Annotated in this window: 93 protein-coding genes and 3 tRNA genes (1 of these 96 cut by a window edge); 41 read left to right on the top strand and 55 right to left on the bottom strand. The window is 57.1% G+C overall.

Going from position 1 to position 94587, the window contains the following annotated elements:
* Nucleotides 1-554: hypothetical protein (locus GOX61_RS05280; protein WP_170331819.1), on the top strand; the 554-nt coding region annotated here is incomplete at its 5' end.
* A gap of 200 nt (nt 555-754) precedes the next feature.
* Here the strand turns inward: GOX61_RS05280 and GOX61_RS05275 are convergent.
* From GOX61_RS05275 to GOX61_RS05255, 5 genes are all read right to left on the bottom strand, one after another.
* Complete coding sequence (locus tag GOX61_RS05275) at nt 755-2032, bottom strand: DUF3422 family protein (protein ID WP_170331816.1); 1278 nt, start codon at nt 2030-2032, stop codon at nt 755-757.
* 107 nt (nt 2033-2139) lie between these two features.
* On the bottom strand, nt 2140-2496 hold the full coding sequence (locus GOX61_RS05270) for a VOC family protein (RefSeq protein ID WP_170331814.1): 357 nt from the start codon (nt 2494-2496) through the stop codon (nt 2140-2142).
* An 84-nt stretch (nt 2497-2580) separates the two neighbouring features.
* Entirely contained in the window at nt 2581-4035 is a 1455-nt protein-coding gene (locus GOX61_RS05265) for an NAD(P)(+) transhydrogenase (Re/Si-specific) subunit beta (protein ID WP_170331812.1), read from the bottom strand.
* A gap of 13 nt (nt 4036-4048) precedes the next feature.
* Nucleotides 4049-5620 carry a Re/Si-specific NAD(P)(+) transhydrogenase subunit alpha gene (locus GOX61_RS05260; RefSeq protein ID WP_170331810.1) on the bottom strand — a complete coding sequence of 524 codons (1572 nt, stop codon included), beginning with the start codon at nt 5618-5620 and terminating at the stop codon, nt 4049-4051.
* A gap of 131 nt (nt 5621-5751) precedes the next feature.
* Nucleotides 5752-6201 (bottom strand): methyltransferase family protein, encoded by a 450-nt coding sequence (locus GOX61_RS05255; RefSeq protein WP_155147441.1) that lies wholly within the window; start codon nt 6199-6201, stop codon nt 5752-5754.
* Nucleotides 6202-6498: 297 nt separating this feature from the next.
* Here GOX61_RS05255 and kynU point away from each other — a divergent pair, with 297 nt between their 5' ends.
* Nucleotides 6499-7692: a kynureninase gene (kynU, locus tag GOX61_RS05250; RefSeq protein WP_170331808.1), complete on the top strand. Its 1194-nt coding sequence runs from the start codon at nt 6499-6501 to the stop codon at nt 7690-7692.
* Here the strand turns inward: kynU and GOX61_RS05245 are convergent.
* Nucleotides 7685-8263: a TetR/AcrR family transcriptional regulator gene (locus GOX61_RS05245; protein WP_170331806.1), complete on the bottom strand. Its 579-nt coding sequence runs from the start codon at nt 8261-8263 to the stop codon at nt 7685-7687. The genes kynU and GOX61_RS05245 overlap by 8 nt on opposite strands.
* 99 nt (nt 8264-8362) lie before the next feature.
* On the opposite strand from GOX61_RS05245, the gene GOX61_RS05240 reads away from it, so the two are divergent.
* Both GOX61_RS05240 and GOX61_RS05235 read left to right on the top strand, forming a co-directional pair.
* Nucleotides 8363-8827: a (2Fe-2S)-binding protein gene (locus GOX61_RS05240; protein ID WP_170331804.1), complete on the top strand. Its 465-nt coding sequence runs from the start codon at nt 8363-8365 to the stop codon at nt 8825-8827.
* Between the two features lie 3 nt (nt 8828-8830).
* A complete protein-coding gene (locus GOX61_RS05235) occupies nt 8831-11071 on the top strand; it encodes a xanthine dehydrogenase family protein molybdopterin-binding subunit (protein WP_170331802.1) in 2241 nt (746 codons plus the stop codon).
* Between the two features lie 72 nt (nt 11072-11143).
* Here GOX61_RS05235 and GOX61_RS05230 read toward each other — a convergent pair whose 3' ends face one another.
* Nucleotides 11144-11923 carry a gamma-glutamyl-gamma-aminobutyrate hydrolase family protein gene (locus GOX61_RS05230; RefSeq protein WP_170331800.1) on the bottom strand — a complete coding sequence of 260 codons (780 nt, stop codon included), beginning with the start codon at nt 11921-11923 and terminating at the stop codon, nt 11144-11146.
* A gap of 175 nt (nt 11924-12098) precedes the next feature.
* On the opposite strand from GOX61_RS05230, the gene GOX61_RS05225 reads away from it, so the two are divergent.
* A complete protein-coding gene (locus GOX61_RS05225) occupies nt 12099-13052 on the top strand; it encodes a phosphatase PAP2 family protein (protein WP_170331798.1) in 954 nt (317 codons plus the stop codon).
* A gap of 8 nt (nt 13053-13060) precedes the next feature.
* Here GOX61_RS05225 and GOX61_RS05220 read toward each other — a convergent pair whose 3' ends face one another.
* Together GOX61_RS05220 and GOX61_RS05215 are read right to left on the bottom strand one after the other, a co-directional pair.
* Complete coding sequence (locus tag GOX61_RS05220; protein WP_155147428.1) at nt 13061-13486, bottom strand: GlcG/HbpS family heme-binding protein; 426 nt, start codon at nt 13484-13486, stop codon at nt 13061-13063.
* 62 nt (nt 13487-13548) lie between these two features.
* Nucleotides 13549-15684, bottom strand: a complete 2136-nt coding sequence (locus GOX61_RS05215; protein WP_170331796.1) for a malate synthase G — start codon at nt 15682-15684, stop codon at nt 13549-13551.
* A 217-nt stretch (nt 15685-15901) separates the two neighbouring features.
* Between GOX61_RS05215 and pepN the strand changes: the two genes are divergently transcribed.
* The 3 genes from pepN to GOX61_RS05200 all read left to right on the top strand — a co-directional run bounded on the left by pepN (nt 15902) and on the right by GOX61_RS05200 (nt 20303).
* Nucleotides 15902-18454, top strand: a complete 2553-nt coding sequence (gene pepN, locus GOX61_RS05210; protein WP_170331794.1) for an aminopeptidase N — start codon at nt 15902-15904, stop codon at nt 18452-18454.
* 78 nt (nt 18455-18532) lie between these two features.
* Nucleotides 18533-18913: a hypothetical protein gene (locus tag GOX61_RS05205; RefSeq protein ID WP_254436747.1), complete on the top strand. Its 381-nt coding sequence runs from the start codon at nt 18533-18535 to the stop codon at nt 18911-18913.
* A 130-nt stretch (nt 18914-19043) separates the two neighbouring features.
* Nucleotides 19044-20303 (top strand): hypothetical protein, encoded by a 1260-nt coding sequence (locus GOX61_RS05200; protein ID WP_170331790.1) that lies wholly within the window; start codon nt 19044-19046, stop codon nt 20301-20303.
* Here the strand turns inward: GOX61_RS05200 and GOX61_RS05195 are convergent.
* Nucleotides 20290-21171, bottom strand: coding sequence for an NAD-dependent epimerase/dehydratase family protein (locus GOX61_RS05195; protein ID WP_170331788.1), 882 nt, complete (start codon nt 21169-21171; stop codon nt 20290-20292). The genes GOX61_RS05200 and GOX61_RS05195 overlap by 14 nt on opposite strands.
* Nucleotides 21172-21321: 150 nt before the next feature.
* Here GOX61_RS05195 and gatB point away from each other — a divergent pair, with 150 nt between their 5' ends.
* The 3 genes from gatB (at nt 21322) to GOX61_RS05180 (ending at nt 24782) form a co-directional block, all read left to right on the top strand.
* On the top strand, nt 21322-22875 hold the full coding sequence (gatB, locus tag GOX61_RS05190; RefSeq protein ID WP_170331786.1) for an Asp-tRNA(Asn)/Glu-tRNA(Gln) amidotransferase subunit GatB: 1554 nt from the start codon (nt 21322-21324) through the stop codon (nt 22873-22875).
* 149 nt (nt 22876-23024) lie between these two features.
* Complete coding sequence (pepT, locus tag GOX61_RS05185) at nt 23025-24281, top strand: peptidase T (protein ID WP_170331784.1); 1257 nt, start codon at nt 23025-23027, stop codon at nt 24279-24281.
* Between the two features lie 81 nt (nt 24282-24362).
* Nucleotides 24363-24782 carry a DUF4177 domain-containing protein gene (locus tag GOX61_RS05180; protein WP_170331782.1) on the top strand — a complete coding sequence of 140 codons (420 nt, stop codon included), beginning with the start codon at nt 24363-24365 and terminating at the stop codon, nt 24780-24782.
* 74 nt (nt 24783-24856) lie between these two features.
* On the opposite strand, the gene GOX61_RS05175 is transcribed toward GOX61_RS05180, so the two are convergent.
* The 3 genes from GOX61_RS05175 to GOX61_RS05165 all read right to left on the bottom strand — a co-directional run bounded on the left by GOX61_RS05175 (nt 24857) and on the right by GOX61_RS05165 (nt 26693).
* Nucleotides 24857-25564: a hypothetical protein gene (locus GOX61_RS05175; protein ID WP_170331780.1), complete on the bottom strand. Its 708-nt coding sequence runs from the start codon at nt 25562-25564 to the stop codon at nt 24857-24859.
* A complete protein-coding gene (locus GOX61_RS05170; RefSeq protein ID WP_170331779.1) occupies nt 25564-26157 on the bottom strand; it encodes a hypothetical protein in 594 nt (197 codons plus the stop codon). Before GOX61_RS05170 ends, GOX61_RS05175 begins: the two co-directional genes overlap by 1 nt.
* 281 nt (nt 26158-26438) lie before the next feature.
* Nucleotides 26439-26693: a BolA family protein gene (locus GOX61_RS05165; protein WP_155147405.1), complete on the bottom strand. Its 255-nt coding sequence runs from the start codon at nt 26691-26693 to the stop codon at nt 26439-26441.
* Between the two features lie 107 nt (nt 26694-26800).
* Between GOX61_RS05165 and GOX61_RS05160 the strand changes: the two genes are divergently transcribed.
* Nucleotides 26801-27427: a J domain-containing protein gene (locus GOX61_RS05160; RefSeq protein WP_155147403.1), complete on the top strand. Its 627-nt coding sequence runs from the start codon at nt 26801-26803 to the stop codon at nt 27425-27427.
* A gap of 22 nt (nt 27428-27449) precedes the next feature.
* Here GOX61_RS05160 and GOX61_RS05155 read toward each other — a convergent pair whose 3' ends face one another.
* Entirely contained in the window at nt 27450-28055 is a 606-nt protein-coding gene (locus GOX61_RS05155) for a cation transporter (RefSeq protein ID WP_367646939.1), read from the bottom strand.
* Between the two features lie 103 nt (nt 28056-28158).
* Between GOX61_RS05155 and GOX61_RS05150 the strand changes: the two genes are divergently transcribed.
* Nucleotides 28159-28569, top strand: a complete 411-nt coding sequence (locus tag GOX61_RS05150; RefSeq protein ID WP_170331775.1) for a MerR family transcriptional regulator — start codon at nt 28159-28161, stop codon at nt 28567-28569.
* Between the two features lie 51 nt (nt 28570-28620).
* Here the strand turns inward: GOX61_RS05150 and GOX61_RS05145 are convergent, their stop codons facing one another.
* Complete coding sequence (locus GOX61_RS05145) at nt 28621-29718, bottom strand: hypothetical protein (RefSeq protein ID WP_170331773.1); 1098 nt, start codon at nt 29716-29718, stop codon at nt 28621-28623.
* Nucleotides 29719-30047: 329 nt separating this feature from the next.
* Nucleotides 30048-31040 carry a Hint domain-containing protein gene (locus GOX61_RS05140; protein WP_217353761.1) on the bottom strand — a complete coding sequence of 331 codons (993 nt, stop codon included), beginning with the start codon at nt 31038-31040 and terminating at the stop codon, nt 30048-30050.
* 296 nt (nt 31041-31336) lie between these two features.
* Here GOX61_RS05140 and GOX61_RS05135 point away from each other — a divergent pair, with 296 nt between their 5' ends.
* From GOX61_RS05135 to GOX61_RS05095, 9 genes are all read left to right on the top strand, one after another.
* Nucleotides 31337-31942, top strand: a complete 606-nt coding sequence (locus GOX61_RS05135) for a methyltransferase family protein (RefSeq protein ID WP_170331771.1) — start codon at nt 31337-31339, stop codon at nt 31940-31942.
* Between the two features lie 148 nt (nt 31943-32090).
* The gene (cobS, locus tag GOX61_RS05130) at nt 32091-33077 is read left to right on the top strand and encodes a cobaltochelatase subunit CobS (protein WP_155147392.1); all 987 of its coding nucleotides are present in this window, start codon (nt 32091-32093) and stop codon (nt 33075-33077) included.
* Nucleotides 33077-33463: a hypothetical protein gene (locus GOX61_RS05125; protein WP_170331769.1), complete on the top strand. Its 387-nt coding sequence runs from the start codon at nt 33077-33079 to the stop codon at nt 33461-33463. Before cobS ends, GOX61_RS05125 begins: the two co-directional genes overlap by 1 nt.
* Nucleotides 33460-35337 (top strand): cobaltochelatase subunit CobT, encoded by a 1878-nt coding sequence (gene cobT, locus GOX61_RS05120; RefSeq protein WP_170331766.1) that lies wholly within the window; start codon nt 33460-33462, stop codon nt 35335-35337. The genes GOX61_RS05125 and cobT overlap by 4 nt, the downstream gene beginning before the upstream one ends.
* A gap of 246 nt (nt 35338-35583) precedes the next feature.
* Nucleotides 35584-36801 (top strand): winged helix-turn-helix domain-containing protein, encoded by a 1218-nt coding sequence (locus GOX61_RS05115; RefSeq protein WP_217353760.1) that lies wholly within the window; start codon nt 35584-35586, stop codon nt 36799-36801.
* Between the two features lie 71 nt (nt 36802-36872).
* The gene (locus GOX61_RS05110; protein ID WP_170331763.1) at nt 36873-38663 is read left to right on the top strand and encodes an aminopeptidase P family protein; all 1791 of its coding nucleotides are present in this window, start codon (nt 36873-36875) and stop codon (nt 38661-38663) included.
* 63 nt (nt 38664-38726) lie between these two features.
* The gene (locus tag GOX61_RS05105; protein WP_170331761.1) at nt 38727-39071 is read left to right on the top strand and encodes a DUF427 domain-containing protein; all 345 of its coding nucleotides are present in this window, start codon (nt 38727-38729) and stop codon (nt 39069-39071) included.
* Between the two features lie 30 nt (nt 39072-39101).
* Nucleotides 39102-39590: an NADAR family protein gene (locus GOX61_RS05100; protein ID WP_170331759.1), complete on the top strand. Its 489-nt coding sequence runs from the start codon at nt 39102-39104 to the stop codon at nt 39588-39590.
* The gene (locus GOX61_RS05095; RefSeq protein ID WP_170331756.1) at nt 39571-40026 is read left to right on the top strand and encodes a macro domain-containing protein; all 456 of its coding nucleotides are present in this window, start codon (nt 39571-39573) and stop codon (nt 40024-40026) included. Before GOX61_RS05100 ends, GOX61_RS05095 begins: the two co-directional genes overlap by 20 nt.
* A 38-nt stretch (nt 40027-40064) precedes the next feature.
* Here the strand turns inward: GOX61_RS05095 and GOX61_RS05090 are convergent, their stop codons facing one another.
* The 17 genes from GOX61_RS05090 to GOX61_RS05010 all read right to left on the bottom strand — a co-directional run bounded on the left by GOX61_RS05090 (nt 40065) and on the right by GOX61_RS05010 (nt 57858).
* Nucleotides 40065-41750, bottom strand: a complete 1686-nt coding sequence (locus GOX61_RS05090; RefSeq protein ID WP_155147374.1) for a chloride channel protein — start codon at nt 41748-41750, stop codon at nt 40065-40067.
* Between the two features lie 89 nt (nt 41751-41839).
* Nucleotides 41840-43489 (bottom strand): DNA repair protein RecN, encoded by a 1650-nt coding sequence (gene recN / locus GOX61_RS05085; protein ID WP_170331754.1) that lies wholly within the window; start codon nt 43487-43489, stop codon nt 41840-41842.
* 36 nt (nt 43490-43525) lie between these two features.
* Entirely contained in the window at nt 43526-44389 is an 864-nt protein-coding gene (locus GOX61_RS05080; RefSeq protein WP_155147370.1) for an outer membrane protein assembly factor BamD, read from the bottom strand.
* A gap of 125 nt (nt 44390-44514) precedes the next feature.
* Nucleotides 44515-45435, bottom strand: coding sequence for a UDP-3-O-acyl-N-acetylglucosamine deacetylase (gene lpxC / locus GOX61_RS05075; protein ID WP_155147368.1), 921 nt, complete (start codon nt 45433-45435; stop codon nt 44515-44517).
* Between the two features lie 212 nt (nt 45436-45647).
* A complete protein-coding gene (gene ftsZ, locus GOX61_RS05070; protein WP_170331752.1) occupies nt 45648-47273 on the bottom strand; it encodes a cell division protein FtsZ in 1626 nt (541 codons plus the stop codon).
* A 349-nt stretch (nt 47274-47622) separates the two neighbouring features.
* Entirely contained in the window at nt 47623-48048 is a 426-nt protein-coding gene (locus tag GOX61_RS05065; protein WP_367646938.1) for a hypothetical protein, read from the bottom strand.
* The gene (gene ftsA / locus GOX61_RS05060; protein WP_155147583.1) at nt 48035-49369 is read right to left on the bottom strand and encodes a cell division protein FtsA; all 1335 of its coding nucleotides are present in this window, start codon (nt 49367-49369) and stop codon (nt 48035-48037) included. Before ftsA ends, GOX61_RS05065 begins: the two co-directional genes overlap by 14 nt.
* Before the next feature lie 8 nt (nt 49370-49377).
* The gene (locus GOX61_RS05055) at nt 49378-50385 is read right to left on the bottom strand and encodes a cell division protein FtsQ/DivIB (protein ID WP_170331750.1); all 1008 of its coding nucleotides are present in this window, start codon (nt 50383-50385) and stop codon (nt 49378-49380) included.
* The gene (locus tag GOX61_RS05050) at nt 50373-51290 is read right to left on the bottom strand and encodes a D-alanine--D-alanine ligase (protein WP_254436746.1); all 918 of its coding nucleotides are present in this window, start codon (nt 51288-51290) and stop codon (nt 50373-50375) included. The genes GOX61_RS05055 and GOX61_RS05050 overlap by 13 nt, the downstream gene beginning before the upstream one ends.
* A 109-nt stretch (nt 51291-51399) precedes the next feature.
* The gene (gene murB, locus GOX61_RS05045) at nt 51400-52329 is read right to left on the bottom strand and encodes a UDP-N-acetylmuramate dehydrogenase (RefSeq protein WP_170331748.1); all 930 of its coding nucleotides are present in this window, start codon (nt 52327-52329) and stop codon (nt 51400-51402) included.
* Nucleotides 52330-52381: 52 nt separating this feature from the next.
* Nucleotides 52382-52663, bottom strand: a complete 282-nt coding sequence (locus tag GOX61_RS05040) for a hypothetical protein (protein ID WP_170331746.1) — start codon at nt 52661-52663, stop codon at nt 52382-52384.
* Nucleotides 52663-52914: a DUF2484 family protein gene (locus GOX61_RS05035; protein ID WP_170331744.1), complete on the bottom strand. Its 252-nt coding sequence runs from the start codon at nt 52912-52914 to the stop codon at nt 52663-52665. The genes GOX61_RS05040 and GOX61_RS05035 overlap by 1 nt, the downstream gene beginning before the upstream one ends.
* Nucleotides 52911-53159 carry a DUF2484 family protein gene (locus GOX61_RS05030; RefSeq protein WP_170331843.1) on the bottom strand — a complete coding sequence of 83 codons (249 nt, stop codon included), beginning with the start codon at nt 53157-53159 and terminating at the stop codon, nt 52911-52913. The genes GOX61_RS05035 and GOX61_RS05030 overlap by 4 nt, the downstream gene beginning before the upstream one ends.
* Nucleotides 53160-53237: 78 nt before the next feature.
* Nucleotides 53238-54647, bottom strand: a complete 1410-nt coding sequence (gene murC / locus GOX61_RS05025) for a UDP-N-acetylmuramate--L-alanine ligase (RefSeq protein ID WP_170331743.1) — start codon at nt 54645-54647, stop codon at nt 53238-53240.
* The gene (locus GOX61_RS05020) at nt 54644-55741 is read right to left on the bottom strand and encodes a UDP-N-acetylglucosamine--N-acetylmuramyl-(pentapeptide) pyrophosphoryl-undecaprenol N-acetylglucosamine transferase (RefSeq protein WP_170331740.1); all 1098 of its coding nucleotides are present in this window, start codon (nt 55739-55741) and stop codon (nt 54644-54646) included. Before GOX61_RS05020 ends, murC begins: the two co-directional genes overlap by 4 nt.
* A complete protein-coding gene (gene ftsW, locus GOX61_RS05015; protein WP_155147354.1) occupies nt 55741-56904 on the bottom strand; it encodes a putative lipid II flippase FtsW in 1164 nt (387 codons plus the stop codon). The genes GOX61_RS05020 and ftsW overlap by 1 nt, the downstream gene beginning before the upstream one ends.
* A gap of 150 nt (nt 56905-57054) precedes the next feature.
* Nucleotides 57055-57858: an arylamine N-acetyltransferase family protein gene (locus GOX61_RS05010; protein ID WP_170331738.1), complete on the bottom strand. Its 804-nt coding sequence runs from the start codon at nt 57856-57858 to the stop codon at nt 57055-57057.
* A 150-nt stretch (nt 57859-58008) separates the two neighbouring features.
* Between GOX61_RS05010 and GOX61_RS05005 the strand changes: the two genes are divergently transcribed.
* On the top strand, nt 58009-59190 hold the full coding sequence (locus GOX61_RS05005; RefSeq protein WP_170331736.1) for an NAD(P)/FAD-dependent oxidoreductase: 1182 nt from the start codon (nt 58009-58011) through the stop codon (nt 59188-59190).
* Here GOX61_RS05005 and GOX61_RS05000 read toward each other — a convergent pair.
* The 10 genes from GOX61_RS05000 to mraZ all read right to left on the bottom strand — a co-directional run bounded on the left by GOX61_RS05000 (nt 59187) and on the right by mraZ (nt 69236).
* Nucleotides 59187-59561 (bottom strand): glycine zipper family protein, encoded by a 375-nt coding sequence (locus GOX61_RS05000; protein WP_155147350.1) that lies wholly within the window; start codon nt 59559-59561, stop codon nt 59187-59189. The two genes, GOX61_RS05005 and GOX61_RS05000, sit on opposite strands and share 4 nt — an antisense overlap.
* 106 nt (nt 59562-59667) lie before the next feature.
* Complete coding sequence (gene murD, locus GOX61_RS04995) at nt 59668-61068, bottom strand: UDP-N-acetylmuramoyl-L-alanine--D-glutamate ligase (RefSeq protein ID WP_170331734.1); 1401 nt, start codon at nt 61066-61068, stop codon at nt 59668-59670.
* A gap of 5 nt (nt 61069-61073) precedes the next feature.
* Nucleotides 61074-61610 carry an AAA family ATPase gene (locus GOX61_RS04990; protein WP_170331731.1) on the bottom strand — a complete coding sequence of 179 codons (537 nt, stop codon included), beginning with the start codon at nt 61608-61610 and terminating at the stop codon, nt 61074-61076.
* Entirely contained in the window at nt 61607-62689 is a 1083-nt protein-coding gene (gene mraY, locus GOX61_RS04985) for a phospho-N-acetylmuramoyl-pentapeptide-transferase (protein ID WP_155147344.1), read from the bottom strand. Before mraY ends, GOX61_RS04990 begins: the two co-directional genes overlap by 4 nt.
* Before the next feature lie 36 nt (nt 62690-62725).
* Nucleotides 62726-64120 (bottom strand): UDP-N-acetylmuramoyl-tripeptide--D-alanyl-D-alanine ligase, encoded by a 1395-nt coding sequence (locus GOX61_RS04980; RefSeq protein WP_155147342.1) that lies wholly within the window; start codon nt 64118-64120, stop codon nt 62726-62728.
* Nucleotides 64117-65598: a UDP-N-acetylmuramoyl-L-alanyl-D-glutamate--2,6-diaminopimelate ligase gene (locus GOX61_RS04975; protein ID WP_155147340.1), complete on the bottom strand. Its 1482-nt coding sequence runs from the start codon at nt 65596-65598 to the stop codon at nt 64117-64119. The genes GOX61_RS04980 and GOX61_RS04975 overlap by 4 nt, the downstream gene beginning before the upstream one ends.
* A gap of 21 nt (nt 65599-65619) precedes the next feature.
* The gene (locus GOX61_RS04970) at nt 65620-67407 is read right to left on the bottom strand and encodes a peptidoglycan D,D-transpeptidase FtsI family protein (RefSeq protein WP_170331729.1); all 1788 of its coding nucleotides are present in this window, start codon (nt 67405-67407) and stop codon (nt 65620-65622) included.
* The gene (gene ftsL / locus GOX61_RS04965; protein WP_170331727.1) at nt 67404-67772 is read right to left on the bottom strand and encodes a cell division protein FtsL; all 369 of its coding nucleotides are present in this window, start codon (nt 67770-67772) and stop codon (nt 67404-67406) included. The genes GOX61_RS04970 and ftsL overlap by 4 nt, the downstream gene beginning before the upstream one ends.
* Entirely contained in the window at nt 67769-68764 is a 996-nt protein-coding gene (rsmH, locus tag GOX61_RS04960) for a 16S rRNA (cytosine(1402)-N(4))-methyltransferase RsmH (RefSeq protein WP_170331839.1), read from the bottom strand. Before rsmH ends, ftsL begins: the two co-directional genes overlap by 4 nt.
* Before the next feature lie 4 nt (nt 68765-68768).
* Nucleotides 68769-69236: a division/cell wall cluster transcriptional repressor MraZ gene (gene mraZ / locus GOX61_RS04955; protein ID WP_367646937.1), complete on the bottom strand. Its 468-nt coding sequence runs from the start codon at nt 69234-69236 to the stop codon at nt 68769-68771.
* A 965-nt stretch (nt 69237-70201) separates the two neighbouring features.
* On the opposite strand from mraZ, the gene GOX61_RS04950 reads away from it, so the two are divergent.
* Nucleotides 70202-70426 carry a DUF1127 domain-containing protein gene (locus GOX61_RS04950; RefSeq protein ID WP_155147336.1) on the top strand — a complete coding sequence of 75 codons (225 nt, stop codon included), beginning with the start codon at nt 70202-70204 and terminating at the stop codon, nt 70424-70426.
* A 407-nt stretch (nt 70427-70833) separates the two neighbouring features.
* Here the strand turns inward: GOX61_RS04950 and GOX61_RS04945 are convergent, their stop codons facing one another.
* Entirely contained in the window at nt 70834-73230 is a 2397-nt protein-coding gene (locus GOX61_RS04945; protein ID WP_170331725.1) for an ATP-dependent helicase, read from the bottom strand.
* Nucleotides 73231-73411: 181 nt separating this feature from the next.
* Between GOX61_RS04945 and GOX61_RS04940 the strand changes: the two genes are divergently transcribed.
* From GOX61_RS04940 to GOX61_RS04925, 4 genes are all read left to right on the top strand, one after another.
* On the top strand, nt 73412-75202 hold the full coding sequence (locus GOX61_RS04940; RefSeq protein WP_170331837.1) for a sensor domain-containing diguanylate cyclase: 1791 nt from the start codon (nt 73412-73414) through the stop codon (nt 75200-75202).
* A 39-nt stretch (nt 75203-75241) separates the two neighbouring features.
* Complete coding sequence (locus tag GOX61_RS04935) at nt 75242-76402, top strand: alpha-hydroxy acid oxidase (protein WP_170331723.1); 1161 nt, start codon at nt 75242-75244, stop codon at nt 76400-76402.
* A 121-nt stretch (nt 76403-76523) separates the two neighbouring features.
* Entirely contained in the window at nt 76524-79961 is a 3438-nt protein-coding gene (locus GOX61_RS04930) for a pyruvate carboxylase (RefSeq protein WP_170331721.1), read from the top strand.
* Nucleotides 79962-80039: 78 nt separating this feature from the next.
* Nucleotides 80040-80423, top strand: coding sequence for an MAPEG family protein (locus tag GOX61_RS04925; RefSeq protein WP_170331719.1), 384 nt, complete (start codon nt 80040-80042; stop codon nt 80421-80423).
* 21 nt (nt 80424-80444) lie between these two features.
* Here the strand turns inward: GOX61_RS04925 and GOX61_RS04920 are convergent, their stop codons facing one another.
* Nucleotides 80445-80594: a hypothetical protein gene (locus GOX61_RS04920; RefSeq protein WP_155147324.1), complete on the bottom strand. Its 150-nt coding sequence runs from the start codon at nt 80592-80594 to the stop codon at nt 80445-80447.
* 151 nt (nt 80595-80745) lie between these two features.
* Between GOX61_RS04920 and GOX61_RS04915 the strand changes: the two genes are divergently transcribed.
* From GOX61_RS04915 to GOX61_RS04900, 4 genes are all read left to right on the top strand, one after another.
* Nucleotides 80746-80820, top strand: a tRNA-Gly gene (locus GOX61_RS04915).
* A gap of 36 nt (nt 80821-80856) precedes the next feature.
* Nucleotides 80857-80931: transfer RNA gene (locus GOX61_RS04910), tRNA-Gly, on the top strand.
* A gap of 85 nt (nt 80932-81016) precedes the next feature.
* Entirely contained in the window at nt 81017-81883 is an 867-nt protein-coding gene (locus GOX61_RS04905; protein ID WP_170331717.1) for a GNAT family N-acetyltransferase, read from the top strand.
* Between the two features lie 51 nt (nt 81884-81934).
* Nucleotides 81935-82537: a hypothetical protein gene (locus tag GOX61_RS04900; RefSeq protein ID WP_170331715.1), complete on the top strand. Its 603-nt coding sequence runs from the start codon at nt 81935-81937 to the stop codon at nt 82535-82537.
* Here GOX61_RS04900 and GOX61_RS04895 read toward each other — a convergent pair whose 3' ends face one another.
* The gene (locus GOX61_RS04895) at nt 82538-82777 is read right to left on the bottom strand and encodes an Lrp/AsnC family transcriptional regulator (RefSeq protein ID WP_155147317.1); all 240 of its coding nucleotides are present in this window, start codon (nt 82775-82777) and stop codon (nt 82538-82540) included. It abuts the gene before it with no gap.
* A 163-nt stretch (nt 82778-82940) separates the two neighbouring features.
* Between GOX61_RS04895 and hisB the strand changes: the two genes are divergently transcribed.
* Complete coding sequence (gene hisB, locus GOX61_RS04890; protein ID WP_170331713.1) at nt 82941-83528, top strand: imidazoleglycerol-phosphate dehydratase HisB; 588 nt, start codon at nt 82941-82943, stop codon at nt 83526-83528.
* Nucleotides 83529-84167: an imidazole glycerol phosphate synthase subunit HisH gene (gene hisH, locus GOX61_RS04885; RefSeq protein ID WP_170331711.1), complete on the top strand. Its 639-nt coding sequence runs from the start codon at nt 83529-83531 to the stop codon at nt 84165-84167.
* Nucleotides 84168-84171: 4 nt separating this feature from the next.
* On the opposite strand, the gene GOX61_RS04880 is transcribed toward hisH, so the two are convergent.
* Nucleotides 84172-84570, bottom strand: coding sequence for a DUF2147 domain-containing protein (locus GOX61_RS04880; protein ID WP_170331709.1), 399 nt, complete (start codon nt 84568-84570; stop codon nt 84172-84174).
* Between the two features lie 134 nt (nt 84571-84704).
* Between GOX61_RS04880 and hisA the strand changes: the two genes are divergently transcribed.
* Together hisA and GOX61_RS04870 are read left to right on the top strand one after the other, a co-directional pair.
* Entirely contained in the window at nt 84705-85427 is a 723-nt protein-coding gene (hisA, locus tag GOX61_RS04875) for a 1-(5-phosphoribosyl)-5-[(5-phosphoribosylamino)methylideneamino]imidazole-4-carboxamide isomerase (RefSeq protein WP_170331707.1), read from the top strand.
* A 4-nt stretch (nt 85428-85431) separates the two neighbouring features.
* Entirely contained in the window at nt 85432-85911 is a 480-nt protein-coding gene (locus tag GOX61_RS04870) for a DUF2867 domain-containing protein (RefSeq protein ID WP_170331705.1), read from the top strand.
* A 1-nt stretch (nt 85912) separates the two neighbouring features.
* Here the strand turns inward: GOX61_RS04870 and GOX61_RS04865 are convergent, their stop codons facing one another.
* Nucleotides 85913-86359, bottom strand: a complete 447-nt coding sequence (locus GOX61_RS04865) for a DUF302 domain-containing protein (RefSeq protein ID WP_254436745.1) — start codon at nt 86357-86359, stop codon at nt 85913-85915.
* 117 nt (nt 86360-86476) lie between these two features.
* Between GOX61_RS04865 and hisF the strand changes: the two genes are divergently transcribed.
* The 3 genes from hisF (at nt 86477) to GOX61_RS04850 (ending at nt 88212) form a co-directional block, all read left to right on the top strand.
* Nucleotides 86477-87238, top strand: coding sequence for an imidazole glycerol phosphate synthase subunit HisF (hisF, locus tag GOX61_RS04860; protein WP_170331703.1), 762 nt, complete (start codon nt 86477-86479; stop codon nt 87236-87238).
* Complete coding sequence (locus GOX61_RS04855) at nt 87235-87552, top strand: phosphoribosyl-ATP diphosphatase (RefSeq protein ID WP_155147304.1); 318 nt, start codon at nt 87235-87237, stop codon at nt 87550-87552. The genes hisF and GOX61_RS04855 overlap by 4 nt, the downstream gene beginning before the upstream one ends.
* A gap of 84 nt (nt 87553-87636) precedes the next feature.
* Complete coding sequence (locus GOX61_RS04850; RefSeq protein ID WP_170331701.1) at nt 87637-88212, top strand: hypothetical protein; 576 nt, start codon at nt 87637-87639, stop codon at nt 88210-88212.
* A gap of 3 nt (nt 88213-88215) precedes the next feature.
* Here GOX61_RS04850 and GOX61_RS04845 read toward each other — a convergent pair whose 3' ends face one another.
* From GOX61_RS04845 to rlmB, 4 genes are all read right to left on the bottom strand, one after another.
* The gene (locus GOX61_RS04845) at nt 88216-88686 is read right to left on the bottom strand and encodes a CoA-binding protein (RefSeq protein ID WP_170331699.1); all 471 of its coding nucleotides are present in this window, start codon (nt 88684-88686) and stop codon (nt 88216-88218) included.
* Between the two features lie 197 nt (nt 88687-88883).
* Nucleotides 88884-89336, bottom strand: coding sequence for a YHS domain-containing (seleno)protein (locus tag GOX61_RS04840; RefSeq protein WP_155147298.1), 453 nt, complete (start codon nt 89334-89336; stop codon nt 88884-88886).
* Between the two features lie 104 nt (nt 89337-89440).
* Complete coding sequence (locus GOX61_RS22655) at nt 89441-89722, bottom strand: hypothetical protein (RefSeq protein ID WP_170331834.1); 282 nt, start codon at nt 89720-89722, stop codon at nt 89441-89443.
* A 12-nt stretch (nt 89723-89734) separates the two neighbouring features.
* Nucleotides 89735-90508 carry a 23S rRNA (guanosine(2251)-2'-O)-methyltransferase RlmB gene (gene rlmB / locus GOX61_RS04830; RefSeq protein ID WP_170331697.1) on the bottom strand — a complete coding sequence of 258 codons (774 nt, stop codon included), beginning with the start codon at nt 90506-90508 and terminating at the stop codon, nt 89735-89737.
* 116 nt (nt 90509-90624) lie between these two features.
* Between rlmB and GOX61_RS04825 the strand changes: the two genes are divergently transcribed.
* Together GOX61_RS04825 and GOX61_RS04820 are read left to right on the top strand one after the other, a co-directional pair.
* Nucleotides 90625-90708, top strand: a tRNA-Tyr gene (locus GOX61_RS04825).
* 295 nt (nt 90709-91003) lie between these two features.
* Nucleotides 91004-91843, top strand: a complete 840-nt coding sequence (locus GOX61_RS04820) for an EamA family transporter (RefSeq protein ID WP_170331695.1) — start codon at nt 91004-91006, stop codon at nt 91841-91843.
* Between the two features lie 29 nt (nt 91844-91872).
* On the opposite strand, the gene GOX61_RS04815 is transcribed toward GOX61_RS04820, so the two are convergent.
* The 3 genes from GOX61_RS04815 to GOX61_RS04805 form a co-directional block, all read right to left on the bottom strand.
* Entirely contained in the window at nt 91873-92997 is a 1125-nt protein-coding gene (locus GOX61_RS04815; RefSeq protein ID WP_170331693.1) for an alanine racemase, read from the bottom strand.
* Nucleotides 92994-94241: a D-arabinono-1,4-lactone oxidase gene (locus GOX61_RS04810; RefSeq protein ID WP_170331691.1), complete on the bottom strand. Its 1248-nt coding sequence runs from the start codon at nt 94239-94241 to the stop codon at nt 92994-92996. The genes GOX61_RS04815 and GOX61_RS04810 overlap by 4 nt, the downstream gene beginning before the upstream one ends.
* Before the next feature lie 91 nt (nt 94242-94332).
* Nucleotides 94333-94587 carry the final stretch of a DUF2478 domain-containing protein gene (locus tag GOX61_RS04805; protein ID WP_155147289.1) on the bottom strand. It continues 267 nt past the right edge of the window, so 255 of the gene's 522 nt are visible here — the last part of the coding sequence; its start codon lies off the right edge, out of view; it ends in the stop codon at nt 94333-94335.

Below are 94587 nucleotides of genomic sequence, written 5' to 3'. Positions count from 1 at the left end.
ATGGCAGTGTCGAGTTGACGCGTGACGGTGTCAAAGCTGGCCCAGATAGCTTCCCTGGCTGGGAGGCCATCCACGCCGAGGCATACAATGGCGGCTTCAAGGTGCTCTGGAAAAACGCCAACGGAGACTACGGCGAGTGGATCACCGACGCTAGTGGTGCCTACATCAGCAGTACGACGATCCCTGATGTCATCGATGTGGAAGCCTTCTATGGCTACGATATTAATGGCAGCGGCACTGTAGGATACGAGCTTCCGAAACTTGCACAGCAATCATCTCCTGCTCAGAAACTCGCACCAGAAGGCGAGATTTCGGGCGAGGCCGGATGGGCGGGTACAGTCGATGTTCTCGAATTTGTGCCGAATGTGACTGCGGAAATCGTTGATGAATTCCTATCCGTCGTGTTCGGTGCAGGTGAAACCAAGATCGCAGGCATTTCTATTCCGACAAATCTGGTCGATGCGTCGTCGAACAGCGATTTGGCGAATGAGACAGATGCGGTAACAGATCTGATGATTGCGAACCTGCTGGAAGAGGATAGCTTCCTGCTCTAACACCCGCTTCAGATATGAAGTCATCGATGGGCGTGGTTGCGGGTGAATTCGCGACCGCGCCCATTTCACAAATTGAAACCCGATTTGTCGGTGAGTTCTGTTTTTAGATCCTGCCGATGGCGCTCAATCGGGCCCAAGTTCTATAGTCAGACCAAGGTTATTTGCATTCTTGCAGATGCTTCTGCCAGCAGTCTCTGAGCTTACTCCAACCGGCGGCGTATGCGTCGAATTGCGAACCAGACTGCAAGTACCACCGGCACCGTTACGACTGCTGTCAACATCCCCTTACTGATTCCAGTTTTGGTGATCGGGTAAAGCAGATAGCTGGCCAGAGAGACTGCATAGTAACTGATGGCCACCACAGACAATCCTTCCACCGTATGCTGCAGTCTAAGGGCCAGATCGGCGCGGCGATCCATGCTTTCAAGTAATGCCTGGTTCTGCGCACTGCGCTGAACATCTACGCGTGTCCGTAGCAATTCACCCGCTCGGATCGCTCGGTCAGAAAGGGCTTGCAGACGCCGCTCCGTGGATTTCACGGTGCGAATAGCAGGGTCATATCTGCGCATCATAAAGTCAGCAAAGGTTTGACGACCATAAAAGCGCTGCTCTCGCAGAACCTCGATCCTCTGGTTTACAATCGCTTCATAGGCTCCGGTCGCTCCAAAACGGAACGAGCAACGAGCTGAGAGTGTCTCAAGCTCGGTCGACGTCGACAGGAGTTGGGGCAGCAATTCGTCCGGTTGGGTGGCATCGTCCGTCATCTCGACCATCAGATCAGTAAGACGCTTGTCCAGTTCACCGATGCGCCCCATGAGGCTTTTAACCCGGGCAAAGCCCAGCATGGACATGGCCTTGTAAGTTTCGATCTCACACAGCCGCTGAATAATACGACCAGTTCTGCGTCGCCCGGTTCCGTCCGAGACAAACAGCGCGAAACGCATGTGCCCTGCCGGATCAATCCGAAAATCACTGGCACAAACTGCTGAGTTGTCCAATACGTTCGCCACGGCCAGGCTTTCGGGTTCAAACCACTCCGACAATGCCGCCACAACTTCCTCATCATCCCGACGCTTGACCACTCGCAACATGGCCGAGGTAATCCTCTGCCCCGGGCTGCTCATCAACCAATCCTGAGGGAACACTTCGAAATCAGCTGGGTTGAACGGGCGATCACTGACATTCTGCGTGATAGCCGTATAGGTGACAAACTCGGTATGTTGCTCCCACTTTAGCCAGTGACGTCCGATCTGCCCTGCATAATGCGTGGCCCCTGGCTGGGGGTGTTGCGCGCCATGACGGTCCAGCAGATCTATCAGGTGCGCCATATCTTCGTTCCGATCCCGGGCAACTGCCTGGACCGGTTTCTTGACGGCAAGAAAGACGACAGTGCATGGCGCCTTGGCCACTGGAAAGGGGCGTGCGTGCAGTTCATTGGCCAGCGCATAGCGCAGTGGATGGTCGTCGATGGGTGTCATTTTGTGTTCCCTGAGTTCCCGGGAACTATACGCAGCGCCACAAATACATCAATTATCTTTTTATTTCATACACTTACGTGGATACCACAGTATACAAGGCCGCTATCTTATTGATTTGGTTGCCACAGCTCTATCGGGTTGCCTTCCGGATCGTGTATTCGAGCGAACTTGCCAACCTCACTATCCCACTCGGCACGGGTCTCTACGGCTATGCCAGCAGATTCTAACTGAGCAATCATGGCCTCCAGATCATCGACACGGAAGTTGATCATCCACTGCTGCTGGGGCCGGCCGAAGTAGTTGGTGTCCTGTGCGAAAGGAGCAAAGACTGTGTAGCCTTCGCGCTGTTTCCACGGCACCGGGACATAGTGATTTACACCTAGGTGCTTTTCGTACCACGCGCTTAACGCTTCCGGGTCACGGGCGCGGAAGAACAGCCCGCCTATACCGTTCACTTTCTCCATTCGGCACCTCCTGTAAGGACAGGGTACATCAAAAATAGAAAAGGCGCCCATGTGGGCGCCTTTCCGAGCGTTATTCGAGCCGGATCAGTCGATCATCGGCAACAGCTTGTCCAGCGACTCCTTGGCGTCGCCATAGAACATCCGGGTGTTCTCTTTGAAGAACAGCGGGTTTTCGATGCCCGAATAGCCAGTGCCCTGACCGCGTTTGGACACAAAGACCTGCTTGGCCTTCCAACATTCCAGAACCGGCATGCCGGCGATGGGGCTGTTGGGATCTTCCTGCGCCGCAGGGTTCACGATGTCGTTCGAACCGATGACGATGGCCACATCCGTGTCCGAGAAGTCGTCGTTGATCTCGTCCATTTCCAGAACGATGTCATATGGCACTTTCGCTTCGGCCAGCAGCACGTTCATGTGGCCCGGCAGACGACCGGCAACGGGGTGGATCGCAAAGCGCACCTCCTTGCCCTTGGCGCGCAGCTTACGGACCAACTCGGAAACAGACTGCTGCGCTTGCGCAACCGCCATGCCATAGCCCGGGATGATGATCACACTGTCTGCGTCGTTCAGAGCGGCCGCAACGCCATCTGCGTCGATCGCCACCTGCTCACCCTCAACAGCCATTTGCTCGCCCTGGGGACCACCAAAGCCGCCCAGGATCACGCTGACAAAGTGACGGTTCATCGCCTTACACATGATGTAGGACAGAATCGCACCGGACGAGCCCACCAGCGCGCCGACCACGATCAGCAGGTCGTTGCCCAGCGAGAAACCAATCGCCGCAGCCGCCCAGCCCGAGTAGCTGTTCAGCATCGACACGACCACCGGCATGTCGGCGCCACCAATACCCATGATCAGGTGATAGCCGATGAACAAAGCCGCCAGCGTCATCAGGATCAGCGGGAACAAACCACCCGAAGCTGTGTACCAGATCAGGCAGATCAGCGAGAGACCCGCCGCCGCCGCGTTCAGAGCATGACCGCCGGGCAGTTTGGTCGCTGCCGAGGTCACCTTGCCCGCGAGCTTGCCATAGGCCACGACCGAACCGGTAAAGGTGATCGCACCGATGAAGATGCCCAGGAACAGTTCGACATGCAGGATCGCTAGTTCGGCCGAGGTTTTCTTGGCGATCAGCTTGGCAAATGCACCCAGATCGGACAGGTCCGCCTGCGACGCGCTGTCGGCGATTGCCATGACCTGCGCCACGTTGCCGATTTCAAAATGCGCGTTGAAACCTACGAACACAGCCGCCAGACCAACCAGCGAATGCATCGCGGCAACAAGCTGCGGCATCTCGGTCATCTGCACGCGCTGCGCAACATACTGGCCGATAAAACCGCCACCGGCGATCAGCAGCAACGACAGCAACCACAGGCCCGAACCAGGCCCAACCAGCGTGGCGAAGACCGCCAGTGCCATACCGACGATGCCATACCAGACCGCGCGTTTGGCGCTTTCCTGGTTAGACAGACCGCCGAGCGAGAGGATGAAAAGGACAGCCGCAACGACGTAGGCGGCAGTAGTGAAGCCAAATTCCATGTGCCCGGCCTCCTTAAGATTTCTGGAACATGGCGAGCATGCGCCGGGTTACGAGGAAGCCACCGAAGATGTTGATCCCTGCCATAAAGACAGACAACGCCGCCAGCAGAATGACCAGGAAAGACCCCGATCCGATCTGCATCAAGGCCCCGACAATGATGATCGACGAGATCGCGTTGGTGATCGCCATCAGCGGTGTGTGCAGGCTGTGTGCAACGTTCCAGATCACCTGGAAGCCCACAAAGATGGCCAGCACGAAGACGATGAAGTGCTGCATGAAGCTTGCCGGAGCGATCAGACCCACCAGCAACATCAGCGCACCACCGACACCCAACAGGGTGAACTGCTGCTTGGTCTGCGCCTTGAAGGCTGCAATCTCCTGCGCCTTCTTCTCTTCCGGCGTTAGTTCTTTGACCTCAGGCTTTTTCTGCGCCGCGATCGCCTGCACTTTGGGCGGAGGTGGCGGGAACGTGATTTCGCCCTCATGGGTCACGGTCGAACCGCGGATCACGTCATCTTCCATGTCGTGATTGATCTGACCGTCTTTTTCGGGGGTCAGGTCAGTCATCATGTGACGAATGTTCGTCGCGTAAAGAGACGAAGATTGCGCGGCCATCCGGCTGGGGAAGTCAGTGTAACCAATGATGGTGACACCGTTGTCGGTCACGACCTTTTCGTCCGGCACAGTGCCTTCGACGTTGCCGCCACGCTCTGCCGCCAGATCAACGATGACCGAACCCGGTTTCATCGCCTTGACCATATCCGCCAGCCACAGCTTGGGCGCCGGACGGTTGGGGATCAGGGCGGTGGTGATGACGATGTCCATCTCAGGCGCAAGCTCGCGGAACTTGGCCAGCTGCGCGTTGCGGAATTCTTCCGACTGAACCGAGGCATAACCGCCGCTGGCTGCGCCGTCCTGCTGTTCTTCTTCAAAATCCAGATAGACAAATTCAGCGCCCATGGACTCGACCTGCTCGGCCACTTCGGGGCGTACGTCGAACGCATAGGTGATCGCACCTAGTGACGTGGATGTGCCGATGGCCGCCAGACCGGCAACACCGGCACCGACAATCAGAACCTTAGCAGGCGGAACCTTACCCGCCGCTGTTACCTGACCGGTGAAGAAGCGACCAAAGTTGTTACCCGCCTCGATCACCGCACGGTAGCCCGCGATATTGGCCATCGACGAAAGTGCGTCCATCTTCTGCGCACGCGAAATACGCGGCACCATTTCCATGGCGATGACGTTCGCGCCCTTGGACTTGGCCAGCTCCATCCCTTCTTCGTTGCCCGCTGGGTTGAAGAAAGAGATCAGGGTTTTGCCCTTGGTCAGACGCTTGAGTTCTGTCTCGGTGGGCACCCGAACCTTGGCAATGATATCCGCTGTCTTCCACAGCGATGCCGCTGTTTTGATGATTTCGACGCCAACGGCCTCATAAGACGCATCCGAAAAGCCGGCAGCCTCACCCGCTCCTTTTTCAATGACGCATTCATAGCCGAGTTTCTGCAGCTGCACAGCCGAATCCGGTGTCATTGCGACCCGGTTCTCACCATCCAGTATTTCTTTTGGTGTGCCTATTTTCACCGGCAGGTCCCCCTAATTGTCACTCTGATTGAGCGGGTGGTCGGTATTGTTTGTTAAGCAAAAGATACATCTTGCGCAACATTATTTCGCAGTCGCAGCAATTTTTACGTTGTGTCACGTTTTGATGCACCTCAAACCCAACGGCGTGTTTTCTGTTCGTATCGAGCAAAATCCGCTCGAAATGTCCGGCGCAACCGATCCTCTTCGGGCAGGATGAACCTGCGTTCGATGATCCAGACAAAGATTGGGATCAACACCAGAGAAGCGATTGCATCAAAACGCAAAATCAACCCGGCAAGGATCAAAACGTCGCCAACATAAATTGGATTTCGGCTACGTTTGTAGATACCGGACTGGACGAGTGCGGAAGGCGTTTCATGAGGTATGATCGTTGTGCGGTGTCGACGAAACTCGACCGCTGCCAAGACAACGACCAATATGCCTCCACCAATCAATATTCCACTGAGAAGACCCGTGAATCCACCTTTCAGGGATAAGCCCAAAGGCAGGTATTTGGCCTGTAGCCATGAAAGCAGCACAAAGCCCAGAAGCCAAACGGGCGGGACATCGATCCGGCGCATGAGCATTCCCTGTGAATGACGACATGCACCGACACATGTCGCTTCTGACAGACGTCCTACCGCTTTTGCGCTTATTTGGCAAAACATCAGGTTGTCGCATCGGATTTTTTCATTACCTGAAAGCGACAACAACCAAGGCAGAGGGTTTCATACTGTCAGAACGCGCCTGAAATTCGCGATTAGCATTGCTTTCAACCATGCGATCGGCCCGTCAGTTCTGCGATAATGGACAGCTAAGGCCCAATCGGATACGTCAAACACAACAATAAATTACGTCTACAGCTTCAGGGAGCTTCCATGACAGATTTTGCCGCCACCAAGGCCATGTTCGAACTGCCCGAAGGGGTGCTGTATCTGGACGGTAACTCTTTGGGACCACTTCCAAAAGCGGCCGGTGAGCGCGTTCAGAACATGTTGAGCGCTGAATGGGGGCAGATGCTGATCACCGGCTGGAACAAGGCCGGATGGATGGGGCTGCCAACAGGCCTCGGTGACCGCATCGGTCGCCTTATCGGAGCAGAGGCAGGCGCTGTTGTGGTGGGCGACACTTTGTCGATCAAAGTCTACCAGGCAGTCGCCTCAGCGCTGGAACTCAACCCACAGCGCAAGGTTGTGCTGTCAGACAACGGAAACTTTCCTTCAGATCTGTACATGGTTGATGGATTGCTGCGCTCGTTGGGGGCTGACTACGAACTGCGTGTTGTTGATCCCGAGCAGGTGGCCGAAAACATCACCGAAGACATCGCCGTTCTGATGTTGACTGAGGTGGACTACCGGACCGGACGCATGCACGACATGAAGGCGCTCACCGAACTGGCACATGCCAATGGTGTCGTCACGGTCTGGGATCTGGCGCATTCCGCCGGTGCGATCCCGGTTGATCTGTCAGGTTGCAACGCTGATTTCGCTGTTGGCTGTACCTACAAATATCTGAACGGCGGTCCCGGTGCACCTGCGTTTATCTATGTGGCTCCGCGACTGGCTCAATCTGTGCGCCCCGCCCTGTCCGGTTGGCTGGGCCATGAGGCACCGTTTGCATTCGATCTGGATTACCGCCCCGGCAGCGGTATCGAAAGAATGCGCGTCGGTACCCCACCGGTTATTCAGATGACCGCACTGGCCGCAGCGATGGACATCTGGGACATGGCAGACATGGCCGATGTTCGCGCAAAATCCATCGAGCTGACCGAACTGTTCATCAAACGGGTCGAGGCAACCTGCCCGGAGCTGGAACTGGCCAGCCCCCGCAACCCAGAACAACGCGGCAGTCAGGTATCGTTTAAGTTCACCGATGGATACGCCGCCATGCAAGCCCTGATCGCACGTGGTGTGATCGGAGACTTCCGGGCACCAGACATTATGCGATTTGGCTTCACACCGCTTTACGTTGATGAAAACGATGTTGAGCAAGCGGCTGAAATCGTTGCCGACATCATGCGCAACAGATTGTGGGATGTTCCGGAATACAAGGTCCGTCAGCGGGTTACCTGACTTCCAAACCAGCACCGATAAGCGCTGCCAGTTGAGCAGTGCGCTTTTCAAACTCATCGGCGCTCGAAGCGGTCATCTTGATCCCTTTGAGCGTCGCCGTGATGGTTTTGGCCGTCTCATGCGCTTCATCAAGCAGTCGTACCCGCCCGTCTGCGTGTTCCCGGTTTAGCCAGTTTGCGAACAGATCCGTAAGTTCCGCTTCGCCCTGCTCGACAATATCGATGGACATGGATTTGGTCGTATCGAGCATCTCAAGACCATGCGGTGACGCCAGAATAGCGGCCATGCCATCAATCTGCGCGTTGATCGCCTTCTCCAGAATCTGCGACACGGTACCTTCACCATTCAGTGCGTTTGCAACAGAAGCGGTCTTTTCGACGTAGTGCAGCTCGGTAAGCTTACGAACAATCGCCTCTTTGTTCTTGTAGTGCAGATAGACGGCAGGCCGCGACATTCCCGCCCCGCGCGCTATGTCATCCATCGAGGTTTTGCGAAATCCATAAGCTGAAAAGGCCTGAAAGGCCGACGTCAGAATGGCCTTTTGCCGCGTATCGTCGATCAAATCCGTCATATCCGAACCTCTGACATTTTTTGTATATTTTGTCAATTGACACACTGACATTTTTCACCAATTATGTCAGAAACCAGCCACAGCCAAGAGAGGTGCGCCATGGCGACGACCCTGAAGATCAACGGAACATCACATCAGGTCGACCTGCCCGATGATGTGCCCCTTCTCTGGGTACTGCGGGATGAAGTTGGCCTGACCGGAACGAAATTTGGGTGCGGAGTTGCCGCATGCGGGGCCTGCACCGTCCACATCGATGGCGAGGCGGTACGTTCATGCCAGGTAGCACTGTCAGATGTCTGGGGTGACGTTATCACAATCGAAGGCACCGGCTCTCCGGATTCGATGGCGGCAATTCAGCAGGCCTGGGTTGACCATCAGGTGGCGCAATGTGGCTACTGCCAGTCGGGCCAGATCATGCAGGCGGCCGCGCTGCTTGCCGAGAACCCAAGCCCTTCAGACACTGACATAGATGACGCAATGCAGGGAAACCTCTGCCGCTGTGGCACCTATCCTCGTATTCGCGCAGCGATCCACGACGCCGCTGCAAAACTGAAGGAGGCCTAAGCAATGGCACGCATTGGAAAAATCCTCCGCCGTACATTCCTGATTGGTTCTGCCGCAATCGCCGGAGGCGTGGCCTTCGGCGTCTACTACGTCAATCGCCCTGCACCGAACCCGTTGAAACCAGGCGAAGGTGAGGCCGCACTGAATCCATTCGTTTTGATTGATCAGAACGGCGTCACCCTGTTCGCCCCACGCGCCGAAATGGGTCAGGGTGTCAAAACCACTTGGGCCGCATTGATCGCTGAGGAGCTGGATGTGGATCTTGACCAGATCACCGTTCTGCACGGCCCGGCAGCCGCCGCCTACTACAACTCGGCCCTGATGGGTGAGAGCCTGCCAAACAAGGGCTACGATATCTCGGACTTCCAGCACAATCTGGGTGAGGCACTGGGTGTTGTCGGCCGGGCGCTTAGTTTGCAGGTCACCGGCGGCTCTACGTCGATGAAGGATGGCTATGAACGCATGCGCGAGGCAGGCGCATCGGCCCGCGAAACGCTGAAACTGGCGGCGGCAGAACGTCTGGGTGTTGATCCCACGCAGTTGAAAACCGCCTCAGGTCACGTGATTGCACCGAACGGAGACAAAATTGCCTATACCGAACTGGCGGCGGATGCGGCCACACTCGAGCCGGTTGAGGCACCACTGCGCGACCCGTCTGAATGGCGTTATCTGGGTCAATCCCAACCGCGTTTGGACATGGCCGAAAAAGCGACCGGTACCGCCGAGTTTGGTGTTGATGTTCGCCTTCCCGATATGAAGTTCGCCAGCGTTCGGATGAATCCAAAACTGGGTGGCACCATGAACGGCTTTGACGACAGCGCGGCAAAAACCATGCCGGGCGTCGAAAAGATCGTCGATCTTGGTAACGGAGTGGCCGTCATCGCCAACAACACATGGCTTGCCAATCAGGCTGTCGAAGCGATTGACGTGGACTGGGGCGATGCGCCCTACCCGCCCGAAACCGACGCGATCTTTGCCAGCATTGCCAAGGCATTCGACGACTCTCCAAATTCGACCATGCGCGACGACGGAGACGTTGACACCTTGCCCGAAGGCGCAACGGAGATCACCGCCGAGTATCAACTGCCTTATCTGGCGCATGCCACGATGGAGCCAATGAATGCCACTGCGCTTTTCACCGGGACAAAGCTGGACCTGTGGTGCGGAAATCAGGCACCCACACTGATCCGGATGCGGGTGGCAAATGTCGCCAATCTGGACACCGAGGCGGTTGAGATACACACCACCTATCTTGGCGGTGGCTTCGGTCGGCGCGGTGAACTGGATTTCGGCGAAATCGCAACCAAGGTCGCCATGACGATGCCCGGAACGCCGGTGCAAACCACATGGAGCCGCGAAGAAGACATGCGCCACGACTATTACCGCCCCGGAGCGCTGGCGCGGATGCGTGGTGCGATTAAGGACGGAAAGGCTGTTCTAATTGATGGCAAGGTTGCGGCACAATCCTGTACGCAGCAAGCGGTCGGACGCTACACCGGCTTGCCAGCAGGCGGGCCAGACAAGGTGCTGGTCGAAGGGTTCTTCAATCAGCCCTATGCGGTTCCGAACTACCGTATGAGCGGGCATATCGCTGCGCTTGATATCCCGGTAGGTTTCTGGCGTTCGGTCGGCAATAGCCACAATGGCTTCTTCCACGAGACCTTCATGGATGAGATGGCACATGCCGCGGGTCGTGATCCACTGGAATTCCGGCTGGAGCTTATGCAGAACGAGCACGCCCCCTCGGCCGGATGTCTGGAAGCTGTGCGCGAGATGTCAGGATGGACCGGTAAGACGCCCGGTGGCGTTGGTCGCGGAGTGGCCTTTACCTACAGCTTTGGCACGCCCGTCGCGCAAGTGATCGAGGTCGTCGATGAAGATGGCACCATCCGCATCAACAAAGCCTGGATTGCCTGCGACATGGGTCTTGCGCTGGATCCGGAAAACGTCAAGGCGCAGATGTTCGGCGGCATGATGTATGGCCTGTCGGCGGCCTGTTTCGGTGAAATCACATTCTCGGAGGGCGAAGTCGAACAGTTCAACTTCCCTGATTATGAGGCGATCCGAATGCACACAGCGCCGCAGGTCGAAGTACGCGTGCTTGAAACCAATCGCCATATGGGTGGCGCAGGTGAACCGGGCACACCACCATCGATGCCGGCTTTGGGCAACGCTCTGTTTGATCTGACAGGTGAGCGCGCACGCAGCCTGCCGCTCATCAATCAATTCGACATCTTGATCTAGTCTGAACAGATTGCATCGGCTCTACCCTCATCGGGGCCGATGCAAAAAGCTACTGGTTGCTTGAGAACTAGCTTACGCCATGCGCTTGATCAGTGGAGCTTTCGAGCCCGCTGACCATGCCTGAACTGCAGAGCCGAAGGCTTCGAACAGCGGTCGGGATACCGGGTCATTGGCAGCGTCCCATTCAGGATGCCACTGCACTGACAGAGTAAATCCGGGTGCATCCTTGATGTAAATCGCCTCTGGCGTTCCGTCAGGTGCATGACCGTCAATCACGACCCGTTGACCGACCGTCTTGATGCCCTGTCCATGCAACGTGTTAGTCATGACTTCGCACGCACCGAATATCTGCTGGAATACACCGCCCTCTTCCAACGTAACAACGTGGCGCAGAGCGAACTTTTCTTCCAGTGTACCGTCCGGCGGCATACGATGGTTCATGCGCCCGGGCAGGTCTCGAATTTCCGGGTACAGCGTGCCGCCCATGGCGACGTTCACTTCCTGAAATCCGCGGCAGATTCCCAGAAACGGCTGGCCCCGTTCGACGCAGGCACGCACCAGGGGCAAGGTGATCGCGTCACGTGCGCGGTCGAACTCACCATGCGCTTCGGTCTCCGCTTCACCATATTCTTCGGGATGCACGTTTGGGCGCCCTCCCGTCAGCAGAAATCCGTCACAAACTTCCAGCAACTCGTCCACTGAAACATAGCGCGGATCGGCAGGTATCAGCAGAGGAAGGCAATTCGATACATTTGCAACCGCGTCCGAATTCATAGTTCCGCCCGCATGTGTCGGATACTGATCGTTCATCAAGTAAGAATTTCCGATAATGCCGACGACCGGACGCACCATGCAAACCTCGCTAATCTTTGAAACTGCTCAAGCATTCATGCCAGTTTCACACAACTAATCAAAGTGCGTGGGCGCAGCTTGCACTGTGAATTTCTCAACAACTGTCGCCCAGCGCCCAAGATATGCCACAAATTTGGACAATTCAGGCAAAAAGCAAGTGATTGAGCGGAATACGATGACAACCAGCGTCCAAAATCGGAAAGCATCCGAACGGTTAGTGCTCAAAGGGTGCCTCAGTCGACCAGAGATCATTCTCGTCTCGATGCTGGTCTTGTCGGTGCTGCTGTCGTTGTTGCTGTCTGTGTTGAAAGCTCAACCGATTGCCTGGGGCGGTTTTGCGATGGGTCTGGCGCCGACGGTTGGGTTGCTTGCCGCTGGTCTTTACATTCGCCTATTTAAAAATCAGCCGCGCATCGCACAGCTTGCAATCGCCAACAGCCTGTTTCTGGGTTTCATGGGGATTACAACCCTGCTGATCTATCTGCGCTTTCCGATAGCCGAATTGTCGTTCGACAAGCTTTTGATGCAAGCGGATGCGGCGCTTGGGTATTCTTGGCCACAATTCCTTGAGGTGCTTGCAGCCTATCCCGATGCCGGTCGGGCGCTGAGCTATGTTTACCACAGCTCATTGCCCCAACTGTTTGTCATGGTTGGCTATCTGGCGTTGACCGGACGGTCCGACGCATTGGATCGGGCACTTATGGCCGGCACCTTCGGCCTGCTCCTCACAACGCTGATCTGGTGGATTGTACCCAGCGTCGGGCCGTCGGTCTTTTACGACCTGCCTGTTGGGCTGGAAAAAAAGATCGATCTGGTGACCAACAGCACCTACGCACAAATCCTCCGCACGCTGTCGGATCAGGGGCTTGCCGTAATTGCACCCTCAGACATCGTCGGGACGATTGCCTTCCCGTCCTATCACACGATCATGGCATTGCTGGTTGTGTGGTATCTGCGCGGTACGGCGCTGTTCATTCCGGCGTTGATCCTGAACGTGGCCATGGTTCCCGCCATCCTGTCACACGGAGGTCATCACCTTACGGACATGATCGGGGGAATAGTCGTTTTTGCTGTTTCAGCGTGGCTTGCGGCGCGTCCCATGGTGCGAGGCGCCGCAGACCAAGACTAAAGGGCGGATTAGATCTCGCCTGTAAGGCCAGCAGCCTCGATACCCGCCATCGCAGCGGCGGCATCATTGTCCGAAGTATCCCCGGTCACACCTACGGCACCGATGATCGCACCCTTGCGATCACGCAGCAAAACACCACCCGGGACAGGGATGACTTGCCCGCCATAGACGCCATTCACTGCAGCCATGAAATAGGCCTGACCCTCAGCACGCTGCATCTGCGCTGTCCCCGCCATGCCCAGCATTACCGATCCATAGGCCTTACCATGTGCAATCGCGAAACGACCCGGCGCTGCGCCATCTTCACGCTCGAACGCGATCACGTGGCCACCGGAGTCCAGAACGACCACGGAAAGAGGCTTCAGCTCCATCTCGCGTCCTTTTTCCAGAGTTTTGCGAATGATGGTCCGCGCCTTGCGAAGTGAAACTGACATGTCCTGCCCTCTTGGATGAAAGTTCTGTTGGTGCTGCGGGGAACTTCCCCCGCAGCCGGGATTTAAGCGCTGGCAGCTTTCAGTTCCAGACGGCGTGCATGAAGTACCGGCTCGGTGTAACCCGACGGCTGCACGCGACCTTTGAAGACCAGATCGCAGGCGGCCTGAAAAGCGATACCGTCAAAGTTCGGCGCCATCGGGTTGTAGGCCGGATCATCTTCGTTCTGACGATCCACTACGGCAGCCATCTTCTGCATCGCCGCCATCACCTGCGCTTCGTCAACGACGTCATGATGCAACCAATTGGCCAGCGCCTGGCTTGAGATACGGCAGGTCGCGCGATCCTCCATCAGGCCGATATCGTTGATGTCCGGTACCTTTGAACATCCGACGCCCTGATCTACCCAACGCACGACATATCCCAGAATGCCCTGAGCATTGTTCTCGATCTCGCGGGTGATTTCCTCGTCGCTCAGATTACGGCCATCCAAAAGCGGAATGGTCAGCAGATCACCCAATGTCCCGCGAGCACCGCCCGCAGCGATCTCATCCTGCCGCGTCAGTACATTTACCTTGTGGTAGTGGGTCGCATGCAAGGTCGCCGCTGTGGGGGACGGAACCCAGGCACAGGTCGCTCCAGACATCGGATGCCCGATTTTCTGCTCAAGCATATCACCCATACGGTCGGGCATCGCCCACATGCCCTTGCCGATCTGAGCCTTGCCTTTCAGCCCGCAGGCAAGGCCGATATCCACATTGCGATCTTCATAGGAAGCGATCCATGGCGTATTCTTGATGTCCCCTTTGGGCAGCATCGGCCCCGCTTCCATCGAGGTGTGGATTTCATCACCAGTCCGATCCAAAAAGCCGGTATTGATGAAAGCTACACGCGATTTTGCGGCTCGGATGCATTCCTTGAGGTTCACCGAAGTCCGACGCTCTTCGTCCATGATACCCAGCTTTACCGTGTTGCGCGGCAAACCCAGAATATCCTCGACCATGTCGAAGATCTGAACCGAGAACGCGACCTCTTCCGGGCCGTGCATCTTGGGTTTCACAACATAGACCGACCCGGCGACCGAGTTGCCACCTTCGCGCTGCAGGTCGTGCATCGCGATCAATGTGGTGCAGAGAGCGTCCATCAGCCCTTCGCCAATCTCGTTGCCGTCGGCATCCAGGACCGCGGGGTTGGTCATCAGATGCCCAACGTTACGCACCAGCATCAATGAACGCCCTTTCAGGGTGTTCTGAGCTCCGTCAGCGGCGGTGAAGTCAAGATCGCCTGCCAGTTTACGGGTAAAGGTGTTTCTACCTTTGGTTACTTCCTCGGTCAGGTCGCCTTTCATCAGGCCCAGCCAGTTTCCGTAGGCGACAACCTTATCGGCAGCATCAACACAGGCGACTGAATCTTCACAGTCCATGATAGTGGACAGCGCGGATTCCAGTCGTACATCCGCGATACCTGCAGGATCAGAGGCGCCGATATTGCTGAAGGCGTCAATCGTGATCTGGATGTGCAGTCCGTTGTTCTTAAACAGGACGAATTCGGGGGCACTTGCCGAACCTCCAAAGCCAACAAACTTGGCGGGGTCTGCCAACGCAGGTACCAGTGACCCGTCTACGACACTCAGACCGCCGACATCGGCCCAGGATCCGGACGCAAGCGGTACGGCATCATCCAGAAAAGCTTTGGACCATGCAATCACGCGCGTGCCACGTTCAGCATCGTAACCGCCACCCGATGGCAAATCGCCCATGGCGTCGGTTCCGTACAAGGCGTCATACAAGCTGCCCCAGCGGGCATTTGCAGCGTTCAGGGCAAAACGGGCATTGGTGATTGGCACAACCAGCTGCGGACCCGGTGTGAGCGCGATTTCCGGATCTACACTCTCGGTTTCGATCTGGAATTCATCGCCTTCGTCTACGAGATATCCGATCTCACGCAGAAAAGACTGGTACTCTGCCGGATCAATGTTCTGCCCCTTGCGCGCTATATGCCAGCCATCGACGCGGCCCTGAATGTCGGCGCGCTTGGCCAGCAACTCTCGGTTTTTGGGGCCAAGTTCGGAGACCATCTTTGCAAGGCCAGCCCAGAACACATTCGGAGCTACACCTGTTCCCGGCAGCGCCTGTTGCTCGATAAAATCGGCCAATATCTGATCAACCTGCAGCCCGTTCCGGGTTTCTCTGCCGCTCATATTCCGAATCTCCCGCAATTGTGTGCCGTTGTATGCGCACATCAGTTAGGGCGAAAGTTTCCGATAGGCAACTTGCGCCCTTACGTTTTGATTTTCAGACAGGATTGGAAACTGCTTCAAAAGCAGCAAGGCAATGCCGCACCACAATCGCGTTGGTTGCAGCCACCGGGCGAAGCTCATAACGTCGCGCCAGACATGAACCGATGCGAGGCCCCCGATGCGCGACGCCGCCCCCACCACGATCTATCTGAAAGATTACACGCCGTTCGGTTATTTGGTGGACAGCGTGCATCTGACATTCAACCTTGCTCAGCACGCAACCCGGGTCACCTCCCGCATCGCTTTCCGTCCCAATCCGGACGCAACCGATCGGACGTTTTTTCTGCATGGCGAAGACCTGACGTTGATCCGGGCAGCCATCGACGGTGAGGTTATCTCTCCTGACATTTCCGACAAGGGCCTGACCGCTCAGGTTCCTGACGCCCCCTTTATCTGGGAGGCCGAAGTCGAAATTGATCCCGGCAACAACACAGCACTCGAGGGGCTTTATATGTCCAACGGCATGTACTGCACCCAATGTGAAGCCGAGGGCTTTCGCAAGATCACATACTATCCGGATCGCCCCGATGTGATGTCTACCTTCACAGTCCGCATAAATGGCGATCTTCCGGTTCTGCTGTCCAACGGTAATCCAACCGGCAGCGGCGAGGGCTGGGCCGAGTGGACGGATCCCTGGCCCAAACCTGCATACCTGTTCGCCCTGGTTGCAGGGGAACTGGTTGCACATCCCGATCAATTCACAACGCGTTCCGGGCGCGACGTCGAACTGAACCTGTGGGTCCGCCCCGGTGATGAAGGCAAATGCGCCTTTGGAATGGAAGCGCTGAAGCAGTCTATGAAGTGGGATGAGGATGTTTACGGGCGCGAATACGATCTGGACGTGTTCAACATCGTGGCAGTCGACGATTTCAACATGGGAGCGATGGAGAACAAAGGGTTGAATATCTTCAACTCCTCCGCCGTTCTGGCCAGCCCCGAGACCTCGACAGATACCAATTTCGAACGCATCGAAGCCATTATCGCGCATGAGTATTTCCACAACTGGACCGGTAACCGCATCACCTGCAGGGACTGGTTCCAACTATGCCTGAAAGAGGGCTTGACCGTCTTTCGCGACGCCCAGTTTACGTCAGACATGCGCTCTGAGCCGGTCAAACGCATTCATGACGTGATCGACCTGCGTGCCCGTCAGTTCCCCGAGGATAGCGGCCCGCTGTCGCATCCCGTTCGCCCAGAGAGTTTTCAGGAAATCAATAACTTCTATACTTCGACGGTCTACGAAAAGGGTGCTGAGGTTATTGGCATGCTCAAGCGGCTGGTAGGTGATGACGCCTATGCCAAAGCGCTTGATCTGTATTTCGAACGCCATGACGGTCAGGCCTGCACCATCGAAGACTGGCTGCAGGTGTTCGAGGATACGACTGGTCGCGATCTGAGCCAGTTCAAACGCTGGTACAGCCAATCGGGCACCCCACGCGTGAAAGTGGCCGAAGATTGGGCCGATGGAACCTACACCCTGACACTCAGCCAATCGACGAACCCGACGCCTGGACAATCGGAGAAGCTGCCGCAGGTAATCCCGGTCGCCGTCGGCCTGCTTGGAGCCAATGGTGACGAAGTCAGAGGTACCGAGGTTTTGGAACTGACTGAAGCAGAGCAGAGCTATAGTTTCACAGGCTTGGCTTCAAAACCTGTGGCTTCGATCCTGCGCGGCTTTTCGGCTCCGGTGATCCTGGAACATGACCACGGCAACGCCGAACGCGCGTTTCTGCTGGCGCATGACACGGATCCATTCAACAGGTGGGAAGCCGGGCGCTCGCTTGCGCAGGACACGCTGCTGCGGATGATCACAGAAGATGCCGCGCCAAATGCCGATTATCTGGATGGGCTGTTAGCCGTTCTGCGCGACGGTGACCTCGACCCTGCCTATCGGGCGCTCATGTTGGGCTTGCCAACACAATCCGAACTGGCTGCAGCACTGCATGAGAGTGGCACTACACCAGACCCGATGGCGATCTGGGCTGCCGTAGAAACGCTGCGCCAGGCGACGGCGCAGCATATGCAGGACTTGCTGCCTTGTCTGCATAGCGAGGCAGTTATCGACGCCCCCTATGACCCCGGCGCAGCACAATCCGGCAAACGCGCATTGGGCGGTGCAGCTCTGGCGCTGACTTCACGGTTGGATGGTGGAGCAAAAGCGGCCGAGGAATATGCCAAGGCCGATAACATGACGCTGCAGCTGACCGCGCTCTCCTGCCTGCTGCGCGCCCGTAAGGGTGAGGCTGAACTGGCAGCATTCTACGATCAGTGGCGACATGACCGTTTGGTCATGGACAAATGGTTTGCGCTGCAGGTTTCAATGGCAGCGCCAGAGGCAACACCTCAAACCGCCCAATCGCTGACAGAACATGCCGATTTCAATTGGAAGAACCCAAACCGCTTCCGCGCACTGATGGGATCACTGGCCATGAACCACGCCGGCTTCCATCAGGCCGATGGGGCTGCCTATCAATTGCTTGCAGATTGGTTGATCCGGCTGGATCCGGTGAACCCGCAAACAACTGCGCGCATGTGCTCGGCTTTCCAGACATGGAAACGCTACGATGCCGACCGTCAGGATTTGATGCGTCACCAGCTGACTCGCATTTCGGAAACTCCAAACCTGTCGCGGGATACGACAGAAATGGTCACACGGATATTGGGGGCGTAAGCCCCCTATGGTCTCGGCTAAACACAACAAATGACTCCGTTTATCTTCACTCGCCAGAACCGCTCGCCCAGAACCGTGATGATCCTGATCTGCGTCTACGCGGCGCTCATCGGATTGGTGATCTTTTTCAATGCAGCATTTTGGCTGGTCGGATTGCTGGCGCTTGGCACGCTTCCGGCGGTCTGGGATCTCGTCCAAGACAGCAGCGCGGGCCTGAACTTGGATCAGCATAAGCTGAGTTGGCATTCAGGGCGAAGACAGGGCGATATCAGCTTGGATGAAATCGATTTTTTCCGCTTCGATACCCGCTGGGACTTTTCTGTGCGGGTATCCATGGTGCTGAAAACAGGTAAACGCCTGCGCCTACCGGATGAAGCCTTGCCCCCTCATCGGGACTTCGAACAGATACTTCAGCAAGCTGGTTTCAAAGTTGAGCGGCATCATTTCACTGTATTTTGAAACGATCAGCCGCGAATCCCCAAGATTAACTCCAAACACGCAGATTTCCCCCCTAATGCCTTGAATTGGGCGCAAATTGCGGCCAGACTTCGAAGTCAGTTTACGAGTTTGTACAGTTTCGAGTTTCACCATGTTCTGGTCGTTCAGGGCAGCCGCTGCCCGTATATCAGGTTCCCGAAAGCAGATTGCGCCGGAAAGACGCGCGCAAAATGCCGTTGCCGCAGCAACCCTTGCGGATACGGGGCAGCTTAACATTCCTGTGGCACAATTAGGTCCAAGTGACCTTATCGGTCGTGATGTAATCGAACGCGGGCGCTATCTGGCCCGTCAGGATCTGTGGACACAATTGTCCGCCGAGATGCACGCAGCCGATGCTGCAAGAGAGGCAGCCCCCGGCGGCCTTCCGATTGCTGATCTGCTGGCCTTTGGCGCACGCTCTGATGTTGTACTTGCCGCCGAACACGCTCTGACAGATGGCAAAGCGATATCGGACTATGATCTGCTTGGCGGCATCGCGGAGCTTGAGAACGAACTGCGCGAGCATCCTGACGACCCGATGATTGGACTTGTGGTTGCTCTGGCTCACGTCGATTTGGCCTGGGCATGGCGGGGAACTGCATGGGAGACTACGCTGCCTCCGCTGCATCGGTCACGCTGCGCGGCGCATTTTGACCGTGCTGCCGCAATTCTTCCGAATTGCCGTCGTGCCGCGCCTAACAGCCCGGCAGTTGCAGCCGCCGATTGCGCCCTTCTTGCAGGTCAACGCAAAGCTCAGGCACGTGTTGCTGATCAATACGAGAAACTGATCGCGCTCGACCCGCGCAATCATCGCCACATGCGGGCGATGGGCAGTCATTTGCTGCCGCGCTGGTTTGGCAGCTATCAGGAGCTGGAACTGCAGGCTTTGCGCAACGCGGCACAAACGCAGGACATCTGGGGTGCTGGTGGATACACTTGGGTGCAATTCGATGCCATCGCTCTGGACGAAGAGGCCTGCGCTCGCGTGGATGTCGAATACTTCATTGAAGGCCTGCGCGACATCGTTCAACGGCAATCTGATCAGCAAACAATCAACCTTCTGGCCGCCTATTGCGCAATCACGCTGCAAAACGGGCTTGGACTGGATGAACGGGCAGATCTGGCCCGAACTCAGATCGGTGAGGCTGCCGACTGGCTGATCCGTGATCATCTGACAGAGTTGCATCCGCTCATTTGGGCCCACGCTGCGGACGGGTTCAACAACAGCGTCCGCATCAATTCGCCCGAGCGTTTTGCAGCACGCGGACAGCGCGATGCCCTGCGCGCCATCAGCAACCTGCTGCGTGATGAGCTGGGTAGCGGCAAGAGCGTGACGTTCACGCCAAACGGGTTGCAGTTCACGCACCAATAATTGGTGCGAGGGCCTTTCTGAAATCATCGTAACGCGGCGTCCAACCAAGATCTTTTAACCGGCGCCCTGAAACCCGTTGGCTGAGCATCGGCCCCTCTGAGGAGCCGTATTTCGCAAGCGCTTCCGACCGTGGAACAACATGCGTCCGGTATGGAACCTCACGTCGGGTCGACAAGGCGAGCACGATGTCTTTTACCGCAACCCCTACCTCGGTCACTGCATTGAAATGCCCCGACAGATCGCGGTTTTCGCAAAGCAGAACATAGGCCATCGCCAAATCCTCTACATGAACAAGTGGCCATAGCGTTTCAGCGCTCCCCCAGATTTCAACCGGTTGCCTGTGCTGAATTTGCGCGTCGAAACGATGGAACATTCCTAGGGCATTGCTGTCATAAACCAGACCCGGATGCAAAACCGCCAAGTCCACCCAATCATCGGCTGCAAATATATTTGCTGTTTCCAGCATCCACGAAAACTCGGGAATTGGTGAAAAGGCGCTGGTTTCATCGACAACGTCACCGCCCGTATCCCCATAAAGCCAGACACCGCCGGTATAGATGCAACGCGTAGCTTGCCCCCGCCGCTTTGCCGCTCGTCGCAACGCCTCCATCGCCAGAAAATCAACCTGTGCCATTTCTTCATCGAACGTGGCTGCAATCTGCAAAACAACATCCGATGCAATCGCTCGATCAGCCCAGCCCTCTGGTTGCCGCAAATCTCCACGACAAACCTGTGCTCCCACTTGCTGCAATTTTGCACAAGATGCAGAGGACCGGCACAAACCGGTCAAACTGTGCCCACGTGCCAGAAGTTGCGCGGTGACCTGCGAACCAATCAATCCGGTTGCACCCAATACAAATATGTTCATCTGGTTCTCCGAGGGTTTGAATGACTGTGGCCTTCGGTTCTGGCGCCTCAAGTATGGTTGAGATCAAGCACAAAGATTCATTCCCCCTTGCCCCCTAGCGCGCACGGGCATAATACGCAGGCCTAGACTTCTGCGGATAAGAGGCGCGCCATGCTCGACCTGACCTATGAAATGCCCAAACCCAAGACCATTGCCGGTGCCAAGCACGACTGGGAGCTGGTGATCGGGATGGAGGTTCATGCGCAGGTCTCATCCAATGCCAAGCTGTTCTCGGGCGCATCGACCCAATTTGGGGCCGAGCCGAACTCGAACGTGGCCTTCGTGGATGCCGCGATGCCGGGAATGCTGCCGGTGATCAACGAATACTGCGTTGAACAGGCGGTACGCACCGGTCTGGGCCTGAAGGCAGACATCAATCTGAAATCGGCCTTTGACCGTAAGAACTATTTCTACCCCGACCTGCCGCAGGGATATCAGATTTCCCAGCTTTATCATCCGATTGTGGGTGAAGGCGAAGTGCTGGTCGAGATGGGTGACGGCACCGCACGTATGGTGCGCATCGAACGCATCCACATGGAGCAGGACGCGGGTAAATCGATCCACGACATGGACCCGCATATGTCCTTCGTGGACTTGAACCGGACCGGTGTTTGCCTGATGGAGATCGTGTCGCGCCCCGATATCCGTGGCCCGGAAGAGGCAGCGGCCTATATCGCCAAGCTGCGTCAGATCATGCGTTATCTGGGCACCTGCGACGGCAACATGCAGAACGGCAACCTGCGGGCAGACGTGAACGTCTCGATCTGTTTGCCGGGTGCGTACGAGAAGTATCAGGAAACACAGGACTTTTCGCATCTGGGTACCCGCTGCGAAATCAAGAACATGAACTCGATGCGCTTTATCCAACAGGCGATCGAAGTCGAAGCGCGCCGCCAGATCGCCATTGTCGAAGCTGGTGGAAAAGTAGATCAGGAAACCCGTCTGTATGATCCGGACAAGGGTGAGACCCGTTCGATGCGGTCCAAGGAAGAGGCACATGATTATCGCTATTTCCCCGACCCCGATCTACTGCCTCTGGAGATCGAGCAAGCGTGGGTAGATGACATCGCCGCCAAGCTGCCCGAGCTGCCCGATGAGAAAAAAGCACGTTTTATCAGAGAGTTCGGACTGACCGACTATGACGCGTCGGTGCTGACCGCCGAGGTGGAAGCTGCAGATTATTTTGAACAAGTCGTCGAAGAGGTTGGTTCTTTCGATACCAAATCCCTAAAAGATATCCCTGCAGTTCCACAGAAATCTGCGGCGAATTGGGTTGTCAATGTTCTATTTGCTGCCCTCAAGAAAGACGATCTGGATATTTCGCAATCACGAATATCCCCCAAGCAACTTGCATCACAACTCAAACTGGAATGGTCGGGCGATATCTCGGGCAAGATCGCAAAAGATCTGTTCGAAATCGTTTGGACCGAAGGCGGCGACCCGGCGCAGATCGTCGAAGAACGCGGCATGAAACAGGTGACCGATACCGGTGCCATCGAAGCGGCGTTGGATGAGATCATTGCCGCCAATCCGGCGCAGGTCGAGAAGGCCAAGGTGAACCCGAAACTGGCAGGCTGGTTCGTGGGTCAGGTCATGAAGGCGACCGGCGGCAAGGCAAACCCGAAGGCCGTTAACCAATTGGTCAGCGCCAAGCTGGGTCAGTAAATCTTGTGTTTTGTACAAACCGGGCGATAGGGTTTGTTCGGTTTGTACAATTCTGATTTTCCCATTTCTTAACGTTTCAAGGGGCTTGCCATGTGCTTGACTCCCCTTTGAATTGCGCTCTTTCTTCCGGATCAGAGAGGTAAGGTTTCATGCAGAAAAAATTTGATCAGGAACTCGAAGATCGCTTGGTCCGCTACGCGTCCATTGACAGTCAGAGCGATGAGAATTCTCCAACTACACCCAGTACGGAAATTCAGCTAAACATGCTGAACCTGCTCAAGCAGGAACTGACCGAAATCGGAGCGCAGGATGTTGAACTGACCGGAGACAGCGTCGTTGTGGCCACCATTCCCGGCACAGTTCCGGGACCAACCGTGGGATTTCTTGCCCATGTCGATACTGCACCGCAGTTCAATGCGACCGGCGTCAAACCGCGGGTGATCAAAGGCTACAATGGTGGAGACATCAGCTTTCCCGATGATCCGGAATTGGTTCTGTCGCCAGAAGAGCATCCCTATCTGGCCGAGAAAATCGGACATGACCTGATCACCGCCTCGGGTACCACACTGCTGGGTGCCGATGACAAAGCGGGTGTTTCAATCCTGATGACGATGACCCGGCATCTGCTTGAAAACAAGGACATCCCGCATGGGCCGATCCGCATCGCCTTTACTCCGGATGAAGAGATCGGGCGCGGTGTTACAGAACAATTGCCCAAGGATCTGGGTGCTGATTTCGCATACACTCTGGACGGTCAGGAAGTCGGCGAAATCGAATATGAGAGCTTTTCGGCCGACCGTGCCGTGATCCGGATCGAGGGCGTCTCGATCCATCCCGGGCTGGCGAAGGGCAAAATGGTCAACGCAGCCCATCTGGCGGCTAAGATAGTGCAAACACTTCCGCAGGCCACCATGACCCCCGAGGTCACAGACGGGCGTGAGGGGTTCATCCATATCACCGACATGAATGGCGGTTCCTCTGAGATGGAAATCAAGCTGATCCTGCGCGATTTCGAAATGGAAGCGCTGGAGGCGCAGGGCGATCTGGTCCGGCAGGTCTGTGCCACCGTTCAGGCCACAGAGCCGCGTGCGGTGATCACCTGTGAGATTTACCATCAGTACCGCAACATGCGCTATTGGCTGGAAAAAGACATGACACCGGTCGATCTGGCGCGCGATGCTTGCCGTGAACTGGGGATCGAGCCGCTTTCAGTACCGATCCGCGGTGGTACCGATGGATCCCGACTGACCGAATTCGGCACGCCCTGCCCTAATCTGTTCACCGGTATGCAGTGCATTCACGGGCCTCTGGAATGGGTATCGGTGCAGGACATGGCCCTCGCCACCGAGCTGTGCCTGTCCGTCGTGCAAAAAGCGGCGGGGACTGACGGCAACAGTGCAGGCTGAATTCTGCCGTCCGGCCATGCTCTCTTTTACCCTGCCGCCAACGTGATAAGTTGGCCGCGACAGGCATTTTAGGAACTATTGATGCAGCGCTACGAATACAAAGTTGTCCCCGCCCCGCAGAAAGGCACCAAAGCCAAGGGCGTGAAGACACCCGAAGGACGATTTGCCAATTCGATCGAACAATTGCTGAATCAGATGGGCAAGGACGGCTGGGAATATCAACGCGCCGAATTGCTGCCGAGCGAAGAGCGGACGGGTCTGACCGGGTCTGCAACGAACTGGCGCAATGTTCTGGTGTTCCGCCGGGCTGTTGAGATCGAAATCGATGCCGCATCGGTGGCGACCCCCGCTGCAGAGGATGAGGCGCCATTGGCACAGCCGATTCCCGGGCCGGAAGAGGTCAAGGCACCCGCCCCGATTGCGGAAGAAGCAAAAGATCCGCCTTTGTCACTGAAAGGTTCCGAGGAAGAGACGGATCCGTCTGAGAAAAGCAAAGAGTGACGATAGGTGTCGGAGTCTTACCCGTCGGCGACTACAGGTTTTTGGGCGCTTTCTGTCAGTCTAAAGCTAATTGCCTAATCTGAACCATCCTCAGGCAATACGACCATTTTGAAGCTCCAGATTGTCAACTCGATCCAGTCTTTTTCGTGGTAGTCGGAAACCAGAAGGAGCCGGTCGTTGATGAGTCCCCAAGTGAGGACCCCCAATACCTCGTCTTCGGGGAACATAGTGGACAGATCGAGACCAGCAAGTTTTCTGCTGCCGAACCAATCATAAATCTCAGGACTTCCCCCAAGTTGTGCACTGTACCACATCCCTACAGGAGCAAACTGGTCAAGTGGATCTTTGAGCACGAGTTTAGTCGGCACCATAGCGGCAAATCCAAGATCACCCGACAGCGTTACATACCCTGAGCGAACCAGAAAATGCCTGCGGAATGCACATCCTTCAAATTCAAATACAGCCGATAGATTTGCAACTTTATTAGAGCGGCTTTTTGCGATTTTGGTCGAAAGAAGGTGCTCAGAACTCTTAGATTCAACAGAAAAAGTTCCGTACTCCCCGAGGTTGATTTCTTTTGAAACTCGTACTGGTCTAAACCGCTCCGGACATGGCTTACTGCCGATTTCCAGCTGCATCGGTTGCAAATTCGCGACAACCAGTTGCTCTTGATCAAATCCCATTTCCCAAGCACGTGCGGAGACACTGTTACCAGATATCGAGACGAACAGGCCAGACACTACCAAAACACCGGAGAGATGCCGAAATACACGAAGTAGCATTATGGAGTTGCCTCGATTATCGAAATTTCAATGACGCTGGACAGCTTCAAATCAGCCAGAACTGTTCCTTTGCCCTGCTTCAGCTCGAAAGGCAGATCTTTGAGGCGCAAAGTAAGATCCAACACGCCAGCAGCCTCGGACGCACCCTCATCTAGATCTGCTTCGCTTGATCGATGCTCGCTCGTGACATAGCCTAAAGACAGAGCCTGATTGGCGCCCGGACCCAGCACATCTTTGTGATGAATGACTAAATTTCCGATTTCACCTTCAAGCTTGTAAGTAAGCCCTACGAATTCAGGGTAGCTATCATAATCGCAAAAGAAAATTGTGGTCAGAAATTCGACGTTGGAATTCGCTACTAGCTGATCAGCAGTGTAGTTCCTCGTTACGAACCGAGCACTTGTATCTTCGTCCCCGTCGTTTTGCTCTATCTGTCCGCCACGTCGCACGGTAACCCGCTTTGTGTTCCTTTCTGCCTGAAAGAGCTTTGCTAACCCGGCCTGCTCCGGGTTCAAGCGATAGCGCATGTCTAACTTGACTGGCCGTTCCGGCTGCTCGCAGGTATACGCCTCGCCCGGGTCGACGGGTTTCATTTGTGTAGAAATATACCCTGTCCGGACCCAAAGCTGGGGCTTTGCAGAGTCGGCGAGAAGCGTCGAACAACATGTACAAGCCGTAAATAGGCCGCCTAACACACGTTTCATTGAATGAGCTGTCATATCCTATATGAGATAAAAGCTATTGTATTCAAAACAATAGCCTCGCTGTCGAAGTTTGTCGATCTGCCACCGTGCGACCCTGACCTTCAACCGAGTGAAGCAGTTGTCATGGCGCAGGCGATTTTCGCTGAGTGAAACCAGTCCAGGCAGATACACTAAACTCCGATATCCAGCGCCAGTGCGTGGATGCGCGGGACGATATCGCCCAGCGCTTTGTGTACAGCCCTGTGGCGGGCAACGCGGGACTGGCCTTCGAAGGCTGAGGCGCGGATACGGACGTTGAAGTGGCTCTCACCCCCGTCCTGATATCCGGCATGGCCCCGGTGGCTCTCGCTGTCGTCGATCACTTCCAGCTCGCGTGGATCAAAGGCTGCTTGCAGGCGGTCGCGGATTTCGTCAGTCACGCTCATTTTTACGCTCAACGGCAAAATAAATGCCGCTCCCCTCTTCTACTTTCGGCTGCTTAGATTAAACTGCTGCCTCCGAGTCGAAAAGATGCGTTCGTGAGGATGAGCACATGGTGAAGTCAGACCCCTTCGGATTCGATATGTCCGTTTCCAGCGCTAAGAAAAAGAACCCGCGCGGGCGCCGGGGCATGTCGGGTGCGTCGGAAACTTCGGTCCGAATCTGTGATCATGAAGGTTGCAATGAACCGGGCAAGTTCCGCGCGCCCAAAGCGCCGGATGTCCTGGATGATTTCTACTGGTTCTGTCAGCAGCACGTGCGCGAATATAACCAGAAGTGGAATTTCTTCGACGGCACCACCGAGGCCGAGCTGAACGCCCAGCGGTCCAAGGACAAGGTATGGGAGCGGGAAACCAAACCCATGGGTGATCCCGAGGCCCGCGCATGGGCCAGACTGGGCATCGAGGATCCGCATCAGGTGCTTGGCGCAAACAGCACCCAGAACAAGGGTCGCACCTCTGGCGGCGGCGGTCGTCGCCTGCCTCCCACCGAACGCCGTGCAATCGAGATTCTGGAAGCTAACGACAGCTGGACCAAGGCCGAGGTGCGCAAGGCCTATAAGAAGCTGATCAAGGTGTTGCACCCGGATATGAACGGCGGCGACCGCTCGCAGGAAGAGCAGTTGCAAGAGGTCGTCTGGGCCTGGGATCAGATCAAGGACAGCCGAAACTTCAAATAACTCAGCATGGCCCCTTCCCGTTTTAAGGTGTGGTTGGGGCCTGCGTTTCTTTGTTTGAGTGTTTCAGTTCGCCCAGTGCCTGCCGGATAACAGTGTCTGCACCTTGCAGGGCAAGCAGAGCCATGACACCAGCAACTAAGATATCAGGCCAGCCCGTGCCTGTGCCAAACACGCCCAGAGCCGCAGCGAGGACAGCGCAATTGGCGACCACGTCATTGCGTGAGCAGATCCAGACCGAGCGCATGTTGGAATCGCCATCACGCCACGCAAAAAGCAGCGCCAGACAGGCGGCGTTTGCGATCAGGGCTACCATTCCGACAACGCTCATTGTTCCCCATGATGGCACGGTTCCGTTCAGGGTATGCCAGATGACGGTGCCAATGACCCACAAACCGAACAGCCCCATTGAGGCTCCCTTGATCAACGCCGCGCTGGCGCGCCAACGCAGGGACATACCCAGAACGAACAGGCTGATGCCGTAGTTGGCAGCATCAGCAAAGAAATCCAGCGCATCCGCCTGCAAAGCGGCCGAACCGGCGGCGAGGCCGGCAATGATTTCAACCAGAAACATGGTCGCGTTGATCACCAACACGATCCAGAGAACGGTGCGGTACTTACCCGCAGCCACTGCGCCCGAGGCGCAGGTATCATGTGAACAGCAAGGCAAATTGAGTTCCTTTAATCGGGGTTCACATGAGGTATAGTGTCTATAGCAACTATAGGGTCAAGCGATGAAAACTGAGGCCTTCAGAATTGGTGATCTGGCCCGTGACACGGGCACTAAGGTGGTCACCATCCGTTACTATGAAAAGATCGGTTTGCTGCAGAACTCTGGTCGCAGCGAAGGGAATTACCGAATTTATGGTACCGCAGAACTGAACCGCTTGCGCTTTATCCGGCGTTGCCGGGCGCTTGGGTTTTCGCTGGACCAGATTCGGGAACTGGCCGATCTGGCCGAAGATACTGAACGCTCGTGCGCCGAAGTGGATGCGCTGACGAGAAGGCACTTGCGGGACATTCAGACCAAGATCGCGGATCTGCAGGCACTGGAAGAAGAACTACAGAGCATTTCCAGCCAGTGTCAGGGAAGCGGCACGATTTCCAGTTGTCGTATCGTTGAGGCGATCAGTCCGGCGACGTGACTGATTCACAATACTTCAACAGGATTGGCGCCTAGAGAGACGCAATCCCTGTCAGTCACTTTTTGCGAGTTCCAGAATACTGAGCAGGTTATTAGCGCCTTCAACCAAAGTCAGTCCCGCATCTGCCTTTTCCATCGCGGTCAGGCTTGACCACGTACGACCGGTGTATTCGCCTTTGAGCAGCACGGCATCCGCTTCACCCGTCTCGACATCCATGGTCATGCTGAGATCTTCGGTTTCCATCTGAAGTGCGGCAGAGCCGTGCGTCAGCTGTTTAAGCGCTTCGGTTCTTTCTCGTTGAAGTTCGGCTATACGTTGTTGCCTTTCGGCTTCGTTCAGCTCACGCGCATCGTTCATTTCGTTGCGCCATGCCCGCATCGCGGCAAGCACTGCGCCGCCCGCAGTGAGCGGCAACAGAGGTGGGCACAGAACCCCGACGATTACCCCCAGACCAACGCCAGCGCCTACACCATGTTCCAGCGCGCGACCACTCGCCTTCAATCGCATCGAAATCGGCTTTGAGATGTTGTCGGACAGGGTTCCGGACAGTGATTTCTGAAAATTTATGGCCAGTTTAGGGACAGAAGCCGCGCGCGACACGGTGTCGGCCACCCCCTCTTGCAGATTCCCCACAATACCGGGAACGGCGGTCGCCCCTGACTTGGCACCGTCCCAAACGCTCTCTGAAACCGAAGCAATACTGTCGAAGGCACGCGTGAATCTCGAAGCCTTCTGAAAGGGTTTCGCAGGTTGTGGCGCATATTCAGCCAACACCTCGATTTCGACTTTGGCATCCGTCAGATTTGCCTGCTCGATACGCTGCCGAGCGTCCTTGGCCAGCGAAGCCGCGCGATTTACCGAAGCCAGAACCTGATGCACTTCATCTTCGGTGACCGACGACATCTGATCAATCTCGTCAAGCATCGACATGACTGCGATGAAGCTTGGCACATGAATAAGGTGGAACGCCCGGTTCATGCGCCACGACTCGGGATCATTTCGCAACGTACCAGCGACGAAATCCAGATCTTCCGACAATGTGCCCACGGCCCTTTTGAAGTCACGGCTGGATGAAACACGTGCCGTGACAAGCCCGATCAGCGTGTCCAGATTCTCCAGTCTTTCTGGATTGGTAACAGTCTTATTCAATTGCGTTTGGTCCTTGAAATCACTTCGAACAAACAAGTCATATCGGCTGATATCGTGATATTCGAGCGGATAATCTATACCCGACGATTTCGGTGCATGTGCGAGTAGCGTCACCGCATAGTCGGACTGATACCTGAGTGCTTCAATTTGTTAAAAAGCCTTGTTATCGCCTGTCACATGGGTCGCAGACAGGGCCCAAATCTGAACTGTACTGGATTGGCCCAAGTGGAACGCCATATGGAGCATCCGATTTCGCCGATACATACGACTGCTCTTTTGGTCGCCCTAACCTCGGTTCTTTCCTGCTGAGCTATTAAGGAAATCGGATCTCAAACAAAGTGTTCTGCCGCTGAAGTTTCTGAGACCAACACTCTGGCCTCATACGATCTGAGCGCCCGGCGCGCGAGAGACGGGAAACCCTGCCGCAGACTGTCCAGCTTTGATCCGAATATCTCACCCAGTTCCTGCAGGCCCTCGGAGCTCATGGCAACAAGCGCCTCATCACCAAGATACAGACTTTCTGACGGTGCGCCTTCGGCGAATAGTATTTCATGATCATCCAGCAAAACATGAACATATGTCACGCCGTCTTGCGGCTTAGTCATGCGTATCCCAGGCAGCCCAACCAGATGACAAGCTGCGACCAGCGTTTCCGTTTCCCCGAACAACAGTTCGACAAGGGGACCATTCACCAGCATGCGATGCTGTGGTGATACGCGCAGGGTTCGGGACGGTAAATTTGGACCCAAAGCTCCTTTCGCGATCTCAACCGGGCACAATTTCGGGTTCTCTGCCAAACGCTCCGGGCCGAGATGGGAAGATTCCACCCATCGGATCGGTTGCGCCCCCCGATCCATCGTCAGCACGAGGTCGTCCGGTTCGAGCCGCTCGACAGGTACAGGGCCTATTGGTGTATCGATCAACGTTCCAGATGCGAAACACACAACCTCGATCTGAATCGTGATTGTTTGAAATGCTTCGCCTCCAAAAAGATCCCCGGCTGGATTGAGCGCAACCCCTACGCCCCGAACAACAAAGGTATCGGTTACGATATCTCCGGGATCGAGACTATCGTAGTAAGCAGGATCAACTTCATAGGTCCATTCGCCCGTGAAGGGGTTTATCGATGCTGTACCAAAATCCGGAGGATCCGATATTTCCCAGAATGTTCCGATTGGCGTCCAGTTTTGATTTGGAACACCGATGGTGCCGTCGAGATCTCCGGTCGCAGGCAGCGGGGGGTCGCCGGTTACCGTCCCCGTTGTATCACCTGATATCGTGAGGATCACCGCGTCGAACGGATCAATAGGCGTCGAAACCATGACCAATACCCAACATTACCAGCACCAAGTTTGGGCCGCCGGAAACAACAGCGTCAGCTCGAAGGCATATGTGCCACCGCCATAAAACCCAAAAGATTAATCTATTTGAATTTATGATATAGATTTTTGAGCTAATTGACAAATTTGCGCGCATTGTCCGGCGCATACCCGACCGGCTTCAGGTCATCGCTGTAGTCGTCCTCAACTTGTTACAAAGCCTTGTTACGGCCTGTCACATGGGTCGCAGACAAGGCCCATATCCGAACTATACGTGACTGGTCCAAATGGAACGCGATATGGAACATCTGATTTCTCCGGTACATACGACTGCTCTTTTGGTTGCCCTTTGCTCGGCCGTTTTGCTGAGCGGATATCTTGCCCTAAATCTGCGTCTGCCTCGCCTTGGGCTTTGGCCCAGCGCCAGCGGATGGCGGCACCATACCGCCTTTGGTCTGTTCAGGCTGTTTTGCGGAGCAACCGTTGTGTTCGCGCTAAGCGAGGTCTGGATGAACGGCTGGGGTCATTGGATACGCTATGTGATCGGAGTTCCGATCATGGTGCTGTCCTTTGGGATCACCCTGTGGGGCTATCGATTTCTGGGGCTCGACAACACCTATTGCGAAAGCGAAGGGCTGGTGACCGGCGGTATGTACGCCTATTCGCGCAATCCCCAATACGTAACCTCGGTCTTGGCCACGGTTGGTTTGGGGATCGCTAGCGGGTCGTGGGTTACCCTGGCGTTGGCGCTGATCCTTTTTGTGATCTATTTCCTGTTCGTGCTGAACGAAGAGCGTTGGTTGCTGCAGGGCTATGGCCGCGCGTTTCAGGATTATATGCGGTCGACCCCACGATTTGTTGATGAGCGCAGTCTGGTTCGGGTGCGCGAAGCCATTCTTGAATGACCAATATCGCATGACGATAAGGCCAGTTTGAAAGAAACACCCTGCTAGGCCAATGCCTGCGCCGCTTTCCCTTGCCCTTGTCCGCAATATGTTGCACCACACACGGGTTCATACCCGGTGAACGGGCCAAAGGATAAGGACAAGGCATATGGCTGACGGATCGATTGATATCAACGCAAAACCCACCGAAGAAATCTCGGTCCGTGAAGTGTTCGGTATTGATACCGACATGGCAATCAAAGGCTTTGCCGAGCGCAGCGACCGCGTGCCTGCAATTGACCCGACCTACAAGTTCGACCCTGAAACCACACTGGCGATTCTGGCGGGCTTTTCGCACAATCGCCGCGTGATGATTCAGGGCTATCACGGCACAGGTAAATCGACCCATATCGAACAGGTCGCTGCCCGTCTGAACTGGCCCGCCGTGCGCGTGAACCTCGACAGCCACATCAGCCGGATCGACCTGATCGGTAAAGATGCGATCAAGCTGCGCGACGGCAAGCAAGTCACCGAATTCCACGAAGGCATCCTGCCCTGGGCGCTGCGCAACCCCGTTGCCATCGTGTTTGATGAATACGACGCGGGCCGCGCGGACGTGATGTTCGTTATCCAGCGCGTGCTGGAGCATGACGGCAAGCTGACCCTGCTGGACCAGAACGAAATCATCACGCCGAACCCGAACTTCCGCCTGTTCGCCACCGCGAACACCGTAGGTCTGGGTGACACAACTGGCCTCTATCACGGTACGCAGCAGATCAACCAGGCACAGATGGACCGCTGGTCGCTGGTCTCGACCCTGAACTACCTGAGCCATGATGCGGAAACGATGATCGTTCTGTCGAAGGCGCCGCTGTACAACACCGCCGAGGGCCGCAAGACCGTCAGCCAGATGGTTACCGTTGCCGACCTGACCCGGACCGCCTTCATGAACGGTGATTTGAGCACCGTGATGAGCCCGCGGACCGTGATCAACTGGGCCCAGAACGCCGAGATTTTCCGCGATGTAGGCTATGCCTTCCGTCTGTCGTTCCTGAACAAGTGTGATGAATTGGAGCGTCAGACCGTGGCCGAGTTCTATCAGCGCTGCTTTGACGAAGAACTGCCGGAAAGCGCGGCGAGCGTGAGCTTGGGGTGATGGCAAAAAGAGCGATTAGTTCTATATTCGCTCTTTTTTGTTGGTCGGCAACGGCTGTATCGGCCCAATTCCTTTTGCCTTGCGGCAGCGAACGCGTAGAGTATTGGCGAGCGGAAAAACTCTGGGCCGAAGATCAGAGCATTTTTGCGATCTGCACCACACCACCAGGGCTTTCTGTAGAGTATCAAACCGCTGAAAACGAAATCGGTGAATTCATATCGGAAGGCTCTGAAGTCTATTTTGCCGACAGGATTGTACTCCAAGATGGTCAGCCATGGTTAAATCTAAAGATTCCCTCAGGAGCTAATTGCAATAAAACGCTCCTAGAAGGGCGTATCAAACTAGCTCAAATGAGCTGTATGTTCAGACATCAGGACGCCAAATGAGCAAACCAAACGACAACCCCGCAGATCCGTTCAAAAAAGCGCTGGCCGAAGCCACCAAGGTGATGGCTGACGATCCTGAGCTGTCGGTAAGCTATACGGTCGACCCGTCGGGCCTGTCGGGTGAATCGATGCGTCTGCCTCAGGTCAGCCGCCGGATGACCCGTGAAGAGGTATTGCTGGCGCGCGGTACGGCGGATGCTCTGGCGTTGCAGCGCAGATACCATGATGACGCGACCCATAACCGCTATGCGCCTCCGGGTGATATGGCGCGGGATCTCTATGAAGCGATGGAGACCGCCCGGTGCGAGGCGATGGGCGCCCGGGACATGCCCGGAACAGCGTCCAACATTGACGTCAAAATCGGGCATGAAGCGTTGCGGCGCGGGTATGACCAGTGCAAGCAACCTGCCGAGGCACCGTTATCCGTGGCGGCGGGCTATCTGATCCGTCATCTGGCGACTGGGCGCGATCTGCCCCCTGCGGCTGAGAATGTCATGAACCTGTGGCGCGGTTTCATCGAGGAACAGGCCGGTGGCGTGCTGGAGAACCTTGACGAGGTGCTTTCGGATCAGGCCGAATTCGCCAAATTCGCGCGGCAGATGATCAAGGATCTGGGATACGGCGATCAGCTGGGCGACGACCCGGATGAGCTGGATGAGGATCAGGAGGATCAGGCCGAGGACGACGCCGAAGAACGACCCGATCCGGACAGCACTGGTCAGGACGATCAGGACGAACAGGAAGCCGACGCCTCTCCTGAGCAGACTCAGGAAGAGCAGCAGGATCAATCTCAGGCACAGGTCTCGATGGACGAGATGGCCGAGGATGAGATGGGCGAAGAGGCTGAGATGCCCGAGGGCGAGGCTCCGCTGGAGCCACCTGCCCCGCCGCCAGCATCTGAGGCTGATCCGGACTACAAAGTCTATCTGAGCACCTACGATGAGGAAATTGCCGCCGAAGATCTGGCCGAACCGGCAGAGCTGGAGCGGTTGCGGGCCTATCTGGACCAGCAGCTTGAGCCGCTAAAGGGTGCGGTAAGCCGTTTGGCCAACAAACTGCAGCGCCGGTTGCAGGCGCAGCAGAACCGCAGTTGGGAGTTCGACCGCGAGGAAGGTATTCTGGATGCCGGTCGTCTGGCACGTGTCGTGGCGAACCCGACCACGCCGCTAAGCTTCAAAGTTGAAAAAGACACCGAGTTCCGCGACACCGTGGTGACGCTGCTGCTGGATAACTCGGGCTCGATGCGGGGCCGTCCGATCTCAATCGCCGCCATCTGTGCCGATGTTCTGGCCCGGACGCTGGAGCGCTGCAATGTGAAGGTCGAGATTCTGGGCTTTACCACACGGGCGTGGAAAGGCGGTCAGGCGCGTGAGGCATGGCTAAACGATGGACGCCCACAGCAGCCCGGTCGTCTGAACGACCTGCGCCACATCATCTACAAAGGTGCGGACGCCCCCTGGCGCCGTGCGCGACCCAATCTGGGTCTGATGATGAAAGAAGGCCTGCTGAAGGAAAACATCGACGGCGAAGCCCTGGAATGGGCACATCGCCGGATGCTGGCGCGGCGCGAGCAGCGCAAAATCCTGATGGTGATCTCAGACGGTGCGCCGGTCGATGATTCAACTCTGAGCGTTAACCCTGCGAATTATCTGGAAAAACACCTGCGTGACGTGATTGCGATGGTGGAAAAACGAAAGATGGTTGAACTGTTGGCGATTGGTATCGGTCACGACGTGACCCGCTATTACGACCGCGCGGTAACGATCACCGATGTCGAGCAACTGGCGGGTGCGATGACCGAGCAGCTGGCGGCTCTGTTCGACAGCGACCCGCGGGCGCGGGCTCGGGTCATGGGAATGAAGCGGGCCAGCTAGATCCGTTGACGCCGCCCTGCCGGGCAGGATAGCATCCCGAGTAACCAGCCCCAGATTGGCGATCCGGTTGTCGGAGCGTTTCGGGGCTGGGTATTATTGTGCCTGTGGCGAACGGCCTTGTGGTGCAATAACGCGATATCGAAGGGTGGCATCATCTGAAGCTCCTGTTTGTTGCCTCTAATTTGGCAACGGCGCTGCCCTCTCGCTTGAAGACAATCCTGAGAAACCCCCGAGAAACCTTTGGGAATGCCATTGAACCTTGTGGCCCCAATCGAAACGGAGTGTATTCAGCCCATGCGCTATGAGTTTGCAGATTGTATTCTGGACGTTGACCGCCACGTGCTGTTGCGCGGGGGCGAAACCGTTCCGGTTGAACCTCAGGTCTTTGATCTGTTGGAGTTGCTGGTTGAAAGCCCCGGCAAGCTGGTTGCACGCGAAGAGATCATCGAGCGGGTCTGGCATGGTCGCTTTGTCTCAGAATCGACCATAAGCGCCCGCATCGCTGCAGCGCGCAAGGCGGTGGGCGATGATGGCAAGACGCAGCGGATCATCCGGACAATCGTGCGTCGTGGCCTGCAGATGGCGGCTGAAGTCAGCCGTGATTCAGAACCTGCACAACAGAGCGAACATCGAACCCAGCAGCTGAAATACGCCCGGGGTCACGATGGTCAGGCAATTGCATTTGCCGTGTCGGGAGAGGGCCCTCCGGTTCTGAGGGTTGGTTCTATCGTCTATGATCTTGAGGCAGAATGGCGGCTGGCCTCCGAGCGCACCTACGTTAGTGCGATGGACGCAAAGTTCACGATGTTGCGTTACAACAAAAGCCACCAATCCCATTGGGGCGACCCATGCCGGGCCAATTACGAGGGGGTGGCAGAGGATATTCTGGCCGTGACGCAGGCCGCAGGCTTTGATCGCTTTGCCATTGTTTCGGAGTTCGGCGGCATCTTCTCGGCCCTGCAGTTCGCCACGAAGTATCCGGAACGCGTCAGCAGGCTGGCAATAGTTGGTGGCTGGGCCGAGGGGCGTGATCACCGCGAAGGCGTCGCTGGGCCGGATTCGATCCGTAACCTGATCATCGAGGGCTGGAAAAACCCCGGCAGCGGATATGCCGTGGGATCACTGCTGAGCTATTTCCCAGAAGGGCCTTTGGAAACCGTTCGTGAAATTGTGGGCGAGATGCAGGCGCTCTATTCCGTCGAGCAGAAACTGTATCAGCGCGACAGTGGCAACACGGCCTCGGTTCTGCATCTGTTGCCGCAGGTGCAATGCCCTACTCTGGTCCTGCATGGGCGCAACAGTGCGGTACATCCCCTGTCCGAGGCGCGAAAGCTGGCGGCAGGCATTCCCGATGCATCCTTGGTCATTCTGGAAACCGCAAATCACATCCCCCTGCCCGGAAATGACGTCTACGACACCTATATCGAAACGCTGCAAGGCTTCCTGAGCGCCGCAAATGAGTGACGGGCCGAGGTGCTGGACATTTGCCGTCGCAGGCCTCAGGTTCGCCGCATCGAGACAAGAATGAGGCCAGCATGTTCCAGTCCTTCGAAGTTACCGCACGCCCGGAACAGGGGCCGCCACGTCTGGCTGCCCTGCGCGAAGAACTGGCGCGTGAGGGTCTGGACGGGTTTCTGATTCCCCGTGCGGATGCGCATCAGGGGGAATATGTGGCCCCCCGGGATGAACGGCTGGCCTGGCTGACTGGCTTTACAGGTTCTGCCGGGTTTTGTGCAGCGCTTACACATATCGCAGGAGTTTTCATCGACGGGCGCTATCGCACTCAAGTCAAGGCGCAGGTAGCCAGTGACTATACGCCCGTGCCATGGCCTGATGTCAGTCTGAGCGCGTGGCTGAAAGAACAATTGCCGCAAGGTGGCAAGGTTGGATTTGATCCGTGGCTGCATTCTGCCGGGCAGATTTCCGGCGCGCAGAAAGAGCTGAATGGCACCGGCATTGAACTGGTCCGCTGTGACAATCTGGTGGACCGGGTGTGGGAGGATCAGCCTGCCCCGCCGATGAACCCGGTCAAGGCGCACCCGATCGAATTCGCCGGAGAAAGTGCTGACAGCAAGATCAGCAGGCTTGCCGCAGCCTTGAAAGAGGACGGGCATTCCGCGGCAGTTATTACGTTGCCTGATTCAATCATGTGGCTGCTGAACATCCGGGGCTCGGATATCCCGCGCAACCCGGTGGCACATGGGTTTGCGATCCTGCATGAGAATGGCCAGGTTGATCTATTCATGGCCGCGCAGAAACTGGCTGAGCTGGGGGAACATTTCGGCCCCGAAGTGAAGCAACACGAGCCGGGCGAATTTCTGGATGCCCTCGGCAATCTGGCAGGCAAGGTTCAGGTAGACCTCGGCACTGTGCCTCAGATTGTTGCGGACGCACTGGGTGAGCGCATGGTCGATGGTGGCGATCCCTGCGCGCTGCCCAAGGCCTGCAAGAACAAGGCCGAAATTGCCGGCAGTGCCGAAGCGCATTTACGGGATGCGGCTGCGGTGATCGAGCTGCTGTGCTGGCTGGACAAGCAAGCGCCCGGAACCCTGACCGAAACACAGGTTGTCACGCGGCTGGAAGAAAGCCGCCGCAGAGATAATGCGCTTCAGGACATCTCATTCGAAACGATCGCCGGCACAGGGCCGAACGGGGCTATCATGCATTACCGTGTGACCGAAGAGACCGACAGCCGGCTGGAGAGCGGACATCTACTGGTGCTGGACAGCGGCGGTCAGTATCTGGACGGCACCACCGACATCACCCGAACCATCGCGATCGGCGGTGTAGGCGATGAGGAAAAGACCTGCTTCACACGCGTCCTCAAAGGCATGATCGCAATGTCTATGCTGCGCTGGCCTGTTGGTCTGGCGGGCCGGGATATCGAATGTGTCGCGCGACTGCCGCTGTGGCTGGCTGGACAGGATTTCAACCACGGTGTTGGCCACGGTGTCGGAGCCTATCTGAGTGTACATGAAGGACCACAGCGCCTGTCCCGGGTCAGTCACGTTCCGCTGGAACCCGGCATGATCCTGTCAAATGAACCCGGATATTATCGCGAAGGCGCATTTGGCATCCGCATCGAAAACCTTGTGGTGGTCGAAGAGGCGCCGGCTCTGCCAGGCGGCGATGATGAGCGTGCGATGCTGAACTGGCGCACATTGACCTATGTGCCGATAGACCGGCGACTGATCGTGGTGGACATGCTGACACGTGAAGAACGGTCCTGGCTGAACGCCTACCATCAGGACGTTGCAGAAAAAATCAGGCCAAGGCTGGGCGATGACGCGCAACTGTGGTTGGATGCCGCAACCGCGCCGGTCTGACACCGGGCTGTTACATAGAAAGGGCAAAGGAGAGGCCCTGATACGACGAAGGAAGGAGCAGGAATGACTGATCACATCACGATCCGCAAAGCGCCGGGTAAATGGAGTGTACGCTCGGGCGGTGCAATTCTGGGCGAAACGACCAATGCGCTGGAGTTGCTTGAAGGCGATTTTGAACCCGTGATCTATTTCCCGCGCTCGGACATCGCGATGGCCTTTCTGGATCGCACCGACAAGGTGACCCACTGCCCGCACAAGGGCGATGCCGCGCACTTTTCCATCGTGAACAAGTCGTCCGTGACTGAAAACGCCGTCTGGAGCTATGAAGATCCGATCCCGGCGGTTGGTGAAATCAAGGATCATCTTGCCTTTTATGCCGGAGATTCGGTGAAGGTCGAACAGCTCTAGACCCGTTACCGGGACCGCACGGAGCTGGAGATGTCTACACCACCCTCCTCATCAACCATCTATTTCTATGCACAGACTGACGCATATTCGGAGTTCTCGAACTTCGCGCCTTTTGGCGTGTCAGTTGAAGACCAATGGTGGCGTACCGTCGAGCACTATTTTCAGGCGCAGAAGTTCCATAACGCGGAGTATCGGGAACGCATCCGGCTAAGCAACAAACCGAAAGATGCCAAAGCCCTTGGCATGACCCGTAAGATTCCTCTGAGGGATGACTGGGAGGAAGTTAAGGACCAGATCATGCTGGAAGCGGTGCGTATCAAGTTCAAAACTCACGTCGACCTGAAAGTTCTGTTACTTTCGACCGGTGACGCGCAGATTGTCGAGAATGCACCGATGGATTCATATTGGGGATGTGGTCCCGATGGGAACGGGCTGAACAAACTTGGCGAAATTCTAATGCATGTAAGGGATGAGCTAAGGCAGAAAGAAAGTCAGGAAGATGCAGACAGTCAAAGGTGATTTGATCCAACTCGCGCTGGATGGCGAGTTTGATGTCATAATCCACGGCTGCAACTGCTTTCACACGATGGGTGCGGGGATTGCCAAGCCAATTGCGCAGAAGTTTCCCGAGGCCTTGGAGGCGGACAAAACGACCCCATATGGCGACAGGGCAAAGCTGGGCACGATATCGACAGCTCAGATCCAGAGGGCAGATACCCGGTTCACCATTGTGAACGCCTATACTCAGTTCAGTTGGAAAGGGCGTGGGCTGAAGGCCGATTACGATGCTATCGAAAACTGTTTTCGCCTAGTGGCACAGAGTTATGCAGACGCGCGGATCGGATATCCATTGATCGGAGCGGGACTTGCAGGCGGTGACTGGTCGGTCATTGCACCGAGGATCGAAGACGCGCTTACGGGACTTGATCACACTCTGGTGGTGTTCTCAGCCTAGAGGTCCTCAGGGGACCTTACTCAGGTTCATCGGTTTTCTTAAGAATGCTCTTCCGCCGCAGTCGCGGCCAGTGCGCGATTGTAAGCTTTGAGCGCGTCCACGTGATAGAGTGCGCCTACGGGGTCTTCGGCACCGTCTTCGTCCACGATGACAACCGGGATGCACGGGATGTCATCGCGATCGAAATAGGGCATCGCCGCTTCGAGTGTCGCGCTGGCCTGCACGCAGAGACCCTGATCGATCAGTTCCTGCGCCTCTTCCTTGCTGATTGAACGTGCATCGCCCAATGGGCGCATCACTGCACCGGCACGCATCATCGCCAGAAGATAGGCTTGCGGACCGGCTGCAAGGTGGACATTGCGGCGTTCAAGCTGTGTCAGGAAGAAGGACCGGTCCACAAGGCGCGAGGCCAGTGCTGTGGACATCGAAACCGACACCATCACGGCCAGACCAATCTGCCAGTCCCCTGTCAGTTCGAAGACGATCAGCGTGGTCGAGATTGGCGCTCCCAGTACTGCCGCAGCAACTGCACCCATGCCAGCGAAGGCATATAGCGTATGGGTGCCAGAGACATCCGGCAGCAACCCGGTGGCAATCAAACCAAAGGCCAGGCCCGTCAATGCACCGATCATCAGCGAGGGTGAGAAGACGCCACCGCCCATGCGCCCACCCATTGTGATTGCGACGGCCACGGTTTTTATGACGGCAAACAGGATTGCCGTGGTCAGTACAAGATCACCGGTCAGCGCGCGAATCGTGGTCTCGTACCCCACGCCGATAATGTGCGGGAACCAGACAGCAAGAACGCCGAGCATTGCACCGGACACCGCAGGGCGAAGCCATCGCGGCAGGGACAGGCGGTTTTGCACATGCGTTCCGATATCTTCGGCAAAGAAGATCGAGCGCATCAGCAGCAAAGATACCAAACCGCAGATCAGGCCGAGGATCAGGAAGGCGGGCAGTTCCACATAGAATTGCAGCGATCCCGGTGTTTCCAGTGTGAACTCGGTGACGTCACCATATTCGAGACGGTTGATGACCGTGCCCGCAACCGATGCGATCACGATCGGGGCAAATGCATGTACTGCAAAGTGGCGCAGCACCACCTCAAGCGCAAAAAGCGCGCCGGCAATGGGGGCGTTGAAGCTTGCCGAAACGGCAGCGGCGACCGCACAGCCCAACAGGTCACGACCGGTGATGCCGTCTGCGTGGATCCGGTTGCTGACCCAGGTGGAGATGACCCCTGCCATATGGACCACCGGCCCTTCCCGGCCCGTCGATCCACCCGAACTGAGCGTGATGAGCGAGGCGAAGAAGGAGGCGATCCCCGCCTTGGTCTCGACCCTGCCGTCGGTGACGGCAGCGCCTTCGATCACATCGGCGACCGATCTTACGCGCCCATCATCGGTGAACCGGTGCAGGATGATCCCGACAATCAGCCCGCCGATTACCGGCGTAATGAAGATCAGGAACCACGGCAGCTTTTCAGCATGGCTGTGCAGCAGCAGGATATCTTCGGTCTGATAGACATAGGCCTGCAACGAGCGAATGGCTTTGCGGAAGCCGAGCGCCATGAACCCGGCAGCGATCCCAATGGCCAGAGCGATGAACCAGAACTGTATCTGACTGGGGCCACGCCGCCGCATGACCCGCCAAGCGTCCTTGATCGCGGCCAGAGCCTGATTGAGCTGGTTGCGCAGAACGGTGCGGGTCGACTGGGTCATTGGCCCTCTGGGAATACCTTATGACCCTTAGTAAGCTACGGAGCACGCATATAAAAGACGGTTAACGACAGTCTGCGAACCAGGAAACGTCAGGCTTGCAATAATGCACGGGCTGCAGCGCGGGCCTCATCCGTGATGGTGTCCCCGGCAACCATGCGGGCGATCTCATCCACGCGATCCGGGTCGGCCAGAGGAATCACCGTTGATAGGGTCTGGCCGTCAGTCACTTGTTTCTGCACCCGCCAGTGGTGCGCGGCACGGGCGGCTACCTGCGGCGAATGCGTAACCACAAGCACCTGACCACCCTGAGCCAGTGATGCGAGGCGCCGCCCAACCGCATCCGCAGTCGCGCCGCCAACACCACGGTCAATCTCGTCAAAGATCATGGTTCGGGCGCTGTCGTCACCGCTGAGGCAAACTTTCAACGCCAGCAGGAAGCGGCTGAGCTCACCCCCTGATGCGATCTTGTTCAACGGACCTGAGGGGGCGCCGGGATTGGTGGCAACGGTGAATGCAACTGCGTCACACCCCTCGGGGCCGGGCTCTGCCGGGGTGATTTCGGTCTGAAACACTGCGCGTTCCATTTTCAGCGGCGCCAGTTCTGCCATTACAGCCGCGTCCAGCTGACCTGCAGACGCCCGACGCGCATTGCTGAGACCTGCGGCAGCCGCGTCATAAGCAACCTGAGCTGCTTCGACTGCAGCCCGCTTGTCCACCAGATCGGCGTCACCCGCCTCAAGCCGGTTCAGCCGGTCACGCAGTGTGTCTGCAAATGGCCCCAATTCATCCGGGGCGACATCATGCTTGCGCGCCAATGCGCGGATCGCAAACAGGCGTTCTTCGGCGGCTTCAAGCTCGGCTGGATTGAAATCCAGTGCCTGCAGGCAGGCATTTACACCATCCTGTGCCTCGCCCAGCTCGATCATCGCACGCCCAAGAGCCGCGATGGGATCTTCCAACTGTCCGCCGGCACTATCGGATACGCCTTCCAGCCAGCGTATCGCGTCAGACATTGCGCCCTCGGCCCCTTCACCGCCCAAGAGACCAAAGGCTCGGGCAACGTCATCGCGAATACGTTCGGCCCCCTGCATCATGCGGCGGCGCGCATCAAGATCAGCGTCCTCACCCGGTTGCGGATCGAGCTGGTCGAGCTCTGCAACAGCGTGACGCAGGAATTCTTCTTCGCTGCGCACAGCCTCAAGCGCGGCTTCGGTTTCAGCCAGCGCCTTTCGGGTGCGCGACATCTGAGACCATGCAGCGCGAACAGCAGCGAGGTGATCCCCCGCCCCGGCATAATCGTCCAGCATCGCGCGGTGACCACGCGGATTGAGCAACCCGCGGTCGTCATGCTGGCCATGCAGCTCGATCAGCGTTTCTGACAAAGCGCGCAGCACCTCGCCCGAGCATCGACGGTCATTGACCCATGCGGTCTTGCGCCCTTCGGCTGTGTTCACGCGGCGCAGGATCAATTCCTCGCCACCGGGCAAACCGGCCTCGGCCAAAATCTCATGTGCAGGATGATCTTTGGAGAGTTCGAACTCTGCCACGACCTCTCCCTGAGCAGCACCTTGCCGGACAAGTTCGGCTCGACCGCGCCAGCCCAGCACAAAGCCCAGCGAATCCAGAAGAATGGACTTGCCCGCGCCGGTTTCGCCGGTCAGTGCGTTCAGACCCGGCTGAAACGAGAGTTCCAGCCGGTCAATGATCAGCATGTCGCGGATATCAAGGGCGCGAAGCATCGGGTCTTTAGCGTCCCAAGCCTTTAGCCATGGCGACTACAACCACTCACCCTTGACCGTCTGGCGATAGATCTGGCTGAGCCAGTTGTTGCCACGGCTCTTGAGATCCAGACCACGAGAGGTCAGCAGTTTGTAGCCGGCATCGTACCATTCGGAAGACTGGTAGTTGTAACCCAGAATCGCACCTGCCGATTGTGCTTCATCCACCAGGCCAAGGGACAGATAAGCCTCGATCAGTCGATAAAGTGCCTCAGCCGTATGCGAGGTGGTCTGGAAATCCTCGACCACGACGCGGAATCGGTTGATTGCGGCGGTATAATGATCCTGACGCAGGTAGTAGCGCCCGATCTCCATTTCCTTGCCCGCCAGGTGGTCGAAGGCCAGATCGAATTTCAGGACCGCCGAAGTGGCGTATTCGCTGTCGGGGTAGACTTCGATAACGGTACGCAGCGACTGCAGTGCCTGGAAGGTCAGGCCCTGATCGCGGCCGACTTCGTCGATCTGATCATAATAGCTGAGCGCCAGCAGGTACTGGGCGTATGCAGCATCTTCGTCGGTAGGATAGAAATCGATGTAGCGCTGTGCCGATGCACGGCTTTCTTCGTAGTTCTTGTCCGAATGGAACGAGAACGCCTGCATGATCAGCGAGCGCTTGGCCCAGTCCGAATACGGATACAGACGCTCTACCTCGGAGAAATACCACGCGGCATCGTCCGGGCGACTTTGCGCCAGTTCGTATTCACCGCGGGTGTAAATCTGTTCGGGTGTATACCCTTCAAGATTCTGCGTGCGATCTGCGCCTTTATTGCCAAACAGCCCGCCTGCATTGCCGCATGCTGTCAAAGTAGCCGCCAGAAGAATCGCACTCGCAAGCCTGACTGCCGCTTTGCTGCCAACCATACCGCCCATCCTAGTCGTCTTGTCTCTTTGGGTAACCCCGGATTGGGCTTCGGTCTAGCACATAAAATTCCGGTGCAAAACGCCTTATCCGCGCTCTGGCATAATTGTCGCCAGAGTTGATCAGATCACGCTACTTCGGGGATTTCGCCCATAACAAGGCCTTGCCCGGGCAAACGGGCAGCCTGTTCCGGCGTGCAAAGAACCGGACGAACCGCGCCAGGCGTTTCGAACAGCTTACGCAGCAGCGTATTTGTCATCGAATGCCCGGATTTTTCACCGACGAAATGGCCGAGAATCGGTCCACCCGCCAGATAGAGATCACCCAGCGCATCGAGCATCTTGTGGCGCACCGCCTCATCCGCGTGGCGGAAGCCACCGGGTGTCAGTACCTCGTCACCCTGCACAACAACAGCATTATCCAACGTGCCACCCAGAGCCAGCCCGTTGTCACGCATTGCTTCGACATCGGTGCGACGGCAGAAGGTCCGGCAATCGGACAATTCGCGTGCGAAAGCACCGTTGCGCATATCCAGCGTCTTAGTCTGGCTGCCGATCGCATCATCTTCGAATTCGATGTGGAATTCGATCTCAAGCCCATCGGCAGGGCGGATCGACGCACGCGCACCTTCACGCTCGACCGTAATCGGCTTGAGCACTTCGTAGGCCAGAACCGGGCTAGCCTGACGGCGGACGCCTTTCGACATGATGCCGCGCACAAACTCGATCGACGACCCGTCCATGATCGGAACTTCGGGTCCGTCGATTTCGATCAGCGCGTTGTGCACGCCGCAACCGGCCAGCGCGGCCATGATATGCTCGATTGTTGAAACAGACACACCGGCATCGTTCACGAGGCGGGTGCAGAGCGGGGTCCGCTCGACCACGTCATAGATCGCAGGGATCAGCGCATTGCCCAGTTCGATATCCGTCCGCTTGAACCAGATTCCATGCCCGGCGGCTGCCGGTTTCAGGACCATGGTCGCAGGCTTGCCGCTGTGCAGCCCGATGCCTTTGAACGTGACCGAAGATTTGAGCGTATGTTGCAAAATGAACCTCAGCGAGTGGTGTCCAGCCTGTACGACTGTGTTGGACCCTCAGTTAAGGAAGCGCGGATCAAGGCTCAACTCACTCTTTGTAACTGAATGAAACAGTTCTGCAACAGATCGGCAAAACCCTGCTTACCCCCCCTTACAAGCCTGTAAACAAACAAAAAAGAGCCGCCAAACGGCGGCCCTTTGTTAAGATTTTGTTACCGCGATCAGTTGGCCTGACGGCGTAGGAAAGCCGGGATTTCGATACGTTCCTGCTCGGGATCAGCTTCGTCTTGCGCAGGTGCCGTAGCGTCAGCCTGGCGCATCACGGGCTGCTGACGCACTGGCTGAGCCGGTGTATCAGCGGCATGACCTGTCATGCGATCGATCAGACGATTGAACCCGAAACGGGGGCGATCATGGCTTTCAGCCTCTGGCTGACGCGGCGCGGCATCAGCCACTGGCTGTTGCGCAACCCGCGGGCGATGCCCGTTTGACGGGGCGTTCTGAACCGCTGCCTGCAGACGCTGCAGAGCCTCTGGCGAAGGTGTACCAGGCGCTGGTGCGCGAGGGGCAACGTAGCTTTCCGGTTCAGGTTCAACTGCCTCGGGCTGCGGTTCGAATTCAGCCACGCGCGGTTGATAGGCTGGCGGCGGAAGTCCGTCGTCATCCTGCTGCTGAGCAGCTGGAGGCTCGAATTGCGATGTGGTCGGCGCTGGCTCTTCGCTCGCTTCAAACAAGGAAGGCTCGCGGTTCACTTCGGGTTGCTGGACCGGATCGGCAACTTCGATGTTTACCTCGTCCTGTACCGGCTCTTCGGCAGAAACGGTACGGGTCAGCGGTGCAGACATCGAGCGGCGCGCGACCGGAACTTCGGCCTGCGTTTCGCTTGCGTCGATACCGGTTGCAACAACCGAAACCCGCATCTTGCCTTCCATCTCGGTGTCGAGCGTCGAACCAACGATGATGTTTGCCTCGGGGTCCACTTCCTCGCGGATGCGGTTTGCGGCTTCGTCCAGCTCAAACAGGGTCAGATCATGCGACCCGGTGATGTTGATCAGCACGCCTTTGGCACCCTTGAGGCTAATCTCGTCCAGCAGCGGGTTGGCAATCGCCTTTTCTGCGGCCTGGATGGCGCGATCTTCGCCTTCGCCTTCGCCGGTTCCCATCATGGCCTTACCCATCTCGTCCATCACCGCGCGAACGTCGGCAAAGTCGAGGTTGATCAGACCCGGGCGGACCATCAGGTCGGTAACACCTTTGACGCCCTGATGCAGAACATCATCCGCCATCGAGAATGCCTCGGTGAAGGTGGTCTTTTCGTTGGCAAGACGGAACAGGTTCTGGTTGGGGATGATGATCAGCGTATCGACAACCTTTTGCAGCGCCTCAACGCCGTCTTCGGCCTGACGCATACGCTTGGCGCCCTCAAACTGGAACGGCTTGGTTACGACACCAACGGTCAAAACCCCCAGCTCGCGCGCTGCCTGCGCGATGATCGGCGCGGCGCCGGTCCCGGTGCCACCGCCCATGCCGGCAGTGATGAAGCACATGTGTGCGCCCGCCAGGTGATCCACGATCTGTTCGATGCTTTCTTCGGCAGCGCTTGCACCCACCGAAGGACGTGCGCCTGCACCCAGACCTTCGGTAACTTTCACGCCCAGCTGCACCCGCGCTGACGAACGGCTTTGCTGCAGTGCCTGTGCGTCTGTGTTGGCGACCACAAAATCGACGCCGTCCAACTGTTTTTCAATCATGTTATTGACGGCGTTTCCGCCTGCACCGCCAACGCCAAATACCGTAATCCGAGGCTTCAGTTCGTCGTGCCCGGGCATCGAAAGATTCAATGTCATGCTCTGTCCGCCTGTATTTATGTTCCCGCCAAAGCGGTGTTTTTCTTACCTATCCGCCTTTGATTCTACCTTTCGAATCCACAAAGGTCACGCCAAAAATCGCGCGAACCCACAAAATATGGAAGAAATAAGGCCTGATCCGGCGTCATTTTGCTGTGATGCGCAAATGTTGCGGTTTTGCAACCGGACAGCACAAAGCAACCGACCGGCGCAGTCCGCAAAACCACAGACATGCGACGCTTCGGAGCATCTGATCATATTGCGGAAAACTGCTCAGTCCTGCCGCCAGGCCTCTGACGGGCCCTGTGGATATCTTGAGGGATAAAATTCGATACCGCAACCCGAATCTTTAGCTGATTGGGGTACTTGGACAATTCACACCATCCTCAGTGATGCTGCGCACCTCCTGCGTTTCGCTGTTAAGGAACGTGGCCAATCGAACCAGCAGGCGATCTTCGTGCAGGAACGGCCACCAGCAAACCGGGATGCCGTCGGGATCGTCATCGTACAGAAAACAGATCTGACCATTCGGAGTGGTGATCTGACCATAGACACATCCCCGCCCCTCCATTCGCCAGACCGAAGTTGATCGGTTCAGAAACTGTTCGGTCCCCACAAGGAAACCGCTGCGAACCTCATAGAACTTGATGGTTTTACCCACGACCGCATCCAGAAACTCGTCCGGCGTTATAACGGTCTGCGCTGACACCTGAGCGGGCAGCAGGGCTGCCAGCAACCCCGCGATGGCCCGACGGATGACCCTACCAGTTGTCACGGAACCAGCGCACGGCGCGCTTGAACGGGCGTGCCGCGTAGGTGTCGACCGGGATCTCGAAATCCCACCATTCATCCTGCGGATGCGCTGCAAACAGGCTGAGGCCCACGGCAGACGAAAAACCTGGCCCCGTAGCAGACTGAGGAAGCCCATGAACCCGTAGTGGGCGACCAAGGCGAACGCGCTGCCCCAGAATGCGACTGGCCAGTCCGTCCAGACCCATAATCTGGCTGCCGCCACCGGTCAGTACGATCTGCTGGCTGGGCATATGCTCAAATCCTGCGGCATCAAGGCGGACGCGTACTTCTTCGAGGATTTCCTCGACACGTGGACGCATAATGCCGATCAGCTCGGCACGACTTACGGTGCGGCGATCGTGCTCCCAATCACCGGTGTCACCACCGATATCAATCAGATCGCGGTCATCCGCGCCCGTGGCATGAACCCCGCCATTAAAGGTTTTGATCCGCTCGGCCACCGATGCAGGAACGCCCAGACCCATCGAGATATCCGATGTGACGTGATCACCGCCCATGCGCACGCAATCGGCGTAGATCATGTGTTTCTTCATGAAGATCGACACGCTGGTGGTACCGCCGCCCATGTCGATACATGCCGCCCCCAGTTCCTGCTCATCCTCGACCAGCGCAGAGACACCCGAGACATAGGCGGAGTTCGCAATCCCCGCCAGTTCCAGATCGCAGCGTTTGATACAGCGGACGATATTCTGGATCGCCACGGCGTCAACGGTCAGCATATGCATGTCCACCGCCAGCGACTGGCCCAGCTGTCCGCGCGGGTCGATCAGGCCCGAGCGGTTGTCGAGCGCAAAGTTCACCGGTTGCGCGTGCAGCACCTCGCGCCCTGCCCCATAGTCCGGCACGTCGCAGGCGTTCAGCACCCTGCCGATCTCGGCCTCGGTGACCAGCTGACCTTCGAGATCAACCTGCGCGTCCAGACCGTAGGAACGCGGGTTGGCGCCTGAGAAACATGCAATGACGTGGTCAACACGAATGTCGGCCATCTTCTGTGCCGCCTGCAGAGCAGTCCGGATTGCGCGTTCGGTTTCCTGCATGGCGGTAACTTCGCCAAACTGCACCCCGCGCGATCGGGTGGTTGCCGCGCCGATGACACGGAACCCCGTCTGACCGGCCATTGAGCCGATCGAATTGTCCTCACTCAGCCGACCGGTCCCGTCGAAGCGCAGCACGAGACAGGCGATCTTGGAACTGCCCACATCCAGAATGGCAACGACCCCGCGTTGCATTGCCTGTCTGCGCATCTGCCGCATAGCCCGCTGGGACTGATAAAGATCGGTCATCATATTCGTTACTGCCCGTTACCCACTGTCACTTTTGTATTCCACCAGTCTTCGCTGGCGGCTTTGGTCATTCTGATCGTCGGTCGCTGTCCGAGGCGCATATCCACAACGGCCACGTCGCGCTCCAGAAGGTCCTGCACCTCGTTCACAGCCAGCACCCGTTCGAGCGCGCGCACCGGGCGTTCAACCGGCAGCATGATGCGCTGTCCCCGATCCAGAACCAGATCCCAGCGTCGCTCGCCAATGCGGACGAGACCGCGTACGCGATCCCCAAGGCTGCGCGATGTTGCGAGGATTTCCATCGCTTCAGAAACGTGCTGATCCGCTCCCTTCCCAGCGATCAGCGGAAGGCCCGCATGATCGGCCCGGGACGTGACCGGCTTTACATGCGCACCGGTTTCGTCCAGCAGCTCGACCCCATTGCGGGTACGCCAGACGATAACCGGCTGACGTTCGACAACATCAACCTGCAGAACACCGCCCGGACGAATACGAACCGTTGCCGATTTCACAGGATCGAGACCGGTGATCACATCGCGGATCTGTTCGACATCCAAATCCCAGGAACTGATCGGGAAATCCAGTGGCACGACCTCACGAATATCCTCGGACAGGCCTGTGCCTGCGCCGTCGATGGCCATCAGATTGACCATGAATTCCGGGCGTTCCTGAATTGAGGTACGGATGTCCGCGATATAGGCGGTAACCGCCTCTCGCCGATCATTGGATGCAAAATAAAGCCCCATAGCCGCGGCTATCGCGCAAAGTGGCAGGCCGACCTTCACACCAAGGCGAATGCCCGGCGTCAGCATCCACCGTTGAAAACGATAGCTGAAACGCGATGGAGCCGGATCAGAGCGACCGGAGTTGCGACCGAACAGACCCGCACCACGCAACCGTAGCTTCGGTGCGACATCGCTGTCCGGCTGAGGGGCGTCATTGAAATCTGCGTCCGGCCCTGCCAGCTGTTTGGACCTGTGGATCACGGGGGCCCGGGTGGCAGTCAGCGGTCGCATGAGGCGTCCTCCACCATCCAGGCGCAGAGCTGACCAAAAGTCATACCAAGATGCGCTGCTTGCTCGGGCACCAGAGACGTTGGCGTCATGCCGGGTTGCGTGTTGGTTTCCAGCAGGAACAGCCCATCCGCGCCCATGCTGTCATCCCAGCGATAGTCGGTACGGCTGACCCCCTTGCATCCCAAAGCGTTATGGGCGCGCAGGGCATAGTCCATGCAACGATCAAAGATGTCTTGCGGGATCTCGGCTGGTAAAACATGCCACGAACCACCGGGCTTGTACTTGGCGTCGTAATCGTACCAGCCACCATCCGTCATGATTTCTGTCACGGTCAGTGCGCGGTCACCCATAACCGTTACGGTCAGTTCACGACCCGCGACGTATTTCTCGACCATCACCTGATCCGGCATATCCTCGGACAGCTGCGGAGGGCCATTCGACCCTTCGTGCACGATGTAGATGCCGACGCTCGAGCCCTCGTTATTAGGCTTGGCCACATAGGGCGGCTCCATCACGTGAACTTCGATCACCTCAACCTTGGGAACGATCACGCTGGGCACAACAGGCAGACCTTCGGCCTCGTACACCTCTTTGCTGCGCTGCTTGTCCATGGCCAGAGCCGAGGCCAGAACACCCGAATGCGTGTATGGGATGCGCATCCACTCCAGCAGGCCCTGTACACAGCCATCTTCGCCCCAGCGGCCATGCAGGGCGTTGAAAACTACATCCGGTTTGATGTCCAAAAGGCGCGCATATAGGTCGGGACCTGCGTCCAGTTCGACCACTTCATAGCCTTCTCCCCTGAGGGCGGTTGCGCATTCGCGCCCGCTGCTGAGAGACACCTCGCGTTCCGCCGAGGGTCCACCCATCAATACCGCCACTTTGGGGTTTGTCCTGCTCGACATACCCAACGTGCGCCTCAATGTCCCTGGACCTTATGTGGTGGTCCATACTGCGTTTATGCCTTTGATCCGTCGCCTTAAATTGCCTGTTATTGGTCTGACGGCCAGGGCTTTATTCTTTCAGCGGTTCACCGACCCGCATGATTTCCCACTCTAGCGTGATGCCGCTTGTTTCGTAAACCTTTTTTCGCACCTCTTCACCCAGACCTTCGAGGTCGGCGGCGGTGGCTTCACCGGTGTTGATCATGAAATTCGAGTGCTTCGGGCTCATCTGCGCCCCACCTTTGGTCGCACCACGCATCCCCGCATCATCAATCACCTTCCACGCCTTGAGGTCGTGGACGTCATCAGCGCGGCCAGTAGATGAGAAACCGGCCGGATTTCGGAATGTCGAGCCAGCGCTGCGATCTTTGGTCGGTTGCGTCTCGTCACGTTTTTGCAGCTGTGCTGTCATGCGTGCATGCAGTTCTTCCGCGTCTCCGGACGGCCCTTCGAGCGTGGCAGAAACCAGAACCGCGCCTTCGGGCAGATCGGACTGACGATAGCGGAAATTCAGTTCTTCGGGGGAAAGATCCACGACCTCTCCTTGTCGGGTAACAATCGTGGCCTTACGCAGCACGTCCGCTGTGTAGCTGCCGTAACAGCCGGCATTCATCCGCACCGCGCCGCCGATCGAACCCGGAATTGTGCGCAGGAAAGTCAGGTCAACACCCGCATCCGCGGCCTTGCGCGCCACATGCGCATCCAGCGCGGCGGCACCCGCCGTAACCGTATTACCTTCGACCGAGATGCCGTTGAAGCCACGACCAAGACGGATCACAACCGCGCGTAACCCACCATCGCGAACGATGAGGTTCGAGCCAACACCCATAGGAAAGATTGGAACGTCTGTCGGTAAATCGCGCAGGAATTTTTGTAGGCCTTCCAGATCGGCGGGCTGGAACAGGTAATCCGCCGGACCGCCGACCCGCAGCCATGTAAGGTCGTTAAGGTTTTTCTGTTTTGTCAGCTTGCCGCGAACGGTGAGTGTATCGATCGTCATTTTCACCTTCTACCCAAGGCGCAGTCATATGTCATCTTTGCCACTTCGAACATCAGGTTTTCCGCTTTAAAAAACTGATTAGTCCCCCCAGCATGGCTCCAAAGACCGCCGGAATAACCAAAGCCCAGGACAAAATGAAGCGTAAAAAATCATCATTTTCCTGCGGGATAGCGTCTTGAGAAGGAAACCAATACGCAGCGGTTAGAACTGTTATGACAATCAGGCACATAACGACCCACCCACAACCTTTCTTTGCTGCAAAGTATGCCAAAGCAGTAACGACAACGAAAACAATCAATGCGACCGCACTGAATGTACTTAGCGTTTCTTCCATTAGATTTTTCGACCGATGCGTCGCAACCACCGCCCCAGATAAATCACAGGCCAGCGCAACATGGACATGCCCATGGCCAGAACGATCAGCCCGATCCAAGGACCATTCTCATAAGTCACGTAGCCTAAAATAGGTATGCCCACAGCGATCAGAACATAGGCGCGGGTCCAGTGGTTGTCCTTGCTAGGGATCATCGCCAATACGTTGGCCGCAATTCCCCACAGACCGGCTAGCGCGATAGACCAGCTCATTCCATCACCTCCCCGCGCACCCATTTGCGCCAGTAATAGCGAAGTGGATTGCGGAACATTGAGGCAAAGGCCGCAAAGGCCAGCGCTGATATGATCCAGCCGAAATCAAATCCCAGCCAGATAATCAGCATAGGCGCGCAAATCAGAAGAATGATGCCGGGCGGGAATTGCAACCGCATCGGCAGCATGGCCACAATTGTGGCGCAGATCACCCAAAGGGCGGAAAAGACGACAGATAATTGCATGCGCGCCTCTGAGACCGTACCGGATTTCGCGTGCACGAAACCACATCCTGAAGTTGTGCACCTAAATGGTATACAACGTCAAACGGCTTGTTTCCTTTGCAAACGCTCGGGCAAACCGTTGGCCCACGCACTGATCGTACCTGCCCCGAGGCACACAACCATATCGCCCGGACGGGCTTGTTCGCGCACCAGACGCTCCAAATCATCTTCATTCAGGATCGCCCGCGCGTGGCGGTGACCATGACGGATAAGACCTTCGACCAGATCATCGCGGCTTGCGCCTTCGATCGGGTCTTCACCGGCTGCGAATACTTCGGCAATCGCCACGACGTCGGCGTCGTTAAAGCAGGTGCAGAAATCATCAAACAGGTTGGACAGGCGAGAATAGCGGTGCGGCTGATGCACTGCGATGACCCGGCCTTCGGTCGCCTGACGCGCGGCTTTCAGCACTGCCGCGATTTCAACCGGGTGGTGACCGTAGTCGTCGATGATTGTGACCCCATCGATCTCTCCGACCTTGGTGAAGCGACGATTGACACCACCAAAGTTAGCAAGAGCCTCGCGAATTTCAGAAGCCTTCATGCCCAGATGACGGGCAACGGCCACGGCACTCAGCGCGTTCGAGACGTTATGATCACCGGGCATCGGCAAGGTGCAGCCCTCGATCACCTTATCCTCATGGCGCAGGTGAATGTCGAAATGCGCAACCCCGCCCTGGTAGGTCAGATTCACAGCCCGCACATCAGCCTGTGCATTGAACCCATAAGTCCGGACGCGCCGGTCTGAGATGCGACCGACCAGCGTCTGCACTTCGGCATGGTCCGTGCAGCAGACCGCGAGGCCGTAGAACGGGAGGTTCGAGACAAACTCATAAAAGCCGTCGCGCAGGGTGTCGAAGTCACCCCAATGCTCCATATGCTCGGGGTCGATATTGGTAACGATAGCGATGGTTGCGGGCAGTCGGTTGAACGAGCCGTCGGATTCGTCCGCTTCGACCACCATCCATTCACCCTGCCCCATCCGGGCGTTCGAGCCATAGGCATGGATGATGCCGCCGTTGATCACGGTGGGATCAAAGTCGCCTGCCACCATCAGTTCGGCCATCATCGTTGTGGTGGTGGTTTTGCCATGCGTCCCCGCGATGGCGATGTTCGATCGCAGGCGCATCAACTCCGCCAGCATGTCGGCGCGGCGCACGACGGGCAAGCCTTGCGCCCTTGCCTCGTCCAGTTCCGGGTTACCCGGTTTGATTGCAGTCGAAACAACAACTACGGCCGCATTCTTCAGGTTTTCGGCCCGCTGACCAACAAAGATTTCAGCACCCAGACCTGCCAGACGATCCGTAATCTTGGACGCCTTCAGGTCCGAACCCTGCACCTGGTACCCCAGATTGAGCAGCACTTCGGCAATCCCGGACATCCCGATTCCACCGATCCCTACGAAATGGATCGGCCCTACGTCCTGTGGCAGTTTGGTTGCTGGATTCATGTGGTCTCCTTCTGCGCCAGTTGTTCGACAAGGGCGACCAGACGCTCGGTGGCATCAGGCGCCCCAACCGACAAGGCGGCATGGGCCATTTTCTGTGCGGCTTCGGGGTTCGTCAGAACCGTGGTCATTTGCTCGGTCAGCGAAGGAACGTCAAGCGCGTTTTCTGGAATCATGATCGCGCCACCGGCCTGAACCAACCCGCGGGCGTTGGCGGTCTGGTGGTCGCCTGCAGCGGCGGCGAACGGGATCAGGATCGACGGACGCCCGATAACCGAGATGTCAGCGACACTTGACGCGCCTGAGCGTGAGATCACCAATTGCGCCTCAGACATGCGGCGTGGAACATCCTGAAAGAAGGGTTGCACGTCAGCCTTGATACCGTGTTCGGCGTAGAAGGCCGAGACCCGCTCACCATCCTCGTCGCGTGCCTGATGGGAGACGCGGACATATGAGCGCAGAAACTCTGGCAGAGCGGCAATGGCACCCGGCACCATATCACTGAGAATGCGCGCGCCCTGCGAACCGCCCATCACAAGGACCGACATCGGATATTCGCCCGGCGGGATGTATCCTGCCGCTGCACGCTCGAGCACGGCCGCACGCACAGGATTGCCCGTGTGGATCCCATTCGCTCCTTCGGGCAGGTCCGTCGGCCAGACACCGCAGGCCACATGAGCGACACGTGTTGCAAACAGTTGGTTTACGCGGCCCAGAACGCCATTTTGTTCATGGATCATCCGGGGGATTCCCAGCATCGTCGCAGCACTCAGCGCCGGGATCGAAGGATAACCACCAAAGCCCACGACTACATCCGGTTTGTCACGCAAGAGCTGAAACGCCATGCTGGTCACACCACCGGCAATCTTTGGCCCGGCCAATGCTTTGGCTGCCAGACCACCACGGGCGAAGGTCGCCGAAGAGGCCTCGACAATCTCGGTCGTGTGCGGGAAGCCGCTGGTATAACGCGCGCCGCGCGCATCGGTGGACAAGCGCACGCGCCAGCCCTTTTGCAGCATCGCCTCGGCCAGTGCCTGTGCCGGGAACATGTGGCCCCCGGTACCGCCAGCCGCAATCAACAGGTAAGGTTTCCCCATTATCCTCTTCCGCGCAGAATATCGCCAAGTTCGCCCTGTGGGCGTGTTCGGGTGAAGGCCAGCAGCATGCCGACCGCGATGCCGCCCGCGATGAGGGACGAACCGCCATAGCTGACAAATGGCAGCGTCATGCCTTTGGCGGGCAGCAGGCGCACAGCCACGCCCATGTTGATCATCGCCTGAACACCAAACATGCAAGCCAGACCGGTACCGGCCAGACGCACGAACATGTCGCGTTCCCGCATCAACCGCAGCAGCGAACGCACCACGATGATTGAATAAAGCGCGATGATGATCAGAACCAGGATCAATCCGTATTCCTCTGCCGCTACAGCAATGATGAAATCGGTATGCGCATCAGGCAGCGACCATTTCACCTGCCCCTCGCCCACGCCCACGCCAAACAAACCGCCCTCGCGGATTGCGTTGGTGGCATAGCCAAGCTGGGTGGTCGGATCGACCTCCTGGTTTAGAAAGCCATCGATGCGGCGAGCGAAGTGTTCAGAATTCGAATACGCGAACATACCGCCCAGCACGACAAAGCCTGCCATACCAACCAGCAGCAGCATCGGCGCCCCGGCAACAAAGTACATCACGCCCCAGCCGAAAAGGATCAGACAGGCCTGACCAAAATCAGGCTGCATCACCAGCATGCCTACGATGGCCATACACAGCGCGAAGGACCAGATCCGCCCCGGAGGGCCGTTGATTTCCTGCGATGCGGCCAGCAGCCATGCGGCAACGACGACAAATCCGGGCTTGAGAAACTCGGACGGTTGCAATGATGCAAAGCCCAGCGAATACCACCGCACCGCGCCTTTGCCGAAATCGGTGCCGAAGATCGGCAAAAAGGCCAGCGCAACAAAGGCTGCCAGAAATCCCAGCACAGCCAACCGCCGCACCAGCGTGGGCGACATCATCGACGTCAACAGCATCGCGATCAGCGCCAATCCGCCGAAGAACGCCTGACGTTCGACATAGTGGAACGGGTCGAACCCGTTGCGCCCGGCCAGTGGCGGCGATGAAGCCAGCCCCAGCAACAAACCGATGACAAACAGGATCAGAACGCAGGACATTGTCCAGCGATCAATCGTCCGCCACCACTTTGGTAGAATCGGTTCTCCGCGCTGGTCCTGGACCGCGCCATACACCATCTCAGTCATGAGATACCGCCACTCTCTGCCTCGCTCGCGCCCCGTTTTCGGGGTCTGATTGAGACACTACAGTGATTTTTACGTTTGGGCTAGCGGAATGAGAGGTGATGGGTAAATCCGCTCAGCTGTGTAGCCGGTCGCGGATCAGCCATGCAGACATCAACTCACAAAGAGGTCTTCGTGCCGCTGCTTGATCCGGGGCCAACTGTTGGCAATTGCCGGAATCTCGAGGCCAAAATCATACTTCAGGCAATCCACCAAGGCTTTTGGTGTCGCAAGTACTTCCTCACGAGTTCCCGCAGAATCCAGAGTGCGCTTGACCAGACCACGCAGGACGACATGCCTACTGGCGTAACGTCGTTGGGCCGTCAATGTGCGCAGAAACGGCGAGTCCGGGTCAGTTTGCAACTTCTTACTGGCGGGCAGAAATACGCTTGGTTCTACTTCATCCAACGTAAACCAGTAGCCGGCTTCGCTGCCCCCTGCATTCTCTGAATATTGAATGAAGCCATTATGTTGGGCGGCAAGGCTAATGGTATAGGGTTGCTGCGTAACCGTATCGGGCCTGAGCGGGACCGGGGCAGACATCGCACCCCCGAAGCCGACATCGACAAGCAATGGCTCGTCACAATCTACCCTCAGTAACATATGATCGGGCGCCTGATCCAAGGAGGGTCGATCCGGGCCGACATGGCCAGCCAGAAAGGACACGCTGAATCCAACCTCCTGCAGCGCCCAACTGAAAAGAGCGTTCAGCTCAAAACACCACCCTCCGCGCTTTTGAAGGACAATCTTCGCATAGATGTCGCGCAGATCTCCCGATACCGGCACGCCCATCTGCTGATCGAGATTTTCAAAGGCAACCGTGGCCAATTGGGCTGCGAACAGATCGTCGAGCGTGGCGCGATCAGGTTTCAAGGTGCCCGAGTAAGTGATGCGTTCGAGGTAGTTTTCCAGATTCATCTCTGCACCTTCCAAGTCTTTTGTGCCGAAACATCATGACAAGTATCTTTGTAATTCCTCAAGTTGGGTTGAGCTCAAGCTAAAACTTCGGAGCCTTCACCGCGGCTTTGCCCCCTTGCCTTCACCCCCAATCCACGCCATGCGCAGCATATGAGATTTGACACGATCATCCTTGGTGCCGGTGCAGCCGGTATGATGTGCGCCATGCATTGTGGCGGGCGTGTGTTGGTGATCGATCACGCCAAAGCGCCTGGCGAAAAAATCCGCATCTCGGGCGGCGGGCGCTGCAACTTTACCAACATGTATGCGGGACCTGCCAACTTCCTGTCGCAGAACCCACATTTCTGCAAATCAGCGCTTGCCCGCTATACGCAGTGGGATTTCATAGATCTGGTAAACCGCCACGACATCGCATGGCATGAAAAGACGCTTGGGCAGCTGTTCTGTGATGGGTCGTCGAAGCAGATCGTTTCGATGCTGGTCAACGAGATGGAGCGCGTAGGCGCTGAGCTTTGGTTGCAAACCTCACTGCGCGATCTGCGCAAGGCCGAGGAAGGCTTTGCGCTGGATGTCGAAAGAGAGGGGCAGCGCATTGATCTGACCTGCACCAATCTGGTGCTGGCCACGGGCGGCAAATCGATCCCCAAGATGGGAGCCACAGGGTTGGCTTATGACATCGCAGATCAATTCGGGCTTAGCATGACCGAGACGCGCGCAGCGCTGGTTCCGTTCACGTTCTCGAACGGTGAATTCAAGGATCTGTCCGGTGTTTCCCTGCCCGCGCGCCTGTCCAATGACCGTACCAGCTTTGACGAAGCACTGCTGTTCACGCATCGTGGACTGAGCGGGCCATCAGTGCTGCAATTATCATCCTTTTGGCGCGAAGGCGAAACGATCCGGGTCAATCTGATCCCGAATTTACCGCTATTCGACCTGCTGAAGGAGCAACGGCAAAGCGGTGGTCGCAAGGCACTGACCACGGAACTGACAAAACACCTACCCGGGCGACTGGTCGACTATCTGGGCCAGCACATTCCGATGTCAGGTAATCTGGCCGATCAGTCGGATGCAAAACTGACAGATCTGGTCACTGCCCTTTCCGAGTGGAGCCTGCTGCCATCGGGAACGGAAGGGTATCGCACGGCCGAGGTGACCCTGGGCGGCATCGATACCGATAATCTGTCGTCAAAAACGATGGAGGCCAAGGAAATCCCTGGCCTCTATGCAATTGGTGAAGCGGTAGATGTCACCGGCTGGCTGGGCGGCTACAATTTCCAGTGGGCGTGGTCCTCGGGCCATGCTGCAGGAACTGCGATCGCCAGCAAAGCTTAGCCTACGACGTTGTAGCCACGTCCGCGCATGCAGTTGCGCACGATCACTTCACGGTTTTGGTTCTTGGCATAAACGTCTGCACCGGCGCCAAGCAGAGCACCCGCCGCTGCCGCACGACCCAGGTTATCACTGCTGTCCTGAATGATCGCAGTCGTTGCCGCCGCACCTGCCGCGCCAATGGCTGCATTGCCTGCAGTGCTGCCATCGACTGCTGCCTGAGACGCGGCCAGTTGCTGACACTGCGCCAGATCATTGCTGTAGTTTGGTCCGACCGGGCCATCGATAACGGGCTGGTAGTTGGCGCCGGTGTTGGCGCAGGCACCGGCCAGCATAAGCACGGGAAGGATCAGAAAAGACTTACGGTTTGTCATAACGATGACCTCTTGTTGAATTACAGAGAAGCAAAACCAATTCGATTATGGCGTCAAGCTAATCACCTGAAACCTTGACTGAAACGGCGGTCAATTGCAAACGGGGCTATTCCGCCAGCCGTTTTTTGACCTCAGCAACGAAATCATCTCCGCGCTGTTCAAAATTGTCATACTGATCGAAACTGGCTGCTGCTGGCGCAAGCAGGACCGTTTCTCCGGGTGCGGCATCTTTCATCGCCTGCTCGACTGCTGCGGCCATCGTGGTGCAAACCTCGGCCTCGGCCTCAAGCTGCATCGCGAAACCGGCGGCTTCACGCCCGATGACATAGGCTTTGAGCACCGCATCCCCGGCAGCGTTCAGTGCAGACAGGCCGCCTTCTTTCTCAAGCCCGCCACAAATCCAGCGGATGTTTCGGAACGCGCTGAGAGCTTTGAGCGCGCTGTCAACGTTGGTGGCTTTGGAGTCGTTCACATAGGTGACCCCATCTGCCTCAGCGATGATCTGGCTGCGATGCGGCAGCCCGGGATAGCTGTGCAGCGCCTGTCCGATCACACGCGGCGCCAGCCCCAGCGAACGGCAGGCCGCATAAGCTGAACAGGCGTTCTGATGGTTATGCGCGCCCGGAAGCCCCTTGATTTCACGCAGATCAATTGAACCTGCCTGACGACCTTTTCGATATTCCGAGAGGAACCCCTTACGCGCAAATACCTGCCAGCCCGGCCCTGTCAGCTTGCGGTCGACCGAGACACGGATGACCCGATCATCTGCGGGCCCTTCGGCCAGTTGCCCCGCCAGAAACGCTCCTTCGGTTTCATCGATGCCGATGACAGCGCGGTCAGGCCCACCTTCGGCGAACAGGCGGCGCTTGGCGGCAAAGTAGCCGCCCATTCCGCCGTGACGATCCAGATGATCCGGTGAGAGATTGGTGAAAACAGCGATATCCGGCGTCAATGACCGCGCCAGCTCGGTCTGATAACTGCTGAGTTCCAGCACCACAACCGATCCATCACCACCGGGATCGATATCCAGAACTCCACGCCCGATATTGCCCGCAAGCTGAGAGTCGCGCCCGGCCTCGGTCAGGATGTGATGGATTAGTGCGGCGGTGGTCGACTTGCCATTCGAACCCGTCACAGCAATGACCCGTGGCGGGGTTTCGAGATTGTTCCATTCGGGCCCCGCAAAGGATCGAAAAAACAGCCCTATGTCGTTGTCGACGGGAACCCCGGCTTCCAACGCGGCGACCACGACCGGGTTGGGTTCGGGATACAGATGTGGAATGCCCGGCGAGACAATCAGTGACACGATATCATCAAAGGCGCCCTGTCGGCGCAGATCAGCGCAAGTAAAACCTTCAGCCTCGGCGGCGTCGCGCGCAGCTGGGTTGTCGTCCCAGCAAATAGCCTCGGCCTCGCCCGCACGCAGCGCCCGCGCTGCGGCCAGCCCTGATCGGCCCAGTCCCAGAACCCCAACTTTTTGTCCTGAAAACCCTTTGACCGGGATCATGCCGCTCACCCTTTTGACAGTTGCTCTTCCAACCAGTTCGCACGAAGGATCACGGCCATTTTCGGGACCACAACCGGTACAAACCCGTATTCAGGTAAGCGGTCGCATAACGCTTGGTATTCTGCAAGGGCCTGCTCGAAATCATGCTGCCGGTCCTGATCCTGCTCAAAAATCTCAGGCCATGACGGAGTCAGATATACATGACGATCATAACCGACATCCAGTATTGCGCGACGAATATCAGCGGCTAATGGCGTTCCCGTTCGGTCAAACCAGATCAACGCGTCCAGAGCTGAACGGTCGAATATCACCTGATCCTGCTGAGCGTTATGAAAATCCGCCAACGCAGTTTCGATGACACGGAAGCAAAATGCCTTTGGGTCAGACCATGGAAATGCCTGCCCATTGTTATGCCGTTCCAGCGCGATCACTCGCCGCCCGGGTTCAGAAACCGTGGCATAGCCGCGCTCTGACATCTCCTGCAGCAGGGTGGACTTACCACCCCCGGAACAGCCTGAGAGAACGATCCTGCGCGGTTTCACCGAACCTTCAACGTTGCCAGACCGATCATCGCGAGGATCAGGGAAATGATCCAGAAACGGATGACGATCGTGGGCTCCGCCCAGCCCTTTTTCTCATAATGATGATGGATCGGCGCCATGAGGAAGACACGCTTGCCGGTCCGTTTGAAATACAGGACCTGAATGATCACGCTCAGCGCCTCGACCACGAACAGGCCACCAACTACCGCAAGGACAAGCTCGTGTTTGGTGGCCACCGCAATCGCGCCCAATGCGCCACCCAGCGCCAGCGATCCGGTATCGCCCATGAACACCGCAGCAGGCGGCGCGTTGTACCACAGGAATCCCAGTCCGGCGCCGAACAAGGCAGAGGTGAAGATGAATATCTCGCCGGTTCCCGGAACATAGTGCACATCCAGATATTCGGTAAAGTCGACCCGACCAACCGCATAGGCAATGATGCCAAGGGTTGATGCGGCAATCATGGCCGGCATAATCGCAAGCCCGTCAAGGCCATCGGTCAGGTTCACCGCATTTGCGGCACCGACGATAACGATGATCGAAAACGGGATGTAAAAGATGCCGAGATTGATCAGAGTATCTTTGAAGATCGGCAAAGCGAGTTGATTTTGCAGTGCTTCGGGATGGTGCAGCGAGGCCCAGAGCGCCGCGAGCACGGCGATCAGAATCCCCAGCGCCAATCGCATCTTGCCCGAAACGCCCTTGGTGTTCTGCTTGGACACCTTGGCATAGTCATCCGCGAACCCGATCGCCGCGTAGGCCAGTGTCACAAACAGCACCATCCACATGTATGGATTATCCCAGCGCGCCCAGATCAGCGTCGAGGTGACCAGAGCACCAACGATCAGCAAACCGCCCATGGTCGGTGTGCCGGCCTTCGAGAAATGCCCCTCGGGGCCGTCATCACGGATAGGCTGGCCCTTACCCTGTTTCTTGCGCAGAACGTTGATCAGCGGCTTGCCAAACAGAAAACCGAAGATAAGCGCAGTCAGAAAGGCACCGCCCGCGCGGAACGTGATATAGCGGAAGAGGTTAAAAAAGTCCCCTCCGTCCGACAGCGCGGTCAACCAATAGAGCATTACAAAACCTTTCTCACACAGAGGTCGCGGGTGCGGTCATTGATCAAGCGCGCCCCCTTGCCCCATTTTACGCAAACCGTCAACAATCCGTGCCAGCGCCATGCTGAGCGATCCCTTGGCCAGCACCACATCCTGATCCTGAATCAGGTCGGGCAAATGCGCCGCCATTTCGTCACTTGTTTCAAACCACAGCCCACGCTTGCCCGCAGGCAAGGCGTCATGCAGTGCCTTCATCAGCGGACCAATGCTATGCACCAGATCGACGCGAGCCATCGCATCCACATCTGCCATTGCTGCATGCATCGCCACTTCTGCCGAGCCCAGCTCTTTCATGTCGCCCAGAAACGCGATGCGGCGCTTGCCCTCGGCTGCGGCCAGCACATCTAGAGCTGCAGCCATCGAGGTGGGGTTGGCGTTGTAGCTGTCGTCCAATAGTTCGATCTGCCCGCCACCGGCCAGAGACAGCGCCTCACGCACGCCCCGCCCCTTGACCGGGGACCACTGCCTTAGCCCAGCGATGGCCTGATCCAGATCCACGCCCAACTCGACGCATGCTGCCAGGGCACCCAGTGCGTTCATCGCAAAATGTGTGCCAGCAGACTGAACGTCAAAGGTAATCGGCTTGTCATCGGCACTGGCCGTCGCGCGCACGGCATCGGCAGATTGGACCACATCCTTCAGCGCGTAACCTTGTGCCTGAGTGCCGAAATCTACGATCTTTGCGCCGCGTTCATCGGCGCAGTCACGTAGAATGTCGGCATGTTCGATGTCAGCATTCACAATAGCTGAGCCGTTATCCGTAAGGCCCTCGAATATAGCTGCTTTTTCTTGAGCGATACCTGCGACGGACTCGAAAGCCTCCAGGTGAACAGCAGCCACAGTCGTGACCAGCGCCACATGCGGCTTGGCCTGTCGGGCCAGCGGTCCGATTTCCCCGGGGTGGTTCATGCCGATCTCAATCACCGCATATTCCGTATCGCGCGGCATCCGCGCCAGCGTTAGCGGTACGCCCCAGTGGTTGTTGTAGCTGGCAACACTTGCATGGGTTCGTCCCTGACCGGACAGGATCGTGGCCAGCATCTCTTTGGTCGAGGTTTTGCCAACACTCCCGGTTACGCCGACGACCCGGGCATCACTGCGCGCACGGGCAGCCTGCCCCAGCGCTTCGAGCCCGGTCTGAACGTCCTCAACAATCAGCAGCGGCGCGTCTTCGGACACACCTTCGGGAATACGGGACACCAGCGCTGCCCCGGCGCCCTTTTCAAGCGCCTGCGCCACAAAATCATGCCCATCACGGGCAGCTTTGAGGGCGACAAACAGATCTCCGGGCTGAATAGTCCGGGTATCGATGGAAACGCCATTCACGCTCCAATCACCTGTCGTGCGTCCACCTGTTGCCTCGGCGGCCTCGGCTGCAGTCCAGAGTGTCATGCAACCCTCCCATCCAAAGCCGCAACAGCAATGCTGGCCTGTTCCACATCATCGAACGGAAGAACCTGATCACCAACGATCTGACCGGTTTCATGCCCTTTGCCCGCAATCAACAGCGCATCGCCGGGTTGCAGCGCATCAATCCCGCGTAGGATAGCCTCCGCGCGGTCTCCGACCTCGGTCGCCTCAGGCGCCCCCCCCATCACAGCTGCGCGAATGATGGCTGGATCCTCGCTGCGGGGATTGTCGTCGGTGACAAATACAATGTCGGCGTGATCTGCGGCTGCCTTGCCCATCAACGGACGCTTTGTGGCATCGCGATCCCCGCCGGCGCCGACAATGGCAATCAGCCGTCCCATGACGTGTGGGCGCATCGCTTTCAGTGCAGTGGCGACCGCATCCGGAGTATGTGCATAATCGACAAAAACTGCTGCGCCGTTGTCACGGGTCGCAGCCAGTTGCATCCGCCCACGTACAGTCGTCAGATGCGGAAGGGTTTCGAAAACCCGCTCGGGATCTTCACCACCTGCGATGACCAGAGCACAGGCCAGCAGAACATTTTCAGCCTGAAACCCGCCAATCAGATTCAGCCGGGTCTGGAATGTCTTGCCTCGCCATGAAAAGCGCAAATCCTGACCGGTTGCATCAAACCGCTGGTTCAGCAGGCACAGGTCCGCATCCTCTGAGCCGACGGTGAGTACCGTCTGGCCCCGGGCTTCGGCGACCCGGCGCATCTCGGCACCTTTTGGGTCACTGAGGTTGATAACGGCGATGCCATCCTGAGGCAGGACGCGGTCAAACAGCCCGGCCTTGGCGGCAAAATAGGCCTCGAACGTGTCGTGATAATCCAGATGATCCTGCGTGAAGTTCGAAAATCCCGCCGCCGTGAGATGTACACCATCCAGGCGGCGTTGTTCGAGCCCATGAGACGATGCCTCCATCGCGGCATGGGTTACGCCATTGTCCGCCGCGTCCGCCAGACACCGATGCAGTGTGATTGGTTCGGGTGTCGTGTGTGCCAACGGTGCAGTCCATGCCCCTTCAACACCGGTTGTGCCTAGGTTGATTGCAGCGTGGCCAAGCTCGGTCCAGATCTGGCGCACGAATGTCGCAACGGACGTTTTGCCATTGGTTCCGGTCACGGCGATGATGGTCTTGGGCTGCGCACCGAACCACAATGCTGCGGAATAGGCGAGTGCCTGACGCGGATCTTCGACAACGATTAGTGCGGCATCCGAGGCCACCAATTCTTCGGCCGCAATCTCGGCCCCTTTTGCATCTGTCAGGATCGCAGCTGCGCCCATACGCAAGGCAAACTGAATGAATTCGCCGCCATGCACGCGCGTTCCGGGAAGTGCTGCAAAAAGGAACCCGTCCTTGACCTCGCGGCTATCGACCGCCAGCCCGGTTATGTCGGGATTGCTTCCACCCCGCGCGGTCAGGGCCAGTTGGCTGAGTTTCTTTGACCTTGCGCCCATGCCCCACCTGCCTGGTTCTGCCTAGTTTGAGGTCAGCGTTATAGCAGCGCCCGCCTCAGGCTCAAGCCGTGGTCTGAGACCCAGAAGCGGTGCGATGCGACCGATCAGTTCGGCAGCGACCGGCACCGCTGTCCAGCCTGCTGTACGGCGCTTTTCGCCATAGGCCACGATGGAAGGTTCGTCCAAAGTGACGATCAGCACATATTTAGGATCATAGGCCGGAAACAGAGTGGCGAATGTCGCGATGACCTTGTCATCATAATATCCGCCGCGCGGTTTCGGCTTGTCCGCTGTGCCGGTTTTACCTGCCACATCATAGCCGGGAACATCGCCAAAGCTGGCGGTGCCATCGGTCACGACCTTGCGCAACATCTTCTGTGCCTGCGTTGCGGCATTCTCAGACAGGACGCGCGGGCCGTATTGCGGACCGTTGCGACGCAGAATCGTCGGGCTGACATAATGCCCCCCATTGGCAATCGCCGCATAGCCCGCCGCCAGATGCATCGGACTTGTCGAAAGGCCATGGCCATAGGAAATCGTCACTGTGCTGAGCTCGCCCCATTTCTTGGGTTTGAGCGGCTCACCACCAGCTGCCTCGACAATCTCGAACGGAGTTGGCTCAAACATGCCCAGCGTGCTCAGGAAATCCTGCTGCCGCTGCGCGCCGATCTGCAATGCCAGACGCCCGGTCCCCCGGTTCGAACTGTGAACGATCACGTCGGCAACACTGATCTTGCCGTAGTTTTTGCCGTTGAATTCACCGATCGGAAAGCGGCCGATTTTCATCGGGCCGGATGTGTCGATGATGGTATTCGAGTTCACCAGCCCGATCTCCACCGCCTGAGCGGCGGTGAAAATCTTGAACACAGAACCAAGCTCGTAAACGCCCTGAACATATCGGTTGAACAGTGGGCTGTCCGACGGATCAAAACCCGAGGTTGGCGGACGCGGACGGTCATTGGGATCAAACGATGGCAGCGATGCCGCTGAAATGACCTCGCCGGTGTGCACGTTCATAAGCACTGCCGAGGCACCCTTGGCATTCATGATCTTCATGCCGCCGTACAGCACCTGCTCGACTGCGGCCTGAATAGTCAGGTCCAGCGACAGTTGCAGCGGTTTGTTGCCATTGGCGGGGTCGCGCAAATAGTCATCGAACTGTTTTTCAACGCCCGCAACGCCAATCACCTCGGCAGCGCTGACACCTTCGCGGCCGAAACCTGCTCCGCCGAGGATATGCGCCGCCAGTCGCCCATTAGGATAAAGACGCATTTCGCGCGGGCCAAACAAAATGCCCGGATCGCCGATATCGTGTACGGCTTGCTTCTGCTCGGGTGAGATACGTTTCTTGATCCAGAGGAACTTACGTTTGCCTGTGAAATCCTTGACCAGACGCTCTTTTTCAAGATCTGGGAAGATTTTGACCAGCTCATCCGCCGCCGCCTCCGGATCGATCATCAGAGGTGGTTGTGCGTATACCGAATAGGTGTCCAGGTTGGTCGCAAGAATGCGCCCTTCACGGTCCACGATGTTTGCGCGCTGCATGGCAATGGATGCGCCAGGTGCGCTTGCCAAAGGCTCCTGAGCCTCAGAAGTGGCGAGCATGCCCATGCGCACACCGACGACAGCGAACGCACAGAAGAAAAAGAGCCCAAGCACCAACAAGCGCCCCTCGGCTCGGGCCCGGGCGCGGTCTTTCATATCCTCGTGACGCTGGCGGATATTCTCACGCTCGATCGCCTTGGGGTTTTCGCCTCGGGCGCGGGCGTCCAGAATGCGGGCAAGCGGGCGGAGCGGTGTGCGGGTCATGGGATCTGTACCTCGCCCAGTGCCTGAATGTCTGTGATGGCCTGCAATTCGATCGGATCGACAATCGGCAGATCGGGATCTTCGGCATAAGCGATTTGATCAGCGCGACCAAACTGCTCGGCCCGCAATGGCAGCAGGCCTAGACGTTCAAAGTTAAGGTCCGCCAATTCGCGCAGGCGATCAGGCCGATTCAGGTAAGCCCATTCTGCATTCAGAACAGCCAGCCGCGCCTGAGCGGCGCCAATCTGACGCTGCAGCGACTGGGTTTCCTTCAATACCTGCTGCGTGCGGTAGTTTTCCTGATAGGCCCACAAAGCCAGCCCGAATACGGCCAGGGCGGTCAACACATACAATACACTCTTCATCTTGCCCTTCCCCCAAGTTGCGGCATTCCGATGGCGCGGGCATCAATTTCCCCCGCCGGGGCATCGGTACGAATGGCGACACGCAGCTTGGCTGAACGCGCGCGCGGATTTTCCTGCAGTTCCCGATCATCCGGGCCAACGGCCTTGCGGGTTTTCAAAGTGAACTGCGGCTGTTCCTGCTCAATCTCAGGTGCGTAGCGGTTTGCGCGACCGGTTTTGCCCGCGCGCGACTGGAAGAACCGCTTTACCATGCGATCTTCGATCGAGTGAAAGGTGACAACAGCCAACTGACCGCCGGGTTTCAACGCCCGCTCGGCCGCCATAAGTCCTTGGAAAAGCTCTTCATATTCAGCATTCACTGCGATGCGAATACCCTGAAAACTACGCGTCGCAGGATGAGATTGCCCCGGCTTGGGGCGCGGCAGACAGGATTCGATGATCTCGACCAGACGCAGAGTTGTCGTGATCGGCTCTTCCGCCCGCGCCTTGACGATAGCCTTGGCGATACGCCGGCTGGCGCGCTCCTCGCCATAGTGAAACAGGATATCAGCCAGTTGTGCTTCGGTCGCTGTATTCACCAGATCGGCGGCACTTTCGCCGTCCTGGCTCATCCGCATGTCCAGCGGACCGTCCTTCATGAAGGAAAAGCCACGCTCGGCCTGATCAAGCTGCATGGATGAGACACCAAGATCCAGCACAACACCATCAAGGTCTTGTGCGTATTCATCCATGCGTGAAAATACACCAGGCTGCATCACCAGCCGGTCACCATAGCCCTTTGCCCAATCCGCAGCCATTTCGAATGCCAGTGGGTCGCGGTCTACACCGATGACCTTGTCGGCCCCTGCCTCCAGTAATCCGCGCGTATATCCGCCTGCGCCAAAAGTACCGTCCAGCCAGACACCAGAAACGGGTGCAACCGCCGCAAGCAACGGGCGAAGCAAGACAGGGATATGGGGCTTATCCGAAGGGGAATGATCCGCGCCGGCCATGCCGTCACGCATCCCCGGGACCGTCGAGGAACTCCATCGGATCGAAATCGTCAGGCAGGTCATCCAGCCATTCTTCGGCTGCGGCCAGTTCTTCGGCCTCGTAGGTCTCGGGTTTCCAAATCTGAAAAGTATCACCGGCGGCGATAAAGAATGCCTCGCCTTCCAGTTCGATCTTGTTGCGCAGCTTTGCAGGCAGAACCAGACGACCGGTTTCGTCTACGTTGGTCGGGAATGACTGACCATGGAACATGCGCTGCAGCATCTTACGCTGCATCGAACCGCGGGGCAGTGCATCGATCTTGGCATCGACCTCGTCGATCGCCTCCATCGTATAACATTCAAGATATTTTCGGCGGTGGTCACCGTAGACAATCACGAGCTCTGGATTGTCGCCGGGCTGCCAGTTGGGATCAGATGCCTCAAGCACACGGCGAAACGAGGCCGGGATCGACACCCTGCCCTTTGTATCCACCTTATGCTGGCTTTCGCCTCTGAACCTGCGCGCCAAGACGACTGTCCCTTTCGCTTGCGCCCCACCTAAATTTCACGCCCCCCGAAGTTAAAAACGGCGGGTTGATCTGCTGCCACTGATCAACCCGCCGCATTCGCCCGCTTTGCGGGATGTCCAGCTGCGCGCGCCACCTGGGGGGATGTCTGCTCGCCCGCGCGCCGGATCTCTTGAGTGATGAAAGCGAGATGCCTGTATGAAACCTGTTCTTGTATTTTTGGTTCGGGGTCGTTTGGTGCCCCTTCTGCCTCGTCCTCATCGGATGAATAAGGGATGCCATGGGAATTCATGGAAATCAATATAATTCTTGAGGCTTGCCCTCAATAAAAACGATCACAAGAGATAAATTACTCACCCCAATCTTGTCAATTACACATTATATGCAAAAATTTAGTAGTAGCACTACTATATATAGACAACATTTTAGCAGGACATTTTTTCCCATAATTTCCCAAATATTTCAAAGATTCGGATCACACGCCTTACTTGATCTTGTTTTGTTCTCAAAATCAGACCCGAATCACCCATAAACCCACCTTCGAGCCATGCTCATCTCTGTGCCGCTTCGAGTATCGAGATACTTACCCATGTATTCCCATAGAAGCGTCCCATGATTTCCCAGGCACATTTTTTAGGCAGAGTCTTCGCTAACAGAACGCACAGAATTTCACAGATTCCGTCCAAAATTCCGGCATCTAAAGTGTAGGCAAAAATCATCGGAAAACGGTGCCCTGCGGTAAAGCAACCTCAAACCTGTATTTTTAAGGTGATTTTTGGGGTTCAAGCAAAAACACCATCCAATCTATGCACTTGCCGCATAGCAGCATTGACGTCGCACCCTATTGTGCAATCGCAGCATTCACCTATTTTCATCCTCAAGCAAACGCCGGAACACACCGGCAGCAACAATAGTAAATCGGGTTACGAAAATGGCTGTAGCAACCAATCACACAGCGCTGAAAAGCGCACCGACATTTGGATTTGCTTCACTGGTTGAGGCGGTAAAGGTCCGTTACGCCCGGCACCGCATGTACCGCCAGACCGTGAACGAACTGTCTTCGTTGTCGAACCGCGAGCTGGCCGATCTGGGCCTGCACCGTTCGATGATCCGCCGCATTGCGATGCAAGCGGCAGAAGAGCAATCCGCGCGCTAAGCGCAACAGAAACAACGAGATCAGACCCATTCTTCCTCCCTTAGGGTCTGTATTTCAGCGGCGGCATCTCTCCTCCTCCCTGATGCTGCCGCACTTTATACCGGCCTCAAATGCCGGAAGCCGATACATCAGGGCTCTCCTCCTCCCTGCCTTGATGTTGAAAGCGCGCGGCGACGCCTCCTCCTCCCTGACGTCGCCGCGTCTTCTCCATACCGGGATCAAACCCGGGTTCGAATACATCGGGGCTCTCCTCCTCCCTGTCCTGATGTAGAAAAGAACGGCGGTTCCCCTCCTCCTCCCTGGGAACCGCCGTTTTTCTTTTCCCTGAACAAAACAATGGCGCCACGGTCAGAACCGGGCGCCATAAACAAGGATTGAGCATTTGCCGTCAGGCAAATTCCGCTGGATCAGAACGGGATATCATCCTTGGCAGACAGAAATCTGGCCACAACCTTTTTGGTCCCGGCCTTATCGAATTCAACTTCGACCTTGTCACCTTCGATTCCGATGACCCCGCCATAACCGAACTTCTGGTGGAACACCCGCTCACCCAGCGTGAAACTGGCGACCGCAGTTGCGTCGATCACCGTATTCTTGCTCTCTTTCGGTTGCGACATGCCATATTGGCCCTGCCGCGCCTGCATTCGTTTCCAACCAGGCGAGTTGTAGACGTTGGCCTCAGCCGCGCGCGTTTCAATCCCGGCTGTGGGCTGACCACCACCATAGAGTCCCGGAGGGGTCAGAACCTCTACGTGATCCTCGGGCAATTCATCTATGAAACGCGATGGCATCGAGTTCTGCCATTGCCCAAACACGCGCCGGTTGGCGGCGAATGATATAGTGCAGACCTCCTCGGCGCGCGTAATGCCGACATAGGCCAGTCGCCGTTCTTCCTCGAGGCCCTTTAGTCCCGATTCGTCCATAGAACGCTGAGAGGGGAACAAACCATCCTCCCACCCCGGCAGGAAAACAGCCGGGAATTCCAGCCCTTTGGCCGCGTGCAGGGTCATGATCGAGACCTTGGCCCCGTCGCTGTCCTGTTCGTTGTCCATCACCAGACTGACATGTTCCAGAAACCCTTGCAGATTCTCGAAATTGTCCAGCTGGTTGACCAGTTCCTTGAGGTTTTCCAACCGCCCGGGTGCTTCGGGTGTCTTGTCGTTCTGCCAATGCGCAGTATAGCCGGACTCATCCAGTACGATCTGCGCCAACTCGATGTGACTATGTTCCGGCTCCCCGTAGCGGATCGGAGCAGTACCATCATCGATCACCGAATCGTCGTCGAATTCGATCCTTGGGCCTCGCGTCATGGCATTCCAGCGCGCAAGACCATCGACCAGCTCGCGAAGCGCCTTGGCGCCCTTGCCTTTTATCAATCCGTTATCAACGGCTATCCGCGCCCCATCGACCAGAGACACGCCGTTTTCCCGTGCGGTCATCTGGATGGTCTGCTGCGCCTTGTCGCCCAGTCCGCGCTTTGGCGTGTTTACGATCCGCTCGAATGCCAGATCGTCTTCGGGGCTAACCACCAGCCGGAAATAGGCCATGGCATCGCGAATCTCCATTCGCTCATAGAATCGCGGACCACCGATAACCTTGTACGGCAGACCGATAGTCAAGAAGCGGTCTTCGAAAGCGCGCATCTGGTGCGAAGCACGAACAAGAATGGCAATTTCATCGAGTTTCATGGGGCGCACACCGCGTGTGCCACCCTGCATCGCGTCGATCTCTTCCCCGATCCAGCGCGCCTCTTCCTCGCCATCCCAATGGCCAATCAGACGAACCTGTTCGCCATCTTCACGGTCAGTCCAAAGCTCTTTGCCCAATCGGCTTTCGTTACCGCGAATGACGTTGGAAGCCGCTGCCAGAATATGCGGGGTCGAGCGGTAGTTCTGCTCTAACCGCACAACGAATGCGCCGGGGAAATCTTTCTCAAACCGCAGGATGTTGCCGACTTCGGCCCCACGCCAGCCATAGATCGACTGATCATCATCACCGACACAACAGATGTTTTTGTGCCCTCCGGCCAACAGGCGCAGCCAGAGATACTGAGCGACGTTGGTATCCTGATACTCGTCCACAAGGATGTAGCGGAACCAGCGCTGATACTGCTCGAGCACATCCTGATGGGTCTGGAAGATCGTGACCATGTGCAGCAGCAAATCCCCGAAATCCACCGCATTCAGTTCGCGCAGGCGGGTCTGATACTGGGCGTAAAGCTCGATGCCTTTGTTGTTATAGGCTCCAGCGTCTGCAGTAGGGACTTTGTCCGGTGTCAGTGCACGGTTTTTCCAGTCATCAATGATCCCGGCCAGCATCCGTGCGGGCCAGCGTTTATCATCGATGTTGGCGGCCTGTACCAGTTGCTTGAGCAACCGCAATTGATCGTCGCTGTCCAGAATGGTGAAGTTCGATTTCAGATCGACCAGTTCAGCATGGCGTCGCAGCAGTTTGACGCAGATCGAGTGGAATGTGCCCAGCCAAGGCATGCCCTCGGCAGGCTGCCCCAACAAGCGGCCGACACGTTCCTTCATTTCACGCGCGGCCTTGTTGGTGAAAGTCACCGAAAGGATCTCATTTGGGCGAGCTCGGCCCGTATTCAGGAGATGCGCAATACGGGTGGTCAACGCCTTGGTCTTACCGGTGCCAGCACCCGCCAGCATCAGGACCGGTCCATCCAGCCGCTCAACCGCGTCGCGCTGCGCCGGATTGAGGTCATCCAGATATGGCATCGGTCGAGCGGCCATCGCCCGCGTCGACAGGGATGCGCCTTCGAAGGCGTCCATTTCATCAAAACTGCTCATTCACCCAAACTACGCCGGATAGGCGTCTAGGGAAAGGGTTTGTTCACGGCTTGTTCACACAGATTTTCAAATTTCTTTCCAACGAATTCTAAACAACTCCACTGATCACCGCACGCCGGCGTTAACCATCTGTCAAAACTTGACCCTGATGCTTGGCCCATTGTTGTGGGAGCGCGAGATCATGAAAAATCCGGATCGGGGGACCGTCAATCACCGGCTGAAATGGACCGGTATCACCTTATTGCTGGTCGCTCTGACCATTGCCGCCGGGTGGGGCATTTACAAACTCCCGGCACCGCTGGTCGACCGGATGCTGCAGACGGACATCCTCAAACAGGCCGAGCTATGGAAACGCAGAGTGGTCCTGCATCTTGACGATCCCGAAATGGCACTGCGCACTGGTAACATTGATGATCATGACCTTGAGTTTCTGTCATCCATGCCCGAGGCCTCGGATGTCTACCGATTCAAACTGCTCGATACGGCGGGGCGAGTGGTCTGGTCTACCCGCGCAAATGAGATCGGCAGCATGGAAGAGCGCGCATTTTTTCGCAGCGACGTTGCCCGGGGAATGATCCACTATATTCAACAAGTCGTTCCGCTATCCGAGATCGACGGGCTGGACCTGCACACCGACAATATCCAGAACGCGACGCAGCACCACGTCGCCGAAGTGTTTATGCCGGTAACCAAGAACGGGCGATTTATCGGCGCCATTGAGTTTTTCACCGATTTTTCCGATCTGCGCACGACCTTCATTTCGCGCCTCAGAATCTCGCTGGCAATATTAAGCGGGATTGCCCTGTTTGCCCTTGGTGCAGTTTCTCTGGCGACCTACCGGACTAACCGGTTTCAGGTCCTGGCCTTGCAGAAACAGTCGGCAAAAGAAAGGGATCTGATGGACGAACAGCTGCGCCTGGCACGCGAAGTGCGTCTGCTGGGGGAGTTGAATGAATGGCTGCAATCCAGCAGATCACTGGACGAGCTGTTCGATATGGTCACCCGGTTCATGACCCATATCCTGCCCGAGGCCGAGGGCAGTGTTTATGTCTATTCTAACTCTCGCGATGTTCTGGATGGCTGTGCTAGCTGGAATGGTGGATCACATAAGGCGCACATCCATCCCGAAGGATGCTGGGGCCTGCGCCGGGGACGGACATATGAATTCGGCGCGTCCGAGATCGACTTTGTCTGTGAACATGCCGAACCGCATGATGGCCGGCCCTATTTCTGCTTTCCTATTCTGGCGCACGGGGAAACGGTTGGTTTGTTACATCTGCGCGCGCATGAGGGCAGCGGCGAAGAGTTTCACAGCAGCAAGAAACTGGCGCAGCTTTGTGCGGAACAGATCAGCATGGCGATCGCCAATGTCCGCATGCGCGATCAGTTGCATGACCAGTCCGTGCGGGATCCGCTGACGGGATTGTTCAATCGCCGCCACATGACGGAAACCCTGCGCAAAGGCATCAGCCGCAGTCAGCAGACAGGTGCCCCGCTCAGCCTGATTGCCGTGGACGTGGACCATTTCAAGAAATTCAACGACACGCACGGGCACGACGCCGGTGACATGGTTCTGCGCGCCGTTGGTTCAGCGTTGGAACAAGGCTGCGACCGGGACGAAGTTGCATGCCGCATCGGGGGAGAGGAATTCATGTTGATCCTGCCGGACAACACGCCCGAAGACGCAATGACCCGGGCCGAGAAATTGCGGCAAGCGGTCGAGGCGGTCTCGGTCAGGTATGGCGAGAAATCCCTGCCGCGCATCACCATTTCGGTGGGCGTGGCCCACTATCCGGCACACGGGACGATGCCACAGGACTTGATGCGTGCAGCCGATGATGCGCTGTATGTGGCCAAGGACAAGGGACGCAATCAGGTGCAGGTTGCACGCGCAGCGCATATCATTAATGCCTCCACTGATAAGGGGCCAACCGGGCCGGGCACAACACAGCCTTCGTCGTCAGCTGCTTGAATACCTTGCCGAATCGCGTTGCAGGTCCGATCAATCCTCATGGACCTGCACAGCACTTATCCGGGTATCGAAGATCTGAAGCGGCGCGCCCGGCGTCGACTGCCTCACTTTGTCTGGGAATATCTGGACAGCGGCACGGGGACAGAAGTGGCCCGTCGGCGCAATCGCGCAGCGTTGGATCGGATCGGCTTTATGCCATCGATCCTTCACGGGCCGCTGGATTTCGATCTGAGCACTCGTTTTCTGGGACAGGACTATCCCCTGCCCTTTGGCATAGCTCCAATCGGAATGTCCGGGCTGGTCTGGCCTGACGCAGAAGGCATTCTTGCGCGCACCGCTGCTGAGGCGGGAATTCCCTACACGCTTTCGACGGTCGCGAGCCAAAATCCCGAAGACATGGCACCACACATTGGATCCGATGCATGGTTCCAGCTTTACCCGCCGAAAGATCCGAAGATTAGGACGGATATCCTGAACCGTGTGAAGGATGCAGGTTTTTCAACATTGGTCCTGACCGTTGATGTCCCTGTTGCATCACGCCGGGAACGGCAAACGAGATCTGGCCTGACGCATCCGCCCAAACTGACGCCGCGCCTGCTGACGCAGATCGCCCAACGACCCGCCTGGGCGCTGGGGATGGCGCGAAATGGCGTTCCCCGAATGCGGACGCTCGACAAATATATCGACAACAATCTGCAACTACCGCCGACCGCACACATTGGTTACTTGCTCAGAACATCTCCGGGGATGGATTATGTTGAATGGCTGCGCGACCATTGGGATGGACCTTTCATCATCAAAGGGGTCATGCGCCCAGAAGATGCCGAAAGGTTGGAACGTGTGGGAATCGATGCGCTGTGGGTCTCGAATCACGGCGGGCGGCAGTTTGACGGTGCACCGGCCAGCATAGACGCCCTGCCCGCCATGCGAGCCGCGACTGATCTGCCTCTGATCTTTGACAGCGGTGTTGAAGGAGGGCTGGATGTCCTCCGCGCTTTGTCCCGAGGAGCAGATTTCGTGATGCTGGGACGAGGATTTCTCTATGGTCTCGGGGCTTTGGGAATCGGTGGCCCTGCACATGTGATCGACATTCTGAGGCAGGATCTGCAGGCGAATATGGGGCAAATCGGGGCGGCAAACCTTGGTCATCTGCCCCATTCGATCGATACATTTGATGCTGCAGCGCAGCGTGTGTATTAAGAATGCGCTAATAAGCGGCGTTTGCGAGCGATAACATGCCGGTTCTACCCAGAACTACAGATATCACTGCGCGTAATCTCCGCCTATTCATACGGCCACACCAATAAGACCGGGACCTGCCATGACCGACTTCAAGAAAATCCTGATCGCCAATCGCGGCGAAATTGCCATTCGCGTAATGCGCGCCGCGAACGAGATGGGGAAACGCACCGTTGCTGTCTTCGCCGAAGAAGACAAACTGGGGCTTCACCGTTTCAAGGCTGATGAGGCATATCGGATCGGCGAAGGTCTGGGACCAGTTGCCGCCTATCTGTCGATTGACGAAATCATCCGCGTCGCCAAGGAAAGCGGTGCGGATGCGATCCACCCCGGCTACGGCCTTCTCTCGGAGAATCCGGACTTTGTGGATGCCTGTGTTCAGAACGGCATTACATTTATCGGCCCCAAAGCCGAGACCATGCGCGCGCTGGGTGACAAGGCGAGCGCCCGCAAGGTCGCCATTGCGGCAGATGTACCCGTCATCCCCGCGACCGAAGTACTAGGCGATGATATGGATGCGATCCGCAAGGAAGCAGCTGAAATCGGTTATCCACTGATGCTCAAGGCGTCTTGGGGCGGCGGCGGCCGCGGGATGCGCCCGATTCTGTCCGAGGACGAACTGGAAGAGAAAGTGCTGGAGGGGCGCCGCGAGGCCGAAGCCGCCTTTGGCAACGGTGAGGGCTATCTGGAAAAGATGATCACTCGCGCGCGCCACGTTGAGGTTCAGATCCTCGGCGACAAGCACGGAGAGATCTACCATCTTTATGAGCGCGACTGCTCGGTTCAGCGTCGGAACCAAAAGGTTGTTGAACGCGCCCCTGCCCCGTATCTGAGTGAAGAGCAGCGCGCAGAGATTTGCGAGCTGGGCCGGCGGATCTGCGCCCATGTGAACTACGAATGCGCGGGCACAGTCGAATTCCTGATGGATATGAACACCGGCAAATTCTACTTCATCGAAGTGAATCCGCGCGTTCAGGTGGAACACACCGTCACTGAAGAAGTCACCGGCATCGATATTGTGCAGGCTCAGATCCTGATTGCCGAGGGCAAGACGCTGGCCGAGGCCACCGGCAAGTCCAACCAGGATGAGATTCGCCTGAACGGACATGCACTGCAAACGCGGGTCACGACCGAAGATCCGTTGAACAATTTCATCCCCGACTATGGCCGCATCACCGCCTATCGATCGGCCACTGGTATGGGCATTCGTCTGGATGGCGGTACTGCCTATGCGGGTGGTGTGATTACCCGGTACTATGACTCGCTTCTGACCAAGGTGACCGCTTGGGCGCCGACCCCGGAAAAAGCCATCGCCCGGATGGACCGCGCCCTGCGTGAATTCCGTGTGCGTGGTGTGTCGACCAACATCGCCTTTGTCGAGAACCTGCTGAAGCACCCGATCTTCCTGTCGAACGAATACACCACCAAATTCATCGATGAGACGCCGGACCTGTTCCACTTCAAAAAGCGTCGTGACCGCGGCACCAAGGTTCTGAACTACATTGCTGACATCACGGTCAACGGGCACCCCGAGACCAAAGACCGTCCGATGCCCCGCGAAGATCTGAAAGAGGCCAAGGCCCCTGCGCCGAAGGCTGAACCTCAGATGGGGACCCGCAACCTGCTGGAGCAAAAAGGTCCGCAGGCCGTGGCCGACTGGATGAAGGCCCAGCGTCAGCTGCTGATCACCGACACCACTATGCGTGATGGCCACCAGTCTCTGCTGGCCACCCGGATGCGTTCGATCGATATGATCAAGGTAGCACCAAGCTATGCCGCCAACCTGCCGCAATTGTTCTCGGTTGAATGCTGGGGCGGTGCGACCTTCGACGTGGCCTATCGCTTCCTGCAGGAATGCCCATGGCAACGTCTGCGCGATCTGCGCGAGGCGATGCCGAACCTGATGACCCAGATGCTGCTGCGTGGGGCGAACGGGGTTGGCTATACCAACTATCCGGACAACGTGGTTCAGGAGTTCGTGCGTCAGGCCTCGAAGAATATTGATGTATTCCGCGTATTCGATTCGTTGAACTGGGTCGAAAACATGCGTGTCGCCATGGATGCGGTCATCGAGAACAACAAGATCTGCGAAGGCACAGTTTGCTACACCGGCGATATTCTGGATCCGGATCGCGCCAAGTATGACCTGAAGTACTATGTCGGAATGGCGAAAGAGCTGCGCGACGCCGGTGCACATGTGCTGGGCCTGAAGGACATGGCAGGCCTTCTGAAACCTGCTTCGGCCCGTATCCTGATCCGTGCTTTGAAGGAAGAGGTCGGCCTGCCCATCCACTTCCACACACACGACACCGCAGGTATCGCCAGCGCCACTATCCTTGCCGCCTCTGAAGCGGGTGTGGACGCGGTCGATTGTGCGATGGACAGCTTCTCGGGCAACACGTCGCAGGCAACCCTTGGTACCGTGGTCGAGGCGCTGCGCCATACGGATCGTGACACTGGTCTGGACATCAAGGCCGTACGCGAAATCAGCGACTATTTCGAAGCTGTGCGCGGTCAGTATGCAGCCTTTGAAACCGGGCTTCAGGCGCCTGCTTCCGAGGTATATCTGCACGAAATGCCCGGCGGTCAGTTCACCAACCTTAAGGCGCAAGCGCGTTCATTGGGTCTGGAGGAGCGCTGGCACGAAGTGGCGCAGATGTATGCGGATGTGAACCAGATGTTTGGTGATATTGTGAAGGTGACACCATCGTCCAAAGTGGTTGGGGACATGGCCCTGATGATGGTCAGCCAGAACCTGACACGTTCAGACGTCGAGGATCCGTCGACTGATGTGGCCTTCCCAGACTCGGTCATCGACATGATGCGCGGCAACCTTGGCCAGCCTCCGGGTGGTTTCCCGAACACTATCATCAGCAAGGTGCTGAAAGGTGAGACGCCGAATACCGAGCGCCCCGGTAAAGGCGTCGATCCGGTCGATCTGGATGTCACGCGTGCCGATCTGTCCAAGCAGTTGGAAGGCATGGAAATCGATGACGAGGATCTGAACGGATACCTGATGTATCCCAAGGTCTTCCTAGATTACATGGGCCGCCACCGGACCTATGGACCAGTGCGTACCCTGCCGACGCGCACCTTCTTCTACGGGATGGAGCCGGGCGAAGAAATCACCGCTGAGATCGATCCGGGCAAGACGCTGGAAATCCGCTGTCAGGCCATTGGTGAGACCGATGAAAACGGCGAGGTCAAAGTGTTCTTTGAACTCAACGGTCAACCGCGTGTGATCCGTGTACCGAACCGTCTGGTCAAATCCGCCACAGCCTCGCGCCCCAAAGCCGAAGCAGGCAATTCCAACCATGTCGGTGCGCCCATGCCCGGCGTTGTGGCCATGGTTGCCGTAACTGCCGGTCAGGAGGTCAAGGAAGGCGACATGCTGTTGACCATCGAAGCGATGAAGATGGAAACCGGCATCCACGCCGAGCGTGACGCGACAATCAAAGCTGTCCATGTCCAACCCGGTGGCCAGATTGACGCAAAGGACCTTCTGGTAGAACTGGAATAACCAAAAAAACAGCGTAAGCTCATTCGGGCCGCGTGGGAAACTGCGCGGCCTTTTCTATGACCTCTCGGAGACCTTTACATGCTTGCCATCACACCGATCTACGCCGCCCTGATTGCCATTCTCTATGTCGCACTCAGCGCCAATGTCATCTTGCATCGTCGCAGTGGTAAAATCTCGGTCGGGGATGGTGGTGACAAGGCCATGATTAAGGCCATGCGCACGCATGCCAACTGTGCCGAATACGCACCATTTGCGTTGCTGCTGATCGCGATGGCCGAACTACAGGGCGCGGGCTGGCTGATTCTGAACCTGTTGGGGTTGATGCTGCTGGCTGGGCGCTTGCTGCATGCCTATGGCTTTGGCCGTTCCGCTCAGATCGTGATTCTGCGCCAGGTCGGCATGCTTCTGACATTCGCAGCCATTCTGATCGCAGCGTTGGCCAACCTGTTTCTGGCGCTCTGAGCCAAATCCGGCAGGTGCTTATCAGGTTAAAACCTGAACTTCGATTTCAGCGGCAGGCATCAGGATCGGCTCGACCTGACCCAGCCTGTCGCTGTCTGCCCGGGAAATTGCCGTTGCCAGCAAAATCATCGCGGCCAGTGCTGCCATCTTAACGTTTTCAACCCTCGCCATTTTTTCACCTCCACCATTATCTTTTCGTAATGCGCTGGTTCTTTAACGGGCGAGCGCAGCGCTTCCGTCGAAAAAAGATTTTTTCAGAATTCTGCGTTTTTCCGCTTGCAGCCCTGCGTGGGAATTTATACATCCCTCCTCACTCAACGGCGCGGGCGTAGCTCAGGGGTAGAGCATAACCTTGCCAAGGTTAGGGTCGGGCGTTCGAATCGCCTCGCCCGCTCCATTGAGAGGTCTTAGGACCAAAGCATATGTATCTGATGCGGGCGTAGCTCAGGGGTAGAGCATAACCTTGCCAAGGTTAGGGTCGGGCGTTCGAATCGCCTCGCCCGCTCCAGATACTAACCTTTCTCAACACGCTGGTTCTTTCGCTCCTGTTGCGGCATCCTCTGATTGTAACCAATCACGACGGAGACCCGGCCATGCCAGAATACGTAATTCGCGCTTTGACAGCGGATGAGGTCCAGACAGCCGTCGACTGGGCCGGACGGGAAGGCTGGAATCCCGGACTGCACGATGCCGTGTGTTTCCGCAGCTCTGACCCCGAGGGGTTCAAGGGCGGGTTTCTGGATGGCCAGATGATCGCGTCGGCATCAGCCGTGAATTACGACGATGCCTATTCCTTCCTGGGCTTTTATATCGTGCACCCTGACTATCGCGGATCGGGATACGGGCTTCAGGTGGCTGAAGCGGTCAAGGCGCATTGCGAGCATCGGAACATGGGCATGGACGGCGTTGTTGAGCAGCAAGACAACTACCGCAAGTTCGGCTTTGATCTGGCCTATGACAACTACCGCTTCTCGGGCTCAGCCGGCAGCATACTGGATCAGCTGGGCCGATCAGAGCATGATCGTATCGCTGCGCTGGATAGCCTGACGGACGAGCTGAGGTCCTATGACAGAGGCCTCTTTCCCGCATCGCGAGATACATTCCTTCACGCCTGGCTGGATGCGCCCAATCATGCCTCTCGGGTGTTTGAGGAAGACGGTCAAATCAAGGGCTACGCGACGCTGCGGCGATGCCTGAGCGGGTACAAGGTCGGCCCGTTATTTGCGGACAGCTCCGAGATCGCCGAGGCCCTTCTGGTATCGCTTCTTATGACTCTTCCCGCTGACCAGTCGGATGCCGAGATATTCATCGACATGCCCAACCCCAACGCACAAGCCATGGCGATGGCGCAACAGTTGGGAATGACCAAAGTGTTTGAAACCGGCCGCATGTATTCCAGCCATGCGCCGGACATTGATCTGGATCGGATTTATGGAATCACGACGTTTGAGCTGGGGTGATATTCCACCCCGATACTCCAAGATAATGATCGATTGAGAGGGTTCGAAACCATGCCGGGAAACAACCAAAAGCGACTGCTGCTTGAGATGTTTGAGAACCTGCCGGGCGTGAGTTTCATGGTTCTGTTTCGCACAACAGGTGACCTGCAACTGGCCGGATGGGTTGGGACGGTTCTGGCAGCAGCGGTCTGCGTTACATATGCCCGAAATGTCATGCGGCCTCAGCCAATCCTGCTTGGGATCAATATTTTCATGATCACAATCACGCCGTTGATCGAAGGCCTGGTTCTTGCGGGATATCGAGATGCCGCGACGCTTTTGATCGGGAATATCGCAACGCTGGTTCTGATGAGCGTTTTTGTGACCGGTCTGATTTTGACCGCCTTCGCCCCAAATGGGTTTTTAAGCTATCAGCCCAGCAGCACCAATCAAAAGCGCACTCATTCCGTCTTGCTGCTGATTGTTTGCGCATTCGGGGTCGTGTGGTCTCAGTTGGCGGGAGACAACTACCTTGTCTCACTTGCTGTCCCGTTGATGGTGCTGTTCGGCGTTCATCAGTTGCTCCGGGCAGGAACAACTGATCAGCAATCACGCAACGGCGCGGTTCTGGCATGCGCGCCGCAGCAAGGTTCGATGTCTGAGGCCTCGATCTAGTCAGAACGCCTTGAAGGTCATGGTGGTCAGCGAACGCTCGATATTCGGGATCACCAGCAGGTTTTCGTTGATGAAATGGCCCACATCATCGGTTTCCGGGATGTAGAGCTTGAGCAACAGATCGTATTCACCGCTGGTCGAATAGAGCTCGGAGTGAATTTCCCGCAAGGCGATATCCTCGGCGACCTTATAGGTGGTGCCAGGCTTGCAACGGATCTGAATGAATACGCAGGTGGACATGATATTGGCCCTGTTTGTTTTGTTGGCGGCAGGCTGACATGGTGGCACTGCGGGCGCAATCCCCTGATTGCGCCGCAACAGTTTGCCGCGAATGGTACGGGCGGTCTGGAAACCTCTGCCCTACCCCGTCTATAAGCGCGCCTGTAGCAAAAGGAATTCGCCCATGCGCAGCGCAAAGATCAGCCGTCAGACCGCCGAGACCGAGATCACGGTCGAGGTCAATCTTGACGGCACCGGTACCTATGACAACCAGACCGGCGTTGGATTCTTCGATCACATGCTGGATCAGCTTACGCGTCATTCGCTGATCGACATGACGATCCGTGCCAAGGGCGATTACCACATCGACGACCACCATACGGTCGAGGATACCGGTATCGCGCTGGGTCAGGCGCTGACGCAGGCCCTGGGCGACAAGAAAGGTATCCGCCGCTATGGCGAGTGCCACCTGCCCATGGATGATGCACAGGTCCGCTGTGCGTTGGACCTGTCGGGCCGTCCTTTCCTGATCTGGAACGTGGATCTGCCTACGCCCAAGATCGGCAACTTCGATACCGAACTGGTGCGTGAATTCTTTCAGGCGCTTAGCACACATGCCGGTATCACGTTGCACATCGATCAGTTGCACGGGTTCAACAGCCACCACATCGCCGAAGCCGCGTTTAAGGCGGTCGCCCGTGCATTGCGTCTGGCGGTTGAGACCGATCCGCGTAAGGCCGATGCGATCCCGTCGACCAAGGGCGCGCTGTAAATGCTGACTGCCATTATCGATTACGAAAGCGGCAACTTGCACTCCGCCGAAAAGGCGTTTCAGCGCATGGCGCGTGAGATGGATGCGGGCGAAGTTGTTGTGACTTCGGATGCCGATGTGGTCGCAAGAGCTGATCGGCTGGTCCTGCCCGGCGATGGAGCTTTTCCGGCCTGCGCTGCCGAGCTGCGCGGGCACAAGGGCATCTACGACGCTATGGTCGAGGCCGTCGAACAGAAAGGCCGTCCGTTTCTGGGTATCTGCGTGGGCATGCAGCTCATGGCCTCGAAAGGTCACGAATATTCCGAGACCGATGGACTGGACTGGGTCGCAGGCGATGTTGTGCGGATTGAGCCGTCAGACAGCGCACTGAAGGTGCCGCATATGGGCTGGAATGATCTGGTTCTGGAAAATGCCCACCCTGTATTTGACGGCGTCAAATCCGGGGATCACGTCTATTTCGTCCACTCCTATCACTTCCGGGTCAATAACCCGGCGGAACGTCTGGCTTATGTGGAGTATGGGCAGGAGGTCACGGCCGTGATCGGCCGTGACACGATGGTTGGGATGCAGTTCCACCCTGAGAAAAGTCAGGATGTGGGGCTGCGTATGATCGGGAACTTTCTGACCTGGACCCCGTGACGGGTTATTGAACCCGCGTCCAGGTCTGACCGCGGCAGACCAGGCCACCAGCCACACAGCCTTTGACGGTCAGCTTGTTCTGACCGTCCAGCGACATTTTCGAGCTGTAGGTCTTGTTTCGGTCCGGCGCCCAGATCTTACCGTCGTCATAGCTGCCGTTACCTTCAGGGACCATGTCCCAGATGATCTGCTTGCCGAGGTTTTCGTAGTTCAGTTGCTCATTGCCATCGGCGTCAAAGGCAGTATCGATTGTGCCGCAGATGGCGCTGCCACAAGGCGCAATCGAAACGTGCAGATAGCCGCCGGTGTCACCTGGCTGGGTTTTCCACAACCCGTCAACCGGATCTGCAAAAGCGCCTGTTGCCATAGCAGCAAATGCAGCTGCGAGTGTAAGCTTCTTCATGATCTTCTCCCTGTTTTGACTTCAGTCTGACCCGCTGAATGCCTTCGGGCAAGATTGACTTAGCGTCGCGTTGCATCCCCTGCCCCGCTTGTGCGATATCCCGCGCGAACAACTGTCATATAGGGCCGCGTCACATGATCCTCTACCCCGCCATCGACCTCAAAGACGGCCAGGCCGTTCGCCTGCTGCGCGGCGAAATGGACAAAGCCACCGTATTCAACGACGACCCGGCAGCACAGGCACGCGCCTTTGTCGAGGCGGGATGCGAATGGCTGCACCTTGTCGATCTGAACGGAGCTTTTGCGGGTGAGCCTGTGAATGCTGCCCCGGTTGAAGCGATTTTGAAGGAATGCAAAGTCCCTGCACAGCTGGGCGGCGGCATCCGGGACATGGCGACAATCGAGACATGGCTGGACAAAGGCCTGGCACGCGTGATTCTGGGAACCGTTGCCGTCGAAAACCCTGATCTGGTGCGTGAAGCAGCCAAAGCTTTTCCCGGCAAGGTCGCCGTGGGCATCGATGCCCGCAACGGCATGGTCGCAACCAAAGGCTGGGCCGAAGAAACAGACGTACAGGTCACGGATCTGGCCCGCAGCTTTGAAGACGCAGGCGTTGCAGCCATCATCTACACCGATATTAACCGTGACGGCGCGATGCAGGGCCCGAATATCGAGGCGACTGCCGATCTGGCCCGCGCTGTATCGATCCCGGTCATCGCATCGGGTGGCGTTTCCTCAATTGCTGACCTCATCACCCTGCGCGATTGTGGCGCAGGTCTGAACGGTGCCATCTCTGGCCGTGCGCTGTATGATGGCGCCATTGACCTGAAGGAGGCTCTGGCAACGCTCAGAGCGTAGCCGAATGTTCAAATCACTGGTAAGTCGATCAGCACTACCGACATCAAGCCTGCTGCATAACCGCCTGAAGTCGGGCGATTTCCTGGATTGCTTTAGCGTCCCATCTGACCTGCCACCGCGTCAGGCGGCAGAGATCATCACGGCGTTTCCATCCTGGGCTATCGCGCTGGTTCGATTGAGGGGTCTGTTGGTTGCACCATTCGGGCTCAGCAACACGGGACCGGATGCGGCGGACAAGGTTGGTATCTTCCCGGTGGAACATGAAGATGAAACCGAGGTGATTGCTGGTTTCAACGACCGGCATCTCGATTTCCGAGTTTCAGTGCACTCCGAGGGTGGTCGGATTTCGCTTGCCACATGGGTCCACCGACACAATCTGGGTGGTCGGCTTTATCTGGCAGCCATTCTGCCCTTTCACATCCTGATCGCCCGAAACGCGCTTGCACGCGTGAGCCGGGCGACCAGATGGCCTGAGCCTGCGTAGATCAGCCAGCGGCAGCAGCCGTAAGCTTGGCAAGCGCGCCGCGCATCTTTTCAATGACCGGGGACTTCTCGACTTCATCGAGCTCGTCCATCGTCTCTTTGGGATCCTCATAGGCCAACCAGACCAGACCGTCGGCGTCCTGATATGCCTGCACCTTGAGCGGCAGGAACAGCCCCGCGCGGGGGTCGATTTGCATGGCAGGCGTACCCAGCGCGGGGTTGCCAAAGATCAGAACCTGATTGGCCGGAATGGCCAGCCCAACCTTTTCGGCACCGGCCGCATGATCCACGCGCGCAAAGACGGTTGCACCCGCATTGCCAACCGCCGCCTCAAGCGCATCCATGACCTCCTGCACTGATTTGTCGGTGTTTACCTTGATAATATCGTCTGCCATTGCTGCGACAGTTCCCCCAAGAATGAATGTGGTCGCGAGAAAGAGTTTACGCATCTCATTGATCTCCTGATGAATTTAGGGACAGTTTTCACAGCTTTGAGGGATGTGACAATCACAAGTCTGGCATCGGCGGGGCTTTGCCGGTAGAGGTGCGCCAACAAAGGATGTCTTATGCTGAAAACCCGCATCATTCCCTGCCTCGATGTCGCCGATGGCCGCGTGGTCAAAGGTGTCAACTTTGTCGGCCTGCGCGACGCAGGTGATCCCGTGGAATCGGCCAAAGCCTATGATGAGGCCGGCGCTGACGAGATCTGTTTTCTGGACATCCACGCCACGCATGAGAACCGGGGTACCATGTTTGATGTGGTGCAACGCACGGCCGAGCAGTGCTTTGTGCCGTTAACCGTGGGCGGTGGTGTGCGCACCAAAGACGATGTGCGTGCCCTTTTGCTGGCCGGAGCGGACAAAGTCAGCTTCAACTCGGCCGCCGTGGCCAACCCGGATGTCATCGCCGAAGCCGCCGACCAGTTTGGAAGCCAGTGCATTGTCTGTGCGATCGATGCAAAAACCGTCAGCCCCGGGAAGTGGGAGATTTTTACCCATGGCGGGCGCAAGCCAACTGGCATTGACGCCGTTGAGTTCGCCAAAACCGTAGTCGCCAAAGGCGCAGGTGAAATTCTGCTGACCTCGATGGACCGCGACGGCACCAAGGCGGGCTTTAACCTGCCCCTGACACGCGCCATTTCCGATGCCGTGGACGTTCCCGTGATCGCATCAGGTGGCGTAGGCAATCTGGACCACCTGGTTGAGGGCGTTACCGAAGGCGGTGCTAGCGCCGTGCTCGCTGCCTCGATCTTTCATTTCGGCGAATACACAATCCGCGAAGCCAAGGAACATATGGCTGCCGCAGGCATTCCGATGAGGCTGACATGAATATCCTGCAAGAACTGGCTGACACCATTGCGGCCCGCAAGGATGCCGACCCCGAATCCAGCTGGACTGCCAAATTGCTGGCCAAGGGCCCTGAAAAATGCGCCGAGAAGTTCGGGGAGGAGGCCATTGAGGCCGTTATCGAAGCCGTCAAAGGTGATCAGGGCAAACTGACCTCAGAGGCCGCGGATGTGCTGTATCACCTTCTGGTTATGCTGGCCGCGCGGGATGTACCTCTGGATGATGTGCTGACTGAACTGGCAAAGCGTCAGGGCATCAGCGGTATTGCTGAAAAGGCTGCGCGGCCTGACAGCTGATTGGACGGGTTCCGTCACGACATTCCACGCCTTATAGTCACAGATCGAGGCGCTCCGGCGCAGGACCGATCAGAGGACGCGTGAATGATCAGACCCTTTGCCTGTGTGCTGGCTGTGCTTGCGATGGTGACGCTTGGTGCGTGTTCGGCCCCGCCACCCGCAACCGGAGACGAAGTCCAACGCCTCGCTGCAGAAATACAGAGCCTCGGACCTGATATCGACCCCGAAGAAGCCAACCGGGCGGCAAGCATTACGTATGCCTATACTGCCCAACTGGTACAGGAGTACGAGATCACCGATCCGCCCCTGATCCACAATGCCAAGGTCAACAAGGGGCTGCGCCCGCGCGGGCTGTGCTGGCACTGGGCTGAAGATATCGAGCGGCGTCTCAGGCAGGAGAATTTTCAGACCCTCACGCTGCATCGCGCGATCGCAAACGCCGACAATCCGTTCCGAATCGATCACAGCACGGCGATAATCAGCCGAAAGGGTGAATCGATGTATGACGGGATTGTTCTGGATCCCTGGCGCTATGGCGGCGTTTTGTTCTGGTCACCGCTCGTTGAAGATACCCGGTACGAATGGGTCCCGCGTGAAGTTGTTCTGGAAAAGCGACGTCAGGAGCAGTTGGCCGAACTTACACCGGCTTTCAACGAGTAAAGGTCAGAGTTTCGACGAAATAATACCGGTCGCAAAACCGCCCATACGAAGCTCACCAAAAAGTCTCTGATACTCGATCTTAGGGCAGCGGTTCATCACCACCTCGATACCACGCGCCTGTGCTGCTTCGGCGGCTTCCGGGTTTTGGACACCGATCTGCATCCAGATGGTTTTCAGTTCCGGAAAGGCTTGCAGAGCTTCCTCCACAATCGGCGGGACAGCTTCAGATCTCCGGAATATATCCACAATATCAACTGGTTCCGAAATTTCGCTAAGCGTAGCGCGAACCGTTTGACCAAACAGCTCCTTTCCCGCGTGGCCCGGGTTGACCGGAATGACCGTATATCCCTTGAGCGATAGATATCGCGCCACATAGTAGCTCGGCCGCACCGGATTCATGGAGACGCCAACAACGGCGATCACCTTCGTACGCCGCAGGATCGTTTTGAGGAAATCATCTGAATAATCCGGCATAGCCGCACCCTATCCGGTGTCCCCAAAAGAAAAAAGCGCCCAAGAATTTCTTGGGCGCAAGTTTTGGAACGAGGGACAGTGAAATGACCCGCGGCAGTTCCATTCCGCGGTCACTGTGACATTTAAGCATGAGTTTCTTAAAAAAAAGAGGGCGCGCGCATTTTTGTGATGACAGACCACAAAAAGCAGAAATCCGCCTAGTTCTTATATAGAACTGCCGGCCAGTATTCTTCGGCCATGCGAATATTTTGTGTCAGGTTCCTGTCCCACATTCGTTCGATTGCAGGAGAGTGGGTCAGATATAGTCTGCCTTCCACGATCTTCCAGGCATTCGGATCAGTGCTGCTGAGCGAACCATACGTCATGGCATAAGCGCAGTACCCCCCGAATTGAGGCGCAAACGCGCGTGGGTTACTTTCGAACCGCTCGCGATTTTCTTGTGAAGCGAAATGCCACTCGGCCCCTTTCCACATCACTGCGATTTCGGGTTGGCCACGCGTGGGTACACCTTCGTCAAAGTAGGACACGGCATCATAGCCTGCCATTGCAAGACCATCATCTGCGTAGAACACAGGCCTATCCTGCGCATGCAGCGCAGAAGCAAACAAGGCGGCAGCAAAACTGGCAATCAGGGAACGACGGGATAGCATTGAAACTTTGGATTCCGGATTCTTAGGGTCTCAAAATGCAATTTTTTAGCGCTGGCGGAACCCCCGATGACAAGCTTGTGAACACCCGTGTCGCTGCTACCGCATCAGTCGAATATATCTTCGATCACGTCCCATGCTTCATCAAGCGCGCGCGAGAACAACCCCTTCTTCTTTTTCTTCTTCTTTTTCTTTTCGAACTGCGCCTTGCCCGCGCCGCTGCGCGCAGAGGAACTGTCTGAGACCTTGCTCTTGGGAATCATCTTCATATCGTGCAGCGGGGCGCCGCAGCTTGAACAGCTCAGTTCATGCCGCTGATTCCCTTTCAGGACCAGCGCGGCGCGCGTTCCGCAATAGCAGCAGGTGGCGATTTTGGACGGGCTGGAAATGGCGCTCTCCTGTCAATGGTGTCTGGAAGCATATAAGGCGATTGCAGCCGCATTTGAAACGTTCAACGAACCGAATCCGCCCGATGCGTCGATTTTAACCAATTGATCTACGGTCTCTTTGGTCTTTTGACGCAAACCCGGCCCCTCGGCACCTAGGACCAGCGCGACAGGAAGGTCGCGTTTGCCATCCAATGCAGTTTCGATGGTCTCGTGTGCTTCGCCGTCCAGACCCAGGACAAGAAATCCCATCCCCTGCAGTTCCACTATTGCATCTGCCAGATTGCGAACCCGCAAATAAGGCTGACGCTCCAAAGCACCGCTCGCCGTTTTTGCCAAAGCCCCGGTTTCGGGCGCTGAATGATGACGGGTGCCGATCACAGCAGAGGCACCCAACACTTCGGCTGAACGCAGAATCGCACCAACGTTATGCGGATCAGTAACCCGGTCGAGCAGCAGCACCCTTGGATTTTCCTGACCAATGCAGTTTTCAGCCAGACCACCCCACTCCAGCGGCTTAACTTCAAGCACGGCGCCCTGATGGACAGAGCCCGGATCTATCGGAGCACTGAATTTGCGTGGATCTACCATCTCTGGCTCGATACCTGCAAAATCAATGGCTTCGGCCAGTTTATCTTTGGCATTTCGGGTTACAATCAGGCGTAGTTTCTGCCGGTTCGGGTTCATCAACGCATCGCGAACCGCGTGCAAACCAAACAACCAGACGGTTTCGGATCCAGCCGCTTTTCGCGCCTGTTCCTTTTCAATCACCCACTTGGGTTTCTTCATTTTGCTGGCCTCCGGGCCGTGGAACATGTTTCCTGCGCCAAAGCGGAATTTTCCTGTTGACGCTCCTTTGGCGCGCTAGTAATCACGCCTCCACGTCAGGTGCAACGCCTGACAGTGGGCGACAGGCCGCAAGGTGTGGCAGGGGACTGTAACTCCCTCGCGGAGACGCACGCCTGGTTCGATTCCAGGGTCGCCCACCATTTTCTTCAGCATCAGATAGTTACTGCACGCTAAACGAAAGTGGTAGGCCATACGCCTTGCTGCATATTCTCGAATCCTACCTGCTTATGCGTCGCCAATGCGCGACATATTCCAAATCAATGTCGCTATTGGCAAAAATGTTTGAGGATTCATCCTAGAATACGCTTATTGCCGGTCGTTAGGCTTCGGATTAACCGAAGAGATTCTGGCGCGGCTTTTCACACAGCGAATCCGTGCACAGAGAACTAACCATCTGGGCCGACTAACAGACGCCCCAATTCGCGAGGTCTGCTGGTGAGCCTGTTTGTGATCTGCATCATCTTGTCGGCAGCACTTTTGCATGCGGTTTGGAATGCGATTGTAAAAACAGCCGCCGACCGCACAACCACGTTGGGTTTGGTGGCTTTTGGCCATGTAATTCCGGCAAGTATCATGATTGCCGTGCTGCCTCTGCCAAGTATGGAGAGCTTTCCCTACATCCTGATCTCGACCGTTGTGCACTTTGGCTACTACTTCATGCTGGGCAAAGCCTATCAGCATGGCGATCTAAGCGTCGTCTATCCGATCGCCCGGGGAATTGTTCCGGCACTGGTTGCCCTCTGGGCGTTTTTGCTGGTTGGTGAAAGCCTGCCTTTGCAAGCCTGGATGGGAATTATGCTGATTGCATTCGGCATTCAGCTAAGCAGTTGGAAAGCCTTGCGTTCCGGCGTTGATAGAGCTGCATTGTTCTTTGCCTTGTGCACCGGATTTTGTATCTCGATGTATTCGGTGGTGGATGGCATCGGGGTGCGCCTTTCCAACAATACACTCAGCTACTGGGCCTGGGGTGCATTCCTGCATCTGTTCATTGCCGGTTTTGTCGCTGTTCGGAAACGGGCCGTCTTGCGCGAGCTGCCGCTAAAGGTCTGGGGTATAGGTATCCTCGGAGGGCTCGTGTCGATGATTGCATACGGATTGGTTCTGTATGCCAAGAACTTTGCCCCGTTGGGTGCCGTATCTGCCCTGCGCGAGACCTCAGTCATATTTGCTGCACTGATCGGCTTCATCTTCCTGCGCGAGGGTAACTGGATTCGCCGCCTTGGCGCGGCTGTCCTTATGGCTGCTGGCGTGGCGCTGGTCGGGCTATCAGTCTAAACGGCACGCTCTTTTCGCTCGACCCCACCTCAGTTTGGCAAACATCCCCATTCATGGACGACCTCATTGCCGTGAATGCCAAGTAGCAGGCCGAACTGATTAAGAACCGCTTCGCTCTGGCTTGGGCGCAGCAGTGCAATGTCACCCGGTTGCGCCTGCGTTGCTTTTGGTCCGGTCCAGACCTCCTGATTGCTCGATCGGCCAAAGATGCCAGAATACTTGAACTTTTCGGGATAGGCGGGTTCGGCCAAATAGTGCCCGCCGAACACCGCAATATCGGTGCGCCGACGAGGGCCAAGAAAATCCAATCCGGGCAACCGGTTGCCCGGCATTACTTTCAGAATTGGCGTCGCCAGCAACAGCGCCGGGGAAAACGCTTGAGTTGTGGCATGATCGAAGTCTGATGGCTTGACCAGCACAGAGCCAAAAGCGACCTCGGTCGCTGATCCACTGGCCATATAACTCTGAAACGTCAGGCTGCCGCCCGTGTTCAGGCAAAGATCGCCCCTGCCCGCCCCCAAGGCCTCAACCGAACGACGGTACGCTTCCGTACAAGACCGGGCGGCCGCCCCGCGCAACATCGAAGGAAGCTTTGCCAGATGCGCCTCATATCCCATCACGCCGGACAGAACCACGTGTGGGTGCGTGTCGATCATCTTACCAGCCTGCGCGACCTGATCGGGCGTCATCCCCCCCCGATGCAGGCCAATGTCCAGCTCGAGCGACAGACGAAGCGTGCTTTCGATCCTCTCGGCCAAATCCAGATACTCTGCCAGGCGCACGGGCGTATCAATAAGCCACTGCACACGACGGGCGGCATCTGGTTGCACCTGCAGAACGCGCGCTGCCGAAGTTACAGGCAACGGCTTTCCCAACAGATGGTCGATCTCAGGCTCAGCCGCGAGTAGCGCCAGCAGCATCGGCTCCGAGAACGTCATGAGGCCCGATGTGGGTATCTTTGACCGGATGTGATCCAACAGGGGCAGGCAGGGCAGAGACTTCGCCACCAAGCGATAATCGAGCCCCTGATCGGCCCCCTTTGTAGCTGCCGCACAATTCGCATCAAGCCGGTCCAGATCCACCACCGCGACCGGCTTGTCCACACCATGGCGTTTCAGCGTGTCCGAGAGCTGCCGAAGGTAATTGTCGCTCATGGCCGGAACAGCCGTGCCATCGCAGGCGAAAGGAATTTCCCGGTCGGGTCCAGTTCCTCTTGCAAGGCGCAGAACCGATCGAAATCGGGATAAAGCCCCGAAAGCTCCTTATAGGCCAGGCCGTGCATCTTACCCCAGTGCGGACGGCCACCCGCTTCGACGAACAGGGGTTCGATGGCATTGAAATAACGCTCATGATCCTCATCCGCATCGCTGTGAATTGCGATCGAAATACGAGGGCCGCCCTGAAATGGTGAAAGCGCCGCGTTGTCACCCGCTGTCTGCCGAACCTCAATCGGGAAATAGATATCCCTGTGGTCACGCTCGAGGCGCAGGATGATCTCTTTCAGGACGTCTCCTGCCGTTTCAGGTGGCAGATGGTACTCCATTTCCTTGAAACGGATACGCCGGTCACTGCAAAGCACCTGCCAGCTTTCGCCTACATAATTCTCATCCGACTGCGCCAGTGTCAGCAGGTGCAACAGCCCCCTCCGCAACCCGGCACTGAGATGACCCGCATTACGTGCCAGTTTCAGAACCTTGACGGCAATCATGTCGAGATCACGCGGGGCCTTGGTTTCGGGCGCGTCAGTCAATTCGTGGCGAATTTCAACGGCCTTGCCTGTGAAGGGAATGTAGAAGAACTCGAAATTCCGGTTCCCGACCCAATTGTCGTGCATGGTATCCAGGCTGTCCTGTAAGGCAGACAGGCGTACCCGGCGATGGAGATTGTATTTCGGCACGACGTTGATTTGCGCCTCGGTCAGCACACCAAGCAGGCCAAGCGTGACCTGTGCCATTTCCAGTGGAATATCATCTGTGGACAGCATGTCGCCATTGGCTGCAACAAAGCGCGCGGCAGTGATTTCCGCCGCCAGGCACGGCAACTCACGTCCCGTTCCATGAGTTGCGGTTGAAACCGCACCCGCAAGCGATTGCGTGTTGATATCGCCAAGATTGCGAAAGGCGACCCCATGATTGGACAGAGCCGGTGAAAGATCACGCAGACGCGCATTGGCGTTGACCCATGCCTTGTCGCCATCGACCTGCAAAACAGTCGGGACATCAAGATCCGAAAGATCAATGATCCGGTCAGCGCCGGATACGACCGGGGTAAAGGAATGCCCTGCCCCCACCGCGCGCATGGATTGAGGAGCAGCAACCGCCTGCTGCAATGCCGCGACCGATACCGGCCTTGCCGGCGTTATCTGTGCGGTTTCGTTTCCGGCCCAATTGCTCCACATGCTCGTTCTCCTCCCCAATTCCAAGGAGGATTGCAGCGGCGAGACCACGAAACAAGTCTGGTTTTCAGCGCATTACGCAGCGTGACTTGGGTTATTCAGCAGCCGGGCGCAGACCGGTGACACGGTCGAACCATGCCTCGATGCTGTCCAGGTCTGGATCCAAAGCCTGAGCCGCGTCATCGGTAAACAGCTGGAACTTGTCATGGTTCAGCCCGTTCACGCCAACCAGTACAGGAATATCCAGCGCCAGCGCTTCGCCGATCACAGGACGGAAACCGCGCCCGTCAGCTTCGTGCTTGCCGAATTTGTTGATGATCAGCAGTTGGGGCGCTTCAGCCAGTGACGC

This window comes from Ruegeria arenilitoris, from assembly GCF_013030265.1.
Taxonomy (GTDB): domain Bacteria; phylum Pseudomonadota; class Alphaproteobacteria; order Rhodobacterales; family Rhodobacteraceae; genus Ruegeria; species Ruegeria arenilitoris_E.
The sequence above is the reverse complement of the archived record's forward strand: the minus strand, read 5'-3'. Positions and strand labels throughout refer to the sequence as shown.

Excerpts from the sequence above, each read along its gene's own strand:
- murD (WP_170331734.1), bottom strand. The coding sequence starts at position 61,068 with ATGATCCCGGTCAAAGGGTTTTCAGGACAAAAAGTTGGGGTTCTGGGA.
- GOX61_RS05125 (WP_170331769.1), top strand. The coding sequence starts at position 33,077 with ATGGCAAAAAGAGCGATTAGTTCTATATTCGCTCTTTTTTGTTGGTCG.
- GOX61_RS04895 (WP_155147317.1), bottom strand. The coding sequence starts at position 82,777 with ATGTCCACCTGCGTATTCATTCAGATCCGTTGCAAGCCTGGCACCACC.
- GOX61_RS04900 (WP_170331715.1), top strand. The coding sequence starts at position 81,935 with ATGCCGGGAAACAACCAAAAGCGACTGCTGCTTGAGATGTTTGAGAAC.
- GOX61_RS05175 (WP_170331780.1), bottom strand. The coding sequence starts at position 25,564 with ATGCTACTTCGTGTATTTCGGCATCTCTCCGGTGTTTTGGTAGTGTCT.
- GOX61_RS04905 (WP_170331717.1), top strand. The coding sequence starts at position 81,017 with ATGCCAGAATACGTAATTCGCGCTTTGACAGCGGATGAGGTCCAGACA.
- cobS (WP_155147392.1), top strand. The coding sequence starts at position 32,091 with ATGGCTGACGGATCGATTGATATCAACGCAAAACCCACCGAAGAAATC.
- GOX61_RS05005 (WP_170331736.1), top strand. The coding sequence starts at position 58,009 with ATGAGATTTGACACGATCATCCTTGGTGCCGGTGCAGCCGGTATGATG.
- GOX61_RS05040 (WP_170331746.1), bottom strand. The coding sequence starts at position 52,663 with ATGGAAGAAACGCTAAGTACATTCAGTGCGGTCGCATTGATTGTTTTC.
- ftsZ (WP_170331752.1), bottom strand. The coding sequence starts at position 47,273 with ATGACATTGAATCTTTCGATGCCCGGGCACGACGAACTGAAGCCTCGG.
- gatB (WP_170331786.1), top strand. The coding sequence starts at position 21,322 with ATGCTCGACCTGACCTATGAAATGCCCAAACCCAAGACCATTGCCGGT.
- recN (WP_170331754.1), bottom strand. The coding sequence starts at position 43,489 with ATGCTTCGCGCCCTTGATATCCGCGACATGCTGATCATTGACCGGCTG.
- GOX61_RS04840 (WP_155147298.1), bottom strand. The coding sequence starts at position 89,336 with ATGCTATCCCGTCGTTCCCTGATTGCCAGTTTTGCTGCCGCCTTGTTT.
- GOX61_RS05245 (WP_170331806.1), bottom strand. The coding sequence starts at position 8,263 with ATGACGGATTTGATCGACGATACGCGGCAAAAGGCCATTCTGACGTCG.
- GOX61_RS05200 (WP_170331790.1), top strand. The coding sequence starts at position 19,044 with ATGTTCTGGTCGTTCAGGGCAGCCGCTGCCCGTATATCAGGTTCCCGA.
- GOX61_RS05100 (WP_170331759.1), top strand. The coding sequence starts at position 39,102 with ATGTCTACACCACCCTCCTCATCAACCATCTATTTCTATGCACAGACT.
- GOX61_RS04980 (WP_155147342.1), bottom strand. The coding sequence starts at position 64,120 with ATGACACTCTGGACTGCAGCCGAGGCCGCCGAGGCAACAGGTGGACGC.
- GOX61_RS05270 (WP_170331814.1), bottom strand. The coding sequence starts at position 2,496 with ATGGAGAAAGTGAACGGTATAGGCGGGCTGTTCTTCCGCGCCCGTGAC.
- GOX61_RS05135 (WP_170331771.1), top strand. The coding sequence starts at position 31,337 with ATGGAACATCTGATTTCTCCGGTACATACGACTGCTCTTTTGGTTGCC.
- pepN (WP_170331794.1), top strand. The coding sequence starts at position 15,902 with ATGCGCGACGCCGCCCCCACCACGATCTATCTGAAAGATTACACGCCG.
- GOX61_RS04935 (WP_170331723.1), top strand. The coding sequence starts at position 75,242 with ATGGACCTGCACAGCACTTATCCGGGTATCGAAGATCTGAAGCGGCGC.
- GOX61_RS05105 (WP_170331761.1), top strand. The coding sequence starts at position 38,727 with ATGACTGATCACATCACGATCCGCAAAGCGCCGGGTAAATGGAGTGTA.
- GOX61_RS04945 (WP_170331725.1), bottom strand. The coding sequence starts at position 73,230 with ATGAGCAGTTTTGATGAAATGGACGCCTTCGAAGGCGCATCCCTGTCG.
- GOX61_RS05275 (WP_170331816.1), bottom strand. The coding sequence starts at position 2,032 with ATGACACCCATCGACGACCATCCACTGCGCTATGCGCTGGCCAATGAA.
- GOX61_RS05160 (WP_155147403.1), top strand. The coding sequence starts at position 26,801 with ATGGTGAAGTCAGACCCCTTCGGATTCGATATGTCCGTTTCCAGCGCT.
- GOX61_RS05265 (WP_170331812.1), bottom strand. The coding sequence starts at position 4,035 with ATGGAATTTGGCTTCACTACTGCCGCCTACGTCGTTGCGGCTGTCCTT.
- rlmB (WP_170331697.1), bottom strand. The coding sequence starts at position 90,508 with ATGAAGAAACCCAAGTGGGTGATTGAAAAGGAACAGGCGCGAAAAGCG.
- GOX61_RS04970 (WP_170331729.1), bottom strand. The coding sequence starts at position 67,407 with ATGACCCGCACACCGCTCCGCCCGCTTGCCCGCATTCTGGACGCCCGC.
- GOX61_RS04950 (WP_155147336.1), top strand. The coding sequence starts at position 70,202 with ATGGCTGTAGCAACCAATCACACAGCGCTGAAAAGCGCACCGACATTT.
- GOX61_RS04975 (WP_155147340.1), bottom strand. The coding sequence starts at position 65,598 with ATGGGCGCAAGGTCAAAGAAACTCAGCCAACTGGCCCTGACCGCGCGG.
- GOX61_RS04850 (WP_170331701.1), top strand. The coding sequence starts at position 87,637 with ATGATCAGACCCTTTGCCTGTGTGCTGGCTGTGCTTGCGATGGTGACG.
- GOX61_RS05255 (WP_155147441.1), bottom strand. The coding sequence starts at position 6,201 with ATGCGCCGGATCGATGTCCCGCCCGTTTGGCTTCTGGGCTTTGTGCTG.
- GOX61_RS05215 (WP_170331796.1), bottom strand. The coding sequence starts at position 15,684 with ATGAGCGGCAGAGAAACCCGGAACGGGCTGCAGGTTGATCAGATATTG.
- GOX61_RS05230 (WP_170331800.1), bottom strand. The coding sequence starts at position 11,923 with ATGGTGCGTCCGGTCGTCGGCATTATCGGAAATTCTTACTTGATGAAC.
- GOX61_RS05115 (WP_217353760.1), top strand. The coding sequence starts at position 35,584 with ATGCCATTGAACCTTGTGGCCCCAATCGAAACGGAGTGTATTCAGCCC.
- GOX61_RS05080 (WP_155147370.1), bottom strand. The coding sequence starts at position 44,389 with ATGGTTGGCAGCAAAGCGGCAGTCAGGCTTGCGAGTGCGATTCTTCTG.
- GOX61_RS05010 (WP_170331738.1), bottom strand. The coding sequence starts at position 57,858 with ATGAATCTGGAAAACTACCTCGAACGCATCACTTACTCGGGCACCTTG.
- GOX61_RS04845 (WP_170331699.1), bottom strand. The coding sequence starts at position 88,686 with ATGCCGGATTATTCAGATGATTTCCTCAAAACGATCCTGCGGCGTACG.
- GOX61_RS05225 (WP_170331798.1), top strand. The coding sequence starts at position 12,099 with ATGACAACCAGCGTCCAAAATCGGAAAGCATCCGAACGGTTAGTGCTC.
- GOX61_RS05150 (WP_170331775.1), top strand. The coding sequence starts at position 28,159 with ATGAAAACTGAGGCCTTCAGAATTGGTGATCTGGCCCGTGACACGGGC.
- GOX61_RS05035 (WP_170331744.1), bottom strand. The coding sequence starts at position 52,914 with ATGAGCTGGTCTATCGCGCTAGCCGGTCTGTGGGGAATTGCGGCCAAC.
- ftsL (WP_170331727.1), bottom strand. The coding sequence starts at position 67,772 with ATGAAGAGTGTATTGTATGTGTTGACCGCCCTGGCCGTATTCGGGCTG.
- ftsA (WP_155147583.1), bottom strand. The coding sequence starts at position 49,369 with ATGACCGATCTTTATCAGTCCCAGCGGGCTATGCGGCAGATGCGCAGA.
- GOX61_RS05165 (WP_155147405.1), bottom strand. The coding sequence starts at position 26,693 with ATGAGCGTGACTGACGAAATCCGCGACCGCCTGCAAGCAGCCTTTGAT.
- GOX61_RS05220 (WP_155147428.1), bottom strand. The coding sequence starts at position 13,486 with ATGTCAGTTTCACTTCGCAAGGCGCGGACCATCATTCGCAAAACTCTG.
- ftsW (WP_155147354.1), bottom strand. The coding sequence starts at position 56,904 with ATGACTGAGATGGTGTATGGCGCGGTCCAGGACCAGCGCGGAGAACCG.
- GOX61_RS04925 (WP_170331719.1), top strand. The coding sequence starts at position 80,040 with ATGCTTGCCATCACACCGATCTACGCCGCCCTGATTGCCATTCTCTAT.
- mraY (WP_155147344.1), bottom strand. The coding sequence starts at position 62,689 with ATGCTCTATTGGTTGACCGCGCTGTCGGACGGAGGGGACTTTTTTAAC.
- rsmH (WP_170331839.1), bottom strand. The coding sequence starts at position 68,764 with ATGGCCGGCGCGGATCATTCCCCTTCGGATAAGCCCCATATCCCTGTC.
- kynU (WP_170331808.1), top strand. The coding sequence starts at position 6,499 with ATGACAGATTTTGCCGCCACCAAGGCCATGTTCGAACTGCCCGAAGGG.
- hisB (WP_170331713.1), top strand. The coding sequence starts at position 82,941 with ATGCGCAGCGCAAAGATCAGCCGTCAGACCGCCGAGACCGAGATCACG.
- GOX61_RS05000 (WP_155147350.1), bottom strand. The coding sequence starts at position 59,561 with ATGACAAACCGTAAGTCTTTTCTGATCCTTCCCGTGCTTATGCTGGCC.
- GOX61_RS05170 (WP_170331779.1), bottom strand. The coding sequence starts at position 26,157 with ATGAAACCCGTCGACCCGGGCGAGGCGTATACCTGCGAGCAGCCGGAA.
- GOX61_RS05205 (WP_254436747.1), top strand. The coding sequence starts at position 18,533 with ATGATCCTGATCTGCGTCTACGCGGCGCTCATCGGATTGGTGATCTTT.
- murB (WP_170331748.1), bottom strand. The coding sequence starts at position 52,329 with ATGACGATCGATACACTCACCGTTCGCGGCAAGCTGACAAAACAGAAA.
- hisF (WP_170331703.1), top strand. The coding sequence starts at position 86,477 with ATGCTGAAAACCCGCATCATTCCCTGCCTCGATGTCGCCGATGGCCGC.
- GOX61_RS05050 (WP_254436746.1), bottom strand. The coding sequence starts at position 51,290 with ATGTCGAGCAGGACAAACCCCAAAGTGGCGGTATTGATGGGTGGACCC.
- GOX61_RS05195 (WP_170331788.1), bottom strand. The coding sequence starts at position 21,171 with ATGAACATATTTGTATTGGGTGCAACCGGATTGATTGGTTCGCAGGTC.
- hisH (WP_170331711.1), top strand. The coding sequence starts at position 83,529 with ATGCTGACTGCCATTATCGATTACGAAAGCGGCAACTTGCACTCCGCC.
- GOX61_RS04940 (WP_170331837.1), top strand. The coding sequence starts at position 73,412 with ATGAAAAATCCGGATCGGGGGACCGTCAATCACCGGCTGAAATGGACC.
- GOX61_RS05235 (WP_170331802.1), top strand. The coding sequence starts at position 8,831 with ATGGCACGCATTGGAAAAATCCTCCGCCGTACATTCCTGATTGGTTCT.
- cobT (WP_170331766.1), top strand. The coding sequence starts at position 33,460 with ATGAGCAAACCAAACGACAACCCCGCAGATCCGTTCAAAAAAGCGCTG.
- GOX61_RS04810 (WP_170331691.1), bottom strand. The coding sequence starts at position 94,241 with ATGTGGAGCAATTGGGCCGGAAACGAAACCGCACAGATAACGCCGGCA.
- GOX61_RS04865 (WP_254436745.1), bottom strand. The coding sequence starts at position 86,359 with ATGCGTAAACTCTTTCTCGCGACCACATTCATTCTTGGGGGAACTGTC.
- GOX61_RS05095 (WP_170331756.1), top strand. The coding sequence starts at position 39,571 with ATGCAGACAGTCAAAGGTGATTTGATCCAACTCGCGCTGGATGGCGAG.
- pepT (WP_170331784.1), top strand. The coding sequence starts at position 23,025 with ATGCAGAAAAAATTTGATCAGGAACTCGAAGATCGCTTGGTCCGCTAC.
- GOX61_RS05240 (WP_170331804.1), top strand. The coding sequence starts at position 8,363 with ATGGCGACGACCCTGAAGATCAACGGAACATCACATCAGGTCGACCTG.
- GOX61_RS04930 (WP_170331721.1), top strand. The coding sequence starts at position 76,524 with ATGACCGACTTCAAGAAAATCCTGATCGCCAATCGCGGCGAAATTGCC.
- GOX61_RS05030 (WP_170331843.1), bottom strand. The coding sequence starts at position 53,159 with ATGCAATTATCTGTCGTCTTTTCCGCCCTTTGGGTGATCTGCGCCACA.
- GOX61_RS05055 (WP_170331750.1), bottom strand. The coding sequence starts at position 50,385 with ATGCGACCGCTGACTGCCACCCGGGCCCCCGTGATCCACAGGTCCAAA.
- GOX61_RS04880 (WP_170331709.1), bottom strand. The coding sequence starts at position 84,570 with ATGAAGAAGCTTACACTCGCAGCTGCATTTGCTGCTATGGCAACAGGC.
- GOX61_RS04920 (WP_155147324.1), bottom strand. The coding sequence starts at position 80,594 with ATGGCGAGGGTTGAAAACGTTAAGATGGCAGCACTGGCCGCGATGATT.
- GOX61_RS05180 (WP_170331782.1), top strand. The coding sequence starts at position 24,363 with ATGCAGCGCTACGAATACAAAGTTGTCCCCGCCCCGCAGAAAGGCACC.
- GOX61_RS04815 (WP_170331693.1), bottom strand. The coding sequence starts at position 92,997 with ATGAGCGACAATTACCTTCGGCAGCTCTCGGACACGCTGAAACGCCAT.
- GOX61_RS05020 (WP_170331740.1), bottom strand. The coding sequence starts at position 55,741 with ATGGGGAAACCTTACCTGTTGATTGCGGCTGGCGGTACCGGGGGCCAC.
- hisA (WP_170331707.1), top strand. The coding sequence starts at position 84,705 with ATGATCCTCTACCCCGCCATCGACCTCAAAGACGGCCAGGCCGTTCGC.
- GOX61_RS04855 (WP_155147304.1), top strand. The coding sequence starts at position 87,235 with ATGAATATCCTGCAAGAACTGGCTGACACCATTGCGGCCCGCAAGGAT.
- murC (WP_170331743.1), bottom strand. The coding sequence starts at position 54,647 with ATGAATCCAGCAACCAAACTGCCACAGGACGTAGGGCCGATCCATTTC.
- GOX61_RS05090 (WP_155147374.1), bottom strand. The coding sequence starts at position 41,750 with ATGACCCAGTCGACCCGCACCGTTCTGCGCAACCAGCTCAATCAGGCT.
- GOX61_RS05140 (WP_217353761.1), bottom strand. The coding sequence starts at position 31,040 with ATGGTTTCGACGCCTATTGATCCGTTCGACGCGGTGATCCTCACGATA.
- GOX61_RS04870 (WP_170331705.1), top strand. The coding sequence starts at position 85,432 with ATGTTCAAATCACTGGTAAGTCGATCAGCACTACCGACATCAAGCCTG.
- GOX61_RS05110 (WP_170331763.1), top strand. The coding sequence starts at position 36,873 with ATGTTCCAGTCCTTCGAAGTTACCGCACGCCCGGAACAGGGGCCGCCA.